The 98,851-nt window shown below is 59.3% G+C and carries 73 protein-coding genes and 7 pseudogenes (1 of these 80 only partly in view); 33 read left to right on the top strand and 47 right to left on the bottom strand.

The window, feature by feature from the left end; genetic code table 11:
• The first annotated feature begins 91 nt into the window (after nucleotides 1–91).
• Complete coding sequence (locus PSUM_RS29570; RefSeq protein WP_020800720.1) at nucleotides 92–1,270, top strand: integrase core domain-containing protein; 1,179 nt, start codon at nucleotides 92–94, stop codon at nucleotides 1,268–1,270.
• 1,821 nt (nucleotides 1,271–3,091) lie between these two features.
• On the opposite strand, the gene PSUM_RS29550 is transcribed toward PSUM_RS29570, so the two are convergent.
• From PSUM_RS29550 to PSUM_RS29530, 5 genes are all read right to left on the bottom strand, one after another.
• A complete protein-coding gene (locus tag PSUM_RS29550) occupies nucleotides 3,092–4,885 on the bottom strand; it encodes an alpha/beta fold hydrolase (protein WP_083348603.1) in 1,794 nt (597 codons plus the stop codon).
• A 255-nt stretch (nucleotides 4,886–5,140) separates the two neighbouring features.
• Nucleotides 5,141–5,743: a protocatechuate 3,4-dioxygenase subunit alpha gene (gene pcaG, locus PSUM_RS29545; RefSeq protein ID WP_083348604.1), complete on the bottom strand. Its 603-nt coding sequence runs from the start codon at nucleotides 5,741–5,743 to the stop codon at nucleotides 5,141–5,143.
• A gap of 12 nt (nucleotides 5,744–5,755) precedes the next feature.
• Nucleotides 5,756–6,475, bottom strand: a complete 720-nt coding sequence (gene pcaH, locus PSUM_RS29540; protein ID WP_033043918.1) for a protocatechuate 3,4-dioxygenase subunit beta — start codon at nucleotides 6,473–6,475, stop codon at nucleotides 5,756–5,758.
• Between the two features lie 122 nt (nucleotides 6,476–6,597).
• Nucleotides 6,598–7,527, bottom strand: a complete 930-nt coding sequence (gene pcaQ / locus PSUM_RS29535; RefSeq protein ID WP_020801258.1) for a pca operon transcription factor PcaQ — start codon at nucleotides 7,525–7,527, stop codon at nucleotides 6,598–6,600.
• A 553-nt stretch (nucleotides 7,528–8,080) separates the two neighbouring features.
• Entirely contained in the window at nucleotides 8,081–9,418 is a 1,338-nt protein-coding gene (locus PSUM_RS29530) for an MFS transporter (RefSeq protein WP_042955208.1), read from the bottom strand.
• A 245-nt stretch (nucleotides 9,419–9,663) separates the two neighbouring features.
• On the opposite strand from PSUM_RS29530, the gene PSUM_RS29525 reads away from it, so the two are divergent.
• Together PSUM_RS29525 and PSUM_RS29520 are read left to right on the top strand one after the other, a co-directional pair.
• Nucleotides 9,664–10,722, top strand: coding sequence for an aromatic ring-hydroxylating dioxygenase subunit alpha (locus PSUM_RS29525; protein ID WP_083348605.1), 1,059 nt, complete (start codon nucleotides 9,664–9,666; stop codon nucleotides 10,720–10,722).
• A gap of 88 nt (nucleotides 10,723–10,810) precedes the next feature.
• A complete protein-coding gene (locus tag PSUM_RS29520) occupies nucleotides 10,811–11,761 on the top strand; it encodes a PDR/VanB family oxidoreductase (protein ID WP_020795363.1) in 951 nt (316 codons plus the stop codon).
• Nucleotides 11,762–11,770: 9 nt separating this feature from the next.
• On the opposite strand, the gene PSUM_RS29515 is transcribed toward PSUM_RS29520, so the two are convergent.
• The 5 genes from PSUM_RS29515 to PSUM_RS29495 all read right to left on the bottom strand — a co-directional run bounded on the left by PSUM_RS29515 (nucleotide 11,771) and on the right by PSUM_RS29495 (nucleotide 16,453).
• Nucleotides 11,771–12,484 (bottom strand): GntR family transcriptional regulator, encoded by a 714-nt coding sequence (locus tag PSUM_RS29515; RefSeq protein WP_008063900.1) that lies wholly within the window; start codon nucleotides 12,482–12,484, stop codon nucleotides 11,771–11,773.
• Between the two features lie 84 nt (nucleotides 12,485–12,568).
• A complete protein-coding gene (locus PSUM_RS29510; protein ID WP_093935840.1) occupies nucleotides 12,569–13,819 on the bottom strand; it encodes an OprD family porin in 1,251 nt (416 codons plus the stop codon).
• A gap of 69 nt (nucleotides 13,820–13,888) precedes the next feature.
• Complete coding sequence (locus PSUM_RS29505; protein WP_020795361.1) at nucleotides 13,889–15,223, bottom strand: MFS transporter; 1,335 nt, start codon at nucleotides 15,221–15,223, stop codon at nucleotides 13,889–13,891.
• A gap of 368 nt (nucleotides 15,224–15,591) precedes the next feature.
• Nucleotides 15,592–15,873 (bottom strand): hypothetical protein, encoded by a 282-nt coding sequence (locus tag PSUM_RS29500; RefSeq protein ID WP_020795360.1) that lies wholly within the window; start codon nucleotides 15,871–15,873, stop codon nucleotides 15,592–15,594.
• A 124-nt stretch (nucleotides 15,874–15,997) separates the two neighbouring features.
• Complete coding sequence (locus PSUM_RS29495) at nucleotides 15,998–16,453, bottom strand: eCIS core domain-containing protein (protein ID WP_020795359.1); 456 nt, start codon at nucleotides 16,451–16,453, stop codon at nucleotides 15,998–16,000.
• A 393-nt stretch (nucleotides 16,454–16,846) separates the two neighbouring features.
• On the opposite strand from PSUM_RS29495, the gene PSUM_RS29490 reads away from it, so the two are divergent.
• Complete coding sequence (locus PSUM_RS29490; RefSeq protein ID WP_083348607.1) at nucleotides 16,847–18,973, top strand: TonB-dependent siderophore receptor; 2,127 nt, start codon at nucleotides 16,847–16,849, stop codon at nucleotides 18,971–18,973.
• A gap of 76 nt (nucleotides 18,974–19,049) precedes the next feature.
• Here the strand turns inward: PSUM_RS29490 and PSUM_RS29485 are convergent, their stop codons facing one another.
• From PSUM_RS29485 to PSUM_RS29435, 11 genes and pseudogenes are all read right to left on the bottom strand, one after another.
• Nucleotides 19,050–19,241: a DUF1289 domain-containing protein gene (locus PSUM_RS29485; protein WP_020795357.1), complete on the bottom strand. Its 192-nt coding sequence runs from the start codon at nucleotides 19,239–19,241 to the stop codon at nucleotides 19,050–19,052.
• A gap of 2 nt (nucleotides 19,242–19,243) precedes the next feature.
• Nucleotides 19,244–19,615 carry a hypothetical protein gene (locus PSUM_RS29480; protein ID WP_033041586.1) on the bottom strand — a complete coding sequence of 124 codons (372 nt, stop codon included), beginning with the start codon at nucleotides 19,613–19,615 and terminating at the stop codon, nucleotides 19,244–19,246.
• A gap of 215 nt (nucleotides 19,616–19,830) precedes the next feature.
• A complete protein-coding gene (acs, locus tag PSUM_RS29470) occupies nucleotides 19,831–21,786 on the bottom strand; it encodes an acetate--CoA ligase (protein ID WP_083350135.1) in 1,956 nt (651 codons plus the stop codon).
• Nucleotides 21,787–21,844: 58 nt separating this feature from the next.
• Nucleotides 21,845–22,600 carry a methyl-accepting chemotaxis protein gene (locus PSUM_RS32765; RefSeq protein WP_371106596.1) on the bottom strand — a complete coding sequence of 252 codons (756 nt, stop codon included), beginning with the start codon at nucleotides 22,598–22,600 and terminating at the stop codon, nucleotides 21,845–21,847.
• A 102-nt stretch (nucleotides 22,601–22,702) separates the two neighbouring features.
• Nucleotides 22,703–23,728, bottom strand: a pseudogene (locus tag PSUM_RS32760) (HAMP domain-containing protein); the annotation flags it as partial.
• A gap of 169 nt (nucleotides 23,729–23,897) precedes the next feature.
• Nucleotides 23,898–25,418: an acetaldehyde dehydrogenase ExaC gene (gene exaC / locus PSUM_RS29460; protein WP_083348609.1), complete on the bottom strand. Its 1,521-nt coding sequence runs from the start codon at nucleotides 25,416–25,418 to the stop codon at nucleotides 23,898–23,900.
• A 74-nt stretch (nucleotides 25,419–25,492) separates the two neighbouring features.
• The gene (gene phnX, locus PSUM_RS29455) at nucleotides 25,493–26,320 is read right to left on the bottom strand and encodes a phosphonoacetaldehyde hydrolase (RefSeq protein ID WP_033042030.1); all 828 of its coding nucleotides are present in this window, start codon (nucleotides 26,318–26,320) and stop codon (nucleotides 25,493–25,495) included.
• 39 nt (nucleotides 26,321–26,359) lie between these two features.
• Complete coding sequence (locus PSUM_RS29450) at nucleotides 26,360–27,703, bottom strand: MFS transporter (protein ID WP_042955759.1); 1,344 nt, start codon at nucleotides 27,701–27,703, stop codon at nucleotides 26,360–26,362.
• Between the two features lie 270 nt (nucleotides 27,704–27,973).
• Nucleotides 27,974–29,140 carry a 2-aminoethylphosphonate--pyruvate transaminase gene (locus tag PSUM_RS29445; protein WP_083348610.1) on the bottom strand — a complete coding sequence of 389 codons (1,167 nt, stop codon included), beginning with the start codon at nucleotides 29,138–29,140 and terminating at the stop codon, nucleotides 27,974–27,976.
• Nucleotides 29,141–29,401: 261 nt separating this feature from the next.
• The gene (locus tag PSUM_RS29440) at nucleotides 29,402–30,793 is read right to left on the bottom strand and encodes an FAD-dependent oxidoreductase (protein WP_083348611.1); all 1,392 of its coding nucleotides are present in this window, start codon (nucleotides 30,791–30,793) and stop codon (nucleotides 29,402–29,404) included.
• A 45-nt stretch (nucleotides 30,794–30,838) separates the two neighbouring features.
• Nucleotides 30,839–31,189, bottom strand: a complete 351-nt coding sequence (locus PSUM_RS29435; protein WP_083348612.1) for a RidA family protein — start codon at nucleotides 31,187–31,189, stop codon at nucleotides 30,839–30,841.
• A gap of 134 nt (nucleotides 31,190–31,323) precedes the next feature.
• On the opposite strand from PSUM_RS29435, the gene PSUM_RS29430 reads away from it, so the two are divergent.
• The 3 genes from PSUM_RS29430 (at nucleotide 31,324) to PSUM_RS29420 (ending at nucleotide 33,421) form a co-directional block, all read left to right on the top strand.
• The gene (locus tag PSUM_RS29430) at nucleotides 31,324–32,199 is read left to right on the top strand and encodes a LysR substrate-binding domain-containing protein (protein WP_020800141.1); all 876 of its coding nucleotides are present in this window, start codon (nucleotides 31,324–31,326) and stop codon (nucleotides 32,197–32,199) included.
• Nucleotides 32,200–32,331: 132 nt separating this feature from the next.
• Nucleotides 32,332–32,877 (top strand): chalcone isomerase family protein, encoded by a 546-nt coding sequence (locus PSUM_RS29425; protein WP_083348613.1) that lies wholly within the window; start codon nucleotides 32,332–32,334, stop codon nucleotides 32,875–32,877.
• A gap of 19 nt (nucleotides 32,878–32,896) precedes the next feature.
• Nucleotides 32,897–33,421, top strand: a complete 525-nt coding sequence (locus tag PSUM_RS29420; protein WP_083348614.1) for a DUF3833 domain-containing protein — start codon at nucleotides 32,897–32,899, stop codon at nucleotides 33,419–33,421.
• A 1-nt stretch (nucleotide 33,422) separates the two neighbouring features.
• Here the strand turns inward: PSUM_RS29420 and PSUM_RS29415 are convergent, their stop codons facing one another.
• The 6 genes from PSUM_RS29415 to PSUM_RS29390 are packed head-to-tail and all read right to left on the bottom strand — an operon-like array spanning nucleotide 33,423 to nucleotide 38,387.
• Entirely contained in the window at nucleotides 33,423–33,920 is a 498-nt protein-coding gene (locus PSUM_RS29415) for a DUF2878 domain-containing protein (RefSeq protein WP_083348615.1), read from the bottom strand.
• 2 nt (nucleotides 33,921–33,922) lie between these two features.
• Nucleotides 33,923–35,188, bottom strand: coding sequence for an SAM-dependent methyltransferase (locus PSUM_RS29410; protein ID WP_042955760.1), 1,266 nt, complete (start codon nucleotides 35,186–35,188; stop codon nucleotides 33,923–33,925).
• Nucleotides 35,175–35,966 carry a DUF1365 domain-containing protein gene (locus tag PSUM_RS29405; protein WP_083348616.1) on the bottom strand — a complete coding sequence of 264 codons (792 nt, stop codon included), beginning with the start codon at nucleotides 35,964–35,966 and terminating at the stop codon, nucleotides 35,175–35,177. Before PSUM_RS29405 ends, PSUM_RS29410 begins: the two co-directional genes overlap by 14 nt.
• Complete coding sequence (locus PSUM_RS29400; protein ID WP_083348617.1) at nucleotides 35,963–37,210, bottom strand: NAD(P)/FAD-dependent oxidoreductase; 1,248 nt, start codon at nucleotides 37,208–37,210, stop codon at nucleotides 35,963–35,965. The genes PSUM_RS29405 and PSUM_RS29400 overlap by 4 nt, the downstream gene beginning before the upstream one ends.
• The gene (locus PSUM_RS29395) at nucleotides 37,207–37,968 is read right to left on the bottom strand and encodes an SDR family NAD(P)-dependent oxidoreductase (protein WP_083348618.1); all 762 of its coding nucleotides are present in this window, start codon (nucleotides 37,966–37,968) and stop codon (nucleotides 37,207–37,209) included. The genes PSUM_RS29400 and PSUM_RS29395 overlap by 4 nt, the downstream gene beginning before the upstream one ends.
• Complete coding sequence (locus PSUM_RS29390) at nucleotides 37,965–38,387, bottom strand: nuclear transport factor 2 family protein (RefSeq protein ID WP_083348619.1); 423 nt, start codon at nucleotides 38,385–38,387, stop codon at nucleotides 37,965–37,967. Before PSUM_RS29390 ends, PSUM_RS29395 begins: the two co-directional genes overlap by 4 nt.
• Nucleotides 38,388–38,686: 299 nt before the next feature.
• Here PSUM_RS29390 and psrA point away from each other — a divergent pair, with 299 nt between their 5' ends.
• The 4 genes from psrA to phnX (PSUM_RS29370) all read left to right on the top strand — a co-directional run bounded on the left by psrA (nucleotide 38,687) and on the right by phnX (PSUM_RS29370) (nucleotide 43,104).
• Complete coding sequence (psrA, locus tag PSUM_RS29385; RefSeq protein WP_083348620.1) at nucleotides 38,687–39,778, top strand: iron-containing alcohol dehydrogenase PsrA; 1,092 nt, start codon at nucleotides 38,687–38,689, stop codon at nucleotides 39,776–39,778.
• Nucleotides 39,779–39,967: 189 nt separating this feature from the next.
• Nucleotides 39,968–41,263: an MFS transporter gene (locus PSUM_RS29380; protein WP_033044693.1), complete on the top strand. Its 1,296-nt coding sequence runs from the start codon at nucleotides 39,968–39,970 to the stop codon at nucleotides 41,261–41,263.
• Between the two features lie 54 nt (nucleotides 41,264–41,317).
• The gene (locus PSUM_RS29375) at nucleotides 41,318–42,190 is read left to right on the top strand and encodes a LysR substrate-binding domain-containing protein (protein WP_020800152.1); all 873 of its coding nucleotides are present in this window, start codon (nucleotides 41,318–41,320) and stop codon (nucleotides 42,188–42,190) included.
• Between the two features lie 86 nt (nucleotides 42,191–42,276).
• Nucleotides 42,277–43,104, top strand: coding sequence for a phosphonoacetaldehyde hydrolase (gene phnX / locus PSUM_RS29370; protein ID WP_020800153.1), 828 nt, complete (start codon nucleotides 42,277–42,279; stop codon nucleotides 43,102–43,104).
• 83 nt (nucleotides 43,105–43,187) lie between these two features.
• Here phnX (PSUM_RS29370) and PSUM_RS29365 read toward each other — a convergent pair whose 3' ends face one another.
• Complete coding sequence (locus tag PSUM_RS29365) at nucleotides 43,188–44,132, bottom strand: DMT family transporter (RefSeq protein WP_050511612.1); 945 nt, start codon at nucleotides 44,130–44,132, stop codon at nucleotides 43,188–43,190.
• Nucleotides 44,133–44,257: 125 nt separating this feature from the next.
• On the opposite strand from PSUM_RS29365, the gene PSUM_RS29360 reads away from it, so the two are divergent.
• Complete coding sequence (locus tag PSUM_RS29360) at nucleotides 44,258–45,157, top strand: LysR substrate-binding domain-containing protein (RefSeq protein WP_033042816.1); 900 nt, start codon at nucleotides 44,258–44,260, stop codon at nucleotides 45,155–45,157.
• 12 nt (nucleotides 45,158–45,169) lie between these two features.
• Here the strand turns inward: PSUM_RS29360 and PSUM_RS32295 are convergent, their stop codons facing one another.
• The 5 genes from PSUM_RS32295 to PSUM_RS29335 all read right to left on the bottom strand — a co-directional run bounded on the left by PSUM_RS32295 (nucleotide 45,170) and on the right by PSUM_RS29335 (nucleotide 49,501).
• Nucleotides 45,170–45,406, bottom strand: a complete 237-nt coding sequence (locus PSUM_RS32295; protein ID WP_225441889.1) for an alpha/beta hydrolase family protein — start codon at nucleotides 45,404–45,406, stop codon at nucleotides 45,170–45,172.
• A 61-nt stretch (nucleotides 45,407–45,467) separates the two neighbouring features.
• The gene (locus tag PSUM_RS29350; RefSeq protein WP_033042811.1) at nucleotides 45,468–46,490 is read right to left on the bottom strand and encodes a transketolase family protein; all 1,023 of its coding nucleotides are present in this window, start codon (nucleotides 46,488–46,490) and stop codon (nucleotides 45,468–45,470) included.
• The gene (locus PSUM_RS29345; protein WP_019579143.1) at nucleotides 46,487–47,335 is read right to left on the bottom strand and encodes a transketolase; all 849 of its coding nucleotides are present in this window, start codon (nucleotides 47,333–47,335) and stop codon (nucleotides 46,487–46,489) included. Before PSUM_RS29345 ends, PSUM_RS29350 begins: the two co-directional genes overlap by 4 nt.
• A 17-nt stretch (nucleotides 47,336–47,352) precedes the next feature.
• Nucleotides 47,353–48,651 carry an MFS transporter gene (locus tag PSUM_RS29340; protein WP_083348621.1) on the bottom strand — a complete coding sequence of 433 codons (1,299 nt, stop codon included), beginning with the start codon at nucleotides 48,649–48,651 and terminating at the stop codon, nucleotides 47,353–47,355.
• A gap of 100 nt (nucleotides 48,652–48,751) precedes the next feature.
• A complete protein-coding gene (locus tag PSUM_RS29335; protein ID WP_033042819.1) occupies nucleotides 48,752–49,501 on the bottom strand; it encodes an SDR family NAD(P)-dependent oxidoreductase in 750 nt (249 codons plus the stop codon).
• Between the two features lie 198 nt (nucleotides 49,502–49,699).
• Here PSUM_RS29335 and PSUM_RS29330 point away from each other — a divergent pair, with 198 nt between their 5' ends.
• A complete protein-coding gene (locus PSUM_RS29330; protein WP_033042806.1) occupies nucleotides 49,700–50,614 on the top strand; it encodes a LysR substrate-binding domain-containing protein in 915 nt (304 codons plus the stop codon).
• Between the two features lie 136 nt (nucleotides 50,615–50,750).
• Nucleotides 50,751–51,563: a hypothetical protein gene (locus PSUM_RS29325; protein ID WP_083348622.1), complete on the top strand. Its 813-nt coding sequence runs from the start codon at nucleotides 50,751–50,753 to the stop codon at nucleotides 51,561–51,563.
• A 63-nt stretch (nucleotides 51,564–51,626) separates the two neighbouring features.
• Here the strand turns inward: PSUM_RS29325 and PSUM_RS32515 are convergent.
• From PSUM_RS32515 to PSUM_RS29300, 5 genes and pseudogenes are all read right to left on the bottom strand, one after another.
• Nucleotides 51,627–51,911, bottom strand: a pseudogene (locus PSUM_RS32515) (arylsulfatase); the annotation flags it as partial.
• 77 nt (nucleotides 51,912–51,988) lie between these two features.
• The gene (locus tag PSUM_RS29315; RefSeq protein ID WP_083348623.1) at nucleotides 51,989–52,438 is read right to left on the bottom strand and encodes a hypothetical protein; all 450 of its coding nucleotides are present in this window, start codon (nucleotides 52,436–52,438) and stop codon (nucleotides 51,989–51,991) included.
• 195 nt (nucleotides 52,439–52,633) lie between these two features.
• The gene (locus tag PSUM_RS29310; protein WP_033042802.1) at nucleotides 52,634–53,962 is read right to left on the bottom strand and encodes a TolC family outer membrane protein; all 1,329 of its coding nucleotides are present in this window, start codon (nucleotides 53,960–53,962) and stop codon (nucleotides 52,634–52,636) included.
• 1 nt (nucleotide 53,963) lies between these two features.
• Nucleotides 53,964–55,304: an HlyD family type I secretion periplasmic adaptor subunit gene (locus PSUM_RS29305; protein ID WP_083348624.1), complete on the bottom strand. Its 1,341-nt coding sequence runs from the start codon at nucleotides 55,302–55,304 to the stop codon at nucleotides 53,964–53,966.
• Nucleotides 55,305–55,310: 6 nt separating this feature from the next.
• Nucleotides 55,311–57,047: a type I secretion system permease/ATPase gene (locus PSUM_RS29300; protein WP_083348625.1), complete on the bottom strand. Its 1,737-nt coding sequence runs from the start codon at nucleotides 57,045–57,047 to the stop codon at nucleotides 55,311–55,313.
• A gap of 684 nt (nucleotides 57,048–57,731) precedes the next feature.
• Between PSUM_RS29300 and PSUM_RS29290 the strand changes: the two genes are divergently transcribed.
• From PSUM_RS29290 to PSUM_RS31640, 5 genes are all read left to right on the top strand, one after another.
• Nucleotides 57,732–68,627 carry a peroxidase family protein gene (locus tag PSUM_RS29290; protein WP_083348627.1) on the top strand — a complete coding sequence of 3,632 codons (10,896 nt, stop codon included), beginning with the start codon at nucleotides 57,732–57,734 and terminating at the stop codon, nucleotides 68,625–68,627.
• Between the two features lie 748 nt (nucleotides 68,628–69,375).
• Nucleotides 69,376–72,183 (top strand): multicopper oxidase domain-containing protein, encoded by a 2,808-nt coding sequence (locus tag PSUM_RS29285; protein ID WP_083348628.1) that lies wholly within the window; start codon nucleotides 69,376–69,378, stop codon nucleotides 72,181–72,183.
• A gap of 235 nt (nucleotides 72,184–72,418) precedes the next feature.
• Nucleotides 72,419–73,627 (top strand): MFS transporter, encoded by a 1,209-nt coding sequence (locus PSUM_RS29280; RefSeq protein ID WP_083348629.1) that lies wholly within the window; start codon nucleotides 72,419–72,421, stop codon nucleotides 73,625–73,627.
• A 379-nt stretch (nucleotides 73,628–74,006) separates the two neighbouring features.
• Nucleotides 74,007–75,458 (top strand): DUF1254 domain-containing protein, encoded by a 1,452-nt coding sequence (locus tag PSUM_RS29275; RefSeq protein ID WP_231989903.1) that lies wholly within the window; start codon nucleotides 74,007–74,009, stop codon nucleotides 75,456–75,458.
• Between the two features lie 171 nt (nucleotides 75,459–75,629).
• Entirely contained in the window at nucleotides 75,630–75,950 is a 321-nt protein-coding gene (locus PSUM_RS31640) for a DUF2513 domain-containing protein (protein WP_141195528.1), read from the top strand.
• Nucleotides 75,951–76,245: 295 nt separating this feature from the next.
• On the opposite strand, the pseudogene PSUM_RS29270 reads toward PSUM_RS31640, so the two are convergent.
• Together PSUM_RS29270 and PSUM_RS29265 are read right to left on the bottom strand one after the other, a co-directional pair.
• Nucleotides 76,246–77,303 (bottom strand): annotated as a pseudogene (locus tag PSUM_RS29270) (diguanylate cyclase).
• Nucleotides 77,304–78,228: 925 nt separating this feature from the next.
• Nucleotides 78,229–78,459, bottom strand: coding sequence for a hypothetical protein (locus PSUM_RS29265; RefSeq protein WP_033039294.1), 231 nt, complete (start codon nucleotides 78,457–78,459; stop codon nucleotides 78,229–78,231).
• 175 nt (nucleotides 78,460–78,634) lie between these two features.
• Between PSUM_RS29265 and PSUM_RS29260 the strand changes: the two genes are divergently transcribed.
• Complete coding sequence (locus tag PSUM_RS29260; RefSeq protein WP_033039291.1) at nucleotides 78,635–80,296, top strand: SulP family inorganic anion transporter; 1,662 nt, start codon at nucleotides 78,635–78,637, stop codon at nucleotides 80,294–80,296.
• A 19-nt stretch (nucleotides 80,297–80,315) separates the two neighbouring features.
• On the opposite strand, the gene PSUM_RS29255 is transcribed toward PSUM_RS29260, so the two are convergent.
• Nucleotides 80,316–80,504: a ribbon-helix-helix protein, CopG family gene (locus tag PSUM_RS29255; RefSeq protein ID WP_020800162.1), complete on the bottom strand. Its 189-nt coding sequence runs from the start codon at nucleotides 80,502–80,504 to the stop codon at nucleotides 80,316–80,318.
• Between the two features lie 385 nt (nucleotides 80,505–80,889).
• Between PSUM_RS29255 and PSUM_RS29250 the strand changes: the two genes are divergently transcribed.
• Entirely contained in the window at nucleotides 80,890–83,475 is a 2,586-nt protein-coding gene (locus PSUM_RS29250; RefSeq protein WP_083348631.1) for a bifunctional diguanylate cyclase/phosphodiesterase, read from the top strand.
• A gap of 61 nt (nucleotides 83,476–83,536) precedes the next feature.
• On the opposite strand, the gene PSUM_RS29245 is transcribed toward PSUM_RS29250, so the two are convergent.
• Nucleotides 83,537–83,926: a MerR family transcriptional regulator gene (locus PSUM_RS29245; protein WP_083348632.1), complete on the bottom strand. Its 390-nt coding sequence runs from the start codon at nucleotides 83,924–83,926 to the stop codon at nucleotides 83,537–83,539.
• Between the two features lie 74 nt (nucleotides 83,927–84,000).
• Between PSUM_RS29245 and PSUM_RS29240 the strand changes: the two genes are divergently transcribed.
• Together PSUM_RS29240 and PSUM_RS29235 are read left to right on the top strand one after the other, a co-directional pair.
• Complete coding sequence (locus PSUM_RS29240; protein WP_083348633.1) at nucleotides 84,001–85,080, top strand: SDR family oxidoreductase; 1,080 nt, start codon at nucleotides 84,001–84,003, stop codon at nucleotides 85,078–85,080.
• Nucleotides 85,081–85,157: 77 nt separating this feature from the next.
• A complete protein-coding gene (locus PSUM_RS29235) occupies nucleotides 85,158–86,057 on the top strand; it encodes a DMT family transporter (RefSeq protein WP_033038960.1) in 900 nt (299 codons plus the stop codon).
• A 143-nt stretch (nucleotides 86,058–86,200) separates the two neighbouring features.
• On the opposite strand, the gene PSUM_RS29230 is transcribed toward PSUM_RS29235, so the two are convergent.
• Both PSUM_RS29230 and PSUM_RS29225 read right to left on the bottom strand, forming a co-directional pair.
• Entirely contained in the window at nucleotides 86,201–87,784 is a 1,584-nt protein-coding gene (locus tag PSUM_RS29230; RefSeq protein WP_083348634.1) for a GMC family oxidoreductase, read from the bottom strand.
• A gap of 26 nt (nucleotides 87,785–87,810) precedes the next feature.
• Nucleotides 87,811–88,584: an alpha/beta fold hydrolase gene (locus PSUM_RS29225; protein ID WP_033038968.1), complete on the bottom strand. Its 774-nt coding sequence runs from the start codon at nucleotides 88,582–88,584 to the stop codon at nucleotides 87,811–87,813.
• Nucleotides 88,585–88,672: 88 nt separating this feature from the next.
• On the opposite strand from PSUM_RS29225, the gene PSUM_RS29220 reads away from it, so the two are divergent.
• Nucleotides 88,673–90,112: an HD domain-containing phosphohydrolase gene (locus PSUM_RS29220; protein ID WP_033038970.1), complete on the top strand. Its 1,440-nt coding sequence runs from the start codon at nucleotides 88,673–88,675 to the stop codon at nucleotides 90,110–90,112.
• A gap of 23 nt (nucleotides 90,113–90,135) precedes the next feature.
• On the opposite strand, the gene PSUM_RS29215 is transcribed toward PSUM_RS29220, so the two are convergent.
• The gene (locus tag PSUM_RS29215) at nucleotides 90,136–91,053 is read right to left on the bottom strand and encodes a LysR family transcriptional regulator (protein WP_033038972.1); all 918 of its coding nucleotides are present in this window, start codon (nucleotides 91,051–91,053) and stop codon (nucleotides 90,136–90,138) included.
• Nucleotides 91,054–91,246: 193 nt separating this feature from the next.
• Here PSUM_RS29215 and PSUM_RS29210 point away from each other — a divergent pair.
• The 3 genes and pseudogenes from PSUM_RS29210 to PSUM_RS29200 form a co-directional block, all read left to right on the top strand.
• A pseudogene (locus tag PSUM_RS29210) lies at nucleotides 91,247–91,507 on the top strand (response regulator transcription factor); the annotation flags it as partial.
• 93 nt (nucleotides 91,508–91,600) lie between these two features.
• Nucleotides 91,601–91,933 (top strand): nuclear transport factor 2 family protein, encoded by a 333-nt coding sequence (locus tag PSUM_RS29205; protein WP_083348635.1) that lies wholly within the window; start codon nucleotides 91,601–91,603, stop codon nucleotides 91,931–91,933.
• Nucleotides 91,927–92,703, top strand: a complete 777-nt coding sequence (locus PSUM_RS29200) for an SDR family oxidoreductase (protein ID WP_083348636.1) — start codon at nucleotides 91,927–91,929, stop codon at nucleotides 92,701–92,703. Before PSUM_RS29205 ends, PSUM_RS29200 begins: the two co-directional genes overlap by 7 nt.
• A 435-nt stretch (nucleotides 92,704–93,138) precedes the next feature.
• Here the strand turns inward: PSUM_RS29200 and PSUM_RS32290 are convergent.
• Nucleotides 93,139–93,369 (bottom strand): annotated as a pseudogene (locus PSUM_RS32290) (cytochrome c); the annotation flags it as partial.
• A gap of 246 nt (nucleotides 93,370–93,615) precedes the next feature.
• Here PSUM_RS32290 and tnpA point away from each other — a divergent pair.
• From tnpA to PSUM_RS29175, 4 genes and pseudogenes are all read left to right on the top strand, one after another.
• Complete coding sequence (tnpA, locus tag PSUM_RS29190; protein ID WP_093935838.1) at nucleotides 93,616–93,948, top strand: IS66-like element accessory protein TnpA; 333 nt, start codon at nucleotides 93,616–93,618, stop codon at nucleotides 93,946–93,948.
• Nucleotides 93,945–94,280, top strand: a complete 336-nt coding sequence (gene tnpB, locus PSUM_RS29185) for an IS66 family insertion sequence element accessory protein TnpB (protein WP_033038983.1) — start codon at nucleotides 93,945–93,947, stop codon at nucleotides 94,278–94,280. Before tnpA ends, tnpB begins: the two co-directional genes overlap by 4 nt.
• Before the next feature lie 81 nt (nucleotides 94,281–94,361).
• Nucleotides 94,362–95,470: pseudogene (gene tnpC / locus PSUM_RS29180) on the top strand (IS66 family transposase).
• A gap of 46 nt (nucleotides 95,471–95,516) precedes the next feature.
• A complete protein-coding gene (locus PSUM_RS29175) occupies nucleotides 95,517–95,999 on the top strand; it encodes an OsmC family protein (RefSeq protein WP_033038987.1) in 483 nt (160 codons plus the stop codon).
• Nucleotides 96,000–96,080: 81 nt separating this feature from the next.
• Here PSUM_RS29175 and PSUM_RS29170 read toward each other — a convergent pair whose 3' ends face one another.
• Complete coding sequence (locus PSUM_RS29170) at nucleotides 96,081–97,286, bottom strand: MFS transporter (protein WP_033038991.1); 1,206 nt, start codon at nucleotides 97,284–97,286, stop codon at nucleotides 96,081–96,083.
• Between the two features lie 153 nt (nucleotides 97,287–97,439).
• On the opposite strand from PSUM_RS29170, the gene PSUM_RS29165 reads away from it, so the two are divergent.
• Nucleotides 97,440–98,366 (top strand): LysR family transcriptional regulator, encoded by a 927-nt coding sequence (locus PSUM_RS29165; protein ID WP_033038994.1) that lies wholly within the window; start codon nucleotides 97,440–97,442, stop codon nucleotides 98,364–98,366.
• A 216-nt stretch (nucleotides 98,367–98,582) separates the two neighbouring features.
• A pseudogene (locus PSUM_RS29160) lies at nucleotides 98,583–98,851 on the top strand (DDE-type integrase/transposase/recombinase); its annotated part runs 190 nt beyond the window's last position; the annotation flags it as partial.

Raw genomic sequence — 98,851 nt, 5'->3', positions numbered from 1 at the left:
CCGGTATGACTCACCCACATAGGTAACAAAACAGTTCAAGCACATAGGTAACAGTTTTTAACTGGCACTGGTCGATTCCGAGGATCTGACCATGCCGTGGCGAGAGCTCAAACCTATGGACCTGAAAGTGATGTTCATTGCCGACTATCTGTCCGGTCGACTTAATTTCAGCCAACTTTGTGCGGCTCACAGCATCAGTCGCAAGACCGGTTACAAGTGGGTAGCCCGCTACAACGCGGACAGCATCAACGGATTGGCGGAGTGCAGTCGCAAGCGCCACTCTCAAGCTCAGGCTGTGCCGTTTGCGGTCAAAGAGGCCATTCTTGAGCTGCGCGGCCAAGGGCAAACCACGCCAGGCCCGAAAAAGATCCAGACAGCCCTGAGAGAGCGGTTTCCAGATCAGCCGCCACCCTCCAAAACCACGATCTACAACGTGCTTAAAAAAGCGGGATTGGTGGTGTCTCGGCGGTTGCGCCAACGTGTCGCCGTTTATCCCAAACCACTTCAGAAAGCCGACCTTCCTAACCAGCTCTGGAGCGCTGATTACAAAGGCCAATACCTGACAGGAGACGGTGTCTGGTGTTACCCGTTGACGGTAATGGATCACGCCAGTCGATTTTTACTGGCTTGTGAAAGCATGCCGAGCACGACTTTCAAGGACGCCAAGGCCACCTTCGAGCGGTTATTCAAGATGTATGGAATGCCTGAGCGGATCCGTACGGACAACGGAGTCCCTTTCGCCAGCGGTGGGCGTGCCGGGTTATCGCAGTTGTCTATCTGGTGGGCCCGCCTGGGCATCATTCACGAAAGGATTCAGCCGGGTCGACCCGAGCAGAATGGACGGCATGAGCGCATGCACCGCACGCTTAAGAGCACATTGCCAAGGCCGCCGGAAATTGAGTGGGGAGCCCAGCAGAAGCATTTTGACCTGTTCATGCAGCACTATAATCATGAACGTCTTCATGAGGCTTTGGGGCAGAAAACACCAGGCTCCTGCTATACAAGCTCGTCACGGGCATTTCCGAGGAAGCTGCCGGAGATGAAGTACCCAAGCCATGTTGAGGCATACCGAACGGACTCCAACGGCGTGGTGAACAAAGGAAGGCTCAGAATCTATGTCGGCTATGTCCTGAAACATCAGATAGTCGGATTGGAGAACATCAGCGAAGGGGCTTGGGACATCATCTTTGGGCCTGTTCTACTGGGACGGGTTGATGAACGAGACGCTAAGGATGGTTATCTGACGCTCAAAGTAATCAAAAATAAGTGATCAGGTGTTACCCATGTGCCTGAACTTTACTGTTACCTATGTGGTTGTTCCATTCTTGCCCCACCACTTGGTGCCTCGCTTAGGCTCGGCATGCCCTCACTCCGGCATTGCTCCGTGGGTCGCCGCGATGGGCCGTCCCTGGCCCAGCGCGGCTAAACCGGCGTCCTGCCGGTTTCCCCACTGCGCAATGCCTGCGTTCGGCCATCGTGGTTAATGGGGCGCCCGCGATCAACAGCAAAGCGAGGCGGCCTTAAAGCCGACCTGACTTGACGTGAACTCGCTGATCGTTCCCACGCTCTGCGTGGGAATGCCGCCAGGGACGCTCTGCGTTCCACTGACGACGCGTTAATTGAACCGTGCGCGACGGTGATGCGGGGCGTCACAGGAAGCCCTGTGTGAAATTGGTTGTCTGCGTACATATCCATTGCTGCGGTAACGGCGGCTTATGGTTTCGCTTTTACAGCGACTCCCTTTTTCAAACACCAAAAAGGAAGCAAAAGGCTGTGCCCCACCACTTGGTGCCTCGCTAAGGCTCGGCATGCCCTCACTCCGGCATTGCTCCGTGGGTCGCCGCGATGGGCCGTCCCTGGCCCAGCGCGGCTAAACCGGCGTCCTGCCGGTTTCCCCACTGCGCAATGCCTGCGTTCGGCCAGCGTGGTTAACGGGGCGCTTGCGATCAACAGCAAAGCGAGGCGGCCTTAAAGCCGACCTGCTTTTGGTGATGCCTGTGTTCGATGATCGTTCCCACGCTCTGCGTGGGAATGCCACCAGGGACGCTCTGCGTTCCACTGACGACGCGTTAATTGAGCCGTGCGCGACGGTGATGCGGGGCGTCACAGGAAGCCCTGTGTGAAATTGGTTGCCTGCGTACATATCCATTGCTGCGGTAACGGCGGCTTATGGTTTCGCTTTTACAGCGACTCCCTTTTTCAAACGCCAAAAAGGAAGCAAAAGGCTGTGCCCCACCACTTGGTGCCTCGCTTAGGCTCGGCATGCCCTCTCTCCGGCATTGCTCCGTGGGTCGCCGCGATGGGCCGTCCCTGGCCCAGCGCGGCTAAACCGGCGTCCTGCCGGTTTCCCCACTGCGCAATGCCTGCGTTCGGCCATCGCGGTTAACGGGGCGCTCGCGATCAACAGCAAAGCGAGGCGGCCTGGCTTGAAGTGAACTCGCTGATCGTTCCCACGCTCTGCGTGGGAATGCCGCCAGGGACGCTCCGCGTTCCGCTGACGACGCATTAATTGAGTCGTGCGCAACGGTGATGCGAAGCGTCACAGGAAGCCCTGTGTGAAATTGGTTGTCGGAGTGCATATCCATTGCTGCGGTAACGGCGACCTATGGTTTCGCTTTTACAGCGACTCCCTTTTTCAAACGCCGGAGTGCCGGCCCAGCAAAAAGGAAGCAAAAGGCTTTGCCCCACCACTCGGTGCCTCGCTAGGGCTCGGCATGCCCTCACTCCGGCATTGCTCCGGGGGTCGCCGCGATGGGCCATCCTTGGCCCAGCGCGGCTAAACCGGCGTCCTGCCGGTTTCCCCACTGCGCAATGCCTGCGTTCGGCCATCGTGGTTAATGGGGCGCCTCAGATCAAAAACCAAAGCGAGGCGGCCTTAAAGCCGACCTGCTCCACGGCTGTACCTGATCCCCTGTGGGCGAGCCTGCTCGCGAAAAATGTCCGGGCAACGCTCTCATCCAGGCGCCCCGCGTCATCGTTGAAGTCCATCGCGAGCAGGCTCGCTCCTACAAAGGTCCGTGTGGAACCTGTGGGAGCGAGCCTGCTCGCGAAGAATGTCCGGACAACGCGTTCATCCAGGCGCCGCGCGTAATCAACGCTCCATGACATAGGTGCCAGGTGCGGGGCAGAGGGGCGGGTATTTGCGCGAGCCAAGTTTCTTCGGCGCCGGCCGGCTTTCGCCTGAGCGCTGGCCGATCCATTCGCGCCAATGCGGCCACCAGCTGCCTTGCTGGCGCTCGCCCGCGTTTTGCAGCCAGGTTTCCGGGGTCTCGGCGGCGGCAGGTGCGGCGTAGTAGAACGACTTCGGGTTGCCCGGCGGGTTCACCAGGCTTTGCAGGTGGCCGGCGTTGGACAGTACGTAGGTGGCGTCCTCGCCAAACAGTCGGGCGGTGCCGTAGCAGCCCTGCCAGGGTGTGATGTGGTCGGTGGTGCCGCCGATCACATAGGCACCGACCTTCACTTGGGTCATGTCGATCGACTCGCCGGCAATCTCCAGGGAGCCCGGGTTGCTGTAGGGGTTCTGCTGGACCAGGTCGAGGTAGTCCGCGTGCAGTTGGGCGGGTAGTCGCGTGGTGTCGTTGTTCCAGGCCAGGATGTCGAAGGCCGGCGGCTTGTTGCCCAGCAGGTAGTTGTTGACCCAGTAGTTCCAGATCAAGTCGTTGGGCCGCATCCAGGCGAACATGCGGGCCATGCCCTGGCCGCTCAGTACGCCCTTGCGCCGGGAGCTGGCCTTGGCCGCGCGCAGGGCCGACGGGGTGGTGAACAACCCCAGGGTGGTGTCGTCCAGTGCCGAAGGCATGTCCAGCACGCACACGGCCCAGCTGGTGTTGGCCACCTTGTGGCCTTCGCCACGGGCCGCCAGCCAGCCCAGGTAAGCCGCCAGGGTGATGCCGCCCGAGCAGGAGCCCCACATGTTGACGTCCGGGCTGCCGGTGATCTGGCGTGCCACGTCCACCGCCTGGTCGAGGCACAGCGCGTACTCGGCCAAGCCCCAGTCGCGGTGCTCGCGGGTGGGGTTGCGCCAGCTGATGACAAAGAGCGTCACGCCGCTGTCCTGGATCCACTTGATCAGGCTTTTCTCCGGTGACAGGTCGATGGCGTAGTACTTGTTGATTTGCGGCGGCGACATCACCAAGGGCCGGGCATGGACATTTTCAGTGGTGGGGGCGAACTGCAGCAGCTCGAACATCTCGTTGCGAAACACCACTTGGCCCTTGGCCGTGGCGATGTTTTCGCCAACCGTAAACGGCGAGCTGTCGACCTGTTTTGGGAGCCCACGGTTGTTCAGCATGTCATCGCCGAACTGGCGGATGCCCCTGGCCAGGCTCATGCCCCCGGTGTCCACCAGCTTGCGCAGTGCCGCCGGATTGGTCAGCGGCGAGTTGCTCGGTGCCACGGCATCGGCCAGCAGTTCTGCGACGAACCGGGCGCGGCTCTTTTCCAGCGGGGCAAGGTCGGTGGATTCGATGAAGCGGGTCAGTTCACTTTGGCCGGCCAGGTAGCTCTGCAGCAGCGCGCGCAGGAAGGCGTTGGATTGCCAGGCTGGATCGGCAAAGCGCTTGTCCTTGGGATTCGGCGCGATGCTGGAGTGACCGCCAACGATGCCGCGCAGCTCCTTCAGGTAGCCACCCAGATGAGCGCCAGCCTTGAGCGGCGACAAGCCGACGGCCTTGAGCAGGTAACCGGCCGAGCTGGCCAGGTCCGCCGCGCGCACGCTGACCAGCGGATTGGCCGCCAGGGTCTGGTTGGAAGCCGTGCCGATCAGCTCTTGTTGCTGGGTGTCGCCAGCGGGATCACCCTCCTTGCGAACGCGGCGCTTTCGGCCGGTTGCTGGGGGGCGCTGGGTTGGAGTTACGGACTCGCTCGTTCGGGTGGATCTGCTCATGTCGGCTCTCTTGTATCCGGGTGCTGACCCGGTTGTTATTTTGCTCCGACTCTAGGGTGTAGCAGGGGGCGACCACCTCGCATTGCACGACAGCGAATTTTCATTTCATGACACGGGGAGCGCAGGCCGATGAGTTGAACATGAGCGCCTGCAGGCATGCATAGCGGAATTGAAAGCGGGTTTGACCCAGCGCGCTTGAAGCGCGCCGGCACTCATTTCAGGAGTGTGGGCAGCTTGGTGTCTGCCCACGCCGCGTCAGAAGTCGAAGAACACCGTTTCCGCTTCGCCTTGAAGATGAATGTCGAAGCGGTACGCCAGCTTGCCATCCACGGTGCAGCGCCTGGCGACCAGGGATTCGCGCCGATGGGGCTGTTCGATCAGGTTTAACACCGGATCCACGGCATTCGCCTCGGGCTCGTCGTCGAAATACAGGCGGGTCTGCAGGTGAATGTTGATGCCCCGGGCAAACAACGCAACGTTGATATGCGCCGCCATGGTAACGCCCGAGGCGTTTTTCAGCCTGCCGGGCTTGACGGTCTTGATCGTCCATTCACCGGCATCGGTGGTCGCGGTACGGCCAAAACAATTGAAGGCTTTCTCCAGGTCGAAAGCGCTGTCGTAGACGCCGTCGTGGTTGGCTTGCCAGCACTCCAGGAAGGCGTCGCGAATCAAGTGGCCATTACCGTCATACACGTGGCCCACCACTAGAATATGCTCGCCTGGCGCGCCAGGCCTGGCCATCTCGTTCCAGATTTCCTGCTCACGCGGCGCGTTGCCGGCGGCCTCTAGCGCCAGGCCGATATGCACATAAGGCCCGGCGGTTTGCGACGGGGTTTCAGGCAGAAGTTGAACGGGCATTCGCAGGCCTCCTCAGCAGTTTTCGAAGTGGGTCTTGCGCTGGCCGCGCAGGACGATGTCAAAACGATAAGCCAGGCAATCCATGGGATTGGCCATGCCCATGTCCAGGCGGGCGATCAAGCTCTGCACCGCGTCCGGGTTGGCGATCGACTTGACGATCGGGCACATCGGGATGAGCGGATCACCTTCGAAATACAGCTGGGTAATCAGGCGCGTGGCAATCGAGGGGCCACTGATGGAGACATGGATATGCGCAGGACGCCAATCGTTGGGGCCGTTGCGCCATGGGTAGGGGCCGGGCTTGACGGTGCGGAAACTGTAGTTGCCATCGCGGTCGGTCAACGCACGGCCAACGCCGCCGAAATTGGGGTCGAGGGGGGCCAGGTAACTGTCTTTCTTGTGCCGGTAACGACCACCGGCATTGGCTTGCCACATCTCCACCAGGGTGTGGGGGATCGGCTTGCCGTATTGATCGCAAACCCGGCCCGCGACGATGATGCGTTCGCCGATGGGCAGGCCGCCGTGATTGAAATTCAACAGCAGGTCGTTATCGTGCCGACCCATTTGCAGATGGGAAAAATCCGGGCCGCTGGTTTCGGATAAAGACTGGGGGATGCTCACCAATGCCTGGCGAGGGGAGCGCAGGATCGAGGTCTTGTAGTCAGGCGTCAGGGCCTTGGGATGCCAATTACGGTCACGAATGACGAAACGGCTGTCGTGCGCATCAGACATGTCGTTTTTCCTATTGTTATGGTGGGACGGAGGCACTGCGTTGGCAGCGACTGGTGGCCCAGTGTCCTCTTGTACGTCCCAGCGCAAAATTGAAAAAATCGACCTTATGCATATCCAGATGGTTATGGATACTGACCTTCGCGATACTCCTGGCCGACCTCGCGCAATGCCTCCACGCACCACTGCGCCGCCGGTGATACCGGTAACGCGGGATTGGTGCACAGCCCGACGGAGCCACCCGGCTCACGCATTCCAAGGTCCAGCTCGACCAACTCACCCTGTCGCAAATCCTGTCTGACAGCGTCGAGAGGGGCGACCCAGATAGCCTGGCTGCACAGCACGTAGCGCCGACTCAGGGCCACCGACAAGGTTTCCAGGCGTTGGCGCGATGGTGTGATCCCGTGCTGGACGAACAGGCTGTCGGCGAACTTGCGGATCGTCGTCCCCGCCGACGGCAATACCAGCGGATAGTCTTCGAGGTTTTTCTGTCCCGACGGATCGTTGAGCACCGGGTGGCCGCTGCGGACCACCAGGGTCATGGATTCGCTGTACAAGTGCTCGAACGCGAGCCCTTGTATCAGTGGGCTATCGGTCATCCGGCCCACCACCAGGTCCAGCTCACCGACCCGCAGTCGGGACAGCAAATAGGCACTTGGGCCAGTCACGACACTGACCACCAACGCCGGGTGACGGTCGTGCAGGCGGCAGACTACCTCCGGTACCAACAGGCTTTCGACCGTGGATAGCACGCCGAGCTGCACGGTAATGGGCTCATGCACGCCCGAGCGCAAACTGTTGACCCCGTCGCGCAGCGCTTGCACGCTCGGCCCTGCGTATCGCAGGAAGGCCACGCCGGCTTCGGTCAGCGTCGAGCCCTTTTTACCCCGTTCAAACAGCCTGGCATCGAGCAGGGTTTCCAGTTCCTTCAAGGTTTTGGAAAGCGCTGGCTGGCTGATCGCCAATTTGTCGCAGGCACGTGCCAGGCTGCCCTGGCGTGCCACCTCGAGAAAACACAGCAGATGCCGGAATTTGATTCGGTTATCGATGTTCAAAAGGGGGCTCTGCCTTGGTGGTTTGGCCTCTATTATTGTTGGATTTGCAGTGGTTGTGTGGTTGTCCCGGCCATTTTTTGGGGGGCATATCCATTGCTGCGGTAACGGCGGCTTATGGTTTCGCCCTTACGGCGAGTCCCTTGTAGGAGCGAGCATGCTCGCGATGAAGGTCAACGATGACTCGGGAAGCCTGACACCCCGTGGCGCTCTCAAGTTTTTCGTCGGAACGCCGCCCGGAGCATGCTCGCTCCTACAGAGGTCGCCGCGCTGGGCCGTCCCTGGCCCAGCGCGGCTAAACCGGCGTCCTGCCGGTTTACCCACTGCGCAATGCCTGCGTTCGGCCATCGTGGTTAACGGGGCACCCAAAATCTAAAGCCAAAGCGAGGCGGCCTTAAAGCCGACCTGACTTCAAGCGAACACATTCCCCCTGTAGGAGCGAAGCTTGCTCGCGATGGACGTCAACGATAACGCGCCCTGTCTGGATGAGCACGTTGTCAGGACGTTCATCGCGAGCAGGCTCGCTCCTACAATTGGATCGGGGGCATATCTGCGATCAGGCCACAGCCCGCACACCTGCACCTTTCCCCTCCGCCTGCACATCATGCAGGGAGATCCGTGACGTCTCCGGCAACGCGAGCCCGCCTGCCAACGCCAGCAAGGCAATCGCGATCAGGTAAAACGCCGGCGACAGGTTGCTGCCGGTGGTGCTGATCAGCCACGTCGCCACCAACGGGGCCGTCCCGCCGAAAATCGTATACGCCATGTTGTACGTGATGGCCGAGGCGGTGTATCGAGTTCGGGTCGGGAAGGTTTCCGAGAGCAAGGCCGCGGTGACCACGCCACACAACACCGCGCCAACGGCCAGGAGCATGACGCCTGCGACCGACGCTGCGAACGAGCCGGAGCTGGCCATCAGGAACGATGGATACACGGCCACGATCAACAAGGCGCACGCCGTCATCACCGTCATCCGGCGCCCGACCCGGTCCGAATACAGTCCGGCCAACGGGCAGATTGCCGCTGCGAACAGCAAGGCAATCAACGACACCAGCAACGCCGTTGCGCGACTCAGGCCCCCCGCGACCTGCAGGTAGGTCGCAAAGTAGGTGGTGAACATATAGAACGACAGCGCCGTGAGCGACACGAAGGCGCCCAGGCAGCAGATGGCCGCGCCATGGTTGCGCAAGGTGTCCTTGAGTGGGGAATGGGCGACCGCATGTTCCTGGGTCACCGCCTGGAATGCCGGTGTTTCATCGAGCTTCCAGCGCAGGTAAAGACCCACCAGGCCCAGCGGTGCGGCAATCAGGAACGGCAGGCGCCAGCCCCAACTGCCCATTGCTTCAGCCGATAACGATGCCTCGAGCGCGTAGGCCACCACGGCGGCGGCGGCGAAGGCGGAAAATGTCGACACCGGAATGAAGCTGCCGTACCAGGCGCGTTTATCACTCGGCGCATGCTCCATCAGGTAAGCACAGGCACCTGCGTATTCCCCGCCGGCGGAGAAACCCTGGGCACAACGGATCAGCGAAAGAAGGATCGGCGCCGTAACCCCGATGGCGGCATAAGTGGGCAATACACCGATCAAGGTCGTCGCACCGGCCATCAGCAGAATCGTCATCGCCAGGGTGCGCTTGCGCCCGATCCGGTCTCCCAGCATGCCGAAGAAAATCCCCCCAAGGGGCCGGAACGCAAACGCCACGGCGAATACCGCAAAGGTCTTGAGCAGCGCGGCACTGGCATCGCCGCTGGGGAAAAACTGCTGGGCGATGGTCGTGGCCAGGAAGCCGTAGACGGCGAAGTCGAACCATTCCACGAAATTGCCGATGCCGGCAGCCACGATCACTCTTCTCAGTGTTTTCGGGCTGACTTGTTCCGTTGTTGTGCTCGTCATGCTTGACCTCGACAGTTCGTCAGTAAGCTATCGATTATCGAGGCAGGCGCTAAAGCTGTTCACTTCAAAAGTGTCATCCACGTAGTCAGTACCGACTTCGCCCGCATCAAGTGTTCGAAAGGTTGGGCATCACTGCATGGTCTCAATGGATCCATTAATCTGCATTTATCTGTAAAAAGCTTGACTGTTGTCGGTTTTATTCGATTCAATGGATCCATAAAAACAAGCCTGTCCCGGAGAACCCTATGTATCCGAAAAACACCTGGTACGTCGCCTGCACCCCCGACGAGATTGCTTCCAAGCCCCTGGGGCGGCAAATATGCGGTGAGAAAATCGTCTTCTATCGCGGCCATGAAGGGCGCGTTGCTGCCATCGAGGATTTTTGCCCCCATCGTGGTGCGCCTCTTTCGCTGGGTTATGTCGAAAATGGCAACCTGGTCTGTGGCTACCACGGACTGGTGATGGGCTGTGACGGCAAGACCGTCGAAATGCCAGGCCAGCGCGTACGCGGCTTTCCGTGCAACAAGACTTACGCGGTGCAAGAGCGTTACGGTTTCATCTGGGTCTGGCCCGGGGAGCAGGACAAGGCTGATCCTGCGTTGATCCATCATCTGGAGTGGGCGGTCAGCGATGAGTGGGCCTACGGCGGTGGGCTGTTCCACATCAATTGCGACTATCGCCTGATGATCGACAACCTGATGGACCTCACCCACGAAACCTACGTGCACGCCTCGAGCATCGGCCAGAAAGAGATTGATGAAGCGGCGCCGGTCACCACCGTCCAGGGTGACGAGGTGGTCACTGCGCGGCACATGGAAAACATCATGGCGCCGCCGTTCTGGCGCATGGCCCTGCGTGGCAATAACCTGGCCGACGACGTGCCGGTAGACCGTTGGCAGATCTGCCGCTTCACACCACCCAGTCATGTCCTGATCGAGGTCGGCGTGGCCCACGCCGGCAAGGGCGGTTACGACGCCGAGCCGCAACACAAGGCCGCGAGCATCGTGGTCGACTTCATTACGCCGGAAACCGAGACGTCGATCTGGTACTTCTGGGGCATGGCGCGCAATTTCAATCCCCACGACGAAGCCCTCACCGCCACCATCCGCGAGGGCCAGGGGAAGATTTTCAGCGAAGACCTCGACATGCTCGAACAGCAGCAGAAAAACCTGCTGGCCAATCCCGAGCGCAACTTGCTCAAGCTCAATATCGATGCCGGTGGCGTGCAATCCCGGCGCGTGCTGGAACGCCTCATTGCCCGTGAGCGAGCGCCGGCTGCCGAGCTGATTGCCGCGGTCAAATAGCCAAGGGCAGCGCCCTTGGGCGCTACGCCAGTCCACCCCCATAGATCCTGTTCGCGGCCACTGCGGTGGCCGGCCTTGAAGGTGCGCCATGATTGAAGTCGTCGTGACATCCCGCAACAACGAAGCCCTGGATATCTGCAGCTACGAGTTGGCCTGCGCGCAAGGCGGGGCATTGCCCGGCTTCAGTGCCGGGGCCCATATCGACGTGCACCTGCCCGGCGGATTGATTCGCCAGTACTCACTGTGCAATCACCCGCAAGAGCGCCATCGCTACCTGATCGGCGTGCTCAAGGACGCCGGCTCGCGCGGTGGTTCCCAGAGCCTGCACGAGCAAATCAACAGTGGCGATCGGCTGCTCATCAGTGAACCGCGCAACCTGTTTCCGCTGGTCGTCGAGGGGCGGCGCAGCCTGTTGTTCGCAGGTGGCATCGGCATCACCCCGATTCTGTGCATGGCCGAGGAACTGGCCCACAGCGGCGCCGATTTCGAGTTGCATTACTGTGCGCGTTCCAGTGAGCGTGCGGCTTTTGTCGAGCGACTCAAAGGCGCTTCCTTTGCCGATCGCGTGCACCTGCATTTCGATGAACAGGCCGATTCGCGCCTGGACGCCGCCAGGGTGCTGGCCAATCCGGGGCCTGACGTGCACCTGTATGTGTGCGGCCCTTCAGGTTTCATGCAGCATGTGCTCGACAGCGCCAGGGGCCAGGGCTGGAGCGAGGGGCAATTGCACCGTGAATACTTCGCCGCAGCGCCGGTGGACACCGCTGCCGATGGGGCATTCCAGGTCAAGCTGGGCAGTAGCGGGCAGGTGTTTGACATTCCGGCGGACAAGACGGTGGTCCAGGTGCTGGAGAGTCACGGTGTCGAGATTGCGCTTTCCTGTGAGCAGGGTATCTGCGGAACCTGCCTGACCCGTGTGCTCGAAGGGGTGCCCGATCACCGCGACCTGTTCCTGACCGAGGAAGAGCAGGCGGCCAATGATCAGTTCACGCCCTGCTGTTCGAGGGCCCGCTCAGCACTGTTGGTGCTGGATCTCTAAGCGAGCCGATCATTCGCCGCGCGAGATCACCTTCACCCGCTCGCCATGGCTGATTGCGCCGAAGACCTCGGCGTAACGCAGCGTCGCATTGGCGTGTTCACGCATGATGGCTTCAGCGCGTGCGCCCTGGCGACTGACCAGCGCGTCGAACACCGAGTGGTGTTGCATGTGCGCAAAGTTGAAGCGCCGGTATTCGCGCGCCATGTCTTCACGATCGATCGCCAGCGCCGACACTGAAGCGAAGGGGCGATGGTCGTTGCGCGCCAGGGCTTCGGCAATGGCCGGGTTGGCGCTGCTTTCGACGATGACCTGGTGAAAACGCATGTTGAGGTCATGGAACGCCTCAAGGTCTTCTTCTGTCACGTAGCCTTTGTCGAACAGTGCATCGCCTTGCACCAGGCATTCACGCAGCGCCGCCTGCGCCTGTTCGCTCAAGCCGCGTTCGGCGCTCTGGCGCGCCGCCAGGCCCTCCAGCACCCCGCGCACCTCCACGGCACCGGCGATATCGTCGGCACTGACCGAGCGTACCTGATAGCCCCGACCGCCATGGCGCACCAGCAAGCCTTCCTGTTCAAGGGTCACGAAGGCCATGCGCACCGGCATCCGCGAGACGCCGAAACGTTCCGCCGTCGGAATCTCCATCAGCCGTTCGCCGGCTGCCAGTTCGCCCGAAGCGATCATTTTGCGCAGTGCGACCAGCACCATTTGACCCGGTTTGCTCATGCAGGCGACTTCCAGAGGTTGGTTCGCCATAGTAACGCAAGGAGGGGACGGATGCAGGGGCGACAAGCGCCCCTGGGGGGAGGGTCAGAGGGACAGTGGGTAGCTGACGATCACGCGGGTCTGATCGAAATCGCTGTTGAAACTGCGACGGTTGGTGGCGTTGTTGACCCGCACGCTGAGGTTTTTCAGTGGGCCACTTTGCAGGGTGTAGCTGACCTCGGTGTCACGTTCCCATTCCTTGCCGTTGCTGCCGGCCTTGGTGGTGGCGTTCTCGCCGTGGCCGTAGCGGGTCATGAGCAATAGGCCGGGGAGGCCGACGGCGGCGAAGTTGTAGTCATAGCGAGCCTGCCAGGAACGCTCATCGGCGTTACTGAAGTTGCCATTGAACATGTCATTGCCCAGGGTGCGGCCGCTACTGCCATACACGGACATCCAGGCGGTATCGCCGCTGACCTTTTGCAGCCCCAGGTACAGGGTATGGCCACCCAGGTTGGCCGAGAACAGCCCGTAGGCGGTATGGCTTTGCACGTTACCGATCAGGGCGCTGCCGTCATCCTTGTCGACGAAATAGCCCAGGTTCGCGCCGAGGGTCCAGTCGCCGAACTTCTGTTTATGCAGCAGGTTCAAATAGCTTTGCTGGTAGATGTCTTCGAGTTGCGAATGCCAGGCGCCGATCAGGGTCTGTTGTTCATTGAAGCGGTATTCGGCGCCGGCATAGTTAAAACCGTCCGACATGACGGTAGGCGCCGCCCAGGCCGAAAGGTCCTGCATGTTCGACGAATTGCGCAGGCTCACGGCGGTGTATCGACCTGCCTGCAGGTTCAGGCCAGGAAGCTCGCGGGACACCAGCATGCTGCCTTGGAAGGTCTGTGGCAGCAGGCGACCGTCATCGTAGCGCAGCAGCGGAACGTCGGGCATCAGTTCGCCCAGCATCAGCTCCGTCTCGGACAAACGCATCTTTGCCGCCACCCCGGCGCGCCCGTAGTTGTCGGCGGAGTGACCATCGTCGTGCACCGGCAGCAGCTCCGAACCGCTGCGCTGAGGGCCGCTGTCGAGCTTGACGCCAAGCATCGCGATACCGTCCAGGCCAAAGCCGATAACGCCAGGGGTGTAGCCGGAACTGAACTTGAGGATCGCGCCCTGGGCCCATTCTTCGATCTTGCTCTTGCTGGCGCCGGGATCGTTGAAGTCACGATTGAAGTAGTAGTTTCGCAGCGTCAGGCTGGTCTTGGAGTCTTCGAAAAAGCCGCCGCTCTCGGCTTGTGCCGGAGGTAAAAGGGCAAGCGCCATTGCACCGCCGAGCAGAGCCCGGGGAGGGAGAGAAAGGTAAGTCATTATTGTTGTTTTCCTGGAGGTGTAGTCGGCAGCGAGGGCAGGGCCTCGCTACCTCTTTTTTGTATCGGCTCAGGCCTGGCTGAGTGCGCTGCCCGGTTGTGCCTGGACCTTGGGCCGCAGTTGCAGCAACACGACGGCGGCCATCACGAACACCACGGCAAACACCCCATACAGGTGCAGTGGCTGCCAACCGCTGTCGAGCAACAGGCCGGCCACAGTCGGCGAAAGGATGGCGCCGATGCGGCCGATACCGATGCCCCAACCGACCCCTGTGGTTCGCACCGAAGCGTCGTAGACAATCGGTGACAGTGCGTACAAACCTGCCACGCAACCGTTGGAGAACAGCCCGATCAACAGACCCAGGCCGAGTGCCATTGATACCGATGAAGCGGAGCCGACGAACAGCACCAACAGCCCTGCGGTGATCAGCATGAACAGCGACAGCACCCGGGTCAGCCGCCAGCGCGAGGCCAGGCCGCCAATCAGCGCGGCGCCGAAGATGCCGCCGACGCTCAACAGCACGCCGCCGCTGATGCCTTGTTGTGCCGATAGACCTGCCGAGACCAGCAGCTTCGGCGTCCAGCTCATCACGAAGTAGAAGCCGAACATCACCAGGAAGAACAGCAACCAGATCAGCAGGGTGGTGCGCCGTGAATCAGGCGAGAGCAACTGCGCAAGGCGCCCTCTGCCTGAAATCGGCGCAGAGAGGGCGACAGGTAGTTCGTTCAGTGCTGGCTGGCCGAGGCGAGCGGCCAGTCGGTTGATGCGCACCAACGCGTTTGCCGGGCGGCGGGCAATCAGGAAGTCCAGCGATTCTGGCAAGTACAGCAGCACCAGGGGAATCACCGCCAGGGTCACGGCGCCCCCGAACAGGAACACCGAACGCCAGCCAAAGTGCGTCAGCAACCACACCGACAACAGCCCGCCCAAGGTCGCACCCAAGGCATACCCGGTCGATTGCAGGCTCACCGCCAGCCCGCGCCAGCGCTTGTTGGCGTATTCACTGGCAATCACGTTGCTGCTGGCCAGGATCCCGCCGATACCCAGGCCGGTCAGCCCACGCAACAGCGCCAGTTGCAGCGGCGTCTGGCTCAGGGCCGACAGCAGCATGCCAGCCCCCGAGAGCAGCAGGCACAGCAGAATCAGTGGCCGGCGACCATAGCGATCAGCCCATGGCGCGATGAACAGAGAACCTGCTGCCATGCCAAACAGTCCGGCACTCAACAACAGCCCGATCTGCGCGCCGTTCAACGCCCATTCGGCGGACACGGAAGAGGCCGTGAAGGCCATCACCAGCACGTCGAACCCATCGATCATGTTCAGGACAATACAGATGCCCACGGCCAACCATTGGAAGTGAGCCATGGGACGTTCATCTACCACGCTCTTGAGATCGACACTCATGGCTGCCCCTCGAGAAGAGGCTGGGTAAAGGCAAAGCGAGAAAGGCACGCGTTGGTGGGTGCAAGCCGAAGCTTGAGCCCGATTGAGAAGTCATTCATCCCGACACCCTTGTTATTTTTATGAGCGGGCAGGCGCTGTACCTGACACCGTGCAGTGCCAGTCAATCAAGATATGGATCCATTGAAAAGTGGGTTTGACTGGATTTTTATCGAGATGTTTTTATTTTTTGAATAAATCACATAAAAATCAATGAGTTAATATGATTTATAAACTGTTCGATTATCGGTCATCTTCATTGGTTTTTATTAAGGGATCCATTGATGGCGGATGCGAAGCTGTCGGTTGCAGAGCATGTCCGGCCACAACAGCTATTTCTCCTGCGACTTCATTTCCGTTCTTATTTGCGTCTCAGGCCCGAAAAACTGATTGGGATCATCGGCCTTCTCCAGGTCAACCCAGGCTCGGCAAATGCAATGGGAGAATTGTTCCCGCACCTTTTCGGTGTCTTGCCAGTCCATGGGTGATGCCTGGGTTTTCTGTCCCTCGACTGTTTTATAGCAGACGCAATTGTCGAGTCGGGTGACGCCGTTATCGCTCTGGCAAGCAGTGGTAAGCAAAGAGATCGCGATGAGCATGACGATGCGTTTCATTGGCTCCTCTCCGAGGCTGTTGTGAAGGGCCGGACCTGAATGGACCGCCCCACAGTAGAAGAAGCTTAGCTGTCATTTTCCATCGCTCCATCCACTGCCAGCCTTTGGTAGCGGCCCCTTTAACTCACGGATTTCGAGGAAGCTCTGGCGAGGCTACGCTGGCTCTCAGCGCCTTGGCGACTTGGGTTTGAATCTCGTAGGCAGGTGCCTCGACGGCGTTGTAGTCACGGGTGTAGCGAGTGGCAAACTCGCTGACGCCCCATTGCTGGTACTGCTGCACGTGCTTCAACTCATGGGCCCATAACGCGACGTTGTTCAGTGCATCGTCCTGGCTGCGAAAGACGATGATGTCGACAAGGGTGACGGCATTGACATCGGGGTTCTGCAGCATGGTGTTCGCGGCGTTGAGCTCTTCGTCATCGCCGATCTTGTAGCGGGCCGAGTCGAGCACCTGTATGTCGTAGTAGGGTTCAAGCTGGGCGCGAATATTCAGCGGGATGGTTTGAACATTGCCGGTTGCCGCGGTGTTGCGCGATTGAACAATCCAGCTCTGTAATCCTGCGGCCGCTATCTGGTTCATGTTTTCGAAGAGCTCCCCGCTGTCCTCCCTGGAACCTGGAGCACAAAAACAGGCAACCACACACACCTGGTACTGACCTTGCGGGCAGGCGAGAGCCGTAGACGAAGTGCCAACGCACAAGAGTGGAATCGCCAGGCGCAAGGCTTGACGTAGAAAGACGGCTGACAATGGGGACTCCCGCAGGCAGTTATTTGGGCAGGAGCATGCTGTCCTGCCACGAATTCGACCGTTGTTACTGCGTTCGATTCCCTTGATCCACGGTTTTTTCGTACCATTTCCCGCAAAAATACGAATGAGAACGCCTATCAAAAGCTATTGATACGGTATACCATGCGCCGCGAAATTATTGGCATGTATGCCGTCCCATTTGGCTATTCTCTCAAGGCTTCCTAGATGCGTCGTACCCTGCTGTCTATCTGTGTGCTCCAGGCGTTTTCCACTTCCACCTGGGCTGAGCCAGCGACAACCGCTGCAACCGGCCTGGAGTTGCAAGCGACCGACATCGTTGGCACCGCGGACCTTGAAACCGCCACGGGGCCAGTGGATGGCTATCGCGCAACCCGCTCTGCCAGCGCAACCCGAACCGACACGGCGATCCACGAAACCCCTCAGTCCATCAGCGTAGTGACCAAGGATGTCGTCGAGGACATCAGTGCCACAAGGTTGCAGGATGCGCTCGATTACGCCGGCGGCGTGGGACGGGCCAACAATTTCGGTGGCCAGGGGCTGACCACCTTCACCGTGCGTGGCTTTACCACCGGTGAGTTCTATCGCAACGGCTTCCCGATCAACCGTGGTTACCCGAATATGCCGGATGCGAACACCATCGAGCGGCTTGAGGTATTGCGCGGCCCGGCGACCACGCTTTACGGCCGGGGCGATCCCGGCGGTACGTTCAACGTGGTCTCCAAGCAACCGCTGGCCGAACGCACCGTCACGCTGGGCAGCCAGCTCGATGATCAGGGAATGAAGCGTGGCACCCTGGACGCCTCGGGCCCGCTCGACGAAGAGGGTCGCCTGGCCTATCGCCTGAACGTGGTGGGCGAGGGCGGTGACACCTTCCGCGATCACGTGGAAACCGAACGTTATGGCGTGACGCCGGTTATTTCGTGGCAGGCCAACGATGACACCAAGGTGATCTTCGAAGGCGATTTCATGCGCAACAATCACCCGCTGGATCGCGGCCTGACGCGCTATCCGAATCAGATTGGCACCGCGTCGCGCGACACGTTTTTCGGTGAAAAAGACGTTGGCAAGTTGCACAACGACAACAACATGGCCCAGTTGCGTTTCGAGCACTTCCTGAATGACGACTGGACATTGGGCGGTGGCTTCCAGTGGCTCGATGGCACCTTGCAGGGCAATGCCGTTGAAGCCAATGGCGTGGCGGCCGATGGACGCACCCTGGGGCGCAACTTCAACTACCGCAAGCTTGAGTGGACAGACAAGGACACCCAACTCAATCTCACCGGGCATTTCACCGCGCTCGGTTTCGATCACACCTTGCTGACTGGCGTCGAATACGAGGATTACGACTACAAGTCGATCATCCAGCGCTCCAGCGGTGCAGTGAGTGCTTACCCGATCGATATCTTCGACCCGGTGTATGGCCAGCCTCGCCCGGCCCTGACCCGTACGCCGACCGACGACAAGGAAAACCTCAAGACCTACGCCGCCTTCGTCCAGGATCAGGTGGCGTTGACCGAGCGCTTGAAAGTTTTGGCGGGCGCCCGTTTCGAGCGCTTCGAGCATGACTACGAAACCTTCGTGCCGGGGGGCAGGAGCTGGGAAGCGAGCGATAACGCGGTGACGCCGCGTCTCGGCGTGCTGTATGACCTGACCGACACCGTGGCGGTGTATGCCAATACCGCGCGCTCATTCAAGCCCAATAGCGGGGCCAGCCGCGAGGGGGGTGGTTTTGACCCGGAGAAGGGCAAGTCCTATGAGATGGGCATCAAGTGGGAAGCGCTGGATCGCCAGCTGAGTGTGGACGCGGCGATCTACCAGATTGAAAAACGCAATGTCCTGACCACCGACCCCGTGGACTCGACCTTCAGTGTGGCGGCCGGCGAAGTGCGCAGCCGTGGCTTTGACCTGAACGTGGCTGGCAATGTCACCCCTGAATGGCGGGTGATTGGCGGCTATGCCTATGTCGACGCCGAGGTTACCCAGGACAACGTGATCGAGTCGGGCACCCGGTTGATGAACATTCCCAAGAACAGCTTCAGCCTGCTCAACGTCTACGAGTTCCAGGAGGGCGCGCTGAGGGGGCTGGGGCTTGGCACCGGGCTCAAGTACGTCGATGAGCGTGCGGGGCAAACGGCGAATACAGCGTTTTCGATGGGTAGTTACACCGTCGTCGATCTGCTCGGCTTCTACAAGATTAACGACCAGGTCAGGCTCAATCTCGATGTGAAGAACCTGTTCGACCGGGATTATGAAGAAGGTGCCTTTGGTAACGTCTATGCCTACCCGGGTGCGCCGAGGACGGTTCAGGTCGGTATTTCCTACACCTTATAGCTTGATGTGATGTAGCTCGGTGGGATGTAGCACGTTCACTCGCCCGCCGCGTTGCAGGGCGGGTGAGTGAGCGGGGTCAAGGCTTCTTGCCTTGGGTCTTCTTCAGCCCTTTCAAACGGACATTCGCCCTTTGCACGGCGGCCATTTTTTCCGGCCGCTTCATGCGTTTCCACTTCCTGATGTCTTCCTTGCTACGCCCGCAGCTCACGCACAGGTCGCCGCTCAACTGGCACACGGAAATGCAGGGATTGTCGATATCCTTGGCCATCTTCAATGCCCCCTGGTCACGTCTGATCGTGCCAGGCGTTTCTGCCAATCGCCACCATGGCTGAGTTGGCACTCCTCCTCAGAGTCGAATCGGACAATGCGCGCTGAAGGCTCCAGATCGATATTGGCCTCGTGCAGTGCGATGGCCGTCAGCTCAAGAATCCGCGCTTTCGAGCTAACCTCTGCGAGTTTTTTGTCGGCCAGCGTTTCGAACACCCAGGTCACCCTCAGCGTTTGGGCAAGGGCGTTCAAGTCAGCCGTATGGGTGAGCCAGGTAAAGCCTTTGATCTCGGATTTTGCTGTTTCGCAGGCATCGGTCAGCGTTGTGATCAAACGGCGCTCGAGCCGTGCAAGTTCACGTTTGCCCATGGGCATGGGGGGCTCCTTTGGAGATAAAAAATGTGTTCTGTGGTGTCTGACAGAACGCCATCGCGAGCAGGCTCGCTCCCACAGTTTTTTGATCACCACCAATCCCCTGTGGGAGCGAGCCTGCTCGCGAAGAGACCAACACTACCGAAACAAAACTGTCAGGCAACAAAAAGCCCCACCAGGCTCAACACCTGATGGGGCTTAGATGAAGCTGAAGGCTACTAAGCCACATTCATCGTCTTGTGCGTATCAATCAAATGCTGCACCACCCCCGGATCGGCCAGGGTGGAGATATCGCCCAGGCCATCGTATTCGGCGGTAGCAATCTTGCGCAGGATGCGGCGCATGATCTTGCCCGAGCGGGTCTTCGGCAGCCCCGGTGCCCACTGGATGACATCCGGCGAGGCAATCGGGCCGATCTCCTTGCGCACCCAGTTCTTCAGTTCCAGGCGCAATTGCTCGCTGGTCTCCTCGCCCGCGTTCAGGGTGACGTAGACATAAATGCCCTGGCCCTTGATGTCGTGCGGCACACCCACCACCGCCGCTTCGGCGACTTTCGGGTGGGCGACCATCGCGCTTTCGATCTCGGCGGTGCCCATGCGGTGGCCGGAGACGTTGAGCACGTCGTCGACGCGACCGGTGATCCAGTAGTAACCATCGGCATCGCGACGGGCGCCGTCACCGGTGAAGTACATGCCACGGAAGGTCTTGAAGTAGGTGTCGACGAAACGGTCGTGATCGCCATACAGCGTACGCGCCTGGCCTGGCCACGAATCGAGAATCACCAGGTTGCCTTCGGCCTCGCCCTCGATGATGTTGCCCAGGTTGTCCACCAGCGCCGGCACCACGCCGAAGAACGGACGCGCCGCGGAACCCGGCTTCAAGCCGTGGGCGCCGGGCAGCGGGCTCATCAGGGTGGCGCCGGTCTCGGTCTGCCACCAGGTGTCGACGATCGGGCAACGGGATTGGCCGACGTTCTTGTAATACCAGTCCCAGGCCTCGGGGTTGATCGGCTCACCCACCGAACCCAACAGGCGCAGGCTGCTGCCATCGGCGCCTTCGACGGCGGCCGTGCCCGCCGCCATCATCGCGCGGATCGCGGTCGGCGCGGTGTAGAGGATGTTGACCTTATGCTTGTCGACGATCTTCGCCACCCGGGTGATGTCCGGGTAGTTCGGCACGCCTTCGAACAACAAGGTGGTCGCGCCGTTGGCCAGCGGGCCGTAGACAATGTAGGTGTGGCCGGTGACCCAGCCGACGTCGGCGGTGCACCAGTAGATTTCGCCCGGGCGGTAGTCGAACACGCGCTCGTGGGTCATGGCCGCGTACAACAGGTAGCCGCCGGTGGTGTGCTGCACGCCCTTGGGCTTGCCGGTGGAGCCGGAGGTGTAGAGGATGAACAGCGCTTCCTCGGCGCCCATCTCTTTCGGCGCGCACACGGTGCCCGCCACTTTCATCAGGTCTTCGTACCAGATGTCGCGGTGCTGGTTCCACTTGATGTCGCCACCGGTGCGCTGGCACACGATGACCTTCTGGATGCTGCTGGTTTCCGGGTTGGTCAGGGCGTCGTCGACGTTGGCCTTGAGCGGGATCTTCTTGCCGGCACGGATGCCTTCGTCGGCGGTGATCACCACCTTGGATTTGCAGTCGATGATGCGACCGGCCAGGGCCTCCGGCGAAAAACCGCCGAACACCACCGAGTGAATCGCGCCGATCCGGGTACAAGCCAGCATGGCGACCACGGCTTCGGGGATCATCGGCATGTAGATAGTCACCACGTCGCCGCGGTGCACGTCCTGGCCACGCAGGGCGTTGGCGAACTTGCAGACTTGTTCGTGCAGTTCGCGGTAGGTGATTTTGCGGCTTTCGGAAGGGTCATCGCCTTCCCAGATGATCGCGACCTGGTCACCGCGTTCGGCCAGGTGACGATCGAGGCAGTTGTAGGAAACGTTGAGGGTGCCGTCGGCGAACCACTTGATGTCGACATGGTGATCGTCGAAGGACGTCTGCTTCACCGTGGTGAAAGGCTTGATCCAGTCGAGGCGCTTGGCTTGCTCGCGCCAGAAGCCGTCCGGGTTGACGACTGACTGCTGGTACATGGCTTTGTAGGTCGCCTCGTCGGTCAGGGTGTTGGCCAGAACCTCGGGACGAACGGGATACAGGGAAGCCGCACTCATCTTTCTTACCTCGGTGGAATAGTTGTTTTTGTGATCTGAAATTGTGTTGCTGCGCACTTCAAATCCTGAAGCGGCTGAGCAGTCTGTGCTGCTCGCCTACCTGTTCCCCCATCACGGAACACTGGCGGACCTGCTTGGCGGCACTGCCGGTGACTTCGAGGCTGATGTCGCGGATGTTGGACGTATTGCGATTGATTTCCTCGGTCGTGGCGCTCTGTTCTTCAGCCGCCGCGGCGATTTGCAGGTTCATGTCATTGATGCGGTAAATGGCTTCACGGATGCGCTCAAGGGTTTCATTCGCCGCGTTGGCATCCAGGGCGGTCTTGCTGGCGGTGTCGCGGCTTTGCTGCATGCGCACCTGGGCGTGTTTCACCCCCGATTGCAGCTGGTCGATCATCTGGCGTATTTCCTGGGTGGATTGCTGGGTACGCGAGGCCAGGGAGCGCACCTCATCGGCAACCACGGCGAACCCGCGTCCCGATTCGCCAGCACGTGCCGCCTCGATGGCCGCATTGAGCGCGAGAAGGTTGGTTTGATCGGCGATGCTGGTGATGACCGCGACAATCGATTCGATGCCTTGACTGAGCGTGGACAATTCATTGATGGCCTGGCCGGTGTCGTCCATCTCCTCGGCCAAACGCTTGATAGCCCCTGTTGACCTGGACACCAGGGCGACACCGTCTGCGGTTTGCCCGGTGGCAACGATGGCCGCCTCGGCAGCCGCTTGGGCATTGCGCGCCACGTCCTCGGCGGTCGAGGCCATCTCAGTCATGGCGGTGGCGAGTTGATCCAGTTCCTGCAGCTGAATTTGCACGCGACTGGCGGCCTGGTCCGCTTCAGACGACGTTGTGGTGGTGCTCTCACGGACGTGTCGAGCGCTGTTTTTCACATCGCCAATCAGCGATTTGAGGTTTTGCAGGAACTGGTTGAACTCCCTGGAGACCTGCGCAATTTCATCATTGCCAGACACGGGTAATTGGTGGGTGAGGTCACCGTCTCCGCGGTTGATGTCTGCCAGTGACGCCTTGAGCCGATCCAGCGGCCAGAGTAGTCGCCGGACCAGCAAGCCCAGGACCAACAGGCTGAGCAGCACACCCAGGCCAGTACCGATCACGGCTCGCCAGCTGAGGATGCGGGCTGCGGCCATGACGATGTCCTGGTCCAGCACCACACCGATGTACCAATCCATGCCCTTGAGATCGGTGAGCGGAATGAAGGACACCAGGAGCGACTTTCCACTGCCGCTGGTTTCTTGAAGTTGACTGGTCAGCGGCAGGGCGCTACCGGCGAAAAGCTGGCTGTAGGGTTGACCATTCAGCCCGGCGTCCGGGTGAGAAATGATGTTGCCACTTTTACTCAGCAGGAACGCATAACCGGCGCCGCCGAAATCCAGGGTGTTGATGGCATCGGCCACGGTGGTCAGGCGGATGTCACCACCGAATACCCCGAGCGGTTGACCCGCGTCGCTGATCCGGGCCACCGCCGAGATCAGGATTTCGCCGGTGGTGGAGTCCTTGTAGGGTTCGGTCAAGACCGCTTGGCTGCCTGCTTTACCCGTCGCGTACCAAGGGCGGGTGCGACCGTCATAGTCGGGTTTTGGATTCCAGGGTGAAGCGTTCTTGATGGGTTTGCCGTCGGACTCAAGGGCGCCGAATACCAGCTTGAATTCGTCTTTCAAAATGGCTGAGTCGATGATCCTCTGGGTCGCTTGCGCGCTGTACTGACTGTCGATCGCCTGGGCGGCCAGGTCCATCAGATGAAGTTTGCCGTTCAGCCAGTTTTCGATCTGGCGTGCCACGGCGTTACTCGATTCGCCAATGCTGGCCTCGACCTGGTTATGCAAAATCGTTCGTATCTGCCCTACCTGAACCAGCGACAGGAGACTGGTTGTCACCAACAGCACAAAGGCAGCCACAAGGCTCACCTTGTAACGGATTTTCATCGAGGATTCACCTGCAGATACGGCGTGATCCCTGTAGGAGCGAGCATGCTCCGGGCGGCGTTCCGACGATGGTCGTCAACGATGACGCGATTAGTCTGGCACCCCGTGGCGTGCTCAGGTTTTTCGCGAGCATGCTCGCTCCTACAAGGTGGTGGTTGTTAGTGCGAAATCAGAAGAAGCCCAGCGGATTGATGTCGTAGCTCACCAGCAGGTTCTTGGTCTGCTGATAGTGGTCGAGCATCATCTTGTGGGTTTCACGGCCGACGCCGGACTTCTTGTAGCCACCGAACGCGGCATGCGCCGGGTACAGGTGGTAGCAGTTGGTCCAAACGCGACCCGCCTTGATCGCCCGGCCCATGCGATAGGCGCGGTTGATGTCGCGGGTCCACAGGCCGGCACCCAGGCCGAACTCGGTGTCGTTGGCGATGGCCAGGGCTTCGGCTTCGTCCTTGAAGGTGGTGATGCTCACCACCGGGCCAAAGATTTCTTCCTGGAACACGCGCATCTTGTTGGTGCCCTTGAGCAGCGTCGGCTGGATGTAATAGCCGCTCGCCAGGTTGCCCTCGAGTTTTTCCACCTTGCCGCCGGTCAGCAGCTCGGCGCCTTCGCCCTTGGCGATTTCCAGATAGGACAGGATCTTGTCGAATTGCTGCTCGGACGCTTGGGCGCCGACCATGGTGTCGGTGTCCAGCGGGTCGCCGCGTTTGATCGACAGGACTTTTTTCATCACCTCTTTCATGAAGTCGTCGTAGATCGATTCCTGCACCAGGGCGCGGGAAGGGCAGGTGCAGACTTCGCCCTGGTTGAAGAACGCCAGCACCAGGCCTTCGGCAGCCTTCTCGATGAAGGACGGTTCGGCCTGCATGATGTCTTCGAAGAAGATGTTCGGCGACTTGCCACCCAGCTCCACGGTGGACGGAATGATGTTCTCGGCCGCGCATTTCATGATGTGCGAGCCGACCGGGGTCGAGCCAGTGAAGGCGATCTTGGCAATGCGCTTGCTGGTGGCCAGGGCTTCGCCGGCTTCTTTGCCGAAGCCCTGCACTATGTTCAGCACGCCGGGTGGCAACAGGTCGCCGATCAGCTCGACCAGCACGGTGATGCCCAGCGGGGTTTGTTCGGCAGGCTTGAGCACCACGCAGTTACCGGCGGCCAGGGCCGGGGCGAGTTTCCAGGCGGCCATCAGGATCGGGAAGTTCCACGGGATGATCTGCCCGACCACGCCCAGGGGTTCATGGAAGTGATACGCCGCGGTATGTTCGTTTATTTCGGCCGAGCTGCCTTCCTGGGCGCGGATGCAACCGGCGTAGTAGCGGAAGTGGTCCACGGCCAGCGGGATGTCGGCATTGAGGGTTTCGCGCACGGCTTTGCCGTTGTCCCAGGTTTCGGTGACGGCCAGCAGTTCCAGGTTCTGTTCGATGCGGTCGGCGATTTTCAGCAGCGCTAAAGAGCGGTCCTGCACCGACGTCTTGCCCCAGGCATCGGCGGCCGCGTGGGCAGCGTCCAGGGCTTTGTCGATGTCTTCAGCCGTGGAGCGCGGGAATTCGGCAATCGGTTGGCCATTCACGGGCGAGGTCGTGGTGAAGTACTGACCCTTGACCGGTGCGACGAACTCGCCGCCGATGTAATTGCCGTAACGGGACTTGAAGGAAACGATGGCACCGGGGGTGCCAGGGTGGGCGTAGTTCATGGTGGCGTTCTCTTGTTTTTTTTGGATGTGGCCGTCCTTGGGACGGCCACTGTCAATTGCGCAAGCCGACAGGGTCAGGAACCCTGAGGGGTTTCCCCACGTGCCAGACGCGCATTGATGTCTTCGATGACCGCCGGCAAATCAACGATGGTGTCGATCAGGTAGTGAGGGCGCGAGCCTTCGAACATCTTGACGATGCGCGCGCGTTCCTCGGCCAATGCCTCCAGGGACAAATCCTTGAATTGGTCATAGGTCAGGCCCAGTGCGTTGCCGGAGCAGGTCAGCGCCACCGTCCACATGCCCGCGCTTCGGCCTTCGAGAATGCCCGGCCAGGTGTCATCGACCTTCACGCAAGCGGCGACGTCGCTGATGCCCAGGGCAATGACGTTGGCCAAGGCTTGCGCCGGGTGCGGGCGTCCATTGGGCACTTCGTCGGTCGCCACCACGTGGTCGGTGACATAGCCGTTCTTGCGCGCCAGTTCCACGACCTTCTCCATGACCACGGCCGGATAGCCGGAGCAGGAGCCGATTTTCAAGCCCTTGTCGCGCAGGCCGTTGATGGTCTCGAGCGCACCGGGAATCAACGCCGAGTGCAGGGCGATTTTCTCGATCTGCAGCGGCATGAAACGCTCGTAGAGTGCGGTCACATCATCGTCGGTTGGCAGGCGGCCGTAGACAGCGTGGTAGCGGTCGGCAATCTGTGGCTCGTTGCACAGCGTGCGGATGTGGTCCCACTTGCCCATGCCCATCGGCCCGCGGGCTTCTTGCAGGGACACCGCGACGCCGAACTCGGCAAAGGCCTCGACGAAAATCTGCGTCGGTGCGAAAGAACCGAAATCAACGACGGTGCCGGCCCAGTCCAGAACCACGGCTTGCAACTGAGAAGGTTGTTGGTAATTCATGATGATTGCTCCAGTGATAATTGATAGATGGGTTCGGGTTCAGGAGTTGGTGCCAAGTACGACCGGCTGCACCGGCGTCGAGGACAGCACCGGGCTTTCCACGGTTTTCGGGCGGCTGTTCCAGAAGGGCACCAGCATCAGGCTGGCCAGGAGTGCAGCGCCGGTGAACACCAGGAACACGGTGATGGTGTCGAAGTAACCCGGCAGCAAGCCACCGAGCACGGCACCGACCGAGCCACAGCCATTGACGAAGCCTGCGGCGGAGGCCGCGCCGTCCTTGCTGCCGAAGTCGATCGCCGCCGAGCCGCTGAGCATCGAGTCCGGCCCGTAAAGCGACAGGCCCATCATGAACAGCAGGCCGACCACGATGTAGAGGCTGCCGCTTTGCATGGCGGGAACGAACAGCGCAAGACAGGCAGTCAGGATCACCAGGCTAAGGACACAGACGGGAATACGACGGGCGCCGAAATACTTGTCCGAGGCGATACCGATGAGGATCGGTCCGATCAAACCGGCCAGTTCAAACGAGGTGGGAACGATGGCGGAGGCCACCTTGCCGATCTCGGGCATGCGCTCGTAGATGATCACCGGCCCCCACAGGAGGATGGCGTAGCGCGCTGGCTTGAGCATGAAGTAGGCGAGGCCGAGCACCAGCACGGTCCGATTTTTCATCACGGTGCGCAAGCCGGCCCACATGCTTTCACGCGGTACCACGACGTTGCTGACGGGCTCGATTTCGATCTCCACCGGCGGCAGGCCGACGTCTTCCGGCTTGTTGCGTTGCAGGAAGAAGAACAACACCGCCACCACCAGGACCACCACGGCGCTGCTGATAAACGCGAGGCGCCAGTCGTGGTAGTGGTTGTAGGCCCACCAGCCGGCAAACGGCGTGGCGACCAGGCCACCGAAGGCGTAGGAGGTGCTCCAGAAACCCAGCACGCGGCCGCGTTCGCTGGTGCTGAAGAAGCTGCCGACGTTCTTGCACAGCCCCGACCAACCGGTGGACTGGGCGAGACCCTGGATCAGCATGCAGGAAGCGAAAATCGGCAGGGTCGCGTAAGTACCCATCAGCAGCGCGGCCAGCGCCGAGATCACGAGCCCGCTCAGGACCACGACCCTGGGGCCGAAGCGGTCGGAGAAGTTACCCCACAGAAACTGCCCCACGGCATACGCGGTCAGGTAGAGGGCGTCGAGATTGGCCATCATGGCCTTTTCGAGCATGAAGTCCGGGTCTTCGCCAATACCCAGCTTGGCAACGGAAAACGCCTTGCGGGTGAAGTAGAAGGCGGCATAGGCCACCCAGGTGATGAGGAAAACTTGTACGCGCCAACGCTGGAGCGATTTCCAGCCAGTGGCGAGAGGACTTGTAGCGTTCTTGTTCATGGTGTTCTGATCCCGTATGTGGTGCCAGACAGCGCAAATAATGAGTTTTGTTTTTGTTTTCGGTACAGAAAGACTGTCCACGCACACGGCATCGATCAGATGGCCGTGAGATGGCATCAGGCTTTAAGCATTAAATTGACGCGATCGCTGACGGCTGCCCGGCTCTGCCTGGCGATCAGTCAGCGAATCCATGTTTAAAAAAAGATCCCTGTCCAAAGGTGCTACCCATTGCACCCGTGCTCGAATTGACAAAGACCTTTAAAGGGGCGGTCAGCCTGCCGGTAGATGCATGTCGACGTTCATCGCCACAAGACTGTCGGCGATGGCGCGCAGCAATTGATGGACGATGTATTCGTCGATCTGGCCGATACAGCCGATGCGGAAACTCTCGGCGACGGTCAGTTTGCCGGGGTAGATGATGAACTGGCGGGCCTTGAGTTCATCGTAGAAGCGCTTGAACTCAAAGTTCGGATGTTCCGGACTGAAGAACGTGGTGATGATCGGCGACAGCCAACGGTCTTCCAGCAACGTTTTGAAGCCAAGCTTGCGCATGCCGGCGACCAGTACGTCGCGATTGCGTGTGTAGCGTGCCAGTCGGCCATGCACGCCGCCTTCGGCAGTGTGTTGCTCCAGCGCTTTATGAAAAGCGACGACGCTGTGGGTCGGAGGGGTGAAACGCCATTGGCCGGTGCGCTCCATGTATACCCACTGCTCGTACAGATCCAGGCTCAGGGAGTTGGCGCGGCCTTTGGCGGCCTCCAGCACGGAGCGGCGGATGATGACGAAGCCGAACCCCGGAATGCCCTCGATGCATTTGTTGGCAGAAGACACCACCACGTCGAACGTGATGTCTTTGACCGTCAACGGCACGGCGCCGAAGGAACTCATGGCATCGATGATCAGGCTCTTGCCATGGGCCTTCACCACATCGGCGATTTCGCGCAGCGGATTGAGAATGCCGGAGCTGGTTTCGCAATGGACGATGAAGACGTTGGTGACGTCCGGATTGTCCTTGAGCAGGGCGTCGACTTCCTCGGGCTGCGGCGGCAAGTAGTCGCCTTTGTCCAGGGTGATGAAGGCGCGACCGAGGTACTCCAGGGTCTTGGTGGCGCGTTGGCCGTAGGCGCCATTCATCAGCACCAGCGCTTTACCGTCACGGGGGATGGCCGTGGCCAATGCGGCTTCCACCGAGTAGCTGCCGCTGCCTTGCAACGGCACGCAGGCGAAGCTGTCGTCCGCGACGCCGGCCATGCTCAGCAGGCTCTGGCGAACCTCGGCCGTGACTTGATTGAAGGAAACGTCCCATGAGCCCCAGTCGCGCAGCATGGCTTCCTTGGTGGCCTTGGAAGTGGTCAATGGCCCTGGGGTCAGCAGGTAGGGTTCACCCAAGGCTGGGGTAGCCAGCGCCTGTGTGGTCGGGAATTCAGCTTTGGTCATGATCTTCTCCGGCGGTGTTGTTTTTGTAGGGGAGTGATGCATGTGCTGATCAAAACACCTGCGGAAAAATAACTGAAATCGATTTATCACATGTCACAAACAAGCTGGGCTTATAAGTGGAAACTGGGCGCATTGATCGATATCGGCACGCCGCAAATCTTCGCTCGCGGCTCAATTGAACGGTTGAAACCAGGAAACCCCGCCTGGCAAGCGCCAGGCAGGGTTGATCAGCCAAACAAATATCGCAGACCTGACGCTGCGCTATGCCTTGTCCGACTTGCCGGCCGCCGCGGCGAATTTCGCCAGGCGCACGTCCAGTCGACGGGGGCGCAGGTTGCGGTCCTCGGCGTGCTCTTTGCGGCGAATGGCGTTGCGCACCATTAGCGAGCCCAGGTAGCGGATCGGCTCTGGCGGAAACAGGCCGAGCGGTCCTTGCACCAGCGGCGAGCGTGTCCAGGGGTTGTCCTGCCCCAACACCAGCGATGAAAGGATTTGCCCACCCATATGACAGGGACCGACGCCGCTGCCGGAATAGCCGAAGCCATAAAACACGTTGCCGCTTGCGCCCATTCGGCCGAAGAACGGCAGCCCGGTGACGGATCGATCGGACGGGCCGTTCCACGTGGCGGCAATGCCGACGTCGGCAAAGTCCGGGAAGAACTCGGCCAGGGTCTTGCGCAACAAGCCCTTGTAGGGCGAAGGCTGGTCGAATACTGGCAGGATGCGCCCGCCGTAGGCGAAGGTATTGCCACCTTTGCCGAGCATGATCCGGCCGTCCGGGGTGTTGTGGTAGTAGTGCACGAAGATGCGCGAGTCGAGTACGGTGACCCCGCTGGTCAGGCCGATTCGTTCGAGCAGGTCGGGGCGCGGTTCGGTGATGATCATGTCGCTGGAGACGATGGCCACCGAGCGCGAAAACTCTGGAAAGGCACGGGCCATCCAGGCGTTGATGGCCATGACTACGCGCTTGGCTACGACTTTCCCGCCCGGCGTGTTGACGGTGGCCGGCAGCCCGTGTTCGAGGCCGGTCATCGGCGAACCCTCGTGGATCCGCACGCCCAGGTCGAGCGCAACCCGGCGCAGGCCACGCACCAGCTTGCCCGGTTGCACACTCGCCGCCGCCGGTGAAAACCAGCCTTCGACGTGACGGGTTGAGCCCGACATGCGTTGCACCTCAGGGAGTGCGCGTTTGGTAAAGGAGTTGATGCCATTGCGCTCCAGCGCCGCGATCACCCCGTCCGTCGAACCGACCTGGGCGCGGTTGGTCGCGGTGTAGAGCGTGCCATCGAGGCGGTAGTCGGCGTCCACCGCGTATTTTTTGCAGAAGGCGCCGATGGCGTAGATGCTCTGTTCCGATTCCTTGACCAGGCGCACAGCCTCTTCGACCCCGAACAAGCGCTCCAGGGTGAAGAACTTGGCCGACCAGGACAGCGCACAACCGCCGTTGCGTCCACTGGCGCCGGCACCGCAGATGTCCGCTTCGACGATGACAACGTCCAGTTCGGGGTTCTGTTCCTTGAGCATGATGGCGGTCCACAGGCCGGTGTAACCACCGCCGACGATGCAGACGTCGGCGTGGGTGTCCTGGCGCAATGGTGGGCAGGGCGTATCGGATTGGCTTTTCAGGGCCTGGTCGAGCCAGAAGGGGCGCATGGGGAGTCTCCGTTCGATGGGTTGCGGGTGGCATTCAGGACGCAATCAGCCGCACGCGGCGACCACGATCATTTCCACGCGCCAACCGGGGTCGATCAGGTTGGCCAGGGTACAAGCGCGTGCGGGGGCATGGCCTTCGGGGAAAAATTCGTCCCAGACCCTGTTGAGCCCTTCATAGTCCTCGCGGTGAGCCAGCAGGATGCGCACCGAAAGCACCCGCGTACGGTCGCTGCCGACACTGAGCAACAGCTGCTCGATGGCGCAGAGAACCTCGTGGGTCTGTGCCTCGATATTGCCACTGAGGTCCGTGGCAACCTGGCCCCCGATGTAGAGGACGTCGTCATGCCGGACCATGTCCGAACGGCGTTTTATCGTGGCGAAACGTTCGATTTCCATTAGGCATTCCTGATTGATCCAAGCAGCGGCCCGTTGGCCAAGGCATTTGCGAAATCCATCCTTGCAGTTCATTGTTCATAAATAAAATCGATTTATCGTATGCATGAATAAGTTGAAACTATAGGTAGGCCCCCATGACGATCTCCCATACCCAGCTCAAGGCTTTCCACGCCGTGGCAATCAATGGCAGTTTCACGCGCGCGGCCGAACAGCTCTGCCTGTCCCAGCCAGCGGTGTCCGACCAGGTGCGCAAGCTTGAGGAGTACTACGGTGTGATGGTGTTTTTCCGGGACAAACGCCTGGTGCGCCTGACGGAAGTGGGCGAGCGCTTGTTCGGGCTAACCCAGCGCCTGTTCGATATCAGTGTCGATGCCCACGACATGTTGATGGACTACCGCACACTGTCGACAGGGACCCTGAACCTGGCCGTGGACGCGCCCGTGCATGTGCTGCCTTACGTCGCGCGCTTCTGTGCTCGATACCCGGGCGTGGATGTGAAAGTGGAAACGGCCAATACCGATGAGGTCCTGCAGCGGCTGTTCGGCCACCAGGCAGACATCGCCCTGCTGGGGCGCAATATCGAAGATGACCGACTGCTCAAGCTGCCCCTGCGCAGCGATCCGATGCTCGCCTTCGTCGCCCATGACCATCCCTGGGCACAACGAACTTCCATCTGCCTCGCCGACCTGGACAACACGCCCCTGGTATTGCGCGAGCAGGGCTCGGTGACGCGACTGTCCCTGGAGGAGGAGATGGCAACCGCGGGCTTGCGCATTCGCAAGGCCATCGAGGTGGAGGGGCGTGAAGCGGCCCGTGAGGCCGTCGCCATCGGTATGGGCGTCGGCGTTGTTTCGGCGGCCGAACTCGGTGCGGATTCGCGGATTCGCGGCTTGCCGATCGTCGATTGCCAGCAACGTTTTACCGAGACCCTGGTTTGCCTGCGAGCGCAGAGTTCCCGGCGCATCCTGACGACGTTCTTTGACATTGTCAGGGAGATGGCAGGGGCGTGATATCCGTGAGGGCTTGAGCTCGTCAGATACCGCCTTTCATTGCTGACCGTAGAGGTTATTAGCTGTACAAAATAAAAATTTGGTATAGCTTTTAAAGGCGTCCCTTGAGTCTTATCGAGGCCTTTGCACGATATGCAGACAGACCGCTTTATCCGCCACGTTGTCTGTCTTGTTCTGATGCTCCAGAGCCCAGGACTGTTGGCTGATTGGCGCGAGGCCCTGCCCGATGCTCGTCGGATAGGGGGCGGCGAGATGCGAATATTCGGTTTTTCCATCTACAGCGCGCAATTGTGGAGCCCACTCCTGCTTGCCGGTGATCTGCCAGGCGCGGATGTGCCTTTTGCGCTGGAGCTGACCTACCGACGCGCGATCAGTCGCGAGGATCTGGTCGAGGCCAGCATCAAGGAAATCCGCCGCCTGTCGCGCACCCCTCCGAATTCGCAATTGATGGCCCGTTGGGAGCGGGAGATGCTCAAGGCCTTTGTCGATGTGCGCGCCGGTGACCGCATCACAGGCGTCTATGTGCCTGCAGAGGGCGCACGTTTTTACGTCGGCGAGAATCTGCGGCATGTGGTGAAGGACGAGGCGTTCGCCGAAGCCTTTTTCTCCATCTGGCTTGACCCCCGAACCCGCGACCCGCAACTGCGCGACCAATTGCTGGGCATCGCCAAACCCTGAAAACATCGAGGAGATATGCATGCTGAGGATATGGCTATTGCTGCTGTGCATCGGCCTTGCAAGTTGTAGTCGGGTGGATGTGCAGACCTACAGTCAGGAAACCCCCAAGCTTGATTTGCGCGAATTTTTCGAGGGGCGGGTTGAAGCCTGGGGAATCTTTCAAAAGCGTTCAGGCGAGGTCACCAAACGCTTCCACGTAGAGATCAATGGCCACTCTGAAGGTAACCGGCTGATCCTCGACGAGTCATTTACGTACAGCGACGGTACTCGGCAGAAACGCGTGTGGACGCTCACCCCGGCCGGACCTGGCCAATGGCGTGGAACCGCTGGCGACGTGGTGGGCGAGGCGCAGGGTGAGGTGGCAGGTAATGCATTGCGCTGGCGATATGTGCTGAGGTTGCCGGTGGACGGCAAGGAGTATGAGGTTCATCTGGACGACTGGATGTACTTGATGGACGAGAACACCCTGATCAATCGCTCGTACATGTCCAAGTTCAACGTGGAGGTTGGCCAGATCACCTTGTTCTTCCGCAAGCAATCTTGAGTCAACGAGCAGGCTGTCCGGCCAGCCAGTGCAATGCCGGCATCAACATCGCCCAAATCAAAGCGAGTAACAGAATGCTGGGCCAGGTACCCAGCGGCAGGCCGACATCAGCCAACCTGGCACCTCCCCAGTAAGAGAGAGGCCCGCCAATAGCCCCTAGCAGGCTGCCTATCCACCAAGGGCGCTTTGTCCAGCTCAGGCTGTGACGCAAAGTACTGGCGAAAAGTAGCCAGAGGATTGCCAGCCAGGGCGGCAAAATGAGTGTGGCACCGGGAAACTGGAATACCCCGAGATGCAATAGAGCACTGTCCAGGACCCAGCCGCAGGCTGACACCTTCAACAGATAACGCCACTCATCAGGGGTGTTTGCAATCCATAGCAGGTGTATCGCCAGGCAGGTCATTGCCAGCAGCAACAGCCACGGCCGTTGCGCACCCAGCACACAGGCGAACCAGCCGATCTGGAACAGTCCTGCGTTGAGCAACAACCGGCCTCGCACGTTCACGCCTCCAGGCCGAAAGGCTGCGGCCGTGCCCCGGGTTTGGCGAGTAAAAGGTGCGCGGTGCCGATGCTTCGTTCCAGGAAGCCGCCCTCGCAGTAGCACAGGTAAAACTCCCACAGGCGGAAAAACGCCTCGTCATAGCCTAACGCTTCCAGGTTGTGCCGGCTGCGTCGCAGGTTCTCGTGCCACAGGCGAAGGGTGCGTGCGTAGTGAAGCCCGAAGTCCTCCATGTGATGAAGGTTCAGGTCGGTGTCGCGACTGATGGTGTGCAGCATGGTGCTCACCGAAGGCAAGGCGCCACCCGGGAAGATATAGCGCTGGATGAAGTCGACGGTTTTTTTCGCCTGCTCGTAGCGCTGGTCTCGAATGGTGATGGCCTGCAATAGCATAAGCCCGTGTTCCTTGAGCAGGTGCGCGCACTGTTTGAAGTAAGTGGGCAGGAAGCGGTGGCCGACGGCCTCGATCATCTCGATCGACACCAGCTTGTCGTATTGACCCGTCAGGTCACGGTAGTCCTGCAGCAACAGGGTGATGCGGCCTTGCAGGCACTGCTCTTCGATCAGGCGCTGGGTGTAGGCAAACTGCTCACGCGACAGCGTGGTGGTGGTGACCTTGCAGCCGTATCGGGTGGCCGCATAAATGGCCATGCCGCCCCAACCTGTGCCGATTTCCAGCAGGTGGTCGCTGGGTTTGAGATCGAGCTTTTGGCAGATGCGCTCCAGCTTGTACATTTGAGCTTGTTCAAGGCTATCGTTGCTGGACCGGAACATGGCTGCCGAATACATCATGCTGGGGTCCAGCAGGTGTTCAAACAGCGCGTTGCCCAGGTCGTAATGCGCAGAAATGTTGCGTTGCGAGCCTTGGCGTGTGTTGCGGTTGAGCCAGTGCAACGCTTTTGCCAGGGGACGGCGTAGACGTGCCAGGCCGCGCTCCATTCCATCCAGTACGTCGAGGTTGGCAACGAATACGCGAATCACGGCCGTCAGGTCGGGGCTGCTCCAGTAACCGTGGATATAGGCCTCGCCGGCGCCAATTGAGCCATTCACCGCCACCATTGGCCAGAGCGCCGCATTATGCACTTCTATCTCGCCATGCGGTGCCGCGCCAGGCTGGCCGAAGCTCAGTGGCTCTCCGTCGACGATGATGACCAAGTGTCCGTGGCGCAGGTGCGCCAGTTGATGCAAGACGCCTTTTTTCAATACACGGGCGCCTATCCCGTTGGCAGCAGAGCCACACGTTATTGGGGTCAGGCTAGGATTCGTCATGGCGAGACTCCAGGTTTGCGGTGCGGTATTCACCGGCGGCGGGTTGATGGGAAACCAGGGGCAGACGCTTGAGCAGCAGACGTAGAGCCTGCGAGTAAATGCCGAGCAGGGTCTTGGCGGTCATCCAGGGAAAGTCCAGAAGGTGGCGATGCAGGCTTTGGCGCGTCAGTTCGACGCGCTCCAGACCCAGGCCGGCTTCAAATATTTTTTGCTCACCCTGCCAATCCTGCATGTTCACGTGCAGCGTTTGGCCGGGAGCGGAAAACCGCATGCGGTACTCCAGGTCACGAGGCAGGAAGGGCGAGACGTGAAAGCTCTTGGCGACCCGGTGGCATGACTCACCGGTTGCATGGGTCGGCAGCACATAGTGGTAACGCTCTCGCCAAGGGGTATTGCTGACTTCGCAGAGAATGGCGGCCAGGCTGCCGTCGGATTCGAAGCAGTAAAACAGGTTGACCGGATTAAAGGACAGCCCCCAGCTACGGGGTTGGGTGAGCAGACAGATGCGTCCCTGCGGCGCGTGACCAAGGGCCTGTTCCACGCGCTGGCGCACTGCATCGCTCAGGCTCATGCCCTGGCGCGTTGCAAGCGGCAGGTAGTCAGTTTCGCGGAAGGCGAAGGCGGCCCAGCGCGAATGTCCGGCGAACCAGGATAAGGCCAGCACCTGCGATTGTTCCGCCAGATCGAGGTAGAGCATCCCCATGCGGTAGCGAAACCCATGGGTGCGCGGCAGCAGCCGTCGGTGGCTGACCCAGCCGCGGTACAGTGCACTGTTCACAGTTTTTCTCCGAAAGCACTCGCCACGCGCAAGGCGCTGACCACGCCGTCCTCGTGGAAACCGTTGGCCCAGTAGGCGCCGCAGTAGTAGCTGAACTGGGGCCCCTGTAATTCTTGCCAACGCGCTTGTGCGGTCATGCCTGCCTGGCTGTATTGCGGATGGGCGTAGCGGAAGCGATCGAGGATTTTGCCGGGGTCGATGGCTGCGGTCTGGTTCAGGCTGACGCAAAAGGTGGTGTCGCTCGAAAGCCCCTGGAGGATATTCATGTTGTAGGTAACAGCTGCCAGGTGCTGGGCTGAGCCGCCGAGGCGGTAGTTCCAGCTCGCCCATGCTCGGCGACGGTTGGGCAGCAGGCGGGTGTCGCTGTGCAGCACGACATCGTTTTCGGCGTAATGCAGTGCACCGAGTATCTCTCGCTCGGCTCGGCTGGGAGCGGCCAACAGGCGTAGCGCCTGATCGCTGTGACAGGCGAACACAACGTTGTCAAAACGTTTGCTTCCGGTCGCACAGTGCAGGGTGACCCCGCCCAGGTCACGTTCCACGCGATACACCGGGCAGTTAAGGTGGATACGCTCGACAAAGCCGGCACTCAACGCCGCTACGTATTGGCGCGATCCGCCGCTGACCACACGCCATTGCGGCCGGTGGGTGACGGACAAGAGGCCGTGATTTTTACAAAAGCGTACGAAGAACTGCAGCGGAAAACGCTGCATGTCGCCCAGTGACATCGACCAGATCGCCGACCCCATAGGGACGATGTAATGTTCGATAAAACGCTGGCCGTAGCCGTTTTCCCGCAAGTAGGCGCCCAGCGTGGTGTCGGCAGTGATGCGCTGTTCTTCCAGATCACGTGGGGCTTGGCGGTTGAAACGCAAGATCTCGCGCAACATGCCCCAGAAGCCAGGTGAAAGCAGATTGCTTCGCTGGGCAAACACTTGGTTGAGGTTGCCGCCGTTGTATTCAATGCCGGTGTGCGGGTCCTGGACCGAAAAGCTCATCTCGGTGGGTTGCGAAGCCACGCCGAGTTGATCCAGCAGACGGATGAAGTTGGGATAGGTCCAGTCGTTGAAGACGATAAAACCCGTATCGATGGCATGGCGTTCGCCCTTTACTTCAACCTCGACCGTATGGCTATGGCCACCGATCCAGTCACTGGCTTCGAACACAGTGATGTCGTGTTTGCGGTTGAGCAGGTAGGCGCAGGTCAGGCCGGAAATACCGCTGCCGATGATGGCTATTTTCATGAAGACTCTTCTGTGACCGGACGCGCCATGCGTCTGCCCAGCGTCAGTTGCAGGCGTTGGGGCAATAACGCTAATGCGCGCAGAGCGGCAATGAATGGCCAGGGAAATGCAATGTCCAGGGGGCGTTTTTCCAGGCGGGTGGCGATGTAGGCGGCAGCTTTGCCGACCGGCCAACGCATCGGCATCGGGAAATCGTTTTTTTGCGTGAGTGGCGTATCGACGAAGCCCGGGCTGACGAGCGTGACGTCGATACCTTCGTGAGCCAGGTCGATGCGTAAGGACTGAAACAGGTAGCGCATTGCCGCCTTTGAGGCGCCATACGCTTCGGCGCGCGGTAACGGCAAATAGGTCACCGAGCTGCACACGGCCACCAGATGCGGCCGCTGAGCCTTGCGTAACAGTGGTAGGGCGGCTTCCACGCAATAGGCGGCGGAAAACAGATTGGCCCGCATCACGCGTTCAATCATGTCGGCTTCAAAGACGCCGGCGTCCACATACTCGCAGGTTCCAGCGTTGAGGATGACCTGATCCAGATGGCCCCAGACTTGCCCGATTCGCTCGCCCATGGCTTGAACCTGGCGTGGATCGGTCAGGTCGCCCGGCAGCAGAAGTACCTGCTGCGGATGACCCCTGTGTAATGTTTCCAGGGCCTTTGCATTGCGTGCGCTGACGGCCAGGAAATGGCCTTGGGTCAATAAAATTTCTGCCAGGGCGGCACCAATGCCGCTACTGGCTCCAGTGAGCCAGATGCGTTTCATGCCAATCGCCCCTTTAGCCAGCCAATCGCGGTTCCCATTAGAGGCAAGTGCTCATAGAGCAGAGCGCCTGCATCAAAGTAGTCGCAATGCTGATACACCTTCTTGTGCCAAAGCAGGTACGAACAGCCCACCACCTCTATGAGTTGGCCATGGCTCAAGCGGGGGTGGCGATAATGCAGGGTCCAGCGTAGATAACCGGCGCCGTCTTGCACCTGGTCATAGCCGTGGAAGGTGAAACCCAGCTCACTGACGTTGGCATACAGCTCAGTAAAATATTCTTCCAGCGCTGTCAGGCCCTGGATCTCATGGAGCGGATCACTGAAGCGTACGTCGTGACTGTACAGATGCTTGAGGTTGTGCAGATTGCTGCCGTCCAGCGCTGCAAATTCGCTGGCAAAACATCGCAAGAAATCAGCCACGTCGTGTCTCCATTGCAGGCAGGCATGGAATTTCCCCGCCTCTTTTTCTTGTACAGGCGCATGGGGTTTGTATAGTTATTTGAAGAATAGGACGTTGCCTGTACAAGTCAACTTTTTTGTACAACTTTTCTGAGGGGGAGGGATTTTCATCAGTTCATGAGCGCGTCAGGTACCCGCTGCCAACGTTGATCGGCTGGTATCGGCTGAGCCTATGCACACCTGCGAATTATCGATTTGTGCGGTTAACCTCGGGCCGTGAGTATGGCGCCACGTCTTACAACAACAAGTAGAGGACCGCCATGATCGCCCGATTCCATAATCCTGTTGACACTCGTCTGGGCTACAACAGCCTTGTAGAACTTGCCTCGATCACCGAAAACCAAAAAGTTGCCCTGGTGATCTTTCCCGAAGCGCGTGGGTTGGGACTGGTCGATCGCATTCAGGATTTGCTCGGCGAGCGGCTGATATACATCGTCGAAGATGTCCAGCCCAATCCCGATGTCGCTCAATTGCGTGGCACCTATGAGCGCTTCTGGCAGGAAGCGGGCGATTGTCAGACAGTCATCGCCGTTGGCGGAGGCAGCGCCATCGATACGGCCAAGGCATTGATCGTGGGGACGCAGTCGGGTCGCTTCGATGAACTGGTCGCCTTGTTGGCAACGGGCAGGCCCTTTGTTCCAGCCCACAGCAAAGCGCTGATTGCGGTTCCCACCACGGCAGGCACCGGCAGTGAGGTCACCCCATGGGCGACAATCTGGGATACCGAAGGACAGAAAAAATACTCGCTGCACCTGGATTGCACCTGGCCCAAAGTGGCGATCGTTGATCCCGGTCTGATGCTCACTGTTCCAGCGGGTGTCACGGTTTCAACCGGTCTGGACGCGTTGTCTCATGCGCTGGAGTCCATCTGGAACATCAACGCCAATCCGGTTTCGGACACCTTCGCGATCTCCGCGATCGAAGACATTCTTGAGTGCCTGCCGCTGTTGCGGCATGACCTGGGCAGCAAGGAACTGCGTTCACGCATGGCACTGGCCGCGCTCAAGGCCGGGCTGGCCTTTTCCAATACCAAGACGGCGCTGGCCCACTCCATTTCCTACGAAATGACGCTGCGCCACGGCCTGCCCCATGGCATCGCCTGCTCCTTCACCTTGCCCCTGGTCCTGGGCCTTGCTTGGGGACGTGACGAAGCGCGCGACAGGGTCTTGAAACGGGTGTTCGGCAAAGACCTCGACGAAGCGCAGGCACAGCTGCGCAATTTCCTCCACAGCCTCGATGTAAAGACCGAGTTTGCCGACTATGGCGTTACGCAAGAGGAAGCCCGGGAGATGATCGAGTTCGCACTGCAGGGCGCACGAGGCAGGAATTTCATCGGCGCACACGCCGCCTGACACGTGCCCCCAGCCCCCCCCTGTAGGAGCGAGCATGCTCCGGGCGGCGTTCCGACGATGGTCGTTAACGATAACGCTGGCAACCTGACACCCCGCGGCGCTCTCAGACTCATCGCGAGCATGCTCGCTCCTACAAAGGTGCGCCCTCCGATTCGCCTGGAGGGTACGAACAATAATAAGGAAAAGATCATGAATCGTGCCCAAGCTTTACCGAGTCTGGCAGTCTCCACGTCCTCATTCCGCGTCGCGCAATGGCGCATGCTGTTGGCGGCGATGTTCTGCTACCTGTTTTTCTACACCGGTCGACAAACGTTCGGTTTCGCCATCCCGGGCATCCAGGCAGAGTTCGGTTTTACCAAGGAACATCTTGGCTGGGCATCGGCTGCCATGTTGTGGGCGTATGCCATCGGCCAGGCAATCAATGGCAATCTTGCCGACAAGTTCGGTGGGCGCCGCATCATGACGGCCGGTGCCGTGTTGTCGTGTGCAGCCAATTGGATCACCAGCTTCGCCGGTAGCTTCGTCGCGCTCATTTTACCCTGGGGCATCAATGGATACTTTCAGGCATTAGGCTGGGCGCCAGGCAGTCGGCTGATCTCCAATTGGTGGAGTACCGGCGAGCGGGGCAAAGTCTATGGTTTTTACGTGTTCGCTGCCGGTTGTGCCTCTGTCCTGTCCTACGTGACCTCAATCGTTGTGCTTGAAGTGCTGCAACTGGAGTGGCGCTGGATCTTCCGCCTGCCGGTTCTGCTGATGCTGGCAGGGGGCATCGTGTTTTACCTGGTGGCGCGCGAGCGACCGCAGGACATGGGCTTCGAGCCGCTCGCCGATACCGGTGTGGCCAATGCCGATGACAAGAATCACGAAGTCGCCCACGGCGAACTCGAAACCTCGGCGCAGCGCTACAAAGCCGTGCTGAAAAACTACCGCTTGATCATCGCTGCAATCTCCCTGGGGTTCCAGAATGCCGCTCGCTACGGTCTTATCGTCTGGGTGCCGGTGCATTTTCTGGGCGCCGACTGGAAAAGCGGCGACAGCCTGATCGATCCCAAGTGGATCACAGTTGCCCTGCCGGTGGGCATGGCCATCGGTGCGCTCAGCAATGGCTGGATCTCGGACAAACTGTTCGGTTCAAAACGCTACCTGGCGATCATGCTCTACATGTTCCTCGGCGCAGGCACCAGCCTGTGGATGTGGAGCCTTGCGCCTCACAGTGCCGTCGGCCTCGTGGCGTTGTTTCTCTGCGGGTTCTTTGTCTATGGTCCGGCGTCGAGTTTCTGGGCACTGTGCCCGGACCTGGTCGGCGCCAAGCGCGCGGGCACCGCGACCGGCATCATGAATTTCTCCTCCTACCTTTTCGCAGGCCTGGCGGAACCGCTGATCGGCAGTATGCTCGACAGTACCGGCAACACGTCGTTGATCTTCATCGTGGTCACGTCTGCCTGCCTGTGCAGCGCAGCGGTCGCCTTGTTCATCAGGCGTTGATTGCTGTTTACACCGGTGTGAATCAGGGCTGCGGCTCAGGAACAGGATCTTTTCATGTACCAGTACCACAAGTGGCTGCGTTCCTTTCATGCGGTGGCCAAGACCGGCAGTTTCACCCTGGCCGCCGAGTACCTGAGCGTTGGGCAACCGACAGTCAGTGAGCAGGTCACGGCGCTGGAAAAGAAGTTTTCCGTGGAGCTCTTTCATCGACGCGGGCGCATCGTCGAGATGAGCTCCGCGGGACACAAGCTGTATGCCATCACCCAGGGTCTCTTTGGCCAAGAGGACGAAGCCGTGCAACTTCTACAGAGTTTCAAGCAACGTAAAACCGGGATGTTGCGCCTGGGTGCCGTCTCGCCGCCCATTGCAATGAACCTGACGTACGAGTTGATGCAGCGGCATCCGGACATTGAGTTGGAAACATCATTCTCGCCGGAAAAAGAGACCCTGGACCGCCTGTTCAATTTCGACATCGACGTGGCCATCCTGGCGCTGTCCGAATTCGACCAGCGTTTTGATACGCAGCTTTATCGGCGTTATCCAATCATTGCCGTCGTGCGCGACGATCACCCCTGGGCTGCGCAGAAGGCGGTGCACGTTGAACAGATCAGCGACGAGAAGTGGGTCCTTCGGGAAAAAAGCTCCCGCACTCGCCAACTGGTGGAGGAGAGTTGCGATCGCCTTGATGTCGACCTGAACTGCGTCATGCAATTGAACAGCCGCGAAGCCATCGTTCACGCCATCGCCAAGGGAATCGGCATCGGGTTCGTATCGGCTGTCGAATACGCCGAAACGCCGGGAACAAAGCCAATCACCTTTGTCGATCATCCGTTTTTCATTGATTACCACCTGTGTTGCCTGGGTATTCGCAGAAACCGGCCGATGATCGCCGAGCTGTTCGATTCCAGTCCGATCCCGGCCACCTGATCGCCTGATCGGTATCAAGCCTCAATAACCTTACCTCCTGGCGACAGGGGGGACGGGCATCCCTTAGCCAAAAATGGAGACTCACCATGCATTATCAACAACCTTCCCAATTGCAAGCCGTGGTCCTGGACTGGGCGGGCACCGTCGTGGATTTCGGTTCCTTCGCACCGACGCAGATTTTCGTCGAGGCCTTTGCCGAGTTTGGCGTCGCGGTGTCCCTGCAAGAAGCCCGCGGGCCGATGGGCATGGGCAAGTGGGACCACATCCGCACGCTGTGCAACGAGCCGCAGATCGCCGCGCGCTACCACGCCGTGTTCGGCCGGTTGCCAACCGACGATGATGTCACCGCCCTCTACGAGCGTTTCATGCCGCTGCAGATCGAGAAAATCGCCCTGCATTCGGCGTTGATTCCCGGTGCACTCGAGACCATCAACGGCCTGCGCGACAAGGGCCTGAAAATCGGCTCCTGCTCCGGCTACCCGGCCGTGGTCATGGAAAAAGTCGTGGAGCTGGCGCGCCAGAACGGCTATGTCACCGACCACGTGGTGGCCACCGACGAAGTGCCCAACGGACGCCCGCACCCGGCGCAAGCCCTGGCCAACGTCATTGCCCTTGGCATCAGCGACGTCGCCGCCTGCGTGAAGGTCGACGACACCTGGCCGGGCATTCTCGAAGGTCGCAGCGCGGGAATGTGGACGGTGGCGCTGACCTGCTCCGGCAATGCATTGGGCCTGACCTATGACCAATACAAAAACCTGTCAGCCGACGAACTGAGCGAAGCGCGATCACGCATTACCCGGATGTTCGAAGGTTCGCGCCCGCACTACCTGATCGACACCATCGTCGATTTGCCGGCGGTCATTGAAGACATCAACGCTCGCCTTGCGCGCGGCGAGGTACCTCAATGCTGCTGATGGTTTTTTGAGTGTTATCGCTACCGGCCTGTTTTGGCGCAACAGGGCAGGCGGGTAGCGTCTGTGGGATTCGCCAGCAGCGGCTACGGCTCGGCATGTTTCACCGGGACCACGCGGTGACGCTTCGCCGCCCAGACCACACCCCCCACCAGCAACACGATCGAGATCACTTCCATCAGGCCAGGCACCCGCTGGCTGAACAGAAAACCGTAGACACAGGCAAACAGCGTTTCGAACACGATCATCTGGCCGCTCAGCGACGTGGCCATTCGACGCGAGCAGGCATTCCATAGCCCATTGGCAAGCCACGAACCACACAGTGCCAGGAACAGGCAGACCCACAGCAAAGCCATCCAGCGACTGCTTTCAACCTGAGCGGGGACCAGGTTCGGGAATAACATCAAGGCGGCGATGCCGAACACGACCGCCACGATACCCGTCACGATGCCCACCAGCGTCGACCATTCGCTGCTGTTGAAATGGCTCTGCTTGAGATAGCGGGCATTGTGGGTGGCGTACCACGACCAGCAGACGACAGCGCTGAAGCCACAGGCCAGGCCGAGTAAACGGGAAGACAGCGAAGTACTCGCCGCCGGCGCGCCTGAGTGTTCCAGGCTCACCGATACGATGCCCAGGAATACCAGCAACAAAGGCAGCTTGAGCTTAGACAGGGGCAGGGACCCAGGATCACCACGCCCCAGGAAGGTAATGGCAACCGGCATCATGCCATTAATCAGGGCGGCCGCCGTCACCCCGCTCAGTTGTACGGAAGCACCCAACAGGGCGTAGTTCAGGACGTTGCCAGTCAATGACAAACGCAACAGCATAAACACATCGTTGCGCGTCAATCGGGCGAGCAGGCTTGATGCAATTGGCAAAGCCAGCAGAAGCGAGATCAGCCCATAGAGGGAAAACCGCACACTGCTGATCAGCACGGCATTGAATTCGGGCAGCAACGAAGGGCCGATAATCACCCCACCCCAGATGGCGCCTGCCAATATCGCAAATACGATCCCACTGTTCATCATCTCGGCTCTGACAGGCTGTTTAGCGGCATTCTAGCCATGGTATATAAGCGCTACCTGCGATAAATATTCGGCCACCCATTCCGCAGGGGAATGTCGGGTCGCAGTCGTCAGCCAGGAGAATCCTCATCAACCGTTATTTGCGTACCTTGCCCCCCTTGGAGACCCTGATCACATTCGAGGCCGTGGGACGGCACAAAAGTTTCACGGGTGCCGCTGGCGAACTGTTCCTGACCCAGAGCGCCGTGAGCAAACAGATGCGCCAGCTCGAGGACGGCATGGGCGTGGCGCTGTTCGAGCGCAAGCCACGGGGTGTCGCGTTGACCGGCGCAGGCGAGGAGCTTCTGATGACGGTCAACATGCTGCTCGCCACGATGTACCAGAGCGTCACGCGAATCCGCAATGTCCATCAGTCCAACGCCGTCTCGGTGCTGGCGACCCATGCCCTGGCCCAGTTCTGGTTGTTCCCCAAGTTGATCGAATTCAACAAGGCGTACCCCGACATCGCCGTGCACGTTCACGCGATCAACGAGTTCGACGAGGCCAGCCTCAATGATTTCGACGTGGGCATTCTCTACGGTTCTGGCCAATGGCCCTCGCTGGACAGCGATTTCCTGCTGCCGGAAATCGTCTATGCCGTGGCGCATCCTTCACTGGATGTCTCGGGAATCAAGACGCTGGAACACTTGGCGCAAGCCAACCTGGTGCAGATCGACACCTGCGCCTGGCAATGCCTGGACTGGCGCCAGTGGTTCGGCCACTTTGGCATCGACTACGTGGCGCGGGACAAAGCCCCGGTCTTCAACCAGCTGACATTGGCCTATCGTGCCGTCCAGCAAGGCATGGGTATTGGCCTTGCATGGACGTTCATGGCGGATGAGGCGCTGGCCAAGGGCGAATTGCAGCGGGTTACGCCGTTCGAATGTGTGACCGGCAATGGCGAATTCCTGGTGTCGCTCAAGCATCGCAAGCGCTCTGCCTCTGCCGAGATTTTTCGCCAGTGGCTCCTTGGCTCGCTGGGCGACTGAGCAAGGTACGGCTCAAGGCACCTTGAAGAATTCTTTCAGTGAACGAAGGATATCGAGATGGGATTGCGCAATGATGCGTCCTGGATTCTGGTCGAACATATGCGGGGCACCCGGATAGACGTGAAGCTCTACAGCGACGCCTGCGCGCGACAATCTCCGGATGGTCGGCAGCGTATCGAGCGACCATGGGTCCGTGCCAGGGTTCAGGAAGCTGTGGAAGTCTGGATCAAGCAGTTCATGTGGCTTCAAGGTTCCCCTCCCTTCGCATCGAGCTCAATGGCACCTGTTTCCAGGTGCCGGGTCCTCGCTGTCAAAGCCAGGCTTTGATTTGAGTACAAACGGCTTGAGTCGAAATACCGTAGCGATCATGCAGCGTCGGCAAGGCGCCGGCATCGAGGAACGCGTCGGGCAAGGCGATCTGCCTGAAGGTGGGCGTCACCCCGTTGCGCAGCAGCACCCCGGCAACGGCCTCGCCGAGCCCACCGATAATGGAGCTGTTTTCTGCAGTCACGACAAGGCGACCGGGCTTTCTGGCTTCGGCAAGAATGGTTTGCTCATCCAATGGTTTGATCGTCGGCACATGCAGCACAGCGACATCGACGCCGTCCGCCTGCAGCTCCTTGGCCGCTTCCAGTGCGCGCATCGTCATCAAGCCGGTGGAGATGACCAGCACATCGTTACCGGTGCGCAGGGTCTTGGCTTTGCCGATCTCGAACGTGTAGCCGTACTCGTCCAGCACCAACGGCACATTGCCGCGCAACAGGCGCATGTAGACCGGCCCTTGATGCGCGGCGATGGCGGGTACGGCCTGTTCGATTTCCAGGGCGTCGCACGGGTCGACGATCATCAGGTTGGGCATGGCGCGGAAGATGGCCAGGTCGTCCGTGGCCTGGTGGCTTGGGCCGTAGCCGGTGGTGAGGCCGGGCAGGCCGCAGACAATCTTGACGTTGAGGTTTTCCTCGGCAATGGCCATGCAGATGAAGTCATAGGCACGGCGCGACGCGAACACCGCGTAGGTGGTGGCGAACGGCACGAAGCCTTCGCGGGCCATACCGGCAGCCGCGCTCATCAGTAATTGTTCGGCCATGCCCATCTGATAGAACCGGTCGGGATGTGCCTTGGCGAAGATGTGCAGGTCGGTGTACTTGGACAGGTCGGCGGACAGCCCGACGATGTCCGAACGCTGATCCGCCAGGGCGGCCAATGCATGACCAAACGGCGCTGATCTGGTGGCTTGGCCTTCCGAGGCAATCGAGGCGATCATCGCAGAAGTCGTCAGGCGCTTCTTGGCAGGCGTAGCCGTGGAAGTCGGAGTGTTGGCTGCGGTGCTCATTGGTTGTTTCCTTCTTCAAGGTTGCTCAGTGCCAGATCCCATTCGTGTTCTTCCACGCGGATGAAGTGAGTCTTTTCCCGGGTTTCGAGGAAAGGCACGCCTTTGCCCATTCTGGTGTCGCAGATGATCACCCGAGGTTGCGCGCCAGGGTGGTTGCGCGCGGCATCGAAGGCCGTGACCAGTGCCTCCAGATCATTGCCATCGACGCGCTGGGTGAACCAGCCAAACGCCTGCCAACGATCGACGATGGGTTCGAACGAAAGGATTTCACTGGAGTAGCCGTCGGCCTGCTGGTTGTTGACGTCGACAATCGCGATCAGGTTGTCGAGCTTCCAGTGCGACGCCGACATCACCGCTTCCCAGGTCGAGCCTTCATTCAGTTCGCCGTCCGACAGCAGGTTGTAGACGAAGGCTGTGGAGCCTTTGCGCTTGAGGCCCAGACAGGCACCGACGGCGATACCCAGGCCCTGGCCGAGCGATCCACCGGTGATTTCCATTCCCGGGGTGTAGGCGGCCATGCCCGACATCGGCAGGCGGCTGTCATCGGCGCCGTAGGTTTCCAGTTCGTCCAGCGGGATGATCTCGGCTTCGATCAAGGCGGCGTACAGCGCAATGGCGTAGTGACCGATCGACAGGTAGAAGCGATCGCGGGCTTCCCATTCCGGGTCTTCGGGCCGGTAGCTCAGGGCGTGGAAGTAGGAGACGGCCAGCAGGTCGGCGGCGCCGAGGGCCTGGCCGACGTAGCCTTGGCCCTGGACCTGACCCATGCGCAAGGCATGGCGGCGAATGTTGTGGGCGCGTTGCGCCAGCGTCGTGGATGACGTGAATGCAGGATGAGCAGTCATGGTGAAACTCCAATGAATCAACGATTGACCGAGGCGGCGGGGATGCGCAGCACCAATGTGGCCCCGAACAGCAGTACGCCAGTGATCAGGTACATGCCGATGGCGCTGGAGCCGGTCTGAGTGGTGACCCAGCCAATCAGGTAAGGCGAACAGAAGCCGGCGAGGTTGGCGAAGCTGTTGACCGCGGCGATGCCCGCGGCGGCGGACACGCCTCCGAGCAACGTGGTGGGTAGCATCCAGAACATCGACGTCGCGGACAGGATTCCGGAAGCGGCCAGGCACAGACTGAGAATCGAGAGCAGTACATTTCCACCCATCAGTCCGGCCAGGCTCAACCCGATGGCACCGGCGATCATCGGTACGATGAGGTGCCAGCGACGTTCACGATGTTTGTCACCACTGCGTCCGGCATACAGCATGGCCGCAATTGCGCAGAGGTAGGGCAGGCTGCTCAGGAAGCCGATATGCAATGGATTGGAAACCCCCGCATTACGCACCAGGGTCGGCAGCCAGAAGGTGATGGCGTACTGGCCCATGACCACGCAGAAGTAAATCCCGGCCAGCAACCACAGGCGACGGTCGCGGATGAACTCACCCACCGAGGCATGGGTGACTTTCTGCTGGTCGTCCTCGGCCAGTTCGCGGCTGATCAGTGCTTTCTCGTCATCATCCAGCCAGCTGGCCTGATGCACGCCGTCCTTGAGGTAGCTCAGTACCAGCAGGCCAATAAGGACGGTCGGCACGGCTTCCAGGACAAACATCCACTGCCAGCCGGCCCAGCCATGCATCCCGGCGAAGTGGTTCATGATCCAGCCGGAGAGCGGGCCACCGACCATCCCTGACAGCGGAATGGCGATGAACCACAACACGGTCATGCGCGCACGTCGGTAGGAGGGAAACCAGTAGGTCAGATAGAGCAACAAGCCCGGCGCCAGGCCGGCTTCGGCGATGCCCAGCAGGAAGCGCAGGGCATAGAATTGCCAGGCGGTTTCAACGAAGGCGAACAACGCAGAAACGATGCCCCAGGTGATCATGATGCGCGCGATCCAGACCCGCGCACCGACCTTGTGCAGGATGATATTGCTGGGCACTTCACAGAGGAAGTAACCGATGAAGAACATGCCGGCGCCCAGTCCGTAGACCGCTTCGCTGAGCGCCAGGTCGTTCATCATCTGCAGCTTGGCAAAGCCGACGTTGACGCGATCAAGGTAGGCGCACAGGTAGCACAGCATCAGGAAAGGCATCAGGCGCCAGGCCGTTTTACGGTAAGCGTTGGAACGCACGGTCGAAACCGCTTCGAGCGACAGGGTCGTCATGATGGTCTGATCTCTTGTTTTTATTGACCGCCAGGCCATCAGGCCAGGCTGCGTCATCGATCCAGAACCGCACGGGCCGCGCAGGCCCGCCCAGGTGAACTCAGTGAATCAGCATGCCGCCGTTCACATCCAACGTGATGCCGGTCAGGTAGGATGATAGGTCGCTGGCCAGGAACAGGGCGGCGTTGGCGACATCCTGAGCGGCACCGAGTCGGCCCAAGGGAATGCCGTCGATGATCGCGTGGCGGCGATCGTCCTGCATCAGGCCGCCGGTGATGTCGGTGTGAATCAAGCCAGGGGCGATGGAGTTGACGCGAATGTTGTCCGGCCCCAGTTCCCGTGCCATGGCTTTGCCCAGGCCCAGGACACCGGCCTTGGCCGCACTGTAATGGGGGCCACCGAAGATGCCACCTCCACGCTGGGCCGAAACCGACGACATGCACACAATACTGCCGCAGGTCTGTTGGCGCATGACCGGAATAACGGCTTGCGACATGAGCAGGGTGCCGCGCAGGCTGACGTCCAGCACCTTGTCGTAATCGCTAGGACGGATATCGAGCGTCTTGAGCGGTTGGGTGATGCCGGCGTTGTTGACGAGGATGTCGATGCGCCCGAAGTGCTCGATGATTTTCGCGACAGCCTGCTGCACCTGGGATTCGTCAGCGACGTTGGCAGCCAGACCGAGATGACCTTCGCCCAGTGAGGCAGCGGCATCGCGAGCGGCGGATTCGTCCAGATCGAGAATCACCACGCGTGCGCCCTGTTGCGCAAAAGTGGTCGCCGTAGCACGGCCGATGCCGCGTGCGGAAGCTGCACCGGTGATGATCGCGACTTTGCCTTGAAGAAGCATGGAAGAGTACCTCTGATTGTTTTTGTTGGGTCGGTCCACGAAGAACCGATGACTCAGCTTGTTCTCCAGAAAGGCGCTGAGCAATAACGCAAACTTCACTGGGTGCTGAAAAAAATTCAGCACTCGCCAACGATCTCTTCCAATGTTTGAATAGCTGCACGCCCGGCCCAAGCCACTTGCAGCGGAATAACAATAATCATGAGTTCACCTGGCGATGTACCTCCTATCCTGCCACCCCTGAAAGCCATTCAGGCCTTCGAACAGACGGCCCGCTTCGGCAACGTCGCCCGCGCCGCCGAACTGCTTGACCTGACCCCCTCGGCCGTCAGTCATCAGTTGGCCAAGCTGGAAGCGATGATCGGGCGGCAGCTGTTCCTCCGAACGGCCAGGGGGGTGACATTGACGCCTGTGGGTGAGCAATACCTCACTGAGGTTTCCGGCATTCTGCACAGCCTGGCGGTGGCCACCGAACGCGCCTCCAGCGATGTCAGCCTTGACTGCCTGCGCTTGCACTCATCCCCCAGTTTCGGCCTGTTGTGGTTGATGCCGCGCCTCGAGCAATTTCGCCAGAGCCATCCCGACATACAGCTCAACCTTTCGTGCTCATACGAATCACTGCATTTCAGTCGCGACAAGATCGACCTGGATATCCGCCACGGCATGCCCAACTGGCCAAGTTTTGAAGTGCGTACGGTGCGCAATGAAAAAATCGCGGTGATGGCGTCGCCCAAACTCCTGGAAAAACGCCCCGTCCGGGCGGTGGCGGATTTGCTGGACTGCAATCTGATCCTGTCGGAGGCGACGCTGATCAAGTGGCCGCAACTGTTCGCCCAACATGGCCTGGCACGCCCCGAAAAACCCTATACGCTCAGCTTTGACCGTTCCTACATGACACTGGAGGCAGCCAGCCACGGGCTTGGTTTTGCCCTGGAAAGCACGCTGTTGGCTCAGGACTATCTGGCGCGTGGAACCTTGGTCGAGGTAGCGCCGCAATTGAGCGCACCCATTACCGCGCACCACCTGGTTTTTCCCAGAGCCCATGCAAACTTCCCTCGGGTGAGAAAATTCCTGGAGTGGATGCAGAAAGAGTTGGGGCATGACTTCAGTTACTGATTTCGATGTCATGACACGTCAGTCACTCGTCAGCGTGGCCACTTGAAACTGAACTAAGCTATTCGGGGCCGTTGCGTATCGAGGCGGTCCAACCGCTGGGGTAGTGCACATTCTCGCTATCGAGAAGGAGCTACTGATGAGCAAAGTCTTTCACCTAATTCCCGTGGCGCTGGCGATTCTTTGGCCCGACATCGGTCGAACTGCCGACAGCCAGGCGGAGCTGGCCAAGCAATCATTGAATCCGGTGGCCGCGCTCTACAGCGTGCCCATCCAGTACAACTGGAACCAGAAACTCGGGCCCACTGGCGAGGGCTACCAAAGCGTCACCAACATCCAGCCGGTGCTGCCTTTTACCCTCAATGACGAGTGGAACCTTATTTCCCGAACCATCCTGCCAGTCATCGATCAACACGGTTTGGTGCCGGGAGGGCAGGCGGACAAGTCCGGGGTCGGCGATGTGACCCAGAGTTTCTTTTTTTCACCCAAGCATCCGACCGCGAGCGGCTGGATCTGGGGGGCCGGACCGGTAATCCTGGTGCCAACCGGCAGCGATGAGCTATTGAGCGGTGAACAGTGGGGGGCCGGCCCCACCGTGGTCGTCCTTAAACAAAACGACGGCTGGACCCGCGGTATCCTGGCCAATCACATCTGGTCGCTGGACAACAGCCCGCCTGACGATAAAGAAAAAATCAACCAGACCTTTCTGCAGCCGTTCTTCAGCTACACCACCCATACCTATACGACCTTCGGCGTTAACACCGAATCAACCTATGACTGGCAGACCCGCGAATGGTCGGTGCCGATCAACCTCTTCGTCACCCAGCTGTTCAAAGTGGGGCATCAGCCCATGAGCTTGCAAGTGGGCCCGCGGTATTGGGCAGACAGCCCGAAAGATGGCGCACAAGGCTGGGGATTTCGGGTGGCGTATACGCTGTTGTTTCCCAAGTGATGCCAGCCCCACCGATGCATCCTCAGGCATCCATGGCGGGCTTGCAAACGCCAAGACGGTGCAGTTACCCGCTGGCTGCGGCAGGTTGATGCCTTCTTTTTTCAGGACGTCACGCACGTACTGGAATTTCGGGTATTGCGACAGTTCGATCGGCCCGTCATAACCCATGCTTTGCAGTTTGCGCGGTGGGTAATCCGCGCAGGTTTTCATCAGCTTGATGATTGCGTCCGTGATCGGCACCCTCGTCCAGATACGCTCGGTAAAGTTGTTCATGAACAGGTCATAGCGTTCCTGCGGGTCTTGCCACGAGTCAAAGACCTGCGGCACGGTGACCACATTTTTGTGCGCAAGATAAACACCCACGTGGACACGCTGGAAAAATCGCCACATCCGACGTGAGCCGGCTGAAAATGACTACGGGTGGTTCATCGAGTCGCGTGCGCAATATCGCCGCAGAAAATATCGGCGCTGCCATCTTCGGGTGATGTACGCACGACAACCGAGTACTTGCCGGAGAGCAGGTCTGGCAGTGTTATCGGCGCGCTCCTGTAGAAGGTCCAGCCACCAGTGCCAGCATTGGGTTCAGTGTTGACCTTATCGTTCATGGCGAACGCGGCTGGCCCGGGTTGCTGGCAACTGCCCTTGTTGATGAAGGTGTAGAGGCGCGGCGGCAAGATGGTTCCGTTTGGAACGCCGGTTATGTAGAAATCAAAGTTGGTTTGATTGCCTTCGCCAGTCAATGTGGTCGTGGCCGTATGACCAGGGTTGCGGTGGGTCGCTGCCAAGGGCAAATTCATTGACGGGTGTGATGAACTGGAACAGCCCAAGAGCGTTGCGGTGATCAACAGTGCGGACAGGGGGAGAGAGGGTTTCATTGCCAACCTCCAATAATGGAAGAAGTGCGGTGGTGGGACTATTGGGTATAGCTCAATAACGTCGCATTGCATTCAGGAGCAACTTTTTCTTATGGGTCCTTGAATCCCATCCACGGATTTCCCGATAAGCGCCCGCGGGATGTTGCTCATCAACGGATTGCCGTCGATATCACTCCATCAGCTCGCAGGGGAAAGTCAGTTGGTGACTAACAGTTCCGGGCCCAGGTAGTTGTTGATGTGGTCGATATCGTCGTCGCCCAGGCTACCCACCGAAGAGGCCAGGCGCAGGCGCGACATCAAGTAGCGCAGTTTTGCTTCGAACAGATCGTGGCGCGCAACGAAGAGCAGCTCTTCGGCATTGAGCACGTCCGAGTTGGTGCTGGTGCCTCCTTCCTTGAAGCCCTTGCGCGTCGAAGCCAGTGAGCGTTCGTTTGACGCCACTGCCTTCTCCAGTGCGTGGATACGCTGAGCGCCGCTCTGTACGCCTTGATACTCGCGGGTGGTACCGGTGATGACTTCCTGGCGCGTGGCGTCGAGCTCGTCCATGGCCTTGTAGCTATTGGCACTGGCCTGGCGTGCCAGAGCGCTGGTGCCGCCACCGCTGTACAACGGGAAGTTGACTTCCAGCCCGATTGAACTGTAGCGGTTGCGTTGATTCAACTCTGAGATTGACTGGCTATCGCCTGCGGTATAGCCGGCGACGAAATCCAGTGTGGGCCAGTGGCCGGCCTTGGCGCGCTTCACTTCTTCTTCGGCAAGGGCGCTGCTATGACGGCGCGCATGGATCAGCGGGCTATCGGCCTGGGCTTTGACCAGCCAGTCCTGCAGATTGCTCGGTAGCAGCGGCGGTGTAGCGAAATTCGGCTGCAGGGTGGTCAGCGATTCGGGGGGTTCACCTATATATTCTTCCAGCTTGCGGCGCGCATTGACCAGGTTGTCCTGCGCTTCAATCAGTTCAGCCTCGGCGAGATCGCGGCGAGCGACCGACTCGTCGATGTCGGTGATGGTGCCGGCACCCAGTTCCATGCGGCGTTTCGCCGAGGCGAGTTGCTCTTCGAACGCGTTCAGCTTGGATTTGGCCAGGAGGATGGTTTCGCTTGCCAGGAGCACGTCGAAATAGCTCTCGGCCAAGCGCACTGCGGCGTCCTGACTCTTGGCATCGAACACCGCGACGCTGTAGTCGGCACGCTGCTTGCCCTGGCGGTACTCGGCCATCTTCTGTTTGTTGAACAGCGGCTGGCGCAGGCGCACGTTGGCGCCCTTGGAGTCGTAGTCCAGATCCCTGTCGAGGCCGTTCTGGCGTTGGGTGCCATTGACCTTGTTGTCGTAGGCCGAGGCATTGACCTGCGGCAGCAGGCCGGCCTTGCCGATGGCGCGGTTTTCCTCGCCGGCGGCTTTTTCATGCACGGCGGCGCGGTAGATGGGGCCTTGGTACTGCAACAGATCCCAGGCTTGTTTGAGGTCCATGGCGCTGGCCGGCAGGGACAGCCCCAGCAGGCAGAAGACTATGCAATGACGGTCCATTTCATTGTTCCTTAAAGGAGCTGTCCACGCGTTCGAGCATCGGTTTGAGCAGATAGCTCATCAAGTTGCGCTCACCGGTCTTGATGGTGACGCTGGCGGGCATGCCGGGGCGAATGTGATTGCTGCCAAGCAGCCTCATGCCATCGGGAGTGACTTCCACCTGGGCCAGATAGAACGGTTGCTTGCTTTCCTCGTCGAGCAGGCGGTCGGCGGAGATGGTCTTCACGCGGCCGGGAATGTTTGGCGTCTGGGCATGGTTGAAGGCCGGGAAGGCAATATCCACGGGCAGGCCGGGGACCATCTTGTCGATGGCCTGCACGGGAATCATTGCGTCGACCTGCAGCGGCTCGTTGACCGGAACGATTTCCATGATCTTGAAGCCGGGCTGAATGACTCCCCCGACGGTGGCAATGCTCAGGGACTGGACCATGCCGTCGATGGGCGACCGTATCACCGTGTGGGTCACTTCATAGTCCAGCGCGCGCAAGCGGTCGGCCAGGGTGGTATTTTCCTTGGCGGTTTCAGTCAGCTGTGATTCGACTTCCTTCAGGTAATCGTGCTGGCGCTGCAGGATGCGCAACTTGATTTCGGTAGCCTGGCTACGCACGCGAGCGATGTTGTTGAGGTTCTCGGCCTGGCCGGCCGAAAGGTCGGCGTTGCTGCGTTCCAGCTCAAGCAAGCGGTTGCGCGGCACATAGCCTTCGGCCGCCAGAACTCGGGTGCCTTGCAGTTCCTGGTTGAGGAAGTTGATTTGCGAGGTGCGGGCGCCATAGACCTGCTGCAGGCCCTTGAGCTGCACCTGCGACGCCGCCAGGTTTTCCTCCAGGATGCTGATTTCACCCGCCAGGCCGGCACGCCGGGTGTCCAGTAGACGCTGTTGCAGGTCCATGGCGGCTACCAGGCGGTGGTCATTGCCGAAGCGCTTGAGCAGTTCGGGATCGAAGATCACCACATTGCGCGCGTCACGTTCCGCTTCCAGCCGGTTTTCCACCGTCTTGCTGACGATGTACTGGGCGCCAACCGCACCCTGTTCGGCAGCGGCACGTAACGAGTCGAGGCGCACCAGCTCCTGGCCCTTGGTCACCACATCGCCTTCGCGAACGAGAATGGCCTCCACAGTGCCGCCACTCAAATGCTGCACGGCTTTGCGGTTGCTGGTGACTTTGACCGTGCCAGTCGCCACCACGCCGGCATCCAGCGGCGCCAGCCAGGACCACAGGAGGAAGCCGCCGAAGCCGGCAAGCACCAGCCACACGCCCCAGCGCGCGGGCTTACTGACGTCCAGGTCTACCACGCTCCTGGGATCGGCTTGAATCATCTCGGTGTGTTGGCTCATCTGCATGATCGGTCACTCCCGTGCTTTGACGGAGGCCAGCGGGGTCGGCGCGCCTGCAGGCATCACACTGGCCTTGCGCAGCGCTGCGAATACTTCGTCACGCGTGCCGAGCATCTGCACGCCGCCGTCACGCAGCATCAGTACCTTGTCGACGGCGCACAGTACGTTGGGACGGTGGGAGATCAGAATGACGGTGGCACCGCGGGCCTTGAGTTCGGCCAGGGCATCGACCAGGGCCTTTTCGCCGACGTCGTCGAGGTTGGCGTTAGGCTCATCCAGCACGATCAGGTTGGGCTCGCCATACAGTGCGCGGGCCAACGCGATGCGTTGCTTCTGGCCACCCGACAGCGGGCTGCCATCGGTGCCCAGTCGAGTGTCATAACCCTGGGCAAAGCGCAGGATCATCTCGTGCACGCCAGTGCTCCTGGCAGCGCGAATGACCGCGTCGCTGTCCACTTCGCCAAAGCGCGCAATATTGTCGGCGATGGTGCCTTCGAACAGCTCTACGTCCTGTGGCAGGTAGCCGAGCCAGGGGCCAAGTTCCCCCTTGTTCCAACTGAATATGTCCGCGCCATCCAGGCGTACTTTGCCGGCCTGCGCCGGCCAGACGCCAACCAGCAGGCGGGCGAGGGTGGATTTGCCCGAGGCGGATGGGCCGATCACGCCAAGGCTTTCGCCGTGGGCAAGGCTGAAACTCACTCCGCGCAGGATTGTGTTGTTGGTGGCGGGGGCACCGGCATACACATTCTCCACCGCCAGCATGCCCAGCGGACGCTGTAATGGCATGCTCGGTGGTCGGCGCGGATAGTCGTGCAGCATCTCGTTGAGCCGGCCCCAGGCCGAACGGCAACCGAGCAGTTGCTTCCATGACCCGATAACCTGTTCCACCGGACCCAGTGCGCGGCCGGTGAGGATCGAACAGGCAATCATCATCCCCGGGGTGATCTTGCCTTCGATCGCCAGCAGCGCGCCGGCGCCGAGGATCAGCGACTGCAACGTGATACGCACGAAGCGCCCGGTGCTGCTGATGAGGGCGGCGCGGTCGGAGGCCAGGGTCTGCATTTCCAGTATGCGCAAATGGCTTTGGTACCAGCGCTTGCTGATCGACGGCAGCATGCCCATGGCCTCGATGACTTCGGCATTGCGCAGGTTATTGTTGGCGTAAGTGGCGGAGGAGAGGGCGGCCTGGTTGGCTTCGGCCAGTGGCTTTTGCGTCGCCTTCTCGGTGAGATAAGCCAGGCCTACCAAAATCAGCGAGCCGATCAGTGTGATCAGTCCGAGCAGCGGGTGGATCAGATAGGCGACCAGCAGGTAGATCGGCGTCCATGGCGCATCGAAGAAAGCGAACAGGCCATTGCCGGTGAGAAACTGGCGAACTTGCGAGAGATCCTGCAGGGCCTGGGCCGGATTGCCGCCGGCGCGGCTCAGGTTGCGCTCGAAAGCAGCGGTGAAGATGCGCCGGTTAAGGTCCATGTCGAGGCAGTTGCCGACCCGGATCAGTACACGGGTGCGGACCATTTCCAGTGTGGACATCAGCAGGAACAGCCCTATCACCAGCAAGGTCAACATCGTCAATGTTGTGACATTGCGACTGACCAGGGCCCGATCGTAGACCTGCAGCATGTACACCGCTGGCGTCAACATCATGACGTTGATAACGCCACTGAACGCTGCCAGCGAGTAAAAACTGCGGCGCAGGCGAAATATCGCGTCGGACAGTTCTGAGCGAGTGCTCGACTGCTTTTGCATTTGCGTCCTCCCCACCGAAAAGCCAGGTTGGCCATTCGGCGCACCCGCTACCGGTAAATGTGATTGACTATCAGATAGATGTAGATCTCCAGGTAACTCGTCGGCTTGAGCAGTCGTTTTTTTTTGTAATTCACATGCAGCAGCGTAGGTGGCGTTTGTTTCTCTAGCGATACAGTTTTAAATAACATTTCGCTCTAATATTGCTTAGCATTTCCTATATATCCTTTAATAACAGTAGGTTGGCATTTCCAATGCCGGTCGTCTGTTTTTGCGGCGTAATATTGACAGTTTTTTGCTATGGAACTTTAGTCATGTTCAAAGATCGCCCCCCGGAAGCCAGCCAAAACTTTGGCATTGCAAGGCGGTGATTTTCCCGAGGGAGCAAACATGTCGATCCATTTGATCTTTTGCGAAGTGACACAGTCGTTCAGGAAGTTCACTTCGACTTCCCAATTCCATGGCCCACCCACAGCTCGGGATCGCTCTGCCTGATCGCTCGGCGACCCATCCATTTCGCGAATTCCAGGCGCGCATTTCACGGGCGCCGGGGGACGGCTTTGCCTAACCCACGCCTGCTCTCGCCCTGCAACTGAACCAACGAACTTCGCAAGCCAGCACCTGACTGGGCGTGGGAGGATTGTTTCGTCCTGTGCCTTTCCCCCAGAGAGATCGAGGACAATAAAAATGGCCAATTTCAACAAGTCGGACCTGGAATTCATACTCAAGCAAATCTTCATCGCGGAGGCGCACGCCGACGGCACCAGCCTCAGTGATTTGCTGCCCAACAGCCAAGTGCCATTCGGCCTGCGCACCGTCGATGGCAGCTACAACAACCTGGTCGCCGGGCAAACCGAGTTTGGCGCCGCGGACAATTCCTTCCTGCGCCTGCTTGATGCCCAGTATCGGGCGGCCTATGCCGCGTCAGGGAATGTGGTCGACCCGCAGCCACGGATAATCAGTAACCTGATCGTCGACCAGACCGCCAACAACCCGGCCGCGGTGGCGGCGAATGGCGGTGCCGACCCGGTGATCAGCCCCGGTCTGGATGGGGTGTTCGGCACGGCCGACGACAAGGAAGTGTTTTTCATTCCCAACGTGTCACCTGATGCTGGCCTGACCGCCGGCTTCAACTCGTGGATGACCTTCTTTGGCCAGTTCTTCGACCACGGCCTCGACCTGGTCACCAAGAGCAGTACCGACTTCGTGTTTGTTCCGCTGCAGCCGGACGATCCGTTGTTCGTACCGGGCAGCCCCACCAACTTCATGGTGCTGTCACGTGCAGTGCATTCCGCTGGCGCGGACGGAATCGTCGGCACTGCCGATGATGGCCAGACCAACACCACCTCGCCGTTCGTGGACCAGAGCCAAACCTACAGCTCGCACCCCTCGCATCAGGTGTTCCTGCGTGAGTACGCCCTCAACGCGGCAGGCAACCCTATTGCAACGGGCCGCTTGATTACCAACCGTGATCTCGGCGCCGATGGCAAGTTCGGCACGGCCGATGATGGCAATGGCGAAAATGGCGGCATGGCGACCTGGGCAGTGGTCAAGGCCCAGGCCCGCGACATTCTCGGGATCAACCTGACCGATGCCGATGTGCACAGCGTGCCGCTGCTGGCAACCGATGCGTATGGCAACTTCATCCGCGGACCGAGCGGCATGCCGCAGGTGGTGATGCGCGTCAGTAACGGTGCCGACGGTATCGGCGGGACGGCTGATGACGTCACGCAACTGGTCGAAGGCAATCGGGATGCGCCGATCAGCCTGGCCAATGCCGTGAGCACCGGGCATGCCTTCCTCGACGACATCGCCCACAATGCCGCGCCGGTCGTTGTTGGCGGGGTGCTGCAGGCAGATGCCGACACCGCTATCGGCAATGCGCAGGACGTTGGCCCCGGCGGCAACAACCTGACCTATGACAACGAACTGCTCGACGCCCACTACATTGCCGGCGACGGCCGGGTGAACGAGAACATCGGCCTGACTGCTGTGCACCATGTGTTCCACGCCGAGCACAACCGCCTGGTCCAGCAATCCAAGGACACCATTCTTGCTGCCGGCGACCTGGCTTTCCTCAATGAGTGGCTGGCGGACGATGTGACCGCGATACCGACGACCCCAGCCGATATCGCAGCGTTGGTATGGGACGGCGAACGCCTGTTCCAGGCCGCCAAGTTCGGTACCGAGATGCAGTATCAGCACCTGGTGTTCGAGGAGTTCGCGCGGACCATTCAGCCGCAGGTCGACGAATTTCTTGCCCCCAACGGTTATGACACCTCGATCAACCCGGCCATCCTCGCCGAGTTCGCCCACGTGGTGTACCGCTTCGGTCACTCGATGCTGACCGAAACCGTCGATCGCTTCGACCCTGAGTTCAATCCGCTCCTCACTGACCCGAACAACCCGGACTCGCAAATGGGGCTGATCGCGGCCTTCCTCAATCCGCTGGCGTTCGCCGGCAGCGGAGCGACATCGGACGAAGCGGCAGGGGCGATCATTCGCGGTGCGACCCGCCAGCTGGGCAACGAGATCGACGAATTTGTCACCGAAGCGTTGCGCAACAACCTGCTCGGCCTGCCGCTCGATTTGCCGGCCCTTAACCTGGCGCGCGGTCGCGACACTGGCATTCCCACGTTGAATGAAGCGCGCCGTGAGATGTACGCAGCCACCGGCGACAGCCAACTCACGCCGTACATCAGTTGGTCTGACTTTGCGGACCACCTCAAGCACCCCGAATCCCTGGTCAACTTCATCGCCGCTTTCGGCACCCACAGCGCATTGATCGCGGCCGATGTGGATACGCTGGTCGAAATGCGTGCGGTCGCCGCGGCCCTGGTGTTTGGTGGCAGCGCGGTGATCAACGCGGGTACTGCCGAAGAGCGTACCTTTACCGCCAATCTGGCCGATCGCCTGGCATTCCTTAACAGTACGGGCATCTACGCCATGGTCAATGGCGTCACCACCACCGGTGTGGACGACATCGACTTCTGGGTCGGTGGCCTCGCCGAGCAGAAGATGCCGTTCGGCGGCATGCTCGGCTCGACGTTCAACTTCGTCTTTGAAACCCAGATGGAGGCGTTGCAGAACGGCGACCGCTTCTACTACCTGTCGCGCGTCGCAGGCCTGAACTTCGGCACTGAGCTTGAGAACAACTCCTTTGCCAAACTGATCATGCTCAACAGCGATGTTACCCACCTGTCGAACACCGTGTTCCTGACGCCGACGTTCACCCTCGAAGTCAATCAGGCCAATCAGTTCACCAACCTGGGCGTGGACGGCAAAGCCGATCCGACTGGCGGCATCATGATCAACGGTGTGGAAATCGTGCCGCTGGTGATCCGCGACAATCCCGACACCGAAGGGCTGGACAGTAACTATCTGCAGTACACCGGTGAAGACCATGTCGTGCTGGGCGGCACTGCCGGCAATGACATCATCATCTCCGGCGAAGGCGATGACACCCTTTACGGCGACGGCGGCAACGATCGCCTCGAAGGCGGTGCCGGCAATGACGCGGTACTCGGCGGCGCGGGCGATGACATCATCACCGATTCGTTCGGCGACAACCGCCTGGAAGGCAACGCCGGTAACGATGTGATCATCGCCGGTAGCATGCTGGCTGGAGGCAACCTGATCCTGGGGGGCGATGGCCAGGACTTCATCGTCACCACCGAAGACATCACCACCACCTTCGGTGGCCAGGGTGACGATTTCATCCTCGGTGCCAAGACCAATCTGCCACCTACCGGCAACGAAGGTGACGACTGGATCGAGAAGGGCACCCAGGACGGTGCACCTGGCGATAATTTCGCGCCGTTGCTCACTGACGATACGATCGGCAACGACATCTTTGTCGGTGGCGGTGGCTTCGACGAAATGATCGGCGAGGGTGGCGATGACATCTTTGTCGGCAGCGATGCCCAGGACAAGATGGACGGCATGTCCGGTTTCGACTGGGTGACCTACAAGAATGACAGGGTCGGCGTGACCGTTGACCTGTCCTTGGCCGCGCTGGCGCAGCCACACGGTAACGCGCCAAATCAAAACGCCGGGGTGTTCAATCCGGTCGGAGCCTCGCCGGCCTCGATTCTCGACCGTTTTGCCGAAGTCGAAGGCTTGTCCGGTTCGAAATTTGCCGACGTGCTCAAAGGCGATGATGTGGATGCGGACACCATCATCAACCACGGTGGAACCACGGGCAGTGCGCTGACCAATGTGGCGTTGATTCGCGGCCTGGAGCAGTTTCTGGCCGATGCCGGCTTGCCAACCACCGGTTTTGCCACGGGCAACATCATCCTCGGTGGCAATGGCAGTGACCTGATCGAAGGCCGCGGAGGCGATGATCTGATCGATGGCGACAAATGGATCAACGTGAGAATTGCGGTGTATGGCGCCGACGACGTCAACCATACCGGGCCCGAGATCGCCAGCTTCGACAGCATGGTCGATATGATCCCGTTCATGCTCGACCGCACCTATAACCCGGGGCAGCTCAAGGCCGTGCGGGAAATCCTGCCCGGCACCTCGACGGGCGGGTCGGCCTTCGACACCGCCATATTTTCCGGGGTCCAGTCTGAATATGTGGTGACCCAGGACACCCGCGGCACGGCCAATCTGGCGGACGATGTCTGGACGGTGACAGACACCGTAGCCGGTCGCGACGGCACCGATACGCTGCTGCATATTGAACGCCTGCAGTTTGCCGATACCCAGCGAGTGCTGGTGCAAGGACTCAACGCTCAACCGGTTGGCAGACCGACCCTCAGCGATGGCAACGGCGGCGCGATAACGGTGGGCGACACGCTGAGTGTCAGCATGGCCGGGGTGCGCGATGCCAACAACGTCTCGGTGGGCAATCTCCAGGGGTTTATCAACAACGCCTCGGTGTCCTACTTCTGGCAGTTCGAGGCGGATCCGGGGAGCGGTGTGTTCGAGGACATCATCCTGTTGCCGGCCGGCGACCTGGCGTTCCAGAGTGCCGATGGCACCGCCTTCAAGGTTTCGCCTGACCTCGCCGGGTTGTCGTTGCGTGTCAAGGCGATCTACCAGGATGGTCATGGCACGACTGAAGTGGTGTTCTCGCAGCCAACTGCCGCGGTGGTTGCCGGGGCGCCGGTCGTGCCGACTGCACAGGTACCTGTCGTCGATGCCACGGCCGGTGGCGAAGGCCTTCACATGGTGCGCTCCGACCTCAATTTCATCCTTGATCAGATCAAGATTGCCGAGGCTGACGCGTCCGGGCAGGACATCCTCTCGCTGATCCCGAACATCCGCGCACCGTTGGGCCTGCGTGCGGTCGACGGGTCGAACAATAACCTGATGAACCTCAACGGCATCAACAACACCGAGTTTGGTGCCGCCGATAACACCTTTCCGCGCGTGAGCGATCCGGTCTTCAATCCGGCGCAATCGGGAACGTCTTATGCGCAGAACAGCGGCTTGGTGATTGACTCGCAGCCGCGCACCATCAGCAACCTGATCGTCGACCAGACATCGAACAACCCGGCGGCCTATGCCACGGCTTACGACCCGGGTGCCGACGGCGTGCTCAACTTCGGCGCGGATGGCAACGACGACGTACTCAAGGATGGCGTACGGATTGTCGCCAGCCCGGGCATGGACGGTCAGTTCGGTACTGGCGACGACCACGATGTGTACCTGTTCGAGAACACCGCGGCGGATGCGGGGTTGTCCGCGCCGTTCAATGCCTGGATGACCTTCTTCGGGCAATTCTTCGATCATGGGTTGGACCTGGTCACCAAGGGGGGCTCGGGCACCGTCTTCATCCCGCTGCAACCGGATGATCCGCTGTACGTGCCAGGCGGCAACACCAATTTCATGGTGATGACCCGCGCGACCAACCAGCCAGGGGCGGATGGCGTTCTCGGCACGGCCGACGACATCCATGAGCACACCAACACCACCACGCCGTTCGTGGACCAGAACCAGACCTACAGCTCGCATCCGTCGCACCAGGTGTTCCTGCGCGGGTATGTACTGACCGAAGACGGCCCCATCGCGACCGGCCGGCTGATCACTAACCGTGACCTGGGGGCGGATGGCAAGTACGGTACCGCTGACGACACCGAAATCGGTGGCATGGCGACCTGGAAAGTGGTCAAGGCGCAAGCCAACGATGTCCTGGGTATCCGCCTGACCGATGCCGACGTCGAGAACGGCCCGCTGTTGGCGACCGACGCCTATGGCAATTTCATCAAGGGGCCGAACGGCTTCCCGATGGTCGTGATGAAAGGGGCTGACGGGCTTGGCGGCACCGCTGATGACGTCCTCGTCGAAGGCAATCCGCTAGCCCCTATCAGCCTGGTCAATGCAGTGCGCACCGGTCACCAGTTCCTCGCCGACATTGCCCACAATGCAGCGCCGGTGTTCAGCGCTGGTGTGCTGGTTCCCGATGTCGATGACGACATTGGCAACGTGGTGCCATCCAATCCGCAGACCGGGGCCAATCTGGCTTACGACAACGAGTTGCTGGATGCGCACTACATCGCCGGCGACGGCCGGGTCAACGAGAACATCGGCCTGACCGCGGTGCATGCGATCTTCCACGCCGAGCACAATCGGCTGGTCGCGCAGACCAAGGACACCGTACTCGATTCGGCTGACGTGGCCTTCCTCAACGAGTGGTTGCTCACTCCGGTGGATGCGTTGCCAGCCACCCAGGCCGAGATCGATGCACTGGTGTGGAATGGCGAACGGCTGTTCCAGGCTGCCAAGTTCGGCACCGAGATGCAGTATCAGCACCTGGTGTTCGAGGAGTTTGCGCGCACCATCCAGCCCAGGGTCGACCTGTTCTTCGCGCCGACCCAGGTCTATGACGTCGACCTCGATGCCTCGATCGTCGCCGAGTTCGCCCACACCGTTTACCGGTTCGGCCACTCGATGCTGACCGAGACGGTCGATCGATACGACGTCGACTTCAACGTGATTGGCGATCCGAACAGCGCTGATCCCGATCAGCAACTGGGCTTGATCGCGGCGTTCCTCAATCCGTTGGCGTATGCCGCCAGCGGGGTGACGCCAGAGGATGCGACCAGTGCGATCGTGCGTGGGGTGACGCGCCAGGCCGGTAACGAAATCGATGAGTTCGTCACTGAGGCGCTGCGCAATAACTTGCTCGGCCTGCCGCTGGACCTGCCGGCGATCAACATCGCCCGTGGCCGCGACGTGGGGATTCCCTCGCTCAACGCGATTCGCCGCGACATCTACAGCCAGACCGGTGATACCCAACTCAAGCCGTACAGCAGTTGGGTCGACCTGGTGCAGCACCTCAAGCATCCGGAGTCGCTGATCAACTTCATCGCGGCCTATGGCACCCATGGCACCGTCCTGGCGGCGACCACGCTGGAAGGCAAACGCGCTGCAGCCTTGGCGCTGGTATTGGGGGGTGATGATGCGCCGTCCGACCGCCTGGACTTCCTCAACAGCAGCGGTACCTGGGCCAACGTGACGCGCGCCGGCAAGGATGGGGTGCAGGGGACCGCTGACGATCTGAAGGGGGTGACGATCACGGGCGTCGATGCGATCGACCTGTGGATCGGCGGCCTGGCCGAAGCGAAAACCCCGTTCGGCGGCATGCTCGGCTCGACCTTCAACTTCGTGTTCGAGAACCAGATGGAAAAACTCCAGGACGGCGACCGCTTCTACTACCTGGAACGTACCTCTGGCCTGTCGATGAACGCCGAACTGGAAAGCAACTCGTTCGCCAAGTTGATCATGGCCAACACCTCGGCGACGCACTTGCCGGGCCTGGTGTTCTCGGACCCCGGGTTCTATCTGGAAGTGGACAAGACCAAGCAGTACAACGATGGCCTGGGCAATGCCGATCCGCTTGGCGAAAACGGCGAGCAGGTGGTGTTCCGCGACAACCCGCTGACCGACGGGCCGGACACTCACTACATCAAGTACACCGGTGCAGAGCACATCGTGCTGGGCGGCACCAACAGCGCAGACATCCTCGTCTCGAGTGAAGGGGACGACACGGTCTGGGGTGACGGCGGCAACGACCGCATCGAAGGTGGTGACGGCAACGACCAACTGCGCGGTGGCGCCGGCGACGACATCATCACTGACGCCGGTGGCGACGATAACATCCAGGGTGGTGACGGCAACGACGTGTTGCACGGCGGCAACGGCGTCAACCTGATCATTGGCGGGTTCGGCAATGACTTCATCGTGACCGGCGAGGACGCTTCCGAAGCCATTGGTGGCCAAGGCAACGACTTCATCCTGGGCAGCAAAGCCAACGAACAGGACATGGGTAACGAAGGCGACGACTGGATCGAAAAGGGCACGTCGGACGGTGCACCTGGCGACAACTTCGACCCGGCTGGCAATGATCCGGTGATCGGTCACGATGTGTTCATCGGCGGTAACGAGAACGATAAGTTCAACGGTGAAGGCGGTGACGACATCATGGTCGGCAGTCTCGGCATGGGTGACCGCTATATCGGCGGCTCCGGCTATGACTGGGCGACCTTCAAGGGGCTCGCCCAAGGCGTGACCATCGACTACACCGAACGCTTCTTCGATGTTCCATCGATGCCGGGTTCGGGTGCTTCAGCGCTGGTGCGTTTCGACATCATGGAAGGTTTGTCGGGTTCCTCGCACGGTGACTTCCTGCGCGGTGATAACGAAGATGCCACATCGCTGCCCACTGCGGGTGCAACCGGCAGTGTGCTGACCAACATCAACCTGATCAACGGGCTGGCTGACTTGCTGGTAGACGGGGCGACGTACTTCGACGGCGGCAACATCATCCTCGGCGGCAGCGGCAGCGACCTGATCGAAGGTCGCGGTGGTGACGACATCATCGATGGTGACAAGTGGCTGAACGTGCGCATCAGCGTACGGGAAAATGCCGATGGCACCGGCGAGGAGATCGCCACGTTCGACAGTATGGAACCCTTGGTGCCGTTTATGCTGAACGGTACTTACAACCCGGGCCAGTTGGTCATCGTGCGGGAGATCCTGAGCGGCGATGACAGCTTCGACACCGCGTTTTTCTCCGGTAACCTGGGGGAATACGGAATCGAGATCGATGGCGACACGGTCATTGTGACCGACTCGGTAGCGGGGCGTGATGGTGTCGATCGCTTGACGGGTATCGAGCGTCTGCAGTTCGCTGACGGGGCGCAGTCGTCCGGCGTGGGCACCGCGCAAAACAGCGACCCGTCGGGTCATCTGGCAATCCTCGATGCTGGCACCGGCCTGCGTGACGAAACGCCGGTTGCCGGCCAGTTGCTGCGCGTCAGCGGGCAGGCGGTACGGGACGCGGACAGCCAGAGTGTGGCCAACCCGACCGGTGCGATTACCGGGGCGGTGGCTTACTACTGGCAGGTCGAGAACATCGCGGGTTCAGGCATCTATGAAGACATCACCGTCATCGCCGCTGGCGAGGCATCGCGTGCCACCGGCAGCACCTACCGGGTGACGGACGATGTGGCGGGCCTGAACATCCGTGTCCGTGCGGTGTATCAGGATGCCAAGGGCACGCTGGAGATCGTCGATTCGTCCGGGAACAGTACGCCGACCGAAGGGCCGACCGTAACCGGGCTTGCCGTACAGAACCAGCTGTTGACCGCTGACCCGGCGAGCATCATCGACGCCGATGGCGTGAGCACGACGCAGTTCAGCTACCAGTGGCAGGCGAACGACGGGCTCGGCTTCGTCAACATCGCCGGTGCTACCGCCAGCACGTTCGCGCTTGGCCAGGCCCAGGTCGGCCAGGAAGTGCGCGTAGTCATCGGTTACGTGGATAACTTCGGAGTGGCCGAAAGCGTTGCGTCGAACATCCTGGGGCCGGTGGACAACGTCAACGATGCACCGACCCAAGGGCCGACCGTTACCGGGCTTGCAGTGCAGAACCAGGTGTTGACCGCCAATCCGGCGAGCATCATCGACGTCGATGGCCTGAGCAATCCGCAGTTCACCTACCAATGGCAGGCGAACAGCGGGACCGGCTTCGTCAACATTGTCGGCGCAACTGCCAGTACGTTCGCGCTTGGCCAGGCTCAAGTCGGCCAGGCAGTGCGCGTGTTGATCGGTTATGTGGATGACTTCGGTGCGGCGGAAAGCGTTGCGTCCAACATCCTGGGGCCGGTGGCCAACGTCAACGATGCACCGACAGGCGCGTTGCTGATCAGCGATACGACTCCGGATCAAGGGCAGGTGCTGACCGCGCTGACGGGTGGGATTGCCGATCCGGACGGGCTGGGCACCTTCAGCTTCCAGTGGCAGCAAGGGGTCGGCACGTCCTTCACCGACATCAACGGCGCGACTGCTGCGACCTTCACCCCCGGTGCGGCGCAGGCCAATCTGCAACTGCGGGTGATCGTGCGCTACACCGATGCCTTCGGCACGCTGGAGTCGGTGACTTCTGCGGCGACGGCGGCGGTGGTTGTGGCACAAGGCGTGGTACTGCAGGGCGATGCCTTGGCAAACATCCTCACCGGCACCGCGGCTAACGATGTGCTGCTTGGCCTGGGCGGGAACGATACGCTCAATGGCCTCGCCGGTATCGACCAGTTGTTGGGCGGCACTGGCAACGACATCCTCAATGGCGGCGACGACAATGACGTCCTCAATGGCGAGGACGGCAACGACACCCTCAACGGCGGGCTCGGCGCGGATGCCATGAGCGGCGGTCTCGGCAACGACACCTTTGTGGTCGACAACGTCGGTGACCTTGTCACCGAGGCGCTGGGTGCTGGTACCGATCTGGTGCAAACCAGCCTGACCACCTACCTGCTCGGCGCCAACGTCGAGAGCCTGACCTATACGGGAGCCGGTAACTTCACCGGTACCGGTAACGCGCTGGCCAACACCATCACCGGCGGGGTCGGCAACGACACCCTCAACGGCGGTGCAGGTGCCGACCGGTTGGTGGGGGGCGCCGGCAACGATACCTACGTTGTCGATGCAGCCGCAGACGTCGTGGTCGAGGTCGCCGGTGGCGGTACGGACACCGTGCGGACGTCGCTGGCCAGCTACACGCTGGGCGCTGAGGTCGAGAATCTGACCTACACCGGAGTCGGCAACTTCGTCGGCAACGGTAACGGGTTGGATAACGTCATCAACGGCGGGGTGGGTAATGACACCCTCAATGGTGGTGGCGGCAACGACACCCTCAACGGCGGAAGCGGGGTGGATGTCTTGAACGGTGGAGCAGGCAACGACACGCTGTTCGGTGGTGACGCTAACGACACCTTGTTGGGAGGGATCGGTGATGACTTTATCGATGGCGGTACTGGCAATAACAGGGTCACAGGTGGTGCCGGCAACGACACCCTGGTTGCCAGCAGCGGCAACGATATCTTCGTGTTCGCAGCGGGCTTCGGGGCCGATCAGATCATCGGCTTCGATGCCGACGCGGCAGGAGGCCAGGATCGGCTCGATATTTCCTCGTTCGGCGTCAATGCTGTGACCTTTGTCGGCAACGTCATCATCACCGATGTCGGTGCGGATACCTTGATCAGCTCCGCAGGCGCTGAATCCATCCGCCTGGTCGGAGTGGCCGATGCGACAACCATAACGGCCGCAGACTTCATTCTCGCCACTTGAGGTCCTGATCAGTACGTTCGCAGACGCGTGTAAAGCGCAGGGGAGGGCATGGAAGCCCTCCCTTTTCTTTTGAAAAAAACGGGTCGTTGGTCAAGCGAGGAAAAAAGGGCACCCGGCCTCGAAGAGTTCAGCTTCCCGGGTCATGGGCGGTCAAGGTGATGAAGGATTTTCCCTGATTCCTAACTGCAGAACAGGAAGATGTGACTCCAGGCGACCCCTGTCGAAAAAATGAAAACCATGAGTGCTAGCGTGAGGATTATGGAATCGTTCCGCATGGTAGTGACCCCTCGCAGGCTGGCGGCTGATCTGCGGCGCAGGTGTGTTATCCAGGCATCGATTGCACGTCTGCGAGTGCCCCTGGAGCCGTTAGTTTACCCAGAGCATTCTCTATGCCAAAGCTCCGGCAACCCGCTGTACCCCGGCGCGAAAGCGGCCTGATTGCGTGGACAATTTCTCCAGCTGAAAAGTTGATGGCGGGTGTGGGTAATACTGCCCATTTATGTGGAATTGCTCCGAATGTGGGTACTGTAAATCGCCGCTGGAGTGAGGTTGTAAAGGTACCCCCTGAATTGGGTGTGAACTTTCCCCGGGAATGGGTGTCAATCCCCAGTCGTTTTTTCGATGGTTGCATATTAGTGTTTGTAAGTTATTGTTTTATAGCGTTTTAATGTTTTTATAAGGCCGTTGCGTTTGGCCGACTCCTTGCACTGTCCCCACTACCCCCTTCACACATTCGAGGCGGCTGGTGATGGACACAAAAGCGCGTTATCCCTTCAAATGGTCTGGCCTGTTGACGCCATTAAGCATCGCTTTGTCGATGACACTCAGCACAGGGAACTTGCGCGCCAGCCCCATCGACGATGAGCGACAGCCGGAGCCAACGGATCCCTCTGCCTATCACGATGAAGCAGCTGACAAAGCGGCGGCGTTGAACGCCATTTTGACCATGCCTGATGCCAACATGGATTCCTTCGATCTGCCCGGTGGCGTCAAAGGCAGCAAAGACACCACGCGAGTGGAAAACATCCTGCCGCCAACGCTGCAGACCAGTTTCAACTACCCCACCAACGGCAAGCCCAGCCCACTGTACGGTGCGCTGCCGTTCACCCAGCAACTGTTGCTGTTTGAAGAGTTCGGCCTGGAAAAACTCGACCCTACTACCCCGGCTGCACTGTTGCCTTTTCCACCCGCCGCCATCGGCCCGCTGCCGCAACAGGATCCCACCAGCGTGGCACGCAGCGCTCCGCCGAGTGCAGCGCTCGATGCGTTCTTGCGTCAACCGGGCTTGACTCCATACCCCAGCCAGTATTCGAACGTGGTCGACCGCAACCCTTGGCAGAAGCAGATTGAGTTTTTCCTCAACCGCCGTATCGGCTCGTCGGCTGAAGGCCGTCCGCCAGGAAAAGGCTGGTCGCACCAGCGCTGGAACGAGTTCTACCCGCAGGTTGCCTACAAGACAGTGCAAACCGGTGCACGGTTGAATACCGGTTTGCGTGATAGTCGGCAGATGCACCGCTATGCCATGGGCGAGTTTGGCCCCGGTGGCCTCTATTACAATGTGGCTGGCGTGCCGGCGACCGCGGGTACCTCCAAAGGCGCTGAACCGCGGTTTCACCCGAAAATGCCAGTGCAGAAACACAACTCGCTGTGGACCTTCGACGGCACCTTGCCGCCCAAATTGCTGATGGTGCGCTACGGGCAGCCCGTGTTGATGCGCCATTACAACGGCTTGCCAATCGACCCGTCGGCCAACATGGGTTTTGGCCTGCACACCATCAGTACCCACGAACACAACGGCCACGTGCCAGCGGAAAGCGACGGTTATGCCAACGCGTTTTTCTTCCCCGGGCAGTTTTACGACTATCGCTGGCCGATCCAGTTGGCCGGCTACGACAGCATCAACACCAAGGCCGAGGATCTGCGTGCAGCGTTTCCGTGCTCGCCGGGCGAGACCCTGTGGACCAATGACATGAGTCCAGGCCGCAAGACGTGCGAGAACGGCACGATCAAGATCCGCGGCGACTGGCGCGAAACCATGAGCACCCACTGGTTCCACGACCACATGCTCGATTTCACCGCGCAGAACGTCTACAAGGGCAACGCGGCGATGATGAACTACTACAGCGCCCTGGACCGCGGCAACGAGTCGGTGAACGACGGCGTCAACCTGCGTTTGCCCAGTGGCAGCGCCTTGCCTTGGGGAAATCGCGACTACGACGTCAACCTGCTGTTTGCCGACAAGGCGTGGGACAAGAACGGTCAACTGTGGTTCAACCCCTTCAACACTGCCGGCTTCCTCGGTGACCAGGTGCTGGTCAACTGGAGGTGGAAACCGACCCTGGACGTGCGCGCCCGCAGCTATCGCTTGCGCATGCTCAATGGCTCGGTGTCGCGTTACTTCAAGCTGGCGCTGGTGCGTGAAATCAAGGGCACCACAGGTGAGTTCCCAGGGCCCGTCGGGTCAGGAGTGTCCTATGCCCGCGTGCCGTTCCACATGATTGCCAACGACGGCAACATCATGGAACACAGCGTGCCGTTCGACGGCAGCATGGACCTCGACGCCGACGGCGACAAACAGAACCACAACGCGATCCTGCCCACCCTGGGCATCGCCGAACGTTTCGACATCATCGTCAACTTCGCGAAAAACGGGATCAAACCGGGCGACAAGCTGTTCTTCGTCAACCTGCAGGTGCATGAAGACGGCAAGGGCCCGGAAGAACCCGCCTCCCTGGCTGACGTGTTGTCCGAGAAATACCGGGCGATCCTCAAGCAAACCAGCAAGGGGCCGAAGTGGGAGGAGGGTGATCCGGCGGTGGGCAAGGTGCTGCAACTTAACGTCAAGGCCTACACCGGGCAGGACCTGGCCATGGACCCGGCCGCTTATGAACCGGCTAAACCCGGTAAGGCTGAAGGCCTGGTGATGATCCCGCTGAAGATTCACCGCGACAATCTTGCCGATAAGGCGCTGCTGGCCAAGGCCCGTCACCGCACCTTCACCTTCGGCCGTTCCGACGGCACCGATGAAGCACCCTGGACGGTCAAGACCGATGGCGGCTTCGGCTTCCAGATGGACCCACGGCGCTTGAGCGCCTCGGCGCAGTTGGCCAGTGGCCCCACCGATGCCGGTGCGACCGGTTTCGGCACCCTGGAAGTCTGGAACATCAAGCTCGGCGGCGAAGGCTGGAGCCACCCGGTGCATGTGCACTTCGAGGAGGGGATCATCCTCAATCGCGGCGGCAAGGCGCCACCGGAATGGGAAAAATGGGCACGCAAGGACGTGTACCGTATCGGCCCGGAAAAGGACGGCCTGGACAACGTAGAAATAGCGATCAGCTTTCGCGAGTTCGCCGGGACCTACATGGAGCACTGTCACAACACCCAGCACGAGGACAACTCCATGCTTTTGCGCTGGGACGTTGAGAAACCCGGGCAATTCCAGCTGATGCCGACACCGCTGCCCAGTTGGGACGGTGTGCGCTACGTGAACTCCGCCGCGCTGCCAACCTTCCGCACTGGCGACGGCAACGGCCCGCAAGCGGTGGCCAAGCCATGAACCGCGAGGGAGCCCGGCCTTACACGGGATACGCCGCGCTCCCGCGCCCCGGGCATGCAGCTGTTATTGCTGCTGGTCACCTGCCTGCCGGGCCTTGAAGGAGCACTGTCGCCGAAGGAGTCGGCGACGCCCTGGGGATTGCGCTAGCGTAATCGTCGGTTCGGTGGTCATGGCTAACGGTGGCACACTGTCGTTCTCAGTCTTTCCTTCGTACCCATGAGTACAGGATGAAAAAATGAGTAGCGAAAGTCCGCGCACCGGCGCTGAGCGTTCTGGCATTCCCCGCACGATCTGGGCGTTAGGCTTTGTCAGCCTGTTCATGGATCTTTCGTCCGAGATGGTACACAGTCTGCTGCCCGTGTTCATGGTCACTACATTGGGGGCCAGTGCATTGACCGTCGGGGTAATCGAGGGGGTTGCCGAGTCGACCGCGATGCTCATCAAGGTGTTCTCCGGGGCGATCAGCGACTTCATGGGGCGGCGCAAAGGATTGTTACTGCTTGGGTATGGCGTAGCGGCTCTGAGCAAGCCCCTTTTTCCCCTGGCACACTCGGTGGAAGTGGTCTTCACCGCACGCTTTCTGGATCGAATCGGCAAAGGCATCCGGGGTGCACCGCGAGATGCCCTGGTTGCAGATGTGTCGCCGCCGTCAATCCGTGGTGCCTGTTTTGGGCTGCGCCAGTCGATGGACACCGTAGGCGCTGTTCTTGGCCCTGCCATGGCCATCGTGCTGATGATATGGCTTGCCGATATCCAGCTTGTGCTGTGGTTTGCAGTGATCCCGGCAATAGTGGCGGTGGCGCTCATCGTCGTGGGGGTCAAGGAGCCCACGCCTGTCTCCAGGGAGCGAACGTTCCGATCTCCCATTCATTGGCGAGTCCTTCCCGGCTTCTCCCGTGGCTATTGGTGGGTCGTCGTTATTGGCGGCGTCTTTACACTTGCCCGTTTCAGCGAGGCGTTCCTGGTTTTACGGGCGCAGCAGACAGGCCTGTCGGTCGCCTGGGTTCCGCTGGTGATGGTAGTCATGGCCATTTTTTATGCGTTGTCCGCTTATCCCGCCGGCTGGCTGTCTGATCGCATCAGCCGTACGAAGCTGCTGTGCATGGGCATGGGATTACTCATCCTGGCGGATCTGGTGCTCGCTGGATCCGGTTCGATCATCACGATGATGCTGGGTGTCGCGTTGTGGGGGCTTCATATGGGATTCAGCCAGGGCATTCTTGCCACGCTGGTAGCGGATACCGCGCCCATGGACCTGAAGGGAACCGCCTTCGGTATTTTCAATCTGGTCAGTGGTGTATGCATGCTGATCGCCAGCGTTCTGGCGGGTGCGATATGGCAAGGCATGGGCTCAGTCAATACGTTCCTCGCGGGGGCATTGTTGGCCGCGACAGCCCTGTTCTTGCTGATTGCTGTTGAACGCAGCAGGGGCCGAGCAAGCTAGGGCGTAACGCCCTGGCGGATAGCGGATGTCACTGTTTCTTTTTCGCCGGCTTGCCTGCCTTGTCTTTCTTGTCGGATGACTTCGAAAGAGCCGAGGCCGCAGCGGGTTTCCTTTGCTTCGAAATCGACGACCCTCTCCAATTGGGGGGGGAGAAACCAGGGAGCAGGGAGCACAGTGTTTGCTCATCGACAGCGGGTAAAGGCACCCGTGATGCAACAGACCGACCCGGCTTGCGTTTCGTTGAGCGGTTGTAATCGAGTGAGGTCGGTGCATTGCGCAGCCTGATTCGCAACAAGACGATCGATGATCGCTTGGATAATCGAAGGAGAGAGAGATGTCAGGAACCTCCAGGGCACTGGGACAGATACTGCCGATCGCAATGGCTGCGCTGCTCGGCACCGCCGCACCCCTTGTGCTCGCCCAGGCAGAAGCCGTGCCCTCGCAAGCGCTGGTACTGCCTTCAGGACCAGCCGAAAATACCCGTATTACCGAAGCATACGCTCGCCTGGTGGCGCGTGATGCCTGGTTCTGGGCCTGGCCGATGGTCAACATGTACAATCGGCGCCTGGCTTACGCCAAAGCTCCCGAGCAAGGGCTCATTGGCGGCACGCTGCCAATCGCACCCCACAATCGCCTGACCATGCTCAGCGATTACATCAAGCCGGATCAGCGCTCCATCGCCTGTCCCAACCAGGACGTCGTTTACGGCGCTGGTTACCTGGCGCTCAATGACAGCCCGGTGGTCATCCAGATACCTGACTTCGGCAAACGATTCTGGGTCATTCAACTCTCCGATCTACGCACTGAAAGCATCAATGGCCTGGGCGTAATGTACGGAACCAAACCCGGTTTTTATCTGGTCGTGGGGCCGAACTGGCAGGGTACGGTGCCCAAGGGCATTACCCGAGTGATCCGGACTCAATCCAATGCCGCCTTCGTCGGCCCACGCGTTTTTCAAGATGACACGCCGCAGGACAGGCAAGCGGTGCAAGAGGTCATCCAAGGCATCAACGTCTATCCAGTCGCCGAATACGACGGCACTATGAAACGCCAGGACTGGCGAAAGCTGCCGGTCTTCCCGAAGCGCGATGACGCCAGGGGCGAAACCCGCTGGGTGCGTCCCGACGTCTTTTTCGATCAGTTGCCGGCCGTATTGGACCTGGCACCGGCGGTGGCTGGAGAGGCGGCGCGTTATGCGCAAGTATTGGCCGTGATCGCCGCTGCGCAGAAAAATCCGGAATTGAAGCAGGCGATGATCGACGAGGCGGAAAAAGCCGATCGGGAACTGATCGACCCATTGCTACAGTTCCGCAACTGGGGCATTGAGCTACCCCATCACTGGTCCACCATCACCAATGGGGCACACTTTGGCACCGACTATTTCACACGCACCGCCGTGGCGAAGTCGAACATCCTGGTGAATGCACCCAACGAGACACGGTACTTCTATCAAGACCTCGATGCAGCCGGCATGCGTCTCAATGGTGCGACTGCTTACACGGTCACCTTCGCGAAGGGACAATTGCCGCCAGTGAAGGGCTTCTGGTCGCTCACTGCGTATGACTCTGCGCACTTTTTTGTGCCCAACCCGCTCAACCGTTACTCGCTCGGCACGAAAAACCAGGATCTGAAGACCAATGCTGACGGCTCGCTGACATTCTATGTACAGGCCGAGTCGCCAGGCGCGGACAAGGAAAGTAATTGGCTACCGGCACCGAAAGGGGCGGACTTCTCCCTCTTCCTGCGAGCTTATTGGCCGGATGATGCAATTACGAAGGGCCTCTGGACACCCCCGGCAATCGAAAAGCGTGCAGTCGATACCTCCAGCTGACAGATCGCCAGCGAGCGGGAGAAATCCCGTTCGCAGGGGCGATTTTTTTTCAACAGTGGGTTGGTCGTCGCAGGTCTTAAGACTCAGGAGCCAAGCCGGATTTTTTGTTTCTATAAGCAATTCGATAAGAATAGAACCGAACCAAAGTAGTTAATTTCTGTGAGGTGCAATGTGAAACGAGACAACACGCTGATTTTTGGAGTTTTGTCGTGCATTGAATCCAGCCTGATATCCGTTGGGTCTTCATATTCGGAAATTACGCATCAGCTTGAACACGATTATGGCATCTCTGATGATAGTGAGCATCTTGGAGATTTCCAAAGAAGTTTGGAATATCAGATGGAGATCCTCGAAGATGCTGGATTCGTGAAGAAATACTCAGAACACTACGATACTCCGGACAATATTTTTTATCGTTTGACGTGGGCTGGACACGATTATCTCGATGACAGAAGAACGGCTGGTTGCTTAGTCACGCGGCTTGTCACTTAAAGACCCCGTTATCATTCAGATGAAAAGCTTAAGCGTATCTCGTCAGGACCACATGTGACTTTGCTTCCCAGTGTGGGATATCAAGATAGGCCAACGAGTACGAAATGTGGTTGACTTACTGAAGTCGTATCCAGGCACACGCGCCATCGACAGTAGCTTTTTAACGATGCTCGCCTTCCATGCTGGCTACCCCTGCGAAAAATGATCTGGGTTGCACCCTGGGCATAGCCCACGATGAAACCATCTAGTTGCTGTAAAAATTGGTTTACAACGGGGCTAGCGAATCCACTGTGATTCAAGGTGCGTTGACGATGTCGCCTGAGGTGAAATGGACCTTATCGCGCCCACTGTTCTTGGCCGCATACAGCGCCTTGTCGGCTTCGTTGAGCCAGTCTGCGGCGTCGGTCATTGCACTGCTGCACGATGCCAAGCCGATACTCAGACTGACTCGCAGCTCAGGCAGTTGCTCATTGCGGTAGTTGCCCATTGCCCTTCGCAATCGCTCCATAATTTCGCCGGCCTGGCTCAGTGGGCTGTTGGGCAGGATCACACAGAACTCGTCTCCACCACAGCGACCGGCTAGGTCACCTTGGCGAAGGATTTTCTTAAGTTCGGCGCTCAGCTGGCGTAGCACGCTGTCGCCAACGAGATGGCCGTAAGTGTCGTTGATTTGTTTGAAGTGATCGACATCAATGATCGCGATCACCGTTTCGAAGCTCTCCTGCCGGCAGGTGAAAAACTGCACGTTAAGCAAATCCTTCCACGCCCCATGATTGAACAGGCCGGTGAGACTATCGGTACAGCTCAGGGCGCTAAGACGGCGCTTGTGGTCGGCGAGCTTATGGCCAGGCGATAACAGACCCAGCCCAGCGCTAACGGGTAGAGCGTCAGCATCGGCAAGCAGGCGTAAATCTGTAGGGCGGTTACATTAAGCTGCACCTGCGGACCGAACAGTGTTATCGCAAGCAGAATTCCGACAACCTGGGCTAGCGCGCCATGCACGAACAAACGCTGGCCGCCTGCAGCGACGTTGTTCATCGTCATCATCGAAAGGATGGTAACGGCAGGCAAGGGATTGAACTGCATGGTCGCGGTCCAGAACCCGCCCATCACTGAGTCGTAGAGTAAGTTGCGCCGCTCCGCCTGATACGGCTCACTCGCACGGATGGCCAATTGATAGGCCAGATGCGGCCAAACCAAGCCGTTGAAAAGCAACAGTATCCATATCCATCCCGGCAGATCCAGCGGCGCAATGGCGGCCAGTACGCTGAGCATGCCAATCGCCAGGCCAATAAGGCGTGGCAGGTAGATTCGTTTGGCAAAAGACTGTCCTTTGCCAATTTTATTTTCCATTATCCCATTACCATTCATTGGTCGCTCCCTCGATCGATATGGTCTACTGCAGGGTCGCCGCTAATCGCATAATTCGCATAAACATTCTTCAATATTAACGCGAGGGTGAAGAGCGGCCTTGCAAGCGCTCTCAAGGCTTAGGCAAACCGCTCTGACTCCCGGCCTGCCACGATCGTACAAGTCTCGCTGGCCATTCGATCATAATGTTGAATCGCCAGCAGAGCGACTTCTGAATCGGTCCTGGTTTCATAGGCACATCTGACAGGCCGTTTTTGGCCGATTCTGTTGAAAAAGTCAGCCATGGTTTTTACAGCAAAAAAATACGCACTTGAGATTGAAGTCTTTACTTTGAGCAGAAGATTCCGTGGCTCAGATTTAGCGTGGCGGCGCGCAAAAAAGGCATTTTCAACGGTAAGTATGCGGACAGTCTGGAAGGACCGACGTTTTCAACAATATCGGGCGTTTTCTGCCTGTCACGAGGGCCGGTAGACGTCTAAACAGCCGCTCGGATGCTTTAAGGAAAGCAGGGGCGATTCCCCTGCCACCTAGTCGGTCCGACGGTGTGGCTGAAGGGGCAGTAATGGCCCGCTCGTCCTGGTGTGAGATATCAAGGTGACAGTACGGCGAACGAGTGGTCAGCTACGACATTCGAGCTCTAGTGAAAAAAGCGCGCCGTCTAGCCAGTGTGCACGGTGCCTTACGCTCGTCGCCCAGTACGAGCGGGCCTTAGCTCATGCCACGGCCCGCTTACGCTTGGCGACAATTGTGTCTGGTCATGATGTTTGGGAGATCATGCTGGGCACTAACGGACTGGATGCCACCCGCCAAGCGCGGTATCAAATAGCCATGCAGGGTCTAGTTCGACCTGCCTGTGCCCAGTCAACTATCACTGACATGATTATGTCTCCAAGGCGTGATCCAAGGGTTAAAAGTGGATTTCAGCGGTCTTGAGGCCCAGGTCTCGAAGCTCTGCGATCAAGTCATCCAGATGCCCAAAAGACTCGACCTCCTCGTTGTCATCAACCAAGAAATAACTCCTGCCAGCGTCCTTCTTGAAGAACACTATCCACTCCTTGGGGTTGGTCGGGTTTGCGATCACATGGGTGTCGAAGGTCACGCCTTCGGCATGTTTGGTTTGCACAGTTTTACGATTCATGTCTGTCACCACGCTACGCGCGCTCTCAAAATTCTCTATTTGCAGTGCATGCCCGCCCAGCTCCATCTGAGCTTTCACTATAAACATCTCCAGCCGCTCGAAGCAGTGGACCTAGGGCATTTGAATTATCACTGTATGTTAATATTATGCACATGCATCCACTGAGGGGCTAGCCATGATTGCGATAGGTGAGGCATGGAAGGCGGGGTTGTTGGGGCGAGGGCACTGGCTTCGCAATATGGTGTCTGGCGTGATCGTCGGGGTCGTGGCGCTCCCTCTGGCAATGGCGTTTGCCATTGCATCTGGCGTCAAACCTGAGCAAGGCATTTACACCGCAATCATCGGTGGTCTGCTGGTTTCACTCTTTGGGGGAAGCCGCTTGCAGATTGCCGGACCTACAGGTGCGTTCATCGTGATTCTGGCGGGGGTCACGGCCAAGCATGGCGTTGACGGACTGCAAATCGCCACGATGATGGCGGGGGCCATCTTGTTATTGCTGGGGATGGCACGGCTCGGTGCGATCATCAAGTTTATCCCCGACCCGGTGATTGTCGGATTCACCGCGGGCATCGGTGTGATCATCTGGATCGGGCAGTGGAAAGACTTTTTCGGTTTACCGACGATCAGTGGAGAGCATTTCCATGAAAAGCTCTGGCATCTGCTACAGGCCCTGCCAGATCTTCACATGGTCACCACCCTGTTGGCGCTACTTAGCCTTTTCCTGGTCATCACCGCGTCCAGAATTCCCGGTCTCAAACGGGTGCCTGGGCCGCTGGTCGCAATGGCGGTCGCTACAGCAATACAGTCAACCTTTCATTTCGAGGGGGTAGCCACGATTGGCAGTGCATTCGGTGGTATACCTCAAGGCTTGCCAGCGTTGAGCCTGCCTGAAATCACGCCGTCCCGCGTCATCGATTTGATTGGTCCGGCGTTCACTATCGCCATGCTTGGAGCAATCGAATCGCTGCTGTCCGCGATGGTGGCCGATGGCATGGCGGGCACCAAGCACGATTCCAATCAGGAGCTGATCGGTCAGGGGGTCGCCAACCTGGTCACACCATTGTTTGGCGGCTTTGCAGCTACCGGGGCCATTGCCCGTACTGCAACCAATATCCGTAACGGCGGTACGAGCCCGCTGGCCGGCATTACGCATGCGGTCACCTTGGTGCTTATTGTTCTGTTCCTGGCACCTCTAGCCTCAAACATCCCACTGTGCGCCCTGGCTGCCATTCTATTCGTGGTCGCATACAACATGAGCGAGTTGAAGCACTTCAAACGCATGGTCCAACGAGCCCCACGCGCAGACGTATCCATCCTGCTCATCACTTTCAGCCTCACGGTGTTCAGTGACTTGGTGATCGCCGTGAATATCGGCGTCATTCTTGCGATGCTGCACTTCATGCGCCGCATGGCCTCATCGGTGGAAGTGCAACAGGTCGTGGAGCACGAGCTTGAAGAAGAGCTGAGGACCAATGGCCATACTCGCCTACCGCCAGGGCTTTTGATTTATACGATTGAAGGGCCATTGTTTTTTGCTGCGGCCGAGACCTTCGAGCGTGTGATAGCTCAGACCCACACTGACCCAAACCTGCTGATTATCCGTCTGAAGCGCGTACCGTTTATGGATATCACGGGCTTGCAAGTGTTGGAGGAGGTTATTCAGCAGCTGCACAAGCGGCATATCGTGGTGAAGCTCTGCGAAGCGAACACGAAGGTGCTCAACAAGCTCGATAGGGTGGGTATCCTGCAAGAAATTGGTCCGGAGCATTACCACGCCGACTTCAACACTGCGTTGGCTAAAGCTGTCAGTCATGTAGAGGGTACGCCGACTCTCTAGAGACTACTGTCCGTCGTAGTTATGACTTGGTGCTGGTGGCATGCTTGCTCTTGGTCGAATAGCTGGCGCCGTGAGTGTCCAGGTAGTCACGAATCAGTTGGCGGACCACCTGCGAAGACGTCAGGTCTTGTGCTGCACAGAGGTCCTCGAAAGCTTTTTTCTTGACGGGATCAATGAGCACAGTGAGGCGCGCAGTCTTGCTTTCCATGGGGTATTCAATCGCTCAAGTCGCTGGATGTTAATCAAATTGTAATTGCCTTGTCCGGTGCTGTCACTGTTGCGGCGGTGGGTTGTTCGGTACCTCGACTTAACACACTGGAAAGGAATTGGTGCCTACAGTGGATGAGGAAGCGGATCTGCGTTGACTCAAGATGGATAACTCCCGTCCGTGAGCAAGAGTGCGGATTTATTCTGAGCTGGCCGCCTGCCTGCAACGGGTTGACTGTGATCAGTACCGGCAAAAGTCGACCCGAAGCTGCCATCCAGGTCTATCTGACCTACTTGAGGGTGATCCATTCAGTCCCCTCAAACTTGTCACCATGCGGCCGATAGCGTGATACCCCTTCTGCCTCAATGCCTAGCGATGCCCCCTCATGCCTGAACACCCACCTTCTGTCCTTGGCCTAGCGCACCGTCGCTCAAGTGTGAGCATCATTCGTGTTTCACTGTTCAAATTCGTTGGCTTGCTGACGGGGGTGTTTTTCCTCGCCGGTTATTTGATTCTCTACCTGGCGCACGACCTGGATCGCAACGAGGAAATCGAAAGCGCGTTCTATACCAGGAAAGCCGTGCAAGGCCTGGAGAAGTCCATAAGCGCCACGGTCAAGGATTACGCATTCTGGGGCGATGCCTATAAGCATCTGCACGCGAGGGTCGACACCGATTGGGCCTACGTACGGCAAAATGTCGGGCCCACGCTTTATACCGACTATGGATTCCAAGGCATATTTGTCGTCAACGCCACCGATCAGACGGCGTATGCCGTAATCGATGGGCAACTGACGTCGGACGATGCTTGCGGTTGGCTCAAGCAAGCGCTCCCCGACATATTGCTTAAAGCCCGGGCGGGTGCCGAAGCGGAAACGCCGACGACCCTTTTCATCAATATCGGTGGTCGACCCGCGCTGGTGGGCGCGGCCGCGATTACCCCCGGCACAGATCCGACGGTGACACCCGATGACAAGCCGCCTTCGGTTTTGATCTTCGTTGACATCCTCGAAGACGACAGGCTGGAAACACTGGGCAAAGACTACGGGGTGGATGAACTACGCATCGCTACGGCCGCCGAACTTCAGGGGCGTTCAGTCTTGGCGCTCGGCAAAAACGGCGTTGCCGGGAGCTTGCACTGGGAGCCGCCAAAACCGAGTGAACGCCTGCTTGGCCTGGGCTTGCCCTTGATCGGCATTGCTGCGCTGCTGGTGTGCCTTATGGCCTGGGCGATATTGCGCCGCACGACTGCCAGTGCTCAGGCGCTCGATGCCAGTTACGACTCGTTGCAGCGCAGTCAGTCTGCGTTGGCCATCAGCGAGGCGCGCTTTCGAGACGTAGCAGAGGCCAGTACCGATTGGATCTGGGAGATTGACAGGCAGGGGCGCTTTACCTATTTGTCCGAGCGATTTGAATGTGTCTCGGGTCTGTCCAGGCATGACTGGCTGGGCGCACCCATGGATCAACTGTTGTGCACTGAACTTGGCACGGTGACCCAGTGGCTTTGCATCCCGAATCGTCGCCCGGATATCAGCGTCCAGTGCCGCTATGTCGACCCCAAGGGCCAGCCCCGCATTACCCGCCTGTCCGCCAGAGCGATGGCTGACAAGGGATTTCGGGGCACGGCGACAGATGTCACTGAAGAAGTCGAGTCGCGTCGACGCATTGAATTTCTCTCCCAACATGATTCGCTTACGGGGCTGCCGAACAGGACTCGGCTCAGAGAGTTTCTCGATGGCAAACTCAAGACGCAGCCCACAGCCGAGCGGCCGTTGGTCATGCTCAGCCTCGACCTTGATCGATTCAAGCCGGTCAATGACCTGCTGGGCCACGCGGCGGGCGATGCGGTGTTGAGCGAAATCTCTCGCCGTCTTGCCAACCGCGTTCGCCATGGGGATCTGGTAGCGCGTATCGGCGGCGATGAGTTCGTGCTGATTTTGACGGATCTCAAAGGACAGGACGAAGTAGAAGCGTTGTGCCAGCGCCTGATCGAATCGATCGAACGTCCGATTCAGGTCGGCGAGCAGGAGGTGTTCGTGAGCGCGAGCATCGGTATCGCGATGGCACCCACTGATGCCACCGAAGCCACCGAGTTGCTTCGCTACGCGGATATCGCGCTGTATGAGGCTAAGTCGGGTGGTCGCAATACCTGGCGATTCTATGCTGGCGACATGAACTCGAAGATCGTCGAACGCCGCCGCCTGGAGAGCGATCTGCGGTTCGCCATCAAGCACGGTGAGCTGCGCTTGCACTTCCAGCCGCGCTTTCGTATTGCGGACGGCAAAATGGTGGGCGCTGAAGCGCTGGTGCGCTGGCAGCACCCGGAACGTGGCTTGATTCCCCCTGATACTTTCATTCCGATTGCTGAAGAAACAGGGTTGATTCTGGCCTTGAGCAACTGGGTCTTGGAGACCGCTTTGCGGTACGCCTCCAGCTGGCCTGATCAGCTGTTTGTTTCTGTCAACCTTTCACCCACCGAGTTCAAGCGCGGCAGTCTGGTTGAGCGCGTGCAGCGGGCATTGCACCAGTCGGGAATTGAGCCTGGGCGGGTGGAGCTTGAGATCACAGAAAGCGTTATGCTGGAAGATCCGCAGGGTGCTCTGGAGATCATGCGAACGCTGAAACGCCTGGGCATCCGCATCGCCATGGATGACTTTGGCACAGGGTATTCATCACTAAGCTACCTGCGCACGTTCCCGTTCGACGGACTGAAGATTGACCGAAGCTTTTTATCTCGATTGGGAGCTACCGACGACGACAGGTCCGTTATCGAAGCGATCGTAGGCCTGGGTCACGCTCTTTCGCTCACCGTGACCGCCGAGGGGATCGAGACCCAGGAACATCTGTCATTGTTGAGATCTGTGCTATGCGATGAGGGCCAAGGCTACTTTCTTAGCCGCCCTTTGGATACGGATGGCTTCAGCGCTCTGGTTCGGGTGACCGAGGGCGCTGCGCTGACCGTTAAACCATGAGCGGAACATCGGCGGTTGATTGGACCGCTTTTGCGAAGAAGCGCCTTCCGATGCTGACAGTTCAGTTGGAAGAGTTGTTCAACTGCTGAAGCTCAAGTTGCTTGGCGGCACTGGCTTCGAGGTTTGCACGCTCTTCATCCAGATACCGATAAATGCTTTGGAGGTTGGCGATTTTCTGTTTGATTTCCGCCATCTTCTTTTCAATTAGCTTAGCGCCGTCAGCACAATCGATCAGCTTGTTGCGCTGCGCATCCAGAATGTCGCCTATTTCCCCCAGGGAAAACCCCATGCTTTGCGCGCGCCGGATAAAGTCCAGATCCTGCAGAGTTTGCGCTGTGTAAACGCGATATTTGTTGGTTTGCCGCAGCGGTGAGATCAGGCCGATTTGCTCGTAGTATCGCAGCGTATGACGGCTGACGTCGCTGCGGGCTTCGAGTTCGCCGATTTTCATGAAAACACCGCTTGACTATAGAGTTGGGTCGATAGTTTACGCTTGATTTTTCACCTTGAACAAGGAGCAGGGAAATGAGCGTGGAGTGCTTTGTCACGGGGGGTACCGGCTTCATCGGTCAACACTTGGTGGCGAACCTGAGTGCAAAAGGTCACACCATTCGGGTGTTGATGCGTCGCCCAGAGCGACTAGCTGCACTGCGGGAGCAAGTCGACAATTTGGGAGGGTGCGCAACCCGGGTATTTGCCGTAGCTGGCGATCTGGAACGGGACAACCTCGGGCTGAGTCTTGCTGACCGAGAAGTGCTAAGGCACGCCAGTGTCATATTCCACCTGGGCGCCCACTTCGCATGGGGGCTTTCAGTGGCGCATTCTCGTGCTGTGAATGTGGAAGGGGCAAAGCGCGTGGCGCTGTTGGCGGCTGAACAAAAAAGCCGGTTAGTGATGATCGGCGGCTACATGCTGAAAAATCATCAACATCTGCAACGCATCGGAATTGATCCTCGTTATCCGCAGTTGACGAATTGGCCTGCCGTCTACCGACGTGTCGGTGGTTACGAGGGGAGCAAGCTGGAGGCGCATTTTGCGACCCTGGAGGTCATGTCCGCCAAGGGCGGGGAGATGACCGTTGTCCACCCCGCGACGGTTTGTGGCCACAGCCGCACGGGGCATATCCTTGACGGTCAGCCGCTGGTAGAGCTGATACGCAACCTTGTGCAGGGAAAGCTGACTGCAGTACCCGGTACCGCCGAGCACTGGCTGCCACTGGTCACCGTGGATTACCTGGTCGAGCTGGTGGCGGTTTGTGCTTTTGATCCTGCCATGGTGGGCCAGGAACTGCTGGCGCTTGATGACCGAACTCCCAACTTGCGAGAACTCCTGGTACAGGTGGCAAAACCTTTGGGCTTAAAGTCTCCCAGGCATTACATTTCACTCCGATTGCTGAAGTGGCTACTGAGTATTCCTCCCGTCGCGCGGTTTTTGAATACAAAACCCGAAGCCTTGGACTTTATCCAGACCACTCGTTTTGATACAGCGGCGGTCGAGCAATTTGCCAACAGGCATGGAATAGCCAAACCGGATATACGTCAGTCTTTGCAGCACACTGCAACGTTCATCAACTCGTATTGCATAACCAAGGGCCAGGCCCTCTGACTTCTACCTTGGGGGTGACAAAGTCGTTAGCCCCGCCATTCCATCGAACGACAATTCAGCGACAGGGATCGTCATCAATGCAATCTACTTTCAGCAAAGGCGTCATATTTGCACTCTCCGCTGCGGCACTGAACGCAACGATCGGTGTACTCAGCAAAGTACTCATGAGTAATGGTTTCACCGCTAGCAGTGTCGCTGTCATCAAGACCGTACTGGGTTGCGTGCTTCTCTCGATCTTACTGTTTTTCCTCAAGCGCCCGGCGGCGTCGACCAAATGGACTCAGGCGGCTATCTGCGCATTCCTTGGCATCTTCGTGCTGTTCCATTTCGAAACGGCCGCCTATCGACACTACGCTGCGGCAGGTGTGGTGGTGGTGCTGATGGCCAGTGCCTCTATTTCCTCGATCATCCTTGGGCGCATTGTCCTCAAGGATGCCATCACCGCGAACGCTACCGTTGGCGCCGCACTGGCTATCGCCGGGATCTCGGTGATCTTCGGCGGCGACCTGCAGCAGGGCTTTACCCTGCAAGGTGCTGCGCTCGCCTGCATGGCCGGCTCCGGCTATGGAGCCTTTTCGGTTGCCATGAAGCGTATGGGAGTGTCGGGCGGGCTGCATTTCACCCGACAATTGTTGTTCTTTGGCAGCCTGTACCTGCTGATGCCGGCTGCGGCCGATGGTTTCGCGATAGGCGAGCTGTCGCCGTTGGCAATCGCCGCGCTGCTGGCGTTGGCCACGCTGCCGACAATCCTGGGCTTCTTCTGCACCACCAAGGCCATCGAGTATCTCAAGCCATCCCAAGTGCAAGCGCTGGAGCTCACCGAGCCACTGTTCGCCGCGCTGCTGGCGTTTGTGGCGCTCAATGAAGTACCGCGCGAAAGCCTGTACGCGGGAGCGGCACTGATCATCGTCGGCCTGTGTTTCTCCAATGAACTAATCCGCTTGGGCAGAAGAGCATCCGTCCCTTCGACCGTGTGAGCTATTTTCGTATCCTGATTACTTTAGCAATCAGTGGTTTTTAAATGGCTTGAGCGACTGACCGGTTCTGGCCGTTTTCTGCCCTTTGCGACAGGCAGAAATCGGCCAATATCTGCCAGCGAGCCAGGGGTTTGTCAGTATTCTCACGAACTACCGTCCGGCACTGTGGCCGCAGCGATTACTCCGTGCGCGGAGAGGATGAGATCTGCTGCTTGTTCGCCGATGACGACGCACGGCGCCATCGTATTGCCAATGGTAATTCGCGGCATGATCGAGGCATCCGCAATGCGCAGCTTATCGATCCCATACACACGCAGTTGATGGTCGACCACTGACATTGCATCTCGGCCCATTTTAGCGGTGCAGCACTGGTGCCAGTAAGTCACGGCAGAGTTGCGGATGAACTGCTCCATAGCGCGATGTTCTTTCGGCCCGGGCACAACTTCGCGTTTGACCAGCCCATTGAAGGCCTCGCTGTTACCGAGTGCCCTGCACAGCTCGATCGACGCATACGCCGCTTTCATATCCTCGGGCGCACTCAGGGAGTTCGGCTCAATGAGTGGGGCATTCAGCGGCCCGGCGCCCGACAGGCGCAAGCGTCCTCGACTGGCAGGCCTGGCCAGCCCTGCGAACATTGTCCAGCCATGTTGTGGCGGCTCAATTGCGACCTCAGGCGGAGACGGCACCGCAAACGCCAGCTGACACTGCAACAGGTCCGGGACTTCCAGGCGACTGTCGCTTTTCCAGTACAAAGTGGTTTCGCACCCGCCGCTACCGACTGCCTGGGGTTGCATGTACTCCCACGTACATCCAAAGGCCAGATGGTCCTGTAGATTCTCGCCCACGCCGGGGAGGTGATTGATCGGTGCAATGCCGTGGTTTCGCAGTTCGTCTTCCGGGCCGATTGCCGATTGCATGAGCACTTTGGGTGTTTGCACCGCGCCCATGGACAGGGTGACCTCGGCTGCGGCATGGAAGCACTGCCGTTCCCCTGCGATCACCACCTCCACACCGATTGCCCGTGTACCAGCAAGCAATACGCGGGTCACCAGTGCTCCTGTCAGAACCGTCAAGTTTGGATAGTGCAACCGTGGCCTGATGTAGGAGTCGTAAACGGATTCGCGCTTGCCCAGCTTAATGCGCAGGTCGGTAATGGCGACCCCGCCCGGGCCTTCCATCATTTCCCCATTGGGACTGTCGAATCTGGGGATGCCCAGACGGCTGGCCGCCTCCAGCGTTGCCCACGCGAGGGGCTGAGGTGTGGCCGGCTGTTCGACATGCACCGGTCCACCTGAACCACGCCGAGTGGCATCAGGGCTGCCTTGCCAGTTCTCGATCCGGCGGTAGTAATTGAGTACCGAGTCGTAGCCCCAGGCCGGGTCGCCGGACTCGGCAGCGAAATGGTCCCAATCGGAGCGGTGCCCTCGCGACCAGACCATCACATTGATGCTGGAGCCACCGCCGAGTCCCTTACCCATGCTCAGGGGTAGCCGTCGACCATTGAGGTGTGGATTGGGTTGCCCCTCGAATGCCCAGTCGCGCTTTGAACCGAGATTCATCGGCCATAGCGCCGGTTCGGCAACCTCGGGGCCCGTGTACTCTTCGCCAGCCTCAATCAGCAAGACGCGTGCGCTTTTCTGATCGGCAAGACGGGCAGCGACCACGCAGCCCGCCGTACCTGCACCACATACAATGAAGTCATAGTGTTGATCATGTAGATTTTTCATGCGCCCGCTCCGTATCGATGCAGCGATCACTGCTCGCCAACGCTGTGCACTGCCTTGAGAATCACTGCGGCGACCTCAGCGGGCTGCGACTGCTGGGGAACATGGCTGGTGTGCACCTCTGAAAGGGTGGCACCGATACGCTTGGCGGCAGAGCGCTGGACGTCGGGGTGAATCATCCGGTCTTCTGTGGCGAGCAGATACCAGGACGGTTTGGCCTTCCAGGACGACACGGTCGTTTTATCTTCGAAGGCAGATGCCTTGATGGGACCTTGGGTGGCGGTCATGACGGCTGTTTGCCCTGCCGGGAGATCCTGGGCGAAATCCTTGGCCATGCCTTCAGGCGTCAGGTAGAGGAAGCCGTTGCCGTCTGCCTTGATCTGACTGATGCCAGGGGGCGTGGGCGCGCCTTTACCTTGTTCGCCGCTGGTTTGCCCCGCCTCTGGCGCGAAGGCGGCGACATATACCAGCGCGCTGACCTTCTGGTCGCTACCGGCCTCGGTAATCACAGTACCGCCCCAAGAATGCCCGACAAGAACTACCTTGCCCTGCTGGTTGCTCAACGCGCGGCGCGTAGCGGCAACATCGTCGGCAAGCGAGGTGAGCGGGTTTTGCACGACCGTAACGGCCACTCCTTTGGCCTGAAGCAGTGGCACCACTTTGGCCCAGTCGGAGCCGTCGGCGAACGCGCCGTGTACGATCACCACGGAAGGCGTTGTATCCTGCGCGTGGCTGGCGCTTGCGATGAAGGTACCAGCGAGTGCGAAGGCGACTGTAGCGACTTTCGATTTGAATGTTTTCATTGGATGAGCTCCTGTTCGGGAGTTCAAATTCTGCTGACTGGCCTGCGTTGAGGGCATCGGTCAATTATCCGACCCCGGGACATTTTTCATGGATAGTGCGTTGCAACTGGACATCTCCCTGGACGGGGCACTGGCGACGATCGCCCAGATCGGTGATCTCAGCATGGGCCAACCACTCGGTCATTCCCGGCGCGTTGCCGCACTGGCGCGGATGCTGGCGCAGGCCCGGCACGGCGACGGTGAGCACTTGAAGGTAGCGGAACAGGTTGCCTTGCTGCGCTGGTCCGGTTGCACCGCCAATGCCGAAGGCTTTGCGGACCTTCTGGGCGATGACGTCGATGGCCGCCGCGCGATGCTCGACTTGACGCTGGGCAATGAGCAAATGAACGCTGTGCATCAGGCGACCCCGCTTGCCGTCGTGCACTGTGAGGTATCAGGAGCAATCGCTAAAACGCTCCAGCTCGGTGCCGCCGTCGAGGCGGGTTTGTGTCGCGTGTTCGAAACCTACGACGGCACCGGACGGCCGCTGGGTCTGACCCATGAGCACATTCCAGACGTCGCCTATCAGGTAGTGCTGGCAGGCGATCTGGATATTCTCAGTCGCGCACACGGCCCGGACGCGGCGCTACGCTGGATCAGAGAGCAGTCGGATCGGCGCTATCCAGCGTCGCTGGTATCGTTGCTTCTGGAGAACGCAAAGGACTGGCTGGCGAGTTTGGAAACGCTTTCGAAAACGGTTGACCACGCACCTGAGCAGCGTTGCGTCTCACTGTCGCTGGTGGGAGACATAATCGACTTGAAGCTCCCTTGGTTGGCAGGGCATTCGCGACAGGTAGCGCATGTCGCCGTGGAAGCTGCACGCCTGTGGGGGCTGCGTGAACCCATTTTGACAGAAATTGGTAAATCCGCGTTCATCTACGGTCTCGGCCGGGCAGCCGTTTCGAACCACCTTTGGAATACCGCAGGGACGCTGCCATACGGCGCTTCGGAGCGGGTGCGCCTTGTCCCTTACTGGACGCAACAGGCCCTCAGACCTATCACTGAACTGGCCGTGCCCGCAGAGATTGCAACCCATGCTTATGAGCGGCTCAACGGCAGTGGCTATTTTCGAGGCGTGGCGGGTGATGCGCTGTGTGCCGAATATCGCCTGTTCGCCACGTCGGTCGCCTGGGTCGCGTTAAGGGAAGCCAGGCCTTGGCGGCCTGCCCACGGCGAAGCGGATGCAGCCAGGTTACTCAAACACGATGCGGACAGTGGTTTGTTCGACAACGATGTTTGCGAAGCAGTCATTGCCGCCGCAGGTGGCGAGCGTCGGATGCGTCAACCGAAGGCTTCGATACTGACGACTCGCGAATGCCGCATCCTGCTGGAGATCAGCCGGGGCGCCAGCAACAAGCGGGTGGCGCAGCTGCTGGACATCAGTCCGAGCACGGTTCGTACGCACATGGAAAGCATCTTTCGCAAACTGGAATGCTCCACCCGGGCAGCCGCCACCTTGAAGGGGCTGACACTGGGATTGATTGCCTGAGCTACGTCCGGGTTACGCCTTAATCATGCGAGCCCGTCCTGATCGGCTTGATGGGCGCGTGCCAGTTCGATGAATGCCTTGGCTGCCGCAGAGGGGTTGCGGCGGTTCGGGTAGTACAGGCACAGCTTGTCTCTGGGCGGTGTCCATTCTTCGAGAACCCGCACGAACTGTCCGGCGCGGATTTCGTGGTGAACGTCCTGTTCCATGAAAAAGCCGAGCCCCATGCCTTCCTGCACCGCCACCTTGACCAGACTAGGTTCATCCAGCGTAAGCGGCCCGCTCACATCGAGACGCGTCACTTCTGCGTCTCGCTCGAAATACCACGGGAAAATCCCCCCATTCGGTAGTCGGACGCGAATGCACCGATGCTGGAGCAGCTCGGATGGAGTTCGCGGTTTGCCGTGTTTTTCAAAGTACGCCTGCGAACCGACCACGGCGTACCTTTGTGGCGGGCCGAGGGGGATCATAATCATGTCGTTCGGAACGAGACTTTCCGAGCGCACGCCGAAATCGAAGCAGTCAGCAACGATGTCCACCAGACGACCTTCGGTGACGACATCGATGTGTATTTTCAAATGATGCTGCAAGAACTCCATCACCAGGGGCATGAGCGCTGATCGGGCAGCGCTGGCAAACGCATTGAAGCGCAGCGTGCCCGAGGGCCCGGCATTATGCGATCGCACGGCATCGAGTGCGGCACGCAAATCCTGCAAGGCGGGCCCCACCTGTTCGAGAAATATCCTGCCCGCTTCTGTGATGGCCACGCTACGGGTAGTGCGATTGAACAACCGCGATTCGAGGCGGGCTTCCAGTTGCGCAATGGTGTTGCTCAACGCGGTGGTGGAGATGTGGAGATCGATCGCGGCTTGCCGAAACGACCCCCTGCGGGCGACCGCTATAACTGCGTCCAGCTCGCTAAGGCCAAAACGGTCGTGTGACATGGATTATCCTGAATTTCGGGATTGGTCATAAAGGTTTGTCCCAGTTGAACAAGCTATCCGTCAGGCAGCAAGATCGCTGCAGGGAATCCATCCAGGAGATCAGCGAATGAGCCTTCAGCCTGTCAGCAGCGTCGAGACGTACTTTGACATCGTCAGCGGAAGCGATCTGGTTGCTGCTGAATTCTCGCCACCTCAAGCATGTAATGCGTCGCTGAGGCTGGCTGCGCAGGGCGAGCAGCAGATTCAGCAGCCGGGTGGGCTTTTACTCACTGGGCGCGAGCGTCGCATTCTCAGGGAGATCAGCGATGGCGCCAACAACAAGAAAGTGGCGAGGTTACTGGAAATAAGCCCGAGCACCGTTCGCACGCACGTGGAAAGTATCTTCCGAAAACTGGAATGCTCGACCCGAGCGGCGGCCACCTTCAAGGCAGCGAAACTGGGATTGATCTCCTGATGCTCGACCGAGATTGAGGCCTCATTGCATCAGGCTCGTTTAAAAAAAACGCCCAAGATCGCTTCATACAATCAGATTCAGGAGAACGAAAACATGACCCTCCAGCTTCCCGACGTCGTGCAGATGTACTTTGCGGTCAGCAATGGTGGCGATGCAGCACAACTTTCTAGCTGCTTCTGCTCTGACGCTACGGTATGCGATGAGAGAAAAACATACGAAGGAATCGCTGATATCAAAGCCTGGCAACAGGATGCCCGCAAGGCCTTCAACTATCAGGTCAAACCAATCCAAGCCCTGCAAGGACAGAGCAGACTGACGGTCATTGCGAACCTTGTCGGGAATTTCCCCGGTAGCCCGGTTCAACTGAGTCACGCCTTCACGCTGGAAGGCGGTCGAATCCGTTCCCTGGAGATCACGCCATGCTGAATCCAGGTTTGACTGGCAAGCGGGTCCTGGTCACCGGTGGCACCAAAGGCATCGGCAAGGCTGTCGTCGAGTTACTACTGGCCGAGGGCGCGAAGGTAATTACTTCGGCCAGGCAGGTAGACGTTGAACTGTCGGGCGCTCTTCTGATTGCGGCGGATCTTTCGACCCGGGAAGGTTGTGATGTGCTGATCGCCGCGATCCAGGAGCGGTTAGGCGGCGTAGACATAATGATCCACGTCCTCGGTGGTTCGTCGGCACCTGGCGGCGGTTTTGCCGCGCTGGACGAGGAGCACTGGCAACGAGAGCTCAGCCTGAACCTATTGCCGGCGGTGCGCCTTGATCGCGCTCTGCTCCCGGGAATGCTCGAGCGCAAGGAAGGGGTTGTCATCCACGTCACCTCCATCCAGAGTCGGCTGCCACTGCCGGAATCTACAACAGCCTACGCGGCGGCCAAGGCAGCGCTTTCGGCATACAGCAAAAGTTTATCGAAAGAGGTTTCGCCCAAAGGCGTTCGCGTAGTGCGGGTTTCGCCGGGCTGGGTTGAAACCGAAGCGTCGGTCGCATTAGCCGAGCGACTCGCACAGGAGGCAGGTACTGACTATCAAGGAGGTAAGGACATAATCATGAAAGCACTTGGAGGTATCCCGCTCGGACGCCCATCGACGCCCTCCGAAGTTGCTGACCTGATCTGTTTCCTGGCTTCACAGCGTGCGGCATCTATCACGGGAAGTGAGTTCGTGATCGATGGCGGAACAGTACCAACGGTTTAGCCAACTGTTTGCACGGAAGGCGACAACTAGTGACCCTATCGGCCATCGTGTCGACGCTTCTGGCCGTTTTCTGCCTGTCGCGGTGCCGCTCACCGATTCTGCATGAACACCGCCTGCACCAGGACAACATCCAGCCACAGCCAGTAAACTGCGGGTCGTAGCTGGATCAGGGAGGAGCGTCACATGTACATAGGTGAACTGGCCAGGTTGTCGGGGTGCACTGCCAAAGCCATTCGCCGCGCACGTGTTGCCCCCAGGCGAGCAGTGCCCGGACCAGGGTGTTGCCCAGATGCCCATTGGCACCTGTGACCAGCGATAGTGTATTCATCGATTGCCTTATCCGCTGACGGCGGAACCTGAAATGGACAAGGCAGGGTAGGGGTTGCCCCAAGGGACAGAGTCAAGCGTTGGCGCCAGGACCAGGCACTTAAAAGTTCATCGGTTTTGTGAAATCACACCGCCCATGTATTGATTCAAATCGCGCAGATCCTTAACGCTCCATGAGTGCGGCGATAGCTTTACACCATTCTCGCGCAAGGTTCTTGGAATCAAGTCGCCATTTGGGCGAAGTATTATCGAAGAGACAATCACCCCCGGATAATCATCCAATCGTTTTTTGAAAGCGGGCGTTGTCAGATCGGGTGTAGGCGGTTTGCTTTTATTCGCCTTTCATTGTTTTTATCTTCCTTGATGGGATCGGCGTCAATTGGACGCGATTTGGAGCGCGGGGAAGGTATCAGCCATCGCGTCGACACACACAGTTATTTCTGATGCCCATTAACCAACACGTTTTCCCGACGCATCAATCGTATGCGTCCGGCGAACACACCTTCCTGACCCCGACGCCAAAGGGCGATGGTGTGCACTTAAATTTAAGTGGACACCATTTCTAGCCTTTTAAGCGGGTCTTTCATGCAGCCACAACGCCGTTCCTACTCCAAATCATTCAAAGCTGGAGTCATTCAAGAGTGCTCCGAACCTGGCGCCTCGATTGCCAGCGTCGCGCTGGGCCGCAACCTCAACGCAAACCTCGTCCATAAGTGGATTCGGCTGCAATCGCAAAAAACTATTGCCCTGCAACCTGCCTTTATTCCGCTGACATTACCGTCGCCGACGTCACGATCAGATATCAACTCTGCGACTATTTGCCTCGAAATCCCACACCCTCGCGGCACCGTCAAAGTAAACTGGCCGACTGAAAACGCGGCGGCCTGTGCGACCTTTCTGCGAGACCTGTTGCGATGATCCGCATCGACTCCATCTGGCTCGCCACCGAGCCCATGGACATGCGCGCCGGCACCGAAACCACGCTTGCGCGGGTAGTCGCGGTGTTCGGTGCGGCGCAGCCGCACTGTGCTTATCTGTTTGCCAACCGCCGCGCCAATCGCATGAAAGTGCTGGTGCATGATGGGCTGGGCATCTGGCTAGCGGCCCGTCGCCTGCATCAGGGCAGGTTTCTCTGGCCCGGTTCTCGGCACGGCTCGCAGATAGAGTTGGCCGCTGAGCAACTGCATGCTCTGGTGCTGGGTTTGCCTTGGCAAAGAGTCGGGCCAGGCTACGCGATTTCCATCCTGTAATCTCTGCCACCTCCAGCCTTGCCGTGCAATTGTCCAATCAGCCTGTCGTCGGTTTTCGTCCGCTCTGGCAAAATCGGCGGGATGACTTCTCTGCCCAATCTCGACCACTTAACTCCTGAACAAATGCGCACTCTGGCAGCGCAGCTGATGCAGCGTGTGGAATGTCTCGATCAGACAGTCGAGACAATGGGCAAAAAGATTCACCGCGACCAAACGGTTATCGAGAAACTGACCACTGAGATTGCGCAGCTCAAGCGCTTGAAGTTTGCCAAGCGTAGCGAACAGATGAATCCGCAACAGGCCAGCTTGCTGGACGATTTGATTGATACCGATATCGCGGAGGTTGAAGCAGAGCTTCAGGCCTTGCAAACACCTTCGCCTGCAATCGAGAAAAAGCAAAAGCCCAAGCGCTCGGCGTTGCCGCCGGAGTTCCCACGCACGCTGATCCACCATGAACCGGAAAACACTCATTGTCCTTGCGGCTGCGCACTCAAGCGTATCGGTGAAGATGTCAGCGAAAAACTGGACTACACGCCGGGCGTGTTTACCGTCGAACGCCATGTCCGTGGCAAGTGGGTCTGTGATGACTGCGAAACGCTGATTCAAGCGCCGGTGCCGGCACAGGTCATCGATAAGGGTATTCCGACAGCCGGGTTGCTGGCCCACGTCATGATCGCGAAGTATGCCGACCATTTGCCCCTTTACCGTCAGGAATCGATTTTTGGTCGCGCCGGTTTGGCCATCCCACGTTCAACCCTAGCGCAATGGATTGGCGTGAGCGGTGTGCAGTTGCAGCCTCTGGTCGACGCACTTCGCGAGGTGGTGCTTGGGCAGAACATAATCCATGCCGACGAAACGCCGGTACAGATGCTCACCCCAGGCGCGAAGAAGACCCATCGCGCCTATGTCTGGGCCTACGCCACCAGCCAGTTCACGGGGCCGTACCCATTGACAATAATTGGGCCGAGAACCAAATTCGGCCGTGGGCGTTGGGTCGCAAAAACTGGCTCTTCGCAGGGTCACTACGCAGCGGCAAACGGGCGGCGGTGATCATGAGCCTGATCCAGTCGGCGCGACTCAACGGGCATGATCCGTATGATTATTTGAAGGACGTCCTCACTCGCCTGCCTACGCAGCGAGCCAGTGAGATTATGGAGCTGCTACCTTATCGATGGGTGCTTGCTCAATGAGTCCGTTTTTTAACGGAATTTTCGAAAACTTTTCCAGGAGGGATCAATGGTAGATAAAGCGCACGAGTACGAAGTTCAGGTAACTTGGGCCGGCAACAACGGGACAGGAACGTCATCTTATCGGGGATACAGCCGGGCGCACGTAATCGCAGCTAACGGCAAAACACCAATAGAGGGGTCGTCCGATCCCAGTTTTCGAGGAGACCCCACGCGCTGGAATCCCGAGGAATTGCTCTTGGCATCCTTATCTGCGTGTCACAAGCTTTGGTACCTTGGCCTTTGCGCTGAGGCAGGGATCGCTGTGGTGGCCTACGAGGACAACGCTCAAGGAACAATGGTCGAGGAGAGCAACGGCGCTGGTCAGTTCACCTCAGTTATTTTGAGGCCAAAAGTGATCCTGGCATCGGGTTCTGAAATCGCTAAAGCTCAGACGCTGCACAAAATAGCTCATGAAAAATGCTTCATTGCTCGTTCGGTAAACTTTCCAGTCAGCCACGCACCCGAAATATCGATAAGCCCAGGCGCCTAGTTAGCCAGAGATGGTGTCCGCATAGTCGGGCACCCTCTCAACGTCTACGTAACTGCCTAGACGACTGCCGGACGCTTACCATCAATCAGGCTCCTTGTCCGTTGTAGCGCTCAAAGGGGTAGCTCCCAGGATGTAAAACATTCCCCCTGCAACAATGAAGAGCGCAAGCATGTAGAAGATGTAGTGGGGAGGCTGAGTCGCCAATACGACTCCGCAAAGCACCGGTCCCAGTGCCGCGCCGAGATTGGACAGGTTTTGTGCTCCGTAATACATGCCGCGCAGGTTGTCCGGAGCGATTCTGTCGATGAACATGTACTCGACGGGGAATACGATGATCTCGCCGACCGTGAAAATGGCCATGGAGATGACCCAGAGCAGAATAGAGGTCGACTGGGCAAAACCCGCCAGGCCCATCATGAACATACTCAGCCCTGCGGCCAGCCACAGATTCAGGTGTCTGTGAGAGATCCTTCTGCCTATGGCGTATTGCAAGCTGATCACCATCAGCGCATTGGTCGCCACAACGGTACTGATGATCTGGTAGGTGGATTCTGGGGTAGCAATGACCACCAGATACTGCGAGAGATAGGCGGTGAACTGGCCAAAGACCACTGCACTGAGCAGCCCTCCAAGGGTGAAACACACCAACCGATAATCCTGCAGTAACAGTTTTCCCACGGCCAGAAACGGTACTGGTTGCTGAACTTCATCGGTAGCGTTCAGGTATCTGTTGCCCCAAACGAAATAGATGAAGAAGAATCCCGCTCCAAGCCCGGCAGACAACAGGAATGGCAAGCTGATATCCAGCTTGGCCATGGCAGCGCCAAGAAACGGGCCGACGGCATACCCGATATTGGTCAGGGTATATTTGATCGAGAAAACTTCGCTGCGATCAGTGACGGGAAGCAGGCTGCCAAATCCTGATTTGACCGCGATATCAATGACCGCATAAGCCAGGTTGATCAGTACCAGGCAGCTGTAGAACAGCCAAAGATCGCGAGCCAGGAACGTCCCGAGAAACCCCAGCGTGAACACCCCACTAAAGCCCAGGATCAGCCGGTAACTGGACATCTTGTCGACAAGAAAGCCACCGTAAAGACTCAATAACGACCCGATGATCAGTGTGCTGCCCACAACCAGGCCGATATCGGCGACGCTCAAGCTGAAACTGCCGGAAAGGTAGATGACCAGATAGGGCAGGGTGATTGCTCGCGCCAGGGTCAATATCAGGGATGCTGACAGCAGCAAATTTATTGTCGTCGGATAATTTTTTAGCGTGGTCAGCATCCTTGCCTCATCGTTCAGCAGGTTGTTTTTTAGGGCGTTCGTCAGCCGCACAGTGTTGATTGATGCGCGAATCTAGCTTACTGGGGAATTGTGTTCTGATTTATGATGTTTTTTATCCTGTCGACAGAACTCAATTCATGAATGCGGGCGTCCATGTTTTCCTCCGAACGATTAAAGGGCATTGATGTATTTGTCTGCGTCGCCGACTCCGGCAGTTTCAAAGGCGCTGCCGAGCGGATGAACCTGACGGCTTCGGCCATCAGCAAAGGGATCGCTCGATTGGAGAGCAGGCTTGGGACTCGGTTGTTCCATCGAACCACTCGAAGCTTGTCGCTGACAGATGCGGGGATTGCGTTCTATCGCACATGTACAGGTGTGCTGGCTGACCTCGAAGAGGCTGAACTGTCCCTACTTGCCGAAAACACTGAGCCTCGCGGCAGGATTCGCATTGACCTTCCAGGTGCATTCGGCCGCCTCCAGGCACTTCCGGTTATTCTGCAATTCGCCCAGGAACATGCGCTGCTGCTCCCGCATATTTCGTTTTCCGACCGTTTCATCGACCCTATCGAGGAAGGTGTCGATATCGTCGTACGCATCGGCGGTTCGGACGTTTGGCCCGCCGCATTGGAGCACCGCTACCTGGGCAGTGAGTGGCATATCTTCTGTGCGTCTCCCGAATATTTGAATAAGCACGGCACGCCTGTGACCGATCGCGATCTGGAACGGCATCAATGCATCGCTTACGGCTGGGCGGATGGAACGGTTAGCCCTTGGAGTTTTTCAGGAAAGCACCCGGGCGAAATTGAACGCAGGGCGATAGCTGCAAAGTTCGTTGTGGGAGATGGCGAAGGACTGGTGATCGCGGTATCGGCGGGATGCGGGATCGCGCAGTTACCGACATGGTTGATCAAACGTCAGCTTGAAGAGGGGACATTGGTTGAAGTGCTTCCCCACTTGGCCACCGATGGCCTGGCGATCAATCTGATTTGGCCAAAGAGCCGTCAGGCGCTTCCCAAGGTCAGTGCATTATTGGAGGCACTCGCCGCTGGTTTGGTGCCGTCTGCCAGCAGAATCCAATGACCGCTTTTGGCCCAGAGTGTGTAAAAAAAAAACGGGGCGCTTACCGGACTGCTGTATGTCCGCCAGTCAGTCGACTGCAGATGGACGCAGGCAACCGATGGCCATCGCGACCAGGCTGTCGAGCAAGGCCGGATGCTCAAGCTGCGCTGGCATGTCTTCCAGTATCGAGCGGATGGGGAAATATTGGTAGATCGAGACAACGGTGACCCCTGATATAACATCTTGAATCGGGAGTTCGATGTCCCGGCACCCAACCAAGTGTGGTGCAGCGATATCACCTACATTTGGGCCCAGGGGAAATGGCATAACCTGGCTGTCGTGCTGGATCTTTGCACGCGCCGGGTGGTGGGCTGGGCGATGTCGGAAAAGCCGGACGCCGATCTGGTTATCAAGGCGCTGGATAAGGCTTACGAGCAACGAGGAAGACCTCAGGGCCTGCTGTTTCACTCAGATCAAGGGTCGCCGGGGGAACTGCTGGGACAACG

Source organism: Pseudomonas umsongensis (genome assembly GCF_002236105.1).
GTDB classification, from domain to species: Bacteria; Pseudomonadota; Gammaproteobacteria; order Pseudomonadales; family Pseudomonadaceae; genus Aquipseudomonas; species Aquipseudomonas umsongensis.
Note: the sequence above shows the minus strand (reverse complement) of the source record. Positions and strands in the feature narration are given on the sequence as shown.

Coding starts and splice junctions, on each gene's coding strand:
- PSUM_RS29570 (WP_020800720.1), top strand. CDS start 92: ATGCCGTGGCGAGAGCTCAAACCTATGGACCTGAAAGTGATGTTCATT.
- PSUM_RS29550 (WP_083348603.1), bottom strand. CDS start 4,885: ATGAGCAGATCCACCCGAACGAGCGAGTCCGTAACTCCAACCCAGCGC.
- pcaG (WP_083348604.1), bottom strand. CDS start 5,743: ATGCCCGTTCAACTTCTGCCTGAAACCCCGTCGCAAACCGCCGGGCCT.
- pcaH (WP_033043918.1), bottom strand. CDS start 6,475: ATGTCTGATGCGCACGACAGCCGTTTCGTCATTCGTGACCGTAATTGG.
- PSUM_RS29530 (WP_042955208.1), bottom strand. CDS start 9,418: ATGACGAGCACAACAACGGAACAAGTCAGCCCGAAAACACTGAGAAGA.
- PSUM_RS29525 (WP_083348605.1), top strand. CDS start 9,664: ATGTATCCGAAAAACACCTGGTACGTCGCCTGCACCCCCGACGAGATT.
- PSUM_RS29520 (WP_020795363.1), top strand. CDS start 10,811: ATGATTGAAGTCGTCGTGACATCCCGCAACAACGAAGCCCTGGATATC.
- PSUM_RS29515 (WP_008063900.1), bottom strand. CDS start 12,484: ATGAGCAAACCGGGTCAAATGGTGCTGGTCGCACTGCGCAAAATGATC.
- PSUM_RS29510 (WP_093935840.1), bottom strand. CDS start 13,819: ATGACTTACCTTTCTCTCCCTCCCCGGGCTCTGCTCGGCGGTGCAATG.
- PSUM_RS29505 (WP_020795361.1), bottom strand. CDS start 15,223: ATGAGTGTCGATCTCAAGAGCGTGGTAGATGAACGTCCCATGGCTCAC.
- PSUM_RS29500 (WP_020795360.1), bottom strand. CDS start 15,873: ATGAAACGCATCGTCATGCTCATCGCGATCTCTTTGCTTACCACTGCT.
- PSUM_RS29495 (WP_020795359.1), bottom strand. CDS start 16,453: ATGAACCAGATAGCGGCCGCAGGATTACAGAGCTGGATTGTTCAATCG.
- PSUM_RS29490 (WP_083348607.1), top strand. CDS start 16,847: ATGCGTCGTACCCTGCTGTCTATCTGTGTGCTCCAGGCGTTTTCCACT.
- PSUM_RS29485 (WP_020795357.1), bottom strand. CDS start 19,241: ATGGCCAAGGATATCGACAATCCCTGCATTTCCGTGTGCCAGTTGAGC.
- PSUM_RS29480 (WP_033041586.1), bottom strand. CDS start 19,615: ATGCCCATGGGCAAACGTGAACTTGCACGGCTCGAGCGCCGTTTGATC.
- acs (WP_083350135.1), bottom strand. CDS start 21,786: ATGAGTGCGGCTTCCCTGTATCCCGTTCGTCCCGAGGTTCTGGCCAAC.
- exaC (WP_083348609.1), bottom strand. CDS start 25,418: ATGAACTACGCCCACCCTGGCACCCCCGGTGCCATCGTTTCCTTCAAG.
- phnX (WP_033042030.1), bottom strand. CDS start 26,320: ATGAATTACCAACAACCTTCTCAGTTGCAAGCCGTGGTTCTGGACTGG.
- PSUM_RS29450 (WP_042955759.1), bottom strand. CDS start 27,703: ATGAACAAGAACGCTACAAGTCCTCTCGCCACTGGCTGGAAATCGCTC.
- PSUM_RS29445 (WP_083348610.1), bottom strand. CDS start 29,140: ATGACCAAAGCTGAATTCCCGACCACACAGGCGCTGGCTACCCCAGCC.
- PSUM_RS29440 (WP_083348611.1), bottom strand. CDS start 30,793: ATGCGCCCCTTCTGGCTCGACCAGGCCCTGAAAAGCCAATCCGATACG.
- PSUM_RS29435 (WP_083348612.1), bottom strand. CDS start 31,189: ATGGAAATCGAACGTTTCGCCACGATAAAACGCCGTTCGGACATGGTC.
- PSUM_RS29430 (WP_020800141.1), top strand. CDS start 31,324: ATGACGATCTCCCATACCCAGCTCAAGGCTTTCCACGCCGTGGCAATC.
- PSUM_RS29425 (WP_083348613.1), top strand. CDS start 32,332: ATGCAGACAGACCGCTTTATCCGCCACGTTGTCTGTCTTGTTCTGATG.
- PSUM_RS29420 (WP_083348614.1), top strand. CDS start 32,897: ATGCTGAGGATATGGCTATTGCTGCTGTGCATCGGCCTTGCAAGTTGT.
- PSUM_RS29410 (WP_042955760.1), bottom strand. CDS start 35,188: ATGACGAATCCTAGCCTGACCCCAATAACGTGTGGCTCTGCTGCCAAC.
- PSUM_RS29400 (WP_083348617.1), bottom strand. CDS start 37,210: ATGAAAATAGCCATCATCGGCAGCGGTATTTCCGGCCTGACCTGCGCC.
- PSUM_RS29395 (WP_083348618.1), bottom strand. CDS start 37,968: ATGAAACGCATCTGGCTCACTGGAGCCAGTAGCGGCATTGGTGCCGCC.
- psrA (WP_083348620.1), top strand. CDS start 38,687: ATGATCGCCCGATTCCATAATCCTGTTGACACTCGTCTGGGCTACAAC.
- PSUM_RS29380 (WP_033044693.1), top strand. CDS start 39,968: ATGAATCGTGCCCAAGCTTTACCGAGTCTGGCAGTCTCCACGTCCTCA.
- PSUM_RS29375 (WP_020800152.1), top strand. CDS start 41,318: ATGTACCAGTACCACAAGTGGCTGCGTTCCTTTCATGCGGTGGCCAAG.
- phnX (WP_020800153.1), top strand. CDS start 42,277: ATGCATTATCAACAACCTTCCCAATTGCAAGCCGTGGTCCTGGACTGG.
- PSUM_RS29365 (WP_050511612.1), bottom strand. CDS start 44,132: ATGATGAACAGTGGGATCGTATTTGCGATATTGGCAGGCGCCATCTGG.
- PSUM_RS29350 (WP_033042811.1), bottom strand. CDS start 46,490: ATGAGCACCGCAGCCAACACTCCGACTTCCACGGCTACGCCTGCCAAG.
- PSUM_RS29345 (WP_019579143.1), bottom strand. CDS start 47,335: ATGACTGCTCATCCTGCATTCACGTCATCCACGACGCTGGCGCAACGC.
- PSUM_RS29340 (WP_083348621.1), bottom strand. CDS start 48,651: ATGACGACCCTGTCGCTCGAAGCGGTTTCGACCGTGCGTTCCAACGCT.
- PSUM_RS29335 (WP_033042819.1), bottom strand. CDS start 49,501: ATGCTTCTTCAAGGCAAAGTCGCGATCATCACCGGTGCAGCTTCCGCA.
- PSUM_RS29330 (WP_033042806.1), top strand. CDS start 49,700: ATGAGTTCACCTGGCGATGTACCTCCTATCCTGCCACCCCTGAAAGCC.
- PSUM_RS29325 (WP_083348622.1), top strand. CDS start 50,751: ATGAGCAAAGTCTTTCACCTAATTCCCGTGGCGCTGGCGATTCTTTGG.
- PSUM_RS29315 (WP_083348623.1), bottom strand. CDS start 52,438: ATGAAACCCTCTCTCCCCCTGTCCGCACTGTTGATCACCGCAACGCTC.
- PSUM_RS29310 (WP_033042802.1), bottom strand. CDS start 53,962: ATGGACCGTCATTGCATAGTCTTCTGCCTGCTGGGGCTGTCCCTGCCG.
- PSUM_RS29305 (WP_083348624.1), bottom strand. CDS start 55,304: ATGCAGATGAGCCAACACACCGAGATGATTCAAGCCGATCCCAGGAGC.
- PSUM_RS29300 (WP_083348625.1), bottom strand. CDS start 57,047: ATGCAAAAGCAGTCGAGCACTCGCTCAGAACTGTCCGACGCGATATTT.
- PSUM_RS29290 (WP_083348627.1), top strand. CDS start 57,732: ATGGCCAATTTCAACAAGTCGGACCTGGAATTCATACTCAAGCAAATC.
- PSUM_RS29285 (WP_083348628.1), top strand. CDS start 69,376: ATGGACACAAAAGCGCGTTATCCCTTCAAATGGTCTGGCCTGTTGACG.
- PSUM_RS29280 (WP_083348629.1), top strand. CDS start 72,419: ATGAGTAGCGAAAGTCCGCGCACCGGCGCTGAGCGTTCTGGCATTCCC.
- PSUM_RS29275 (WP_231989903.1), top strand. CDS start 74,007: ATGGCTGCGCTGCTCGGCACCGCCGCACCCCTTGTGCTCGCCCAGGCA.
- PSUM_RS29265 (WP_033039294.1), bottom strand. CDS start 78,459: ATGAATCGTAAAACTGTGCAAACCAAACATGCCGAAGGCGTGACCTTC.
- PSUM_RS29260 (WP_033039291.1), top strand. CDS start 78,635: ATGATTGCGATAGGTGAGGCATGGAAGGCGGGGTTGTTGGGGCGAGGG.
- PSUM_RS29255 (WP_020800162.1), bottom strand. CDS start 80,504: ATGGAAAGCAAGACTGCGCGCCTCACTGTGCTCATTGATCCCGTCAAG.
- PSUM_RS29250 (WP_083348631.1), top strand. CDS start 80,890: ATGCCTGAACACCCACCTTCTGTCCTTGGCCTAGCGCACCGTCGCTCA.
- PSUM_RS29245 (WP_083348632.1), bottom strand. CDS start 83,926: ATGAAAATCGGCGAACTCGAAGCCCGCAGCGACGTCAGCCGTCATACG.
- PSUM_RS29240 (WP_083348633.1), top strand. CDS start 84,001: ATGAGCGTGGAGTGCTTTGTCACGGGGGGTACCGGCTTCATCGGTCAA.
- PSUM_RS29235 (WP_033038960.1), top strand. CDS start 85,158: ATGCAATCTACTTTCAGCAAAGGCGTCATATTTGCACTCTCCGCTGCG.
- PSUM_RS29230 (WP_083348634.1), bottom strand. CDS start 87,784: ATGAAAAATCTACATGATCAACACTATGACTTCATTGTATGTGGTGCA.
- PSUM_RS29225 (WP_033038968.1), bottom strand. CDS start 88,584: ATGAAAACATTCAAATCGAAAGTCGCTACAGTCGCCTTCGCACTCGCT.
- PSUM_RS29220 (WP_033038970.1), top strand. CDS start 88,673: ATGGATAGTGCGTTGCAACTGGACATCTCCCTGGACGGGGCACTGGCG.
- PSUM_RS29215 (WP_033038972.1), bottom strand. CDS start 91,053: ATGTCACACGACCGTTTTGGCCTTAGCGAGCTGGACGCAGTTATAGCG.
- PSUM_RS29205 (WP_083348635.1), top strand. CDS start 91,601: ATGACCCTCCAGCTTCCCGACGTCGTGCAGATGTACTTTGCGGTCAGC.
- PSUM_RS29200 (WP_083348636.1), top strand. CDS start 91,927: ATGCTGAATCCAGGTTTGACTGGCAAGCGGGTCCTGGTCACCGGTGGC.
- tnpA (WP_093935838.1), top strand. CDS start 93,616: ATGCAGCCACAACGCCGTTCCTACTCCAAATCATTCAAAGCTGGAGTC.
- tnpB (WP_033038983.1), top strand. CDS start 93,945: ATGATCCGCATCGACTCCATCTGGCTCGCCACCGAGCCCATGGACATG.
- PSUM_RS29175 (WP_033038987.1), top strand. CDS start 95,517: ATGGTAGATAAAGCGCACGAGTACGAAGTTCAGGTAACTTGGGCCGGC.
- PSUM_RS29170 (WP_033038991.1), bottom strand. CDS start 97,286: ATGCTGACCACGCTAAAAAATTATCCGACGACAATAAATTTGCTGCTG.
- PSUM_RS29165 (WP_033038994.1), top strand. CDS start 97,440: ATGTTTTCCTCCGAACGATTAAAGGGCATTGATGTATTTGTCTGCGTC.